This is a genomic window from Nocardia cyriacigeorgica (assembly GCF_005863245.1).
Taxonomy (GTDB): Bacteria; Actinomycetota; Actinomycetes; order Mycobacteriales; family Mycobacteriaceae; genus Nocardia; species Nocardia cyriacigeorgica_C.
The window spans coordinates 226,788-341,051 of the sequence record NZ_VBUT01000004.1; the positions used below are offsets into that span (position 1 = coordinate 226,788).

A 114,264-nucleotide genomic window follows, 5' to 3' on the forward strand; every position below is an offset into this window, starting at 1 on the left:
CTGCGGGTGGTCACGCTGTTCACCGACGTGTCGATCTACGCGCTGAACATGACGACGGCCATGGGCCTGGCGTTGGCCATCGACTACAGCCTGTTCATCGTCAGCCGCTACCGCGAGGAGCTGGCGGCGGGCCTGGAGCCGGTGGCGGCCACCACCCGCGCCGTGCAGACGGCCGGGCGCACCGTGCTCTACTCCGCGGTGACGGTCGCGCTGTCGCTGGCCGTGCTGAGCGTGTTCGACCTGTACTTCCTGAAATCGTTCGCCTACGCGGGCGTGGCCGTGGTGATGGCCGCCGCGGCGGCGGCGTTGTTCGTGCTGCCCGCCGCGCTCGTGCTGATCGGGCATCGGGTCAACGCCCTCGATCTGCGGGCGCCACTGCGGCGGATGTTCGGCCGCGACCCGCATCCGAGCGGGCCGATGGTGCCCGAGCGCACCCTCTGGTACCGCAACACCAAACAGGTCATGCGGTTCGCGGTGCCGGTCGCGGTGGTGATCATCGCGCTGCTGCTGGCGCTCGGCTCGCCGTTCCTCGGCGTGAAATTCGGCTACCCGGACGATCGGGTGATGCCCGCCAGCGCCAACAGCCGTCAGGTGGGCGACGCACTGCGCGAGGAGTTCCCGCGCGCCGATTCCGGGGCCAGCGGCACCATCGTGCTCGACGGGTTCCACGATCAGAACGCCGTCGCCGACTACGCCGCCCGGCTGTCCCGGGTCGATGACGTTCCGGCCGTGCTGTCCAGCGCCGGCGTGTACGTCTCGGGACGACGGATGGCGCCCGGGCAACCCGAGATGGCCAATGAGACCGGCACCTATCTGACCGTCGCGACCGATCTGGACCCGTTCTCCCCCGAGGGCTCCGAGCAGCTCGAACAGTTGCGCGCGGTGCCGGCTCCCGCGCCCACGCTGTTCACCGGCGCGGCGGCGGTCAACGCGGATTCCCTCGACGCGCTCGGCTCCAAACTCCTGCTGGCCGGGCTGCTCATCGCCTTGGCGACCTTCGTGGTGTTGTTCCTGTTCACCGGCAGTGTGGTGCTGCCGTTGAAGGCCATCCTGCTGAATACGCTCTCGCTCACAGCGGCCTTCGGCGCGATGGTGTGGATCTTCCAGGAAGGACACTTCTCCGGCCTGATCGGTTTCACGCCCGTTGGCTACCTGGTGCCGACCATGCCGATCCTGATGTTCTGCGTCGCGTTCGGGCTGTCCATGGACTACGAGGTGTTCCTGCTGTCGCGGATCCGCGAGGAATGGCTGGCCCGGCGGGCCAACCGCACCGGCAACGAACTGGCGGCCGAGGACAACACCGAGGCCGTCGCCATCGGGGTGGCCCGCACCGGCCGGATCTTCACCGCCGCAGCGGTATTGATGGCCATCGTGATCGGCGCGATGGTCACCTCGCAGGTGTCGTTCATCCAGCTCATGGGCCTCGGCCTGACGCTGACCGTGCTCGCCGACGCGACCATCATCCGCGCGCTGCTCGCGCCCGCGCTGATGCGGCTGCTCGGCCCCGCCAACTGGTGGGCGCCGAAACCGCTGGCCCGGTTGCACGCCAAGATCGGGCTCAGCGAGGAACCCGAACCCGTCGCCCGTGTCCCCGAACCGGCAGGACATCGATGATCGCTGCCCGCAGACCCCGCTCGCCGCGCGGCACCGGCTCCCAGCTGCGCAGCGAGATCCTCGCCGCCACCGCCGATCTGCTCAACCGCACCGGCAACGCCGACGCCGTCTCGATCCGCGCCGTCGGCAAGCTGGTCGGGGTGAGCGCGCCCTCGATCTACCGGCATTTCGCCGATAAGGACGAGCTCATCGACGCGGTGGTGGCGCAGGTCTTCGAAGACCTGGACGAGGCCATGCGGGCAGCCGTCGACGACGATCCCGGCGCGCACGCCATCGTCCGCCTGCACCATCTCGGCATGGCCTACGTCCGCTTCGCCCTCGACCACCCCGAGCAGTACCGCCTGGCCACCGCCCCCGCCGACACCCGCGGCGCCGTCGACCAGGTACTCACCAGCAGCGCGTTCCAGTACATGGCCGACACCGTCAAAGACGCCATGGACGACGGCCTGATCGACCCCGGCGACCCCACCCCCATCGTCCTCGAGCTCTGGTCGGCCGCCCACGGCATCGCCTCCCTGCTCCTGGCGAAACCCTATCTGCCCTGGGGAGATCCGATGGCCGCCGCCGAACGCGTCCTCGCCGCCGCCTGCGCCGGGCACATCGTCATGAACCTCATCGGCGAACAGCCGAGCCCGGAGGAGGCGGCGGCCTGGTTCGCGCGGTTGCGGGAGGAGAAGGGCAAAGCCTAGGCCGGCTCAGGCCACCGCATCCGACGGCGCCGCCCAGGTATTGCACATCTGCGCGCGGTTGTTGCGGTATCCGTGTTCGTACCAGGCGCCGTAGTTCTGCTTCGAGCCGTGATCACGCATATCGCCGGCCTTGTCGCCGCGGCCGTAATTGTCCTGCACCACCGCCTCCGCGTCGGCTCCGCTGATGGTGCCGACAAAAGCCGAGGAGCCGATGAACATGCCGCCGAAGCACTGCGCGTTCAGCTCGAGACGACGCGAGATCTCCAAACCCACCGGCGACTGGCGCCCCGCGTCGTACATGTCGTCATGCGCCTTGCCCATGATTCCGGTCAAGAACTCGACATGGTGTGCGTACTCGTGGGCGAACACGGCGAGGAAGGTTACCGAGTCGTAGGGGTCCTCGTAGCGCATGAAGGCCTCCATCGGCATGTAGATGGCCTTGTTCGCGGAGCAGTAGTACGCGGCCCAGTTAGCGCTCACACCTCCGGTACAGGGTGAGGTCGCCTCCGCCATAGTCGCGGTGACGTTGACCGACGGTGGGGAAAACGGCAGGTTCTCGTACGCGAGCAGATTGCTCCACATCCGTCCGAGGCAATCCGAGGCCGCATTGAAGAAGGCTTGGGCCGCCGCGAGATTCGGCGCCCAGGTGGGATAGCCGCAGGTGATATTGATCAGCCCGGTGTCGGAGTGCGCGAAAATCGGGTTGGTCGCCAGGGCCGCGACCGGCTTCGGGCCGGCCGGAGTCGTGCTCGTGGTCGTGCGCTTGGTGGTGGTGCTCCGGGCAGAGGTCGACGGCGGTCGTGAGGCGGTGGTCGGGCTGGACGAATACGACGTCGTCGGCGAGGGGCTGTAGGTGTAGCTCGGAGTGTTCGGCGACGTGTAGGCCGTGGTCGAGCTGTCCGACGAACTCGCCGCGAACCCCGCCGCGACCAGTAGCCCGACGACGATGAACACGCCGAGGATCGTGAAGGCGGCCGCTACTCCACCGCCGCCGGAACGCGGTGGAGGCATCGGGCGGCCGTAGGGCATCGGCGGGCCGTAGGGGCGCATCCCCGGAGGTGGGCCGTAAGGCATCGGCGGAGGTAGGGGCGCGCCATAGGGCGGCGGCGCGCCGTATGGCGGGGGTGGTGGGAGCGGTGCACCGTAGGCGGGAGGGGCGCCGTATGGGGGTGGAGCGCCGTGCGGGGGTCGAGGGCCGTGGGGCGGTGGCGGGACGCTTCCGGGTGGGCGGCCGTGGGGTGGCGGGCCGTAGCCGGGTGGCGGGCCGTATGGCGGTCGCGTCATTTTCTGGGTCCCTCCCCGATCAGGTCGGCCGTGCGGGCGGCACGAACGGTACGACAACGGCACACGTGCTGCCGGTCGAACCCTGCTGTGCGGCTACGCGAGTGGTACACCTCGCCGCGCCCTCCCCGCGCCCGGCCGCACGGGCCGGGCGATCACCGATTCTGTCATCAACTCACCGCGGACGCCGGGGCGGCGAAGGTATTGCATTGTGAGGTGCGGTTTTCGTCGACGCCGGTGTTGAACCAGTGGCTGCCGTTGGCGGTGCTGCCGTGGTCGCGCATGTCGCCGGGCTGGTCGCCGCGGTGTTCGGCGTCTTCGCGGGCCATGCTCATCTGCGAAGACGTGAGCGAGCCGCCCTGCGAGGAGGACGACAGGTACATGCCGTCGAAGCAGTTGGCCTGCAATTCGACTCGGCGCGACAGTTCCAGGCCCCGGGTGCTGCGCACACCCGCGTCGACGCGTTCGCTGTTGGCGGCCTTCAAGATGCCGGACATGTTCTGGATGTGGTGGCCGTATTCGTGCGCGAACACCGACAGGTACACCACCCAGTTGTCGCCGAACAGGTCGGTCTGCAACTGGCTGATCGGCATGTAGATGGATTTGTTGGCCGGGCAGTAGAAGGCGGCGAAGTTGCTGGTGGTGCCGGTGCACGGGGTGGTGATGCCGTCGGTGGTGGCCGAGACGTTCACCGTCGGCGCCTGGAACGGCAGTCCGGCCTTCTCCAGCACCGGCTTCCACGCGGCCTCGAGGCAGTTCTCGGCGCTGTCGAAGAACGCGCGCGCGGTCTCGACGCCGGTGCCCCACGGCGCGTAATCGCAGCTCGCCGGGATCAGGGTGGCGGTGGTGTCGGTGACCAGCGGGTTGTCGGCGGTCTTCGCCGGGCCGGTTTCGCCGTTGTCGTAGGTCATTCCGGGCCGCGGGCCGGAGGCGTCCTCACGGATTCCGGTCTTGACCCCGGCGCGCACCAGGCCGCCGACGACGACCAGCACCAGCACGACCAGCACCGCCACCACTCGTCCGCCACCACCGGAACGGCGCGGCGGCGGACCGGGCGGACGGCCGTAGGGCACCGGCGGCGGCATCGGACGCGCGTAGCCGGGCGGCGGAAACGGCGGGCGCTGGGCGTATCCCGGTGGCGGGCCGTAACCGGGCGGAGGGTAGCCGGGCGGACCAGGTGGAGGTCGGTGACCAGGCGGAGCGTAGCCGGGCGGGGGCCGGTGGCCAGGGGGCGGACCGTAGCCCGGCGGCGGCCCATAAGGCGGCGGACGATGCCCTGGCGGGACCGGGTATCCACCGGGCGGGACCGGCCCATAGCCGTACGGTGGTTGAGTCACTCCCCCGTACCCCCTCGTCCTCATGTTCACCGACAGCCGCTGACGCAGAATAGCAAGCTGTTTAGAGTAGGCACTCATGCTGACTCTTCGGGGGGGCGCCGTCGGCGCGCTGCTTATCACCATCGTCGGATTGCTCGCGATGGGAACGCCTGCGACCGCACCGGTAGCCCATGCGCAGGAAGCTGTCGCCGACGGCATCACCATCGTCGCCGACCTCAAGCTCAGCCGGGAGGGCGTGCTCGAGGTCAAAGAGCAGATCACCGTGCCCGAGGGCGACAAGTTCACCATGACGGTGCCGCTGCGGGTGCCCGCCGGTGAGGGCGCCGAACGGGTCTTCGAGGTCACCGACATCACCGCCGAGGGCGCGGGCACGGCGAAGGTCGAAGGCGATCTGTTCACGGTGCGCGCCGATCCGGGGCAGTCGAGTTTCAGCTACTCGGTGAACAACACCGTCAGCGAGCAGGAGGGCACCCAGCTGTTCCACTGGGTGGGCGTGATGAACGCCGATATCGCTTCGATCACCGCCTCGCTGATCAGCCCGAGCTTCGAAATGGGCATCGTGGACTGCAAACTGGGTCCGCCCAATGCGAGCAAACCGTGCGCGGACGTGCACATCGAGGCCGACGGCGTGCTCTACCTGGAGCAGACCGACCTCAACAAGGGCGACGCCATCGACCTGACGTTGCAGATCCCGCCGGGCACCGTGCCGGCCAATGCCGAGATCCGCGAAACCGGTTCGACCGCTTTCGATATCACCGCGCCGGTGCTGGCCGCGTTCGCTGTCCTGCTGCTGGCACTGGCCGCCTTGGCGGCGTACGTGTTCCGCGCGCGACGTCAGCAGGCCCAGGCGGGGACCGGCACCATCGACCCGGTGCTGCGCGAGGACGGCAAGGCGCAGTTCACCTCCCCCGACGGCATCCTGCCCGGTGAGGCCGGCGTGCTGCTCGACGAGAGCGCCGACGCGACCGATATCGCCGCCACCGTCGTCGATCTCGCGGTGCGCCGCTATCTGTGGATCGCGCCGATCAGCGATTCGGATTGGCGCATCACCCGGGTGAATCCGGCCGACGATCAGCTGCGGCCGTACGAGAAGGCCGTCTACGAGGCGCTGCTGCCCGGCGGCGCCGAGGCCGTCACCGTGAGCGAATTGCGTGCGCCCGGGCGAGTGCAGGCCGGGCCGGTGCGTGAAGCGATGCTGGCGGATGCGGTGGATCGAGGTGCGCTCATCGACCAGACCCGGCGCAAGCTGCCGATCTGGCTCGGCATCGGCCTGCTCGTGGTCGGTGTCGGCGCCACCATCGGCCTCGCCCTCACCTCCGGCCACGCCCTCGTCGGTGTCGCCATCGCCCTGGCAGGTGTGGCCGCGCTGCTGCTGCCGCGTTTCCTGCCCACCCGCACCGCGCACGGCCGCACCCTCACCGGCCAGGTCCGCGCCCTGCAACGCGGCCTCGACGCCCTGCGCCGCGATTCCATTCCCCCCGCCGACCAGGAACTCGTCTTCTCCCGCGCGCTCCCGTTCACCGTCATCACCGGCCGCGCCGACAACTGGATCCGCACCTTCCGCGACCTCGACCCCAGCGCCGACCGCCACCCCGGCCTCTACTGGTTCGGCGGCTTCGAACGCGACCGCAACCTGCACCGCTTCGCGGGACATTTCCCGTACTTCATCACCGCAGTGGAAGGTTTGTTCCCCGCGGGGAACTGACGATCCCCCGACCGGAGCCCGGCAGCCGTCACGCTGCCGGGCTCCGATGCGTTTCGAGGCCGGAACCGCATCCCGCAGCACCGGTAAACGACCGCAACGAAGGCACGCGAAATCACGAGGCGTGCAACACGAACCCGGCACACACCACCTCTCGTCACCCGCTTGACCTGCATCAATCCCACTAGCTATGGTGCCCAAGGGGTTTCACATTTTTCGGGGTTCTCGGAGACTACGCACACCACCCAGGGCGCGAACAGCCAACAGCACCGGGCCGGTCGAGTGCGTGGGCTGCCGGAATCCGTTCGATTCCAGGCAAAAGCCCAGCACCGGACCCGATCCGGCAACCGAAACGTCCCGGCACGGGACACGAGAGCCCAGGGGATTCGAAGCATGAAGGAGACCACCAGCACCCTGCCCCGCCGCGAACTCGGGCGGCAGCTGCGGGAAGCGCGGGAGGGAATGGGGATGAGTTTGGAGCAGGCAGCGGAGGTGATGGAGATGAGTCCGAGTTCGCTGCAAAGGTTGGAGACGGGGCAGGTAACACGCATCAGAGTGGTCGTCGTCCGGGAGTTGTGTGAAATATACGGCTTGAACGACGAACTCACCGCCGCCTTGGTCGGCCTGGCAATGCAGACAGCCGACGAGTCGTGGTGGCACGAATTCGGGGACGTGATCCCTTCCAGCTTCAGCGTCTACGTCGTACTCGAGGCGGCGGCAACCACACTCGTCTCCTACCAACCGGACGTCGTACCTGGATTGCTTCAGACGGCCGAATATGCCCGCGCCCTCATCCGTTCGGCGTTCCCGGAATCCACACCACCAGAGCAGGAACACCGGGCGCAGCTCAAGGTCCGCCGCCAAGCGCTGATCACCCGTCGACGGAGTCCGATCACGTTGAACGTGATCTTGCATGAGTGCGTACTACGTCGGATGGTGGGCGGCCCGCGGGTGATGTCGAAGCAGCTAATGGCCCTCGCGGACGCGAGCACGCGACCGAACGTCACGATACGAGTCATCCCGTTCAGCGCCGGGATGCCGACCGGCGACCAGATCGGACCGTTCGTGATCCTCGACTTCGCGAAGAATCGCCGAGGAATTTCCACTGAGCCGACAACGGTCTACGCCGAAACGTACACGGGCGACTTCTACTCCGAGAAGGCCAGTATCGTGCAACGGTATAGGCAGGCATACGCGGTACTCGAGCGTGCTGCGCTGGACGAGATCAACAGTCGGACCCTGCTCCGGCGGGTAGCGAAGGAGTGCACCCTGTGAACGCGGATCTATCCCAGGCTCGCTGGTTCAAGAGCAGTCGAAGCGGTGCGTCCAAGGAGTGCGTCGAAGTCGCCTTCCTCCCAGACGGCACCACCGCCGTCCGCGACTCCAAATCCCCCACCACCCCACCCCTCCTCCTGACCCCCACCCAGTGGGACTCCTTCCTCTCCACCATCCACCCCTGAGTACCAGCCGGTGAGTGGTACATGAGGCAGGCGACACGCCGAGAATGCCTGCCTCACGTACCACTCGGCGGCTACGTGAGGGTTGCGCGGCGGAGGGCGGAGAGCGGGTCGGCGTAGAGGGAGCTCAGGGAGGTTACGACCGCGGCGAATTCCTGGACTTTGGGGGCGAAGCCGGTGATGCGGATGTCGGTGGCGGGGAGGGCGGTTGCTTGGTTGAAGGCCCTCGAGACGTGGGAGAGGGCGGGGCGGTAGGCGGTGAAGGCTTGGCCGCCCAGGACTACTCGGTCGGGGTTGAGGAGGTCGCGGATGAGGGCGACGGTGTGGCCGAGCATGGTCGCGCGTTCGGCGAGGAGGTCGCGGGCCGGTTGGGAGCCGTCGGCGGCGGCGCGGTAGAGGTCGGCGATGGTGGTGCCCGCGGTGCCGTTGTGGGCGGGGATGATGCCGCGGCCGACGGCGCGCGCGTGCAGGGCGCGGTCGCCGACGGTCACCTCGAAGCAACCCTTGCGGCCGCAGGTGCATTCGACGTCCGAGCCGGTTGGTAGGTGCGCGATGGAGCCGGGGCCGTTGCTCGGGGTGTGCACGCGGCCGTCCAAAGTAACTGCGACACCGGCGGTTTCGCGGACGTAGAAGTAGAGGCTGCTACCTTTGGCGAGTCCGGTGACGTCACGGTCGCCGGTGGGTAGCAGCAACTCCGATGCGGCCATGGCCTCGACGTGCGGCGCCACCGACACCGGCAGTTCGAGCACCTCGGCGAGCACCGCACCCAGCGGAGCCGCGCGCCAGCCGAGCTTGGGATGGTCGACCACACCGGTCTGCGGGTCGACGCGGCCGCCGATGGCGACCCCGGCCCACAACGGTTTACGCCGATGCCAGCGCTGCAAGAACGCGCGGGCGCTGCGGGCGACGGTGGTGACGGCGAACTCCTGGCCGGTCTGCGGGGTGGCGATGGCCAGGCCGCCGAGAATGCGTCCGCGCAGGTCGGCGGCGACGATCTTGGTGACGGCCGCGCCGATGTGCACGCTGATCGTCAGGTACGAGTCGTGGTCGATCTCGAACGGCACGCGTGGCCTGCCGACGGCACCGGAGGCGGTGAGGTCGGGGCGTTCGCGCAGCAGCCCGGCGGTCAGCAGGGCCGACACCTGACGGTTCACCGTCGCGATGCTCAAACCTGTTGCGCGAGCGGCATTGTCACGGGAGACGGGTCCGCCGGTGGCGGCCCGGAGCACCGCGGCGGCCGGATTGTCGGAAATCCGCAGCTCCGGCGCGACGACGACCGGACGGGTGTTGCGGACACGGGCAGTGGACCGAGAAACGGTGCGTTCCAGGGTAGGAAGGGACATCTGTGGATTCCTTGCTGAAGTCCCGGAGTACGGGACGTGCCTACACGTGTGGCGAGGCGGCAACGCGCGAGCGGGAGAACTCGCTCAGCCGCGACAGCAGGGACAACACAGTTCCCGCGTGAGCGGGAGCCGCAGACCGAGACCAGCGGTCACATAGGTGACGCGCTGAGCGGTGATACGGCCGGTGAACATGCGATCGAAGGTAACACCGATTCGCGCGACTCACCAAGCCCCGGCACGCCGATGTGCGCCCGGACACAACTGTTTTCGCAGGTGAAGGCGTTGCCTGACGAATCATGAAGCCTCGACGGCAGGCCGGATCAGGCAGCCCCACGGTCCACATGCCGAAACCCCCGCCGAGCAATGCTCGGCGGGGTTCGGAGCGCCGGACCGCACAGCGGCCTGCGCCGATTACAGGCGGATCGGACCAGGTGGGCGGACAACCACCGGTCTGTCCTACTTCGCGGGCGCCGGTGCCGGGAACGGCTGGTTGATCGTCGAGAAGTACTGGATCGCGGCGCCGATGGCGACGGGCGCGGTCACCAGCAACTGCCCGGCCACCGTGCCGAGCGCGCCGATGGCCAGGATGCCGCCGATGCAGCCGACGGCGGCCGCGGGGATGAACGGACCGAACAGCCCGATGATGGTGGCCGAGGCGACCGTGGCACCGGCGATACCGCCGAGCACGCAGCCGACGGCCGCGCCGCCGAGACCGCCGACCAGCGTGCCGACCGTGGCGCCCATCGCGATGGTGCTCGTCAGCCTGGTCCAGGCATCCTTTTCCCGATCGTATTCGGACTTGAACGGCGCCTTGTCCTCGAACGGCAGCGCAACCGGCTTGTAGACCGCGTGCGCGAGATCGAATTGCGGCGTCAACGTCGCGGTGCGGTCCGAAATCTGCGCGGCGATCGGGAATTCGAATTCATCGACCCGGAAACGCAACGGTGTTCCGGCGAGCACCGTGCCGTCGGCGGCCTTGACCTTGAATGTGTCGTCCTCTACCACCAGCGATCCGGCATCGGTGGTGATGATCGACTGTGTTTCCGTCGCGTGCGCGGTGAAACCGACGGCTCCGGTATCTTTTTCCGGCGCCGCACCCGATGTTCCGGCAGCTACGCCGGTCGCGACGGTCACCAATGCCGCGATAACGGCCAGCTTCCTCATCCTCATGAAACGCAATCCCTCATCTCATCGAAACTTCCGGGGAACAGCATCGACGGAATTGCGGCCGCTGCCGAGATTAAAATGCGGCGAGATTTCAATGAGCCGGGCGCGTCACCGCCTCGAGCCGCCCGGCTCGGACCCGCCCGCGGCGGTGTTCATCGACGCGTTCCTAGGCAGGCGCGTACGACGAGTAGGACACCCCGTTGCGAAAACTCTTGGCGTCCAGCAATTTCAGCTTCGGAATCAGATAGCCATCCGGAAAGAGCCTGCGCCCGCCGCCCTGGACGGTGGGATAGCAGAACAACCGGTACTCGTCCACCAGGCCTGCACCGATCAAGCTGTGGCACAGCGTGATGCTGCCGGTGACCACGATCTCCTCGCCTGGCTGCTCCTTCAGCGAGCGCACCTCGCTCACCGGGTCGCCGGACAGAATGGTCGAGTTCTGCCACTGCGGGTCGGTCATCGTGGACGACACCACGTACTTGTCGGCCGCGTTCAGCGAGGCCGTGATGCCGGTGGTGTCGTCGGTCTGTAGCGGCCAGTAGCTGCGGAAATCCTCGAACGTCCGCCGCCCGAGCAACAGCGCACCCATCCGGCTGTTCTGCCGGTGCAGTTCCTCCAGCAGGTCGGAGCCATCCGCCTCGCCGGACTCCTGCGGATCGAACCAATCCCCCAGCATCTCGATGGACCCGTCCACCGTGATGTTCTCCGTGATCACCAACGAACGCACGATCAGCCTCCTCGGTCTCGCCCTCTACCGATACAGACGAGCCCGCCCCCGCCGATTCATCGCCGAGAGCTACATGAGCGAGGCATTCGCCGAGAGCGGCCCTCGCTGAGGTAGCTCTCGGCGGCGCTCAGCTCTTTTTGGCGGCTGCCTTCATCTGTTTTTTGAAGGCGCGGACCTCCAGCAGGGTCTCGGCGTCGACGATGTCGGCGGCCGAGCGGCGGGAGCCGGGTTCGGCGTAGGCGCCGGCGGCGTCCTCCCAGCCCTTGGGACGGACGCCGAGTTGCTTACCGAGCAACGCGAGGAAGATGCGGGCCTTCTGGTCGCCGTAGCCGGGCAGGTCCTCGAGGCGGCGCAGCACCTCTTTGCCGTCCGGATCACCTTGCGTCCAGATGGCGTCGACGTCGCCGTTGTAGTGCTCGATGATGTAGCGCGCCAGGTCCTGGGTGCGACGGGCCATCGAGCGGCCGTAGCGGTGGATGGCGGGCGGGGTCGCGCACAGTTCCTCGAACTCGGCGGTGTCTGCCTCGGCGATCCGGTGGATATCGAGCCCGCCCATCCGGTCGGCGATCTTCTTCGGGCCGCGGAAGGCGTGCTCGAGCGGATACTGCTGGTCCAGCAACATACCGATGACCAGGGCCAGCGAGCTCTCCGACAGCAGCTCATCGGCCTCCGGTTCCTGCGCGAGAGTCAACTTGGCCATGCTGCGCTCCTCCAAGCGGTCCGGATGTCCCCCGATCATCCCACCCCCGCAGCGGCACCGGCAGCGGCGTCGCGGACCCACCGGGAAGCCGCGGCATGCTACTCGCCGGTAGTGACTCCGGTCACAAGGGGGCACGTCTTTCCACGTAGGCTCGGCACATGCCACAAACGGCGATACCCACATCCGCAACACCCACGATGGATGCACCAATGAACAGCTTCGGGTTACGTCCCGACCGCTTCGACTCGGCGGGCCAGGAACAACTGATCGACGTGCGCGACCTGGAGGCCGCGCTGCCCGGATTGTCGCGGCTGCGCGACTGGGCGCATCAAGCGCTCGCGCTGCGTCCCGGTGAGACCGCCGTCGATATCGGCTCCGGCACCGGCTCGGAGGTCATCACCTTCGCCGAGGCCGTCGGACCCACCGGCACCGCCATCGGCGTGGAGCCCGACCCGAATCTGCTGGCCGCGGCCGAACGCAACGCCGCCCAGCTCGGCTCGCGGGCGAAATTCCATTCCGGCGACGCCTACGGCATCCCGTTCGGCGCCGACACCTTCGACGCGGTGCTGTGCGAACGCGTCTTCCAGCACCTCACCGCACCCGACCGCGCCGCCCGCGAGATCGCGCGCGTGCTGAAACCCGGTGGACGGGTCGTGGTGGTGGACGCCGATTGGGGCACCGCGATCGTGCATCCGGGCGATCATCAGGTGGTACGCGGGGTCGTCGACACGCTCATCTCCGCCACCACCAACCCGTTCTCCGGCCGCCGCCTGCCCGGCCAGCTCACCAAGGCCGGGCTGGTCGTCGACGATATCGGCTCGCACGCCCTGGTCCAGCAGCGTTCGGCCGGGGCAGGCGCGCTCGTCTCACGGATCTCGGCGATGGCGGTGGCGCGCGGCTCGATCACCGAGGCCGAGCGCGACCAGCTGCTGGCCGATCTGGCCGCGGGCGCGGCGAGCGGCGATATCCACCTGTCGGTGACGATGTTCGCGGTGCTCGCCCACAAACCCGCCTGACCCGATCCGACCGAGACGACGAACCCGCGGCGCGTGGTAGGCGCCGCGGGTTCGCTACTTTCGGGAATCCCTGTTGGGACTATTTACCGAGCATCTTCTCGGTGGCCGCCAGCAGCACGCAGGTGGCCAGGCCATCCATCGCCTTGGCCAGTTCATCCAGCGACGGGAAGCTCGGCGCGATCCGAATGTTCTTGTCTTCCGGATCTTTCCGGTACGGGAAGGCCGAACCGGCGGCGGTCAGCGCGATGCCGGCGTCCTTGGCCAGGCTGATCACCCGGGCGGCGGTGCCCTCCATGACGTCGAGGCTGATGAAATAGCCGCCCTTGGGTTCGGTCCAGGACGCCACCTTCGACGGCCCGAGCCGATCCTCGAGGATCTTCAGCACCAGCGCGAACTTCGGCTCGAGGATCGCCCGATGCTTCTGCATATGTGCGCGCACACCGGCGGCGTCGGTGAAGAACCGCAGGTGGCGCAGCTGGTTGATCTTGTCCGGGCCGATGCTCTTCTTGCCCGCGTGGCTCAGGTACCAGTCCAGGTTGGCGGTGGAGCCGCCGATGAAGCTCACCCCCGCGCCGGCGAAGGTGATCTTGGAGGTCGAGGCGAACACCAAGGGGCGGTTCGGGTTACCCGCGGCCTCGGCCATACCGAGCACATCGAGCACCGGGGCTGCGGTGTCGGTGAGCGGGTGCACCGCGTAGGCGTTGTCCCAGAACAGGCGGTAGTCGGGGGCGGCGGCGGGCATCGAAACCAGTTCGCGCACCACGTCTTCGGAGAAGACCACACCGGTCGGGTTGGAGTAGTTGGGCACCGCCCACAGGCCCTTGATCTGCGGGTCATCGGCCAGCAGCGCGGCGATGGCCTGGGTGTCGGGACCGTTGTGGCGCATCGGGATCGGGATCATCTCGAAGCCGAGCGCCTCGGTGATCGCGAAATGCCGGTCGTAGCCGGGGCTCGGGCACAGGAACTTGACCGTCGGCTCGTCGGCCCAGCGGCGCGGCGAATCCGGGGTGCCGTAGAGCGTGGCGAAGGTGATGACGTCGTGCATCAGCTCGAGGCTGGCGTTGTTGCCCGCGAGCAGGTTCGAGACCGGGATGCCGAGCAGCTCGCCGAAGATGGCGCGCAGTTCGGGCAGGCCGTGCAGGCCGCCGTAGTTGCGGCAGTCGGTGCCGGTGCCGTCGCGGAAATCGCCGTCGCCGGGCAGCGCGAGCAGGGCCGCGGACAGGTCGAGTTGTTCCGGCGAGGGTTTACCCCTGGTCAGGTCCAGCGTGAGCTTCTCGGTCTTGAGCGTCGCGTAATTCGCGGTCTGGGTCTCGTGTTCGGACACGAGCTCCTCATGGCTCATCAAACCGATCTGCGTTTGCCGGGGCATCCTTGGCAGCCTTTCCAAGCAGCGTGGGGGTAAGGGGAACGGGGGCCGATCACTCGGCACACCCCGGTCAACGTTACCCGGCGATTGCTGCGAATTGGGGGCAATAAAAAAGGGGACCCCGCGCACCCGGCAGAGCCCGTTGACCCTTGCTGCCTTCCGGCCCTGGGGGAGTTCACAGGATGCGCGCCGCGCGGGATCCGTCGGCCAGTGTAGCGGTCCGTGCCCAGCCGTGCAGACAGGGGGCGGCGCGCGACAAGATCGCTGGCTACGATCCTTGGGAATACCGGAGGGGCTTCGCCCTCAGGCACGAGGGGATCGACAGATGACCAACCAGAATCCGCCCGGCAGCGGCGGCCCGGAACCGCAGTGGTGGGAGACCCCGAACACCGGTCAAGGGGCCGACCCGTCCAGGGCGGATCCGACCATCCTGCGATCCGACCTGAATCAGCCGGTGGCCGATCCGACCATCCTGCGCTCGGATCTGAACCCGCCCGGCGACCCGTACGCCAGCGGCGCCAATCCCTACGCCAGTGGGGCCACGCCGTATCAGGGAGCCAACCCCTACCCGAGCGGCGCCAACCCCTACCCGCCCGGTGCTCAGCAGCAGTGGGCGCCCGGTCAGCCCGTGCCACCGGCAGGCTTCATGCCTCCGCCGCCGCGGCCGAGCAACAAGACGCCGTGGATCATCGGCGGTTCGATCGCCGCGGTGGTGCTGCTCGTGGTCATCGGCGGTGTGATCGCCATCGCCTCCAGCGTGTCCGATTCCGGCGGCGACGAGCCATGGGAGGGCGATTACGCCTTCAAGGAGGGCAACGCCTGCGAGCTGGTCGACCTCAGCGTCCTCGAACAGTGGGCGGTCAACCGCGAGGAGACCACCCACAAAGAGGACGGCCCGATGGACCGCATCGGCGGCGGCGACCTCAGCTGCCGGGCCAAGAACACCAACCCCGGCGAGGACGGCGGCGACGCGTCGCTGTCGCTCGAGGTCGCCTTCGACACCAAGTACCAGGACGAACCCCGCTTCGACATGTGGAAGCAGTTCGACACCGGAACCACCGGCACCGGCTACGACCACGGCACGGTGAGCGATATCGGCGAGCGCGGCTACTACGCCACCCAGGAGCACACCTACAACTACATCCCGAGCACGCTCGACCACATCGTCGCCGTCAACGACAGCAATATCTCGGTCAAGGTCGAGATCAGCGTCTCGTCCATGAGCAGCTTCGACCGCGACGGCATCGACGCCGCGGCCCGCGCACAGGTCAAGAAGGTGCTCGACGCCCTGCGTAAATAACCGGCACGACGCCGCGCACCAGCGCGGATGAGCGCCGCGACCGGCCCGTTTGGCATCGGCCGGGGTCCAGCCGGTATGCTGCACCACGGAGGATTCGCCTAGTGGCCTATGGCGCTCGCCTGGAACGCGGGTTGGGTTAACGCCCTCAGGGGTTCAAATCCCCTATCCTCCGCCGAGAGACCGGCCCGGATGCGGTAACGCAACCGGGCCGGTTTTCGTTTGCGATGGTCCTGCCGGGGGTGCGGCGATGGCATCGTTTCGCGCCGGCGATGCGACTCGCGCCCGAGCGATGCCACTCGGACCGGCGCAGGCACCACCACTCGACCCCCGCGCAGGCAATGCACCTCGGGCCGCCCGGCACAGCACCACTCGACCGACGCCGGCGATGCGGCTCGCACGCGAGCGATGCCACTCGGACCGTCGCCGGTACCAGCACTCGACCCGACGCGGTCGGTGCATTTCGGGCCGCCCGGGCTGCGCGCCTCGGACCGCTTGGAGCCGAGCGCTATCGGCTGCCGAGCGCGGCGGTGTCGATTACGCTCGAACGGACGTAGCCGAGATCGGGGGGTTCCGATGACGAGCAAGAGCGCGTGGTCCGGACGTGCGCGGGCCGCGGTGCTGGTGTCGATCGCCGGTGCGGCGTTGCTCACCGGGTGCGACACCGCTGGTCAGGCACTACCCGAGACCACGACACCGGCTTCTACAACCCAAGCGCCGCCCGGCATACCTGTGGTCCTCACCGCGCAGACCGCCGACGGCACACCGCCGTCGCCGGAAACCATGAGCGCCGCCAGGCAGATCATCCTGTGGCGCGCCGAAGGCATGCGACTGCCGGGCACGACCGTGACGATCAAGGACGACACCCTGGTGGTCACCGTCCCCGACGACGACGGCACGGCGGCGCGCAGGCTCGCCCAGACCGGCAAGCTGACGCTGCGTCCGGTCCTCACGGCGGTGCCTCCGGCCGGCTCCGGGCACGCGGCCCCCGACGCGACTACCGCCGAAACCACCAGGCAGAGCACCGATCCCGCGATCCAGCAGCAGGCCGTCGCCGAACTCGACTGCGGCGCGGCCGATCCGCTGCGCAGCGCCGACGATCCGGCGCTCCCGCTGGTGACCTGCGCCGCCGACGGCACCGAGGTCATGCTGCTCGGCCCCTCGGTGCTCGACAACCGCAGCATCTCCGACGCGAAAACCCGGCTCGAACCCGGGTCGAACCGGCACTCGATCGAGGTGACGTTCACCAAGGACGCCACCGATGTGTTCGAGGATTTCACCACCGAGAACATGAACAAGCGCATCGCCTTCGTCGTCGACACGAAGGTGGTCAGCGCGCCGATGGTCATGTCGCCTACAGCCGGCGGATCCACGCTGATCTCCGGGAACTTCACCGCCGAATCGGCCGAGGAGCTGGCCAACTCGCTGCGCTTCGGCGACCTTCCGGTGCCGTTCACCGAACCCTAGGCCTGCGCGCGGGACGCGGCCCGCCCGCGCTCCTCGACGCCCGCGCGGATCCGCGCGATCAGGTCGTCCAGGCGACGCTGATGGGCGCCGGCCCAGTAGACCCGCCCGCACCCGCGGCACTGCCGGAAGGTGTCGTAGTAGCGCAGGGTGAGCGGGGGCAGGCGATCGGCGATATCGCGTTTGTCGACGTCGTCGAGCCGGTCGCCGCAGCGCACACAGCGGGTCAGCGGGGTGAGGCGGTCGGCGAGATCGAGCCGGGTGATGACCTCGACGATCTGGTCCACCGGCCGGTCCGCGCGCACGAACACCCCGTGGGTGACGATGCGGCGGGCGAGCAGGCCGCGGTCGCGGGTGAGCAGGATGCGGTGTTCGGCGGCCGAGATCTGGGCGAGCTCGGCATCGGCGGCGTCGAATTCGCAGCGGATGTCGAGCCCCATCAGCCGCATCAGCCGGGCCAGGCCACCCAGGTTGACGTCGACGAGGAAGCGCGGCTCACGCAACGGCCGGGGCCGCACCCGGGTCAGCGATCCGATATCGAGGGTCTCGAACATCGGATACACCGCCAGCCGGTCACCCGGACGCGGCCGGTGCCCGAAATCGACCGATTCGCCGTTGACCAGCAGCAGATCGATCTCGGTATGCGGCACACCCGCCGCTTCCACCACATCCTTGACCGTCTGATGCGGACGCACCGGCCGCCACAGCATCCGGTACCGCGCCTGCGGCGGCAGGAAGTCGTTCAGCTCGGCGTATACGCGCAGCTCGACACCCGCGGTCATGGCTCCATTGTCAGGCGGCCAGCCGCTGCTCGTAATCCCCGGCCAATGCGCGCAGCGCGGTCGCACCGTCACCGACGAAGCTGGACCCGTGCATGATCGCCAAGGTGGTCGGCTCGAGCTCGGCGAGCTTGTACAGCGCGGCGGGAACGGCCGGGCCGAGCGAGGTCGCGTGGAAGACGTCTTCGGCCATCGCGGCGGGCTCGACCAGATCGGCGGAAGTCAGGGCCGGGCCCTTGCCGAGTTGGCTCATCAGATCGCCGCAGAACAGCACCCCGGTGGTCTGCTCGTAGAGCACCCGCGCCTCCCAGTTGTGCGGGGCGTGCGGTGTGTCGAAATGCTGGATGCGGCGGCCACCGATATCGAGGACCTCGCCGTCGGCCATCCGGCGCGGCGGCCGGTCGGCCATATCGTCGATGGAGACCTCACAACCCAGTACACCGTGGGCGACCTGGGCGTTCGGCGCGGCCGCGAGGAACTGATTCATGGCGCCGCATTCGTCGGCCTCGACGTGGCCGAAGGTGATCCAGCGCAGCTGCTCGACCGGCCTTATCCGCTCGATCTGCGCCGAGACCAGCGGGAACAGCGCCCGCATGCCGCAGTGGAACAGCAGCGGTTCCTCGGCATCGACGAAGAACTGATTGAAGGTGAACCCGGCGGGCCCGACCTCAGGAATGAATGTCGAGATGCGGTAGATGCCGTCCGCGATCTCGTCGGTGTGGGTATCCATAGCCGAATCCCCTGCTAGTACCGGTCCCCCACTGCTTGAACACGCGCGTCGAACACCGGTCTCGCAGTCTACTCGCGAATACCTGGCACCGGAATGTCCTTCGAACAGATATTCGGCAAACACCCGCGAGCGCGCTTGCTGAAGACGAATTCAGGTTGCTTCAGGCTGGCTTCAGCCGCGGCTGCGAAGGTTACCGGCAACTTCGAATCAGCAGCCCGCCCTGGAGGTTTCGTCCGATGTTCTTGCGCAAGATCGCTGCCGTGTCCACCCTGGCCATCGCAGCCACCGTCCTCACGGTCGGACCTGCCGGTGGGGACCCGCACACCCCGCCAGCGGTGAACTTCACCGCGACCACCACCCCGTCCAACACCGTCATCAGCGTCGACTCGGGCGCGCTCAGCACCGAGGGCGGGATCTTCGCGATCAAGGCCGGCGACGGCACCGTCCTCGCCGGCACACCGCTCGAGTTCCGGGTCGACGATTTCGTCTTCCCGATCGCGGCCGAGATCAACGGCCTGACCGCCACCCTCACTCCCCGCTTCGACCTCGAGCACGCCGTCTACCGGCCGGTGGCGCTGCCGTTCGAGGACCACGCCCGCTGGGCCACTCCCTACGACCGTGAGGTGGCGGCCTTCACCAGGCTGAAGGACACCATCGCCACCGGCGCCTCGATCGGCACGCTGGTGGGCGGGCTCGGCGGCGCGGCCGTCGGCTGCGTCCTTGGCGGCATCGCGGGCGCGACGGTGGCGGCGGCGACGATCGTCGGCATGTTCGGCCCGTTCATCCCGGCCGCGGCCGTCGGCTGCCTCGGCGGCATCCTCGCCATGGGCGCCCTCGGCACCATCGCCGGGCAGCTGCTGGTGACCGCGCCCATCGCCATCGCGGCCCTGGCCCAGTACTTCACCACGATCAACCAGCCGTTCACCCCGCGCGCGAAGTAACCGGCTTCAGCCGTCCCGAACGCCGTCGGTAGTCGACTCCGCCTCGACTACCGGCGGCTCACGCGGTTCGTCCGGAGGCGGCGGCCTGCGCCGCTCCCAGGCCCGCGCGAGCAGGATCGTCACCCCGACATAGACCCAGCCCAGCAGCACATCGATCGTGTAGTGCTCGCCGCCGTAGATCAGCGTGAACGCCATCGCCGGCGGGTACAGCGCCAGGATCACCCGGAACCATTTCGGCGCGTATGGCCACAGCGCCACCGTCACCATCAGCGAGAACGCGGCATGCAGCGACGGCAGCGCGGCGACCAGATTGCCTTGCGCTTCCAGCCAATCGGCGCTCGTATCGAAGGAGACCATGCCGAATCCGAAGCCGCTGACCCGGCCGACGTCCTCGGGTATCACGCCCTCGCGCGAGGCGTACCAGGGCGGTGCCGCTGGCACCAGGATGTAGGTGAGCAGGCCCAGATACGACAGCAGCACGATTCGGCGCATGTACTTCGACCAGCGGCCGCGCGACTGCACATAGAAGATGGCCGCCACCAGCCAGGGGACGATGAAATGGCTGGTGTAGACGATGCCGGTGAGGATCGACCACCACGGCCGCTCGTCGCCGGTCATCAGCCGCTCTTGCAGCCACACCGTCGGAATGGTGCCGCCGAACAGCCAGCTCTCCGCCGAGACCAGCTCCTCCACCCGCACCGGCATACCGAGTTTGTCGGCGATCCCGCGGGTGTGGTCGTACACCACCAGCGCGGCGATCAACGGCACCCAGTCGATCAGGATCCGCACGTGTTCGCGCCACGGCCGATACGGGTTGAAGGCCGCGATGCCGACCATGATCCAGGCGGCCTGATAGATGCGATCGGTGGGTATGCCGAAGACGATGCTGACGACGGCCAAGGCCGCAAGGTATCCGCACCAGACCCCGCTACGGAACAGTCGGCGCGCCGGTCGCTGCTGTTGCGCGGCCGGAGCGTTCGCCGTTGGCACGCCCATCTATCCAGTTTCCATGCCCGGCGCGGTTACTCGGACGACATCCGGCACAAGTCGGGGAGATGACACGCGAGTGAACTCGTTTGCTGAAGTGTTGCTGATTTCGCTTCCAGCCGATACGGTCATGCCCGACGGGAGCAGCACGACTCCCAGGCCGTTCGCATGGGACCGGGAGATTTCGATGGGGAACACCACCAATAGCGGCCACCGCGCCCGGGCCGGACGTGGCGGCATGATCGCGGCCGACACCTCCGCCGGTGATTTGCTGGCCACCAAGCAGTTCACCGTCGACGGCGCGGCGGTGCGCGTGATGATCGGACGCCCCGAGCCGTACGCCACCGGGCGCGGCTGGCGCTGCCGGATCCGGGTCGAACGCGGCACCTCCCGGCTGGAACAGTCCCAGGTAGTGGCGCCCGATGAGATGTCGGTGGTGCGGCTGGCATTGGAGCTGGTCACCTCGCGCCTCGGCATGAGCGAAACCCAGTTCTTCGAAGGCGCCACCGTCGGGCCCGGCGCCGTCGAGGCCGCCGCCCGCTGACCGAGCCTCACCCGGCGTGCTCGGCCAGGCCGGTACGTTCGGCGAGGAAATCGGCCCAAGTGCGCGTGCCCACGTCGCAGCCGAAGACGAGATTGTCGCCCGCCCGGTAGGCGCGACCCATCGCGCCGGGCACCCGGATCGGCACCAGCAGCCGCCGTTTTCCGGTGGCCCGCAGGTACTGACGGGTGAGTTCGGACAACTCGAGCACCTCCGGCCCGACCAGATCGCGGACCAGCCCCGCCGGCTCGGCGAGCGTGAGTTCGACCAGGCGTTGCGCGACCTCGGCCGTCTCCACCGGCTGGGCCCGCAGCCCGCCGGGCGCGGGAATCACCGGTGATTTCGCCAGCGCGCGGACGACGCCGAACAGCAGGTCGTGGAATTGCGCCGCCCGCAACGTCGTCCACGGGATGCCCGACTGCGTCACGATCTGCTCGGCGGCCGCCTTCTGCCGGTAGTAGCGCACCGGCAGCGAATCCGGAGCGGTGACCGAGATGTAGACGACGTGCCGCACGCCGGCGCGGGCGGCCGCGGTCATCAGGGTGCGCGTGGTGTCGGCGTCGGTCTTCGCGTCACCCGCCAGGTGCAGGATGGTGTCGGTACCGGACACCGCGGCATCGATGCCGTTGTTCGTCGACAGGTCGCCGGTGACGTAGTCGATGCCGTCGCGGATGCCGGAATCGCGCCGGGTCAGCACCCGAAACGGCACACCCGCCTGACGCAGCAGCGGCGTCACCTGACGTCCGAGGGTGCCGGTACCGCCGGTGAGCAAGATATTCGAAGGCATCGCCGTTCTCCGTTCCGTCGGACCACCGCGCGATCGCCCGCGGTGATCAGCAGTTTTTCGGTCTCTGTCTGGAGACGAGGGCGGGCCACGGAATGTGACGGCCTGGCCGAACAGTGACCACTGTCGCATCGATGGTGCGAAGATCTCGGTAGGAAGTTCGCGCCCTATCCGAGGGAAGTGGCGGCCATGATCGAAGTGAGCGACAGCGTGCTGATCGATCGCCCCGTCGACGTCGTGTTCGACTACGTCGCCGACCAGACGAACGCCCCGGCCTGGCAGGACGGCCTGGTGGAAGTGCGCCGCACCACCGACGGCCCGATCGGCGTCGGCACCCGGCACCTCGCGGTCCGCTCCTTCCTCGGCCGCCGCCTCGAACTCACCAACGAGTACGTCCGTTTCGAACCGAACCGCGAAGTCGCGTTCACCGCCGCCACCGGCCCGAGCCGCATGGAGGTCTCCTACCGGACCGAACCCGAGGCGGGCGGCACGCGGCTCAGCTGCGATATGCGGATGGAGCAGAAGGGGTTGTTCGCCCTCGCCGACCCACTGGTGGCGCGGAGCCTGCGCAAGGACTTCGCCTCGAACTTCGCGAATCTGAAGGCACTGCTCGAAGACGCAACGGAGTAGAGGCATGCGGACCCGATTCGAGTTCGATCTACAGACCGCGGCGACGGGCACGATCTGATCAGTCCACCGGGCCGGAACCCGCATCGCGGACGCGAGCGCCCACCTCGTCCACGGCCGCGCGGAGCAGGTCGGCGTAGAAGTCCAGGTCAGGCATCGTCTCGGGGTCGGCATGCACCGAGATCGTCACGGTGTCGCCGAGTCCGTGGACGCCGTGGGTGAGGTGCATGACGGCGCCGAGGGCGGGGAAGCCCGCGGTGAACAGCACGGGTGCGCCGCCGAAGGTCAGATCGGCCGGGCCGCGGTAGACGCTGGAGACGACGGTGTGGCCGGCGAGCGCGTCGGGGACGGTGTCGATCGGATAGCGGTCGACGTCACGGCGCAGGATCGGCGCCGGCAGCGAGGCGGTGACGCGGTCCTGCACCGACAGCAGCGGATGGATCGCGCGGGTGCGGCGGGCGGCCAGATCGGCGGCGATCCGCTCGGCGCGGCGGCGCGGATCCGGCTCGTCGGCGCACAGGTCGACGCCGAGGCTGCGGTAGTTGTTGCGCGGCACCGGCGCCCCCCGCACGAACCCGCCGATGGTGTTGGCCGCCCGGCGGACCAGGTTCTCATCGCGTCTATCGGACAGGCCCGGTGCGGGCAGTGCCATCGGAACTTGCGCGCCCAGCCGGTCCGGCAGCGCTCCCCGGCGTTCCAGATACCGCTCCAGCGCGATCGACACGGCGGTCAGCGCCACCACCGTCACGCTGAACCCCGGCGGCCGCAACTGCGCCGCCGGGCACACGATCATCCGCACCCGATGCCCGCCGACTTCTCCAGGGCCGTTCACCACACTCGGGGCGAAACCGCCACCCGCCTCCGGCAACTCCCCGGCTTCGGTCAACTCCCCCAGCGCGCGTTGGGCACGAAACGCGCTGACACCGCCCGCCATGGTGCGCGCCATCCGCACCGGAATCGCGGCGGCCGCTGAACCGAACCGGACCGCTTCGACGACGGTGCGGAACCGTTCGTACCCGTTGGTCTCGAGGTGACGCGTCAGCCGCGGCGGGTGGGACGAACCGAGGGCGCCGGACGGCAGGCCGATGTCGTCACCGGGGCGATCAGCGTGCGCGACATCCCCGCCCGCGGATACCGGCAGGCCCGAGTCCGACGCATGGCGATGGTGTGGCCGCGCAGCGGGGGCCTGCGGCGAGGTCTCGACGGCCTCCGGGTCCGGGGCGAATAGAGCGCGCGCCAGGTCGGCCGCACGTTTTCCATCGGCCAGCGCATGCGACATCTGCAACACAGCGACGGTGACCCGCTGCGGGGCCGCGGATTCGACCTCGTGGAGGGCGTCCTCCCCCGGCGACGGCAGCGGCGCCCCGGTGATTCCGCGGAAGACGTGGATCCGCCACGGATGGATGGCGGCGTCGACTCCTGTTGCGAGCACCTCGCCCAGCGCTTGCTCGAGATGCGCCCAATCCGTTTGCGGGAGTCGGTGTTCGACGAACTGTTCAGGGTTGAACGGGCACGGCACCCAGGTCGGGTAGGCGAGGTCGCGGGGTGCTGGGCGCAGGCGCACGCAGAGGTCGGGGATGGTGGCGCTGCGGCGGGCGATGGTCGCGCACAGCTGATCGGTGCCCAGCTCGGATTCGGCGAAGCAGTAGAGCAGGAACAGGTCGTTGCGGGTGCGGCGGGACAGCCAGTACATCGTCGCGTCCTGCGGCCGCACCATGGCACCGGGCCGCCCCACCATCCTCATGCGGCGACGATAACGACCCGGTGGCGAGACGGCGGAGGTGGGCAGAAAACCATCGACTCGGCACCGCACGCGGTGCTACCGTCTGTAGTAGAACCCAATTCACTCTCCTCAGGGTCGGGTGTCGACTATGGCTGCACTAGCTCGCACTATTAGTTCGCAGGCCAACGCGGTGGACGATCGATATCGCGCCGCGGCATTCATGAAGCGCTCGATCAACAAGGTCTTCCCGACGCACTGGTCGTTCCTGCTGGGCGAGATCGCGCTCTACTCGTTCATCATCCTGCTGCTGTCCGGCGTGTACCTGACGCTGTACTTCGACCCGTCGATGAGCCACGTGATCTACGACGGCGCCTACCAGCCGCTGCGCGGTGTCGGCATGTCGCGGGCGTACGAGACGGCGCTGAACATCTCGTTCGAGGTGCGCGGTGGCCTGTTCGTGCGGCAAGTGCATCACTGGGCGGCGCTGCTGTTCGCGGCCTCGATCATCGTGCACCTGCTGCGCATCTTCTTCACCGGTGCGTTCCGCAAGCCGCGCGAGGCGAACTGGGTGATCGGTTCGCTGCTGCTGATCATGGCGATGTTCGAGGGCTTCTTCGGCTACTCGCTGCCCGACGACCTGCTCTCCGGCACCGGTCTGCGGGCGGCGTTCTCCGGCATCACCATCGGGTTGCCCGTCATCGGCACCTGGTTGCACTGGCTGATGTTCGGCGGCGACTTCCCCGGCGACATCATCATCCCGCGCCTGTACATCGCGCACGTGCTGCTGTTCCCCGGCATCATGCTGGCGCTGATCGCCGCGCATATCGCGATCGTCTGGTACCAGAAGCACACCCAGTTCCCAGGGCCCGGCCGCAGCGAGAAGAACGTGGTGGGCGCGCGCATCGTGCCGGTGTTCGCCGCCGATCAGGGTGCGTTCTTCGCCTTCACCCTCGGCGTCGTCGGGCTGATGGGCGGGCTGCTTCAGATCAATCCCATCTGGAATATCGGTCCCTACAACCCGTCGCAGGTCTCGGCCGGTTCGCAGCCCGACTTCTACATGATGTGGACCGACGGCCTCGCCCGGCTGATGCCGCCGTGGGAGCTGTATCTGGGCCGCTACACCGTGCCCGCGGTGACCTGGGTGGCGCTGACCATGGGCCTGGTGTTCGTGCTGCTGATCGCCTACCCGTGGATCGAGAAACGGCTCACCGGCGACAGAGCCCACCACAACCTGCTGCAACGCCCCCGCGACGTCCCGGTGCGCACGGCGATCGGCGCCATGGCCATCACGTTCTACGTGGTGCTCACGCTGGCCTGCGTCAACGACATCATCGCCTACAAGTTCAACATCTCCTTGAACGCCACCACCTGGGCCGGACGCATCGGGCTGCTGGTCGGCCCGCCGCTCGCCTACTTCCTGGCCTACCGGTTCTGCCTCGGCTTGCAGCGCAGCGACCGGGCGGTGCTCGAGCACGGCATCGAGACCGGCGTGATCAAGCGGCTGCCGCACGGTGAGTACATCGAGGTGCATCAGCCGCTGGGCCCGGTCGACGAGCACGGGCATCCCATCCCGCTGGAGTACCAGGGCGCGCCGGTGCCCAAGAAGATGAACAAGCTCGGCCTGGCCGGCAAACCCGGCACCGGCAGTTTGCTGCGCGCCGATCCGCGCGAGGAATCCGAGCGCAATCTGGCGATCGAAGAGGAAGAGGAGCACCGGCAGCTCGCCGTGCTGCGCAAACAGCAGGACCTCGAATCCGGGCACTGACCACTGCGAAGGCCCCGAGTCCGAATCGACCCGGGGCCCGTGATGCTGTGTTGCGGCTGCGGCCCGACGCTACTGTCGGCGCCCGAACTGGCCACTGGCCAGGCCGGTTAGGAATGCGTCCCACTCGCCGGGGGCGAAGGCCAGCACCGGTCCGTTCCCGCTGTCCTTGGTGTCCCGGACCGCCACGTTGCCGTCGACGAGATGCGCGACTTCCACGCAGTTCCCGTCCGGGCCACTGTGCCGGCTCTTCCGCCACACAGCGCCCGTCAAATCAACCTCCACGGCACCGACTCCTTTGCTGCGTCACGATATTTTGTTCTGACTTCTGACTTGCTCCGATCAACCGGCATCCGACACCGAACGACGAACGCCGTGGTGCGCCTGGTGATAGCGCGCAACTTCCCCGGTGCGCCTGTCTGCACTCGCATTTCCGAGAACGCACGGGCGGCGAGGCGAAAACACCCACGTGGGCGGGCCTCGCGCAGTGAACCCTAGCAGGTTCATCCATAGTTTGCCGGGCTCTTGCCCACTACCACAACACTTTTGCCAAGCTTGCGAAGTTTTGCCGTTGCGGAAACATTGCCAGCTTCCCGCTTTCTTTCTGAGACGGTTTCGGTAGTTGAAGTATTCATCGGATGTGATTGGACTGTGATCGGTCATAAATGCGCGATCCGATACTCCGCGCGAGCACAACGCCGCAGCGGCGTGGATCATGGAGGACATGGTCGAACGCGATCGCGACGCCACAGGTCGCGCCCTCAACGCCCGTCCCCGAGACCGGCTCGGGCGCCCACTGCCGCCGGGTAGCCAGGGTGTTCCCCGAATTCCGGATGACCTGAATCTGCCACCCCAGCAAACTCTCACCTACGCTCAGCAACTGCTCGACGACGGCCTGGCATTCAACGCACACGAGGTTTTGGAGGCGGCCTGGAAGAACGGCCCGTTCGCCGAACGGATGCTGTGGCAGGGCCTTGCGCAGTATGCCGTGGGGCTCACCCACATTCAGCGCGGGAACCCGAAGGGCGCGCATACCCTGCTGACGCGAGCGATAAACCGGCTTTCGGAGTTCGGGGGCGATTTCGAGAGTGATTCTGATTACACCGAATCCGATGTGGAAAGCCCCCGCTCCTTTCCGTACGGCATCGATGGCGCGGGTTTGATCGCACACGCGCAGAGCCTGCTCGCCGATCTGGAGGCCGGTGTGCCGATCCCCCAGGACAGACTCGAGCCGCGCCTGTGCGTCGCCACCTCCCGGCCGGGCTGACCACCGCCTCTACCATGACCGGAATGCCGACCGACCTAGCTCCCGCGGGCCGATACGCACCGAGCCCGTCCGGTGACCTGCACCTGGGCAATCTGCGCACGGCCCTGCTGGCCTGGCTCTTCGCCCGCAGCACCGGGCGCCGGTTCGTGCTGCGCATCGACGATCTGGACCGGGTGCGCCCCGGCGCCGAGGCCCGGCAGCTGGCCGATCTGGCCGCGATCGGCCTGGACTGGGACCCGCCGGTGGTCCGGCAATCCGATCGGCTCGACCACTATGCCGCGGCCATCGACCGGCTCACCGCTGCCGGCCTGACCTATGAATGCTTCTGCACCCGAAGGGAAATCCAGCAGGCCGCGACCGCACCGCACGGACCGATGGGCGCCTATCCCGGCACCTGCCGCGACCTGACCGACGCCGAACGCGCGGCCAAACGCGCCGAAGGCAGGCCCGCCGCGCTGCGCCTGCGGGCCTCGGTGACCGAGTTCGAGGTGATCGATCAACTGCACGGCCGCTATCGCGGGCCGGTCGACGATGTCGTGCTGCGCCGCGGCGACGGGATTCCCGCCTACAACCTCGCCGTCGTGGTCGACGATGCCGAGCAGGGCGTCGACCAGGTGGTGCGCGGTGACGACCTGCTGCCGTCCACCCCACGTCAGGCTTATCTGGCGACGCTGCTCGACCTGCCCGTCCCGCAGTACGCGCATGTTCCGTTGGTGCTCAACGAATCCGGGCAGCGATTGGCCAAACGCGACGGCGCGGTGACCCTGGCCGACCGGCACGCGCTCGGTGAGAGCACCGGCCAGGTGGTGGCGTCGCTGGCCCGTTCGCTCGGCTTCACCGCAGGCACGGCAGCCGAGATGCTGGCCGAATTCGACCCGCGCGAACTGCCGTCGAAGCCCTGGACGCTCGACCCGGATGGGTTGTTGCAACACGATCGATGTCCGTAACGTACCCAGCGACCGATCTGTCGACGGACGAGGATTACTTATGACAAGCGGTGGGTACGACCCCAACCAGTATCCGCAGGGCGGGCAGCCGTACGGGCAGCAGCCCCAGTACGGTGAGCAGCCGAAGTACGACCAGCAACCGCCGCAGCAGCCCTACGGACAGCAGCCGCAGCAGCCTTACGGCCAGCCGCAGTTCGGTCAGCAGCAGCCCTACGGGCAGCCGCAGGATCCCTACGCCCAGCAGGGTCAGTACGGACAGCAGCCGCAGTTCGGTCAGCAGGATCCGTACGCGCAGCAGCAGTACGGACAGCCGGGGTACGGACAGCAGCCGGGATTCGGTGGGCAGCCGGGTGATCTGCTGACCCGGTTCGGTGCGCGGTTCATCGATGGGATCATCTCCGGAATCCCGGCCGCCATCGTCTACTTCGTCATCGCGTTCGCGCTCAACAGCTTTTTCGGCACGCTCCTCGCGTGGATCTTGTACTTCGCGATCGTCAGCGCGTACGTCGTGCTGTGCGAGATCAACATGGGCACCACGCTGGGCAAGAAGATCCTCGGCCTGCGCGTGATCGCGCCGGGCGGTGCGCCCAAGATCAGCCCCGAGGTCTCGATCAAGCGCAACATCTACCTGATCGTCAACATCATCCCGTGCCTCGGCCAGCTGGCCAGCCTCGGTCTGGCCATCTACATGGCGATCACCATCGAGCAGGACCCGAACAAGCAGGGTTGGCACGACAAGTTCGCCGGCGGGACGCAGGTCGTCAAGGGCTGAGGCTCGAACTTCACCGCCGGACCACCGGCACGACCAGGGGCGCACCGAAAATCGGTGCGCCCCTTCGTTGTTGCTGTGGTCGGTGGGGTTGGCGGCACGAACGCGTCGATCCTCCGCGGTCCGGCGGACTCGACCGTTCCGGCCCTCTCGACCTACCCGGCCGTCGACCGGCCTGCGGGTGCTACGGACCCGCGACGATGCCGATGATGTTGAGAATCCACATGATCACGCCGAGCCCGATGCTCACCGCGCCGACCCAGATCGCCGCCTGGGCGAATCCCCGGCCTTCCTGGCCTGTTTGATCGATCTGTTTCTGAGCGACGATCCCAAGGATCAGTCCCACTGCCGACACCACGAACAACCCGCAGCACAGCACACCGATGCACGAGGTGATCAGCGCGCCGATCGCCATGCCATTGGTGCCCTGCGGCGGCATCCCGTATCCGGGGTACCCCGCCTGATACGGATATCCGTACCCCTGCTGCGGGTAAGGCTGCTGCTGCGCATACGGATCCGGCGCGGGCTGCTGATACGCCGGGTAGGCCGGCGGCGGGGCCGCGGGGTACTGCGGCTGCGAACCGGACGGATACTGCGGCGGCGCACCCGCGCCCGGCTGCGACGGGTACTGCGGCGGCGCGGCGGGATACTGCTGCTGCCCCGAGGGGTAGCCGGGCTGCTCGGCTGCGGGGTACTGCGGGACCGAACCGGCACCACCTGACTCCGACGACACGCCTTGGCCGCCGTACTGCTTCCACCACTCGTCGGAATCGCCGGGATTGGTCATGGCTACACCATATGGCAAACCTGGTTGGATGAGTCGGGTGAGTGATTCGAACAAACCCGCCGATCACGAGGGGTCTGGGCGCCCCGCGTCGAACCATGCGGCATTCGCCCAGGTCGCGCGGGGCTACTACACCCCCATCGTGGCACTGTTCACGGCCACGCTGATCATTTCCAACGTCTGCGCCACCAAGGGCGTGCAGTTCTTCACCGACCAGTCGGTGAGCCTCGGCCCGATCGAGGTGCTGCCCATCAGCACCGACGGCGCGTTCTTCCTCTTCCCGCTGGCCTACATCCTCGGCGACGTGCTGAGCGAGGTCTACGGCTTCCGCGCCACCCGCCGGGCCATCTACTACGGTTTCGGCGCGCTGCTGCTGATGGTGGTGTGCTTCGCCATCGCGGTCCAGCTGCCGCCCGCGGTGTTCTACGAGAACCAAGAGGCCTTCCGCACCGTCCTCGGCACCACACCGCAGTTGGTGGCCGCCGGACTGGCCGGCTATTTCGTCGGCCAGCTGCTGAACTCGGCGACGCTGGTGCTGATCAAGGAGCGGACCAGGGAGAAGCACCTGTGGGCCCGGCTGATCGGCTCCACCGTGGTCGGCGAGCTCGCCGACACCCTCATCTTCTGCTCGATCGCCGCCACCGCCATCGGCATCGACAGCTGGGAGCAGTTCATCAACTACGTGATCGTCGGCTTCCTGTGGAAGACGCTGGTCGAGATCCTGGTCATGCCGATCACCTATCAGGTGATCGCGCTGCTGAAGAAGCACGAACCGAGCTACGCGCCAAAGGAACTCGATCCGCTGCATTCGTGAGTGTCGCGGCCGTGGTCGCCGGCGGGGTGGCCACGGCCGGATTCCGCCGCCTCTGCTGCGGACCTGACGGCAATGGCCGGGAACAACTACGGTGCGGTGATCCGCCCCTTCCACCGACCCAGAGTCTCGGCCTGGAGCTCCTCGAAGTACCCGCCGTCGATGCTCTCCCGGATCCGGTCGACCAATCGGATCGTGAAGCGCTCGTTGTGAATCGTGCACAGCGTCGCCGCGAGCATCTCCTTGGCCTTGAACAGGTGATGCAGGTAGGCGCGGGTGTAGTTGGCGCAGGTGTAGCAGTCGCAGTTCTCGTCGATCGGGGTGAAATCGCGACGGAAACGGCTGGTGTTGATGTTGAACCGGCCCGCGTCGACGTAGATCGCGGCATTACGGGCCACCCGTGACGGATTCACGCAGTCGAAGGTGTCGGCGCCGTTGGCGACCGCGGTGAACACGTCCTCCGGTTCGCTGATGCCGAGCATATGGCGCGGTTTGTGTTCGGGCAGCTCCGCGCTGCACCAGCCGACGATGGTGCCGAGATTGTGCTTCTCCAGCGCGCCGCCGATGCCGTAGCCGTCGAACTCGGTGCCGTCCTGGCCGCGAATGGTCTCCAGTTCGCGGCAGGCCTTGCGGCGCAGGTCCTCGTACTGCGCGCCCTGGACCACCGCGAACAACGCCTGGTACGGGCGGTGCGCGCGGGCGTGGGTGAGCCGCTCGTGTTCGTCGATGCAGCGCTGCGCCCACTCATGCGTGCGTTGCAGCGATTTCTCCTGGTAGGCCCGGGTATTGAGCAGGGTGGTCAGCTCGTCGAAGGCGAACATGATGTCGGCGCCGAGCTGATGCTGGATGCCCATCGACACCTCGGGGGTGAAGCGATGCTTGGAGCCGTCGAGGTGGGAGCGGAAGGTGACGCCGTCGTCGTCGACGGTGGCAAGCCGTTCCTTGCCCTTGGCGATGACGTCGTCGCTTCGCACGTCCACCGCCTCCATGGCCAGCACCTTCTTGAACCCGACCCCCAGCGACATCACCTGGAAGCCGCCGCTGTCGGTGAAGGTCGGCCCCGGCCAGTTCATGAATCGGCCCAGCCCGCCGGCCTCGTCGACGATATCGGCGCCGGGTTGCAGGTACAGGTGATAGGCGTTGGCCAGCAGCGCCTGCGCGCCGATCTCACGCATCGTCTCCGGCAGCACGGCCTTGACCGTGGCCTTCGTGCCCACCGGGATGAACGCGGGCGTGGCGATATCGCCGTGCGGGGTGCTGATCACCCCGGTGCGCCCGTACTGCCCGTCGAGGCGGGTACCGACGGTGAACGAGAAAGCTGCGCGGTCGGACACGCGCCCATCTTCGCAGGGTGGCGCGCCGGTCCTCGCAGGCAGGGCGGCCGCGGGCCTATCCGTCCGCGGCCACAGGCCTACGCGTCCGCGGCCGCGGCGGCGAACTGGGCGTTGTAGAGCCGGTAGTAGGCGCCGCGGTTCTCCAGCAGCCGTTCATGATTGCCGAGCTCCACGATCTGGCCCTTCTCCATCACCACGATGACGTCGGCGTCGCGGATGGTGGACAGCCGGTGCGCGATGACGAAGCTGGTGCGGTCGCGGCGCAGGGCCGCGGTGGCATGCTGCACCAGCAGTTCGGTGCGGGTGTCGACGGAGCTGGTGGCCTCGTCCAGGATCAGGATCGACGGCTTGGCCAGGAATGCCCGCGCGATGGTGATGAGCTGCTTCTCACCGGCGCTGACCCCGGTGCCCTCCTCATCGATGACGGTGTCGTAGCCGTCGGGCAGCGCGTGCACGAACCGGTCCACATAGGCAGCGCGGGCCGCGGCGATGATGTCGTATTCGCTGGCATTGGGGTTGCCGTAGGCGATGTTCTCCCGGATGGTGCCCTTGAACAGCCAGGTGTCCTGCAACACCATGCCGATGCGGGAACGCAGGTGATCGCGGGTGATGTCGGTGATGTCGACGCCGTCGATGGTGATGGTGCCCGCGTCGAGCTCGTAGAACCGCATGAGCAGATTGACCAGCGTGGTCTTGCCCGCGCCGGTCGGACCGACGATGGCGACCACATGACCGGGCTCGGCGACCAGCGACAGCCGTTCGATCACCGGCTTGCCCGGCTCGTAGCCGAACGACACCGCCTCGAATTCGACCCGCCCGCGATCGACCGGGCGCACGTCCTCCATCACCGGGTCGGGGCTCTGTTCCTCGGCGTCGAGGATCTCGAAGATCCGCTCGGCCGAGGCCACGCCCGATTGCAGCAGGTTGGCCATCGCGCCGATCTGGGTGAGCGGCTGGCTGAACTGCCTGGAGTACTGGATGAAGGCCTGCACCTCGCCGAGGGAGAGCTGGCCGGTGGCCACCCGCAAACCGCCCACCAGCGCGACCAGCACATAGTTGACGTTCCCGAGGAACATGATCGCGGGCATGATCAGCCCGGAGATGAACTGCGCCTTGAAGCTGGACTGGTAGAGCTGCTCGTTGCGCTTGTCGAACTCCTCGGCCACCTCGCGGTTGCGGCCGAACGCGGTGACGATCTCGTGGCCGGTGTAGGCCTCCTCGACCTGGGCGTTCACCAGGCCGGTGTACTTCCACTGGTCGACGAAATGCGGTTTGGAGCGTTTGGCGATCTGGGCGGTGACCACGATCGCGGCGGGCACCGTGAGCAGGGCGATCAGCGCCAGCAGCGGCGAGATCCAGAACATCATCACCAGGATGCCGAGCACCGAGAACACCGAGTTCAGCAGCTGGCTCATGGTCTGCTGCAAGCTCTGCGAGACATTGTCGACGTCATTGGTGACACGGCTGAGCACATCGCCGCGCGGCGCGGAGTCGAAGTAGCGCAGCGGCAGCCGGTGGATCTTGTCCTCGACATCGCTGCGCAGCCGCTTCACCGTCCGGTTGATGACGTTGTTGAGCAGGAAGCCCTGCAACCAGCTGAACAGCGACGCACCGAGGTAGAGCACCAGCACCAGCATCAGCACCCGGCCCACCGCGTCGAAATCGACGCCGACGCCGGGCACCACGTCCATGCCGGAAAGCATGTCGGCGAGGGTGTTGTCGCCCTGGGCGCGCAGACCCTCGATGGCCTGTTCCTTGGTGATGCCCTCCGGCAACTGCTTGCCGACGACGCCGTCGAAGACCAGGTTGGTGGCCTGGCCGAGGATGTAGGGGCCGAGGGTGTTGAGCACCACCGACACGATCACCAGCGAAATGATCGCGATGACGTTGACCCGCTCCGGGGCCAGCCTGCGCAGCAGCCGCTTCAACGACGGGACGAAGGATTTCGGCTTGCTCTCCGGTGCACCCGGAACCGCCCCCGGCCTCATCGGGCCTCCTCCACGCTCAGCTGCGATTCGACGATTTCCTGGTACTCCGGGCAGTCGCGCAGCAATTGCTCATGGGTGCCGATACCGGCCATGGCGCCGTCTTCGAGGACCACGATCTGGTCGGCGTCACGAATGGTGGCGATGCGCTGGGCCACGATGATCACCGAGGCGTCGCGGGTTTCCGGGCGCAGCGCCTCACGCAGCCTGGCGTCGGTGGCGACGTCGAGAGCGGAGAAGGAATCGTCGAACAGGTAGATGCGCGGCTTGCGGACCAGGGCCCGGGCGATGGCCAAGCGCTGGCGTTGCCCACCGGAGACGGTGGTGCCGCCCTGGGCGACCGGGGTTTCCAGGCCCTGGGGCATCTCCCGGACGAAGTCGGCGGCCTGCGCGATCTCCAGGCAGCGCCACAGTTCGTCATCGGAGGCATCGGGGTTGCCGTAGCGCAGATTGCTGGCGATGGTGCCGGAGAACAGGTACGCCTTCTGCGGTACCAGACCGATCTGGCCGCGCAGTTGTTCCAGGTCGAGATGACGCACATCGGTGCCGCCGACGTACACCGCGCCATCGGTGACGTCGATCAGGCGCGGGATCAGGTTGATCAGCGTGGTCTTGCCCGCACCGGTGGAGCCGACGATCGCGGTGGTCTGCCCTGGACCGACCTTGAACCGGATCGCGTGCAGCACCGGTTTCTCGGCGCCGGGATAGCTGAATTCGGCGAACTGGACGTCGACCTCGGCCGGATCGCCGCGGAACGGTTGCGGGTTCGCCGGCGGGTGCACCGAGGAGCGGGTCTGCAACACCTCGCCGATGCGGTCGGCGGAGACGGCGGCGCGGGGGGCCATCATGGCCAGGAACGAGGCCATCATCACCGCCATCAGGATCTGCATGATGTAGGCCAGCAGCGCGGTGAGCGAGCCGATCTGCATCTCACCCGAATCGACCAGGTGCCCGCCGAACCAGATGACGGCGACGGCGGTGAGGTTGCTGATCAGCATGACCGTCGGGAACATCAGCGCCATCAACCGGCCCACCCGCAGCGAAGTGTCGGTGAGTTCGGTGTTGGCCACCCCGAAACGCCAGGTCTCCTGCCGTTCCCGGACGAAGGCGCGCACCACCCGGATACCGGTGATCTGCTCGCGCAGCACCCGGTTCACCCCGTCGATCCTGGCCTGCATCTCCCGGAAGCCGGGCACCATCCTGGCGATGATCAGCGCCATGCTCAGTCCGAGCGCGGGCACCGCGATCAGCAGCACCCAGGACAGTTTCAGGTCTTCGCGCAGCGCCATGATGATGCCGCCGATGCACATGATCGGGGCCATGACCAGGATGGTCGCGGCCATCACGATCAGCAGCTGCACCTGCTGGACGTCGTTGGTGTTGCGGGTGATCAGCGACGGCGCGCCGAAGCTGCCCACCTCGCGCGCGGAGAAGGTGCCGACCCGGTGCAGCAGGGCGCCGCGCAGGTCGCGCCCGCCGCCCATCGCGGCCTGTGCGGCGAGGTAGACCGAAGAGGCCGAGGCCACGATCTGCACGCCGGTGACCACGAGCATCCACAGTCCGGTGCGCCAGATGAAGCCGATATCGCCCTTGGTGACGCCCTCGTCGATGATGTCGGCGTTCAGGCTCGGCAGGTAGAGCATCGCGATGACCGAGATCAGCTGCAACGCGACCACTCCGGCGAGCTGGGCTCGATAGGGAGCCAGATAGGTGCGAAGCAGTGAGATCAACATGATGAATGGAGGCTACCGGCATTTCCGCGGCCGTGACGAGGACATTTGCGCCGGACTGGTCGAGTGTCCGAACTGTCCGGAAATGCCGCGGGATCAGGCGCGGCCGAGCAGTTCCTGGTCGTCGCGTGGCTCGCGGCGGGCCCACGCGCCGGGGTCGCCGGTGAGCGCGTCGATGAATCCGGGCAGCCGGTTGTCGGCGATATCGGCGATCGAGACGTCCTCGAGCACGGCGCGGATATTGACCCGCAACGCGATCCACACCCGCTGCAATGGTTCGGCCGCGCCCGGATAGCGCACGTCCTCGGGCCGCTCACCGCGCACCGAGGCCAGTGGGCCCTCGATGCCGCGGATGACGTCGGCGATGGAGATCGCGGCGGCCGGGCGGGCCAGCCGGTAGCCGCCGTCCGGGCCGCGCCTGCTGGTCACCAGGCCGGCCCGGCGCAGCTCGGCCAGCACGCCTTCGAGCACTTTCGGGGCGATGCGCTGCGCCGAGGCGATGGTCTCGGCCTTCACCGCCGCGCCGGTCCCCGCCGCGTCGGCGATCTCGAGCAACGTTCGCACCGCGTGGTCGACCTTCGCGGTGATGTGCACTCCTGCTCCTGACGTATCCGAGGTGACGCGGACGAATCTACGCGGTCCGGTGCGCGGTCAGGACGCAGGTGGCGGCATCGAGGAGGGTCTTTTCCACCAGCTCGTCCGGCGCGTCCGGCACCACTTCGGTGGACAGCAGCGCCACGCCGAGAATTTCCAGTGCGGCACTGGCCCGCAGCAGGGCTTCGTCGGTGGGGTCGGGCCCGGCCAGCCAGCGCCGAAGCTGCCTGGTGCTCTCGGCGACGTCGGGGTAGCGGTCGGCCATCGCGTTGACGATCGCGACGGTGTCGCGCATGCACATGGCGCCGGCGTCGCGGTGTCGGACCATGCCGCGGACATAGGTCCGCAGCACGGCCCGGATGCCTTCGGGGTTGTAGGGGACGGCGTCGATGTCCTCGACCACCGAACGCATGTGGTCGATCACCGGATCGATGATCGCCAGCAGCAGATCGAGCTTGGAAGCGTAGTGATAGTAGAGCGACGCCTTTGTGATTCCCACCGCATCCGCGACCTCGCGCAGGCTCGTCTGTTCGAAACCCTTGCTGGTGAACAGCTCGACGGCGGCGTCTCGGATGGCCTGTTTAGTGCCTCCACCTGCGACAACAGCTTCCGTCGACTCACGGATGGTCATGGGATGATCCTCTCATCACTGTTCTGCCCGGCTCCGGGTGCCCGAGATATTGAGGTTGTGCCTCCGGTTAGTTCCTACGGTAGTCTACCTACCGCACGGTAGGCAGAGCGCGTCAATTGGAGGCGGGGACGGCAAGCACCCGCGGCAGAGGTGCTGTCTACACGCTCCAGCAATTGAATCGATCCCAAGCAAGCCCAGCGATAGCTAGGAGAGACCCCCGTGTCCGTTTATCTATACCGATGGGGAAAGTTCGCTTTCCGCCGGAAATGGATAGTGCTGCCCATCTGGCTGCTCCTGTTGGTGCTGCTCGGTGGCGCCGCGGCAAGCCTGGCCAAGCCGTTCCAGGACAAGTTCGACATGCCCGGCCTGCCGTCCGAGCGCGCCGCCGAGATCCTCGAAGAGCACATGCCGCAATACGCGGAAGGCTTCAGCATCGACGCGATCACCGCGACCTACGTGATCGCCGCCAAGGACGGCAAGCTCTCCGATCCGAACAACATGGCCGCCCTCGACGCGATGGTGCAGACGCTCAACGCGCCGAAGCTGGGTGACCAGGAGATCGTCGATCACAGCCAGCCGATCGTGAACCCGGTCACGGCCACGCAGATGATGCCGGCCAGCCCGGAGGCCGCCAAGGAGCTGGCCGATGCCATGGCCGCCCTGGAACCCGGCCAGACCCCGCCGATCCCCTCGCCCAACTGCCTCGACAATCCCGAGGCGCCCGATTTCCAGGGCATGTGCTCGGGTGCGCCGCTGAACGTGCTGAACGAACAGAAGCCGGGCACCGTCGCGGTGATCACCGTGCCGTTCACGATGGCGGAATTCTCCGACGTCAAGCCCGAACACCGCGAGGCCGCCGAGGCCGTGGCCGAGCAGGCCGAAAAGGCCGGCCTGACCGTCGCGATGACCGGCGTGCTGGCCCAGGAACAGCCCGAGCAGGGCACCGCCGAGATGATCGGCATCGGCGTCGCGCTGATCGTCATGATCATCGCCTTCGGTGCGCTGATCGCGGCCTTCGTGCCGATCATCACCGGCATCGTCGGCGTCGGCGCGGCCGGCCTGGTGATCGTGATGGGCACCTCGCTCACCGCGGTCCCGACCTTCACCCCGATCCTGGCGTCCATGATCGGCCTGGCGTTGTCGATCGACTACGCGCTGTTCATCGTCTCCCGGTACAAGCACGAACTCGTCGTGCAGGATTCGCCGGAAGAGGCCGCCGGTGTCGCGGTCGGCACCGCGGGTTCGGCGGTCGTGTTCGCGGGCCTGACCGTGCTCATCGCACTGCTCGGCCTGAGCATCGTCGGCGTCAGCTTCCTGACCGCCATGGGTATCGGTGGCGCGATCGCCGCCGCGTTCGCCGTCGTCACCGCGATCACCCTGCTGCCGGCGCTGATGGGCGCCTTCGGCCGGTTCCTGTTCAAGCCGAAGGTTCCGTTCGTCGCCAAGCACGATCCCGAGGACGACACCTCGGTCACCAACGGCATGCGCTTCGCCAAGCTCGTCGCGAAGGCACCGGCCATCACGCTGGCCCTGTGCGTGGTGGTGCTCGGTGCGCTCGCCGCACCGGCGCTGAACCTGAACCTCGGCCTGCCCGGCGGCGACAGCGCGCCCAAGGACTCGTCGATGCGCAAGGCCTACGAGTTGCAGACCGAAGGCTTCGGCGAGGGCAAGAACGGCATGCTCGTGGTGGCCGTCGACCTGACCGACGTGCCGCAGGACCAGCGCGACCCCGCGCTGACCGAGCTGCGTGACCGGCTCGCCGGTTACGAGGACATGGACTACCTGACCACCGCTCAGCCGAGCGAGGACGGGCAGGCGGCGCTGTTCATGGCGGTGCCGAAGTCCGGGCCGAACAGTGAGGCCACTCAGGATCTGGTCGCCCAGGTCCGCGATGCCGAGGGTGAATTCACCTCGAAGTACGGCATGGAATACGGCATCACCGGCGAAACCGCCATCTACGCCGACGTCAACCACGTGCTGCTCGCCAGCATCGTGCCCTACCTGGCGATCGTGGCCGGCGCGGCGTTCCTGCTGCTGGTGCTGGTGTTCCGGTCGATCCTGGTGCCGCTGACCGCGGCCCTCGGCTTCCTGTTGTCGATGGCGGCGACCTTCGGTGTCACCGTGCTGTTCTTCCAGGAGGGCGCGCTCGGGCTCATCGAGGACACCCACCCGATCATCAGCTTCCTGCCCATCATGTTGATCGGCATCGTGTTCGGTCTCGCGATGGACTACCAGGTGTTCCTGGTGACCCGCATGCGCGAGGAATTCGTGCGCGGCAAGTCGCCCAAGGACGCGATGATCGACGGCTACCACCACGGTGCCCGCGTGGTCACCTCGGCCGCGGTCATCATGATCTCGGTGTTCGCCGGGTTCATGCTGTCGCCGGACATCACCTCGAAGTCCATGGGCTTCGCGATGGCAGCAGGCGTGTTCTTCGACGCCTTCCTGGTCCGGATGATCCTGATCCCGTCGCTGCTCGTACTGATGGGCAAGTGGGCCTGGTGGCTGCCCGCCTGGCTGGACCGCATCCTGCCCGACATCGACGTGGAAGGCACCAAGCTGCGCGAACTCCAGCAGCGCGATGCCGACGCGGCGAAGAAGCCGGTGGAAGCCGGAGTCTGACCGGCCGCAGCGCAATCACTCGCGACGAACCCCGTCCGGCACCCAGCCGGGCGGGGTTCGCCCGTTTCGGCCGAGACGCCGACCCGGGCCGGCGAAATCTTCCGGGCTGTCCCGGGCGCGGGGTTACCGGACGAGAGTCAGGCCGGGAATGCGGACGAGGACGTCGAGTCGACCTGCCGTCCTCGAGTAGCCGGTCTGCTCTCGCCGCGGACCGAGAGGACGCGGCTGGGGTGGATTACCGGGCTATTGGCTGGGTTCGGGCAGTGTGCAGTGCTCGACCTTCGGGTTGAGCCCCGCGTAATTGAGCGGACCGGCGATCACGGTCAGCCCGATGGTGGCGAAATCGCGGCATTCGGCGGGGGCCGCGGTGAAGTAGTCGCGCTGGAAGGCCGCGACCAATCCGATCACCAACCACACCATCACCAGCACACTCAACAGGCTCGCACCGAAGCCGCGAGACGATCTGGCGCGAATCGAGGGCTCGCGCATGGCAATCGTTCCTTCCCTCTCGGGTGTCCCTGTGGGGTACCCGGTGTGCGGCCCGGCTATCGGTGTGCCGGGCAACACAAAGCGTGCGACATTTCGCAAGGTCGATACCCATGACCGGCAACCATCGCGTCCACCCGTCTTAACGCATCGGACCTAGCTTCTTCCGCGGGGAACCCCAGAGATCGGAGTAGCACCCGTGGTTGTCACCACAGCGGCCGAGCCAATCGCACCGCATACCCGGCCGGCGAAAACGAGCCCGGCCGATCGACTGTTCGGCAGCGTGCCCGCGCCCCTGCTCGTCCTGGGCGCTATGTCCAGTATTCAGCTGGAGCAGGCAGCGGCCAATGCCTTCTTGGCATGGAATCGCCCCGAATTGGTCTAGGTGGTTACACCCACCGCTTCAGCTGGGTCGCTATTTCCGCGACCTCCATCTTGCCTTCGGCAATCAGGTTCATGAACTCTTCCTGGCGCTCCGGGTCGACCTGCAGGCCGCTGCCCTGGTTCATGACCAGCATGATGTCTGCCGCGATCCATGCCGTGCGCTTATTCCCATCGATGAGGGCATGATTGCGCGCGATCGAGTGGATCAGCGCCGCTGCTTTCTCGAGCAAGGTCGGATAGGCGTCCACGCCGAACACCGATGCCCTTGGGCGTTCCGCGGCCGACTGGAGCAGACCCCAGTCGCGAACACAGTGCGCCGTACCGTTGATCTTCTCCGCAATCAGAAGAAGCTCACTTATGTCGAGGTAGATCACGCCAAACGCGCCATGAGCTCCGCGTGTTTCGCGAGCGATTCTCCGACCAGAGCGGAGAACACCTCGCGCTGCCGGGTCAGATGCAAATGGATGGCTTCCTTGGCGATCTCCTGCTTACTGCGGCCTTCGGCCGCAGCCCGTTCGGTCAGCATCCGATCGTCTTCCTCATCCAGCCGCAGCGTCATAGCCATACGGCAATGATACCGCACTGGTATCACGCTGGGGCATGCAGTTCATCCATCGACGGCCATTTCGCGGCGGCCGGGTTGGTGCTGCTCGGCGAATCGCCGGCGGTGGCGCAGTGGGCGGGGATCGCGCTGGTGATGGCGGCGACCGCGGGGGCGACGCGGATAGGGCGACGGGCATCGGCTGCCTGACCACGGATTCCCGGTCCATGAATCGAGAAGGGTCCCCGCGCCTCCGTCCACGCTGATGCGGTCGGAGGCGCGGGGTCGGCTCGCTACTGGTCGAATTCGGTGTCGCGGGCGAGCTTTTCCCACTGGTCCAGCTCGGCGCGGACGCCGTCGAGGTGGCCGGCGATGGCGTCGACGGCGTCGCTGCCGAGCGGCAGGCGCAGCGGGGTCTGCTCGGCGTTCAGCGCGGTGATGATCGCGGCGGCCGCCTTCGCGGGATCGCCGGCCTGATCGCCGTCGCTGCCCTGCACGAACTCCTTTGTGCTGCCCACGTTCTCGGCGTAGGCGGGGTGATCGGCGCTGAAGTAGGCGGCGTTCTTGCCGAACAGGTTGGTGCGGAACGAGCCCGGCTCCACGACGAGCACCTTGATCCCGAAGCCCTTCACCTCGTCGGCGAGGGCTTCCGAGAGGCCTTCGAGCGCGAATTTCGTTGCGCTGTAAGCCCCGAACCCGGCGAACGACAGCTGGCCGCCCATGCTGCTCATGTTGACGATGGCGCCGCTGCCGCGTTCGCGCATGGACGGCAGCACCGCGCGGGTGAGTGCGGCGGGGCCGAAGAAGTGCAGGTCGAACAGGTCGCGCAGTTCGGCGTCGGTGGTCGCCTCCACGGCGCCGACCTGGGTGCGGCCGGCATTGTTGACCAGCACGTCGATGCGGCCGTGGCGGGCCAGAACGTCGGCCACCACCTCCTCGGCGCGGGCGACGTCGGTGACGTCGAGCCGAACCGGATCGACCTGGTCGGGGTGCGCGGCGACCAGCGCCTCCAGCGCTTCGGGACGCCGCACGGCGGCGACGACGGTATCGCCCGCCGCGATCGCCGCTTCGGTGAGTGCGCGGCCGAATCCGCTTGTCGCGCCGGTGATCAGCCAAACCTTGGGTTCGTTCATGGGACTATCCTGGCCCGGCGCCGCGCCCCTCGTCCAAGACCCGTTGTGATAACCATTGGTTATGGACGTTCACGGCCGCGACCTCGGCTACTTCGTCGCCGTCGCCGAAGAACTGCACTTCGGCCGCGCCGCCGAACGCCTGTTCATCTCCCAGCCCGCACTGAGCAAACAGATCCGCGCACTGGAACGGCAGCTGGGCGCGCCACTGTTCGACCGCGACCGCCGAACCGTCACCCTGACGCCGGTCGGCGCGGCCCTCCTCCCGCACGCCCGCACCATCCTCGCCGAATGGAGCACCGCCCGCGCCGCCGTCGAGGCCGCGAAAACCACCCAGGCGGCCACGCTCGTCGTCGGCATGAGCACCAGCCCCGGCCGCGGCCTGCTGCCCGCCATCCGCTCCCGTATGACCGAGCGATTCCCCCAGGTCAGCATCACCCTGCGGCAGATCGCCTGGGGCGATCCCACCGCCGGACTCGCCGACGGCAGCACCGACGTGGCGTTCGTCTGGCTGCCGCTGCCCGAACAGGACCGCTTCGACGCCGTCGTGGTGGCGCGCGAACCACGCTTTATCGCGCTGCCCGCATCGCATCGACTGGCCGATCGCGAATTCATCGACTTCGCCGACGTCATCGACGAGCCATTCCTCGCGCTCCCACCCGAAGCCGGCGAGCTGCGCGACTATTGGCTCGCCCTCGACGCCCGCGCCGGGCGTCCTCCCCTGATCGGCGCCGAGATCACCAGCGCCGAAGAGACCCACGAAGCCGTCGCCGCCGGGCTCGGCCTGGTCCTACTCGCCGCGGGCAACGCCCCCTTGATAGCCCGCGGCGACGTCGTAGCGCGCCCGATCCACGGGGTGTCCCCCGCCGAACTGGCCCTAGCCCGCCGCCACACCGACCACCGTCCTCTGGTCCTCGCCTACCTGGACTCAACCCGCCAAGCCACCCCCTCCCCCGACCCACTCCCGTAGCCCACTCGCCGTGCAGCGTTCGCATAGGTTGTGGCGGAAATCTTGCGCTACAACCTATGCGACGTCATCGGAACCTGTGCGAGCACCGGACTGGGAGCGGGATTTTTCGATCCGCGACGGCAGATTTCGCTGCGGGGCAGAGATTCCCGATCAAGTGGTTGCGGTTCGCGGTCGCGGCCCACACTCGTCAAGCGCTCATCGACGCGCGCAGTCAGAGGCCGATCACAGCACCGGAGAACCGCATGACCGAGTCCCTCATTCAGCTGCCCACCGCGGGCGAGCCAGTTATCGACACCTTCGACCGGATGATCCGGACCGGGCCGATCGTGCCCTATGAGCTGCCGGGCGGGGTCCGGGCCTGGATGGCGGTCAGCCACCAAGCGGTGACCGAGGTCCTGGCCGGTGACGGCACGGTGTTCAGCAAGAGCACGAAGAACTGCCCTGCCATGCACGACGGGACGGTCCCGGCCGACTGGCCGCTGCGGGTGCTGACCGACGCGGATCATCTGCTCAACAAGGACGGCGCCGACCATCTGCGGATGCGCCGCGCGATCGCTCGCGCCTTCACCCCGGCGCGGGTCGCCCAGCTCGAGCCGCGCATCCAGCAGCTCACCGACGACCTGATCGACAAGTTCGCCGATCAGCCGGAAGTCGACCTCGTCGACAGCTTCACCATGCCGTTGCCGGTCGGGGTGATCTGCGAACTGTTCGGTGTCCCGGCCGTCGACCAGCCGAAGTTCCGCGGCTGGACCGCCACGCTCATCGCACACACCAGCACCGGCGAGCAGACCCAGACCGCCATGCAGGAAATGGTCGGCTACCTGACCGGACTGGTGGCCGACAAGCACAGCAACCCCGGTGATGACCTGGCCTCGGATCTCGTGCGGGCCCAGCCCGAACACGGACTCGCCGACGCCGAGCTGGTCGAAATGCTGTGGATCATCATCGTGGCCGGTCACGAGACCACCATGCATCTGCTCGGCAATGCGGTGGTGGCGCTGTACACCTATCCCGAGCAGCTCGCGGCCGCCCGCGCCGGTGACCGCTGGGCCGATGTGGTCGAGGAGACCCTGCGCTACCGGAACGCGGCCTGCGCGATGTTCAACCGGTATGCGCTGGAAGACATTCAGATTGCCGGTGTCGATATCCCCGCCGGTGCGATCGTCGGCTGGTACGCCGGCGTCGGACGCGATCCGCAGAAGTATCGGGACGCCGACGTCTTCGATATCGATCGCGATCACTCCGATCAGCTCGGATTCGGCCGCGGCCCGCACTTCTGCCTCGGCGCGCATCTGGCCCGGCTGGAATCCCGGATCGCCCTGTCCACCTTGTTCACCCGGTTCCCGGACCTGCGGCTCGCCTGCGATCCGGCCGAGATCCCGTACGCGCCGCAGTTCATGACCAACGGCCCACTGTGTGTGCCGGTTCTGCTCCGATCCGGTGACTGAGCGAGCGGGTTCCCGCAGTCGGGAAGATGAAACAATGCTGTCTGACCACCGCTGACCGGCCACGTGGAGATCACCATCAGAGCGACCGAGTTCCCGGCATGCGGTATTCCGAACTGACCGTGGCGAGCGCCGCGGTGTGGACCGAAGTCACCGACCATTTCTTGACCGCCGAGCACCGGTATCGCGATCCGGCCAACTGGTGGGCACGGATCACGGTTCAAGAATCCTCCGGCTACACCCTGCTGCGCGCACAGCAGCGCGGTGACCACCTGATGAACCGCAGCCGGTCGCATATCCGGCGCGGCCCGGCCGACCACTGCTGGGTCGTGTTCCCCGAGCAGGGCGAATACGTCATCCAGCAGCCCGACCGGCTCGTCCGGGTTCCGCCGCGCCACAGCTTCGTTCTCGAACTGGACCAGGCCTGCCGGGTCCTGCTGCCCGGCTCGACGGCCTACGCGCTGCTGCTGCCGCGCGCGCAACTCGAACAGCGGTTGTCCGGCGGCGGCTCCCGGAGAGTGCTCGATATGTCGACCGCACTCGGCCAGGTGGTGCTGAGCATGCTCAGCACCACGCTCGCCGGTCGGTCGCAGCTGACGGCACTGGAATTCGACGCCGTTTGCGACCGGATCACCGAACTGCTGTGCCTGATGCTCGTCGGCGACATCGGCCCACAACAGGCCGACGCGGCCGAAACCATCGACGCCATACGCTCTTTCGTGCGCAAGAATCTCGGCTCCGGTGACGTCCGGCTGCCCGCGGTCGCCCATGCGCTCGGCTGGTCGCCGAGGCAACTGCGGTCGGTGCTCCACCACACCGGCATCACCTACCGTGACCTGCGGCGCACCGAAGCCCTGCGCGCCGCTCGTGATCTGCTGGCCCGTCCGAGTCCACTGTCCATCGGCGAGGTGGCCGCGCGCTGCGGGTTCACCAGTGCCGGTTTCTCGACGGCGTTCAAAGCCGAATACGGTGAAACGCCACGGAACTTTCGCAGGCGGCGGCTGTCGGAGCACCTCGCGACCGCTTCGGCCGACCGCGACCGGCCCAGCACGACCACCGACCTCATCGCTCAACCGCGACCTTGCCCTGCGCTCGAGATTCGAGGAGATCAATCAGCATGCGCGCGATGCACGAAACCGATGCACGCAACAACTTTGCGGCCGTGCTCGACGCCGCCGGCGACGACAGCGATCACGTGGTGATCACTCGCAGCGGCGGAAGGGAGCCCGTGGTGGTCATATCGTTGCGCGAATGGGAAGCGATCACGGAAACCGCCTACCTGCTGTCCGACCCGGCCAACGCTGCTTGGCTGGCCAAGGGCATCGCGCAGGCCGAGGCGGGGCAGGCCACCGCACGCGAACTCATCGATCCCGACGCCACCGCAGCCGAGAGCGACCGATGAGCCGCACCCTCACGTTCACCGATACCGGTTGGGCCGATTACCTGTACTGGCGGCACACCGACCAGGCGATGCTCAGGACATTGAACCGATTGATCGAGGAGATCCGCCGCAACGGCAACGCCGGAGACGGCGGCTCACCTGAACCGCTACGTCAGAAGCTGTCCGGATGGTGGTCGCGCCGGATCGATCACGAATACCGCCTCGTCTACCGCTCCGACGACGACACCGTGGTCATCATCGCCTGCTGAGAGCCCCGAAAGCTGAAAAAGCCCCTCACCTGAACAGGTGAGGGGCTTTTGTGGCGGTGGCGGAGGGATTTGAACCCTCGGAGGGGGGTTACCCCTCACACGCTTTCGAGGCGTGCTCCTTAGGCCGCTCGGACACGCCACCGCCGACTAGGCTACCGGATGCCTCGCGGATCGCTAAATCGGCAGGTCAGAGAGGTCAGCGTTGGGAGTGGAAGAACTCGTCGAGGAGGGTGGCGCATTCGGGTTCGAGGATGCCGCCGCGGACTTCGGGGCGATGGTTGAGGCGGCGGTCACGGACGACGTCCCAGAGGGAGCCGACGGCGCCGGTCTTGGGTTCCCAGGCGCCGAAGATCAGGCGGCCGACGCGGGCCAGCACCAGGGCACCCGCGCACATGGTGCACGGTTCGAGGGTGACGGCGAGGGTCGCGCCTTCCAGCCGCCAGCCGTCACCGTGCACGGCGGCGGCCCGGCGCAAGGCCAGGACCTCGGCGTGCGCGGTGGGGTCGCCGAGGGCTTCCCTGGCGTTGGCCGCACGGGCCAGTTCGCGGCCGTCGGCGTCGAAGACGACCGCGCCCACCGGGACGTCGCGTGGGTCGGCGGCGCGGGCGGCCTCGATCGCGGCGCGGATCATGTCGGCGTCGGACGGACGCGCCTGGATCGGACGTGCTTGCACCGGATCCGGGCCGGGCACCAGACCGGAATCGGAGGGCGGACCGCCACTGGAACCGCGGTCCGGCCACTCACCGGGGCCGAACGGCACGTGCCTCATCTCAGCGCGGCAGTTTGTCCAGCACCGCCGACAGTTCGTTGGCGAAGCCGAGGCGCTGGGCGATCATGCCGAGCTGCTCGTCGGGGTAGAGATCGGTTTCGGCGAGGATGACGCTGAGCACCGGTTCGGGCAGGCCGAGGTCGGCGAGCACGCCGAGATCGCCCTCCTCCCACGGTTCGACATCGTCCAATTCGTCCGGATCGATATCGGGGATCTCGACGTTCAGCGATTCGAGGACGTCGGCGGCGATGTCGTAGTCGATCGCGGCGGTGGCGTCCGAGACCAGCAGGCGGGTGCCGCTGGGGGCGGGGCGAACCACCACGAAGAACTCGTCGTCGACGTCGAGCAACCCGAACACCGCGCCGGAGCTGCGCAGTGCCTTCAGTTCGTCTTCGGCTGCGGCCAGGCTGGTGAGCGCGGCCGAGCTCAGCGGACTACACCGCCAGGTGACGTCTTCACGGACAACGGCTACCGCGAAACCTTCCACGTCGTCGAAATCGTCCGACGTCGCCCTGTTCCCGCCCGAGCGCTGTGCTGCCATGGGCGCAACGGTAGTCGGCTCGAGGTCAAATGTTGAAGTCGTATGCGAATCTGTTCCGGTGACTGGTGACCGGCAAGCCCCCGTATGCGTCCTCGGGACCGGATTGATCGGCGGATCGCTGCTGCGCGCGGCGGTCGGCGCCGGATTCGACGCGTGGGGATACAACCGGTCGGCGGCGGGCGCCGAGGCCGCTCGCGCGGACGGCTTCGACGTCACCGGCGACCTGCCCGCGGTACTGCGCCGGGCGGCCGAGACCGATGCGCTGCTCGTGGTCGCGGTGCCGATGCCGGCGGTCGACCAGATCCTGTCCGCGGTCTCCACCTTCGCCCCCGAATGCGCGCTGACGGATGTGGTGAGCGTGAAAGCACCGGTCGCGGCGTCCGTGCGGCGGCACGGGCTCGGTGCGCGGTTCGTCGGCGGGCATCCGATGGCGGGGACCTCGCAGTCCGGCTGGGCGGCAACCGATCCCGCGCTCTTCCAGGGCGCCGCGTGGGCTGTCGGAGTCGACCCCGGCACGCATCCGCAGCCGTGGACGCAGGTGGTCGAGCTGGCGCTGGCCTGCGGTTCGGTGGTTGTTCCCGTCGTCGCCGAGGAGCACGACCGCGCGGTGGCCCGCATCTCGCATCTGCCCCACGTGCTGGCCGAGGCGCTGGCGATAGCCGGCGCGGGCGGCGGTGAGCTGGCGCTCGGGCTGGCGGCGGGCTCGTTCCGGGACGGCACCCGCGTCGCCGCCACCGCCCCCGGCCTGGTGCGCGCCATCTGCGAACCGAACGCGGCGGCCCTGCTCGAGGTGCTCGACGAGACCCTGACAGTGCTGAACGGCGCCCGCGACCTGCTGGCCGAAGACGGCTCGCTCGCCGACCTCACCGAGGCCGGGCACGACGGGCGTCAACGGTACGAAACGAGCGAACGCTGGGAGATCACCGATATCCGGCCCGGCGATCAGGACTGGCTGGAGCGTCTACGCGAGGCCGGGCAACGCGGCGGCGTGATCACCCGCCTCGACTGATCGCCCGGCCGATCAGCCCGGCCTGCCGGGCTGCCCGGCGCCGAACTTTTGACGAGAGCTACATGAGCGAGGGGCCTTCTCGGCATTTGCCTCAGCCATGTAGCACTCGCCGCGCCTCCGAGTGGGCGGGGCGCTGCGGGATCGAGCCGGCTGTTCAGATGCGTTCGGCGAGGCCCGGGTAGTCGAGGAGGAAGCCGTCCTGGTCGACGGTGACGGTGGCGCTGGAGACCGGGGACAGGACGCTGATGCCGTCGCTGGCGCTGCTGTAGACCAGGCTGGCTTCCTGCACGGTGAGCTCGGGCAGACGGACGTAGACGACCGGGACCTGCACGTCTTCCACCGCGTGCTGGAGGCTGAAGCGGCGGATGGGCAGGGTGTTGAAGAACGGGCTGAGCACCACGTCCACATCGAGGGCGCCGCCGAAGGTGGAGCGGATGTGGGTGCCGGTGGCGTCGATCAGCCAGTAGTTCTCCTCATCGCGGGAGATGGAGGCGTGCCGCTCCCCCGCCGCGGTGGTGCTGCGCAGCGAGAGGCGTTTGGTGGCGCCGTTCTCGTCGGTGACCAGATCGTAGGAGGCGCTGAACGCCGGATGCTCGGCGCCCGCACCGCCGATGATGCGGCCGGTGGCCCGGATGCGGTTGCCGTTGACGGTCACGCGGACCGATTCCATCCGCGTCGCGTCATGCGCGCGCCAGGTGAGGACCGCGGGCCATCGGGAGGGCGACGGGCTCTCGTTGCCTGATGCTGCGTCGGTCGCGTGCGTCACGTATCTACCGTAAGCGACGACAGCGTCATGACCGCATCACACCAGCGACTCGCGCCACGCCGCGTGCAAACCCGCGAAACGGCCGTTGCCCGCGATCAGCTCCTGCGGTGTGCCGTCTTCGACGACGCGGCCCGCTTCCAGCACCAGCACCCGGTCCGCGATGGCCACGGTGGACAGCCGGTGCGCGATGATCACCGCGGTCCGGTCGCGCAACACCGTCTCCAGGGCGTCCTGCACCAGGCGTTCGCTGGGAATGTCGAGGCTGGAGGTGGCCTCGTCCAGCACGATGACCGCCGGGTCGGCGAGGAACACCCGCGCGAAGGCCACCAGCTGGCGCTGCCCGGCGGATAGCCTGCCGCCGCGTTTACGCACATCGGTGTCGAAACCCTCGGGCAGGGCCCGCACGAAGTCGTACAACCCGACCGCCCGCGCGGCATCGTGCACCTCGGCGTCGGTGGCGTCGGGCCGGCCCAGCCGGATGTTGTCGGCGACCGAACCGGAGAACAGGTAGGCCTCCTGGGTGACCATGACGACGTGTCGGCGCAGATCGGCGTCACTGATCCGGCGCAGGTCGATGCCGTCCAGCGTGACGACACCACCGGACGGGTCATAGAACCGGGTCAGCAGCTTGGCCAGGGTGGATTTGCCCGCGCCCGTGGGGCCGACCAGCGCGACGACCTGGCCCGCCGGGATATCGAGGCTCATTTCCGGCAGCACGGGACCGCGGGGTGAACGGCCACCCGGCCCGCCGTCGATACTGCCCGCCCCATGATCACCGCGCACGCCTGTGTCAGGTGCGGCCGCGTGCTCGGCGGCATCCACCCGGTGCTCGACGGCTGCACTCGTGAACTCGGCCGCGCCCGACTCGGACTCAGCCGCGCCCGGTCCGCCGTCGACGCCGCCCGCCACCTGATCGGCGGCACGCGCGCCCGGATCGGCGGACGTCACGAGCTGAGCGCCGCGCACACCGTGTTCTACGGCGGCGTTGGCGGATTCAGCCGCGCCCAGCGCGAGCTCGGCACCACCCAGCGCAGGCTCGGCGACCGAGGCTTCCCGTTCGGTCGCGCTCGCTGCCCGCCCGGCGCCCACCTGGTCCTCACCGCCGGGACGGGCCGCGTAGTCGAACCACACGCTGTCCAACCGCATCCCGCCGGCCACCTTGCCCAGGGGCACGGGGTCGGTGGGTTCCGCCACGGCCGGGCGCTCTTCCAGCACGCCGGAGATCTTCTCCAATGCGGCGGCAGCGGACTGGTAGGAGTTGAAGACCTGCGCGAGTTCGTCGAGCGGGCCGTAGAAGTTCTTCAGGTACAGCAGGTAGGCGGCGAGTACGCCGACGGCGAGGTGGCCGTCGATGACCTGCCAGGCGCCGACGATGATCACCACGACGGTGGTGAGGTTGCCGAGCAGGCGGGTCAGGCCCGCGTAGTCGCCCATGCCGCGCACGGCGGTGACGTTGGCTTCCCGGTAGGCGCCGTCCTCGGCGGCGAGCACCGATTCGTTGCGCTCTTCGCGGCGGAAGGCCTGCACCGCGCGCATGCCGCCCATCGACTCCACGAACTGCACCACGACCTTGGCGATGGCCCCGCGGGTGCGGCGGTAGCCGGCGCGCTGCCTGCGCTGCGCCCAGCGGGTGACCAGGAACAACGGCACGAAACCGGCGAACACGACCGCGGCCAGCGTCAGGTCGAGGTAGACCAGCAGCACCGCGATGGTGAGCACCGACAGGATCGCGCTCAGAGCCTCGTTCAGCGCGCCTTCCAGTAGCTCCTGGAGGGTTTCGATGTCGCCGGTGAGACGGGCGACGACCTTGCCCGAGGTGTATTTCTCGTGGAACTCGACGTCGAGTCGCTGCACGTGCTCGAACGCGCGGACTCGCAGGTCGAACAGCACGTTCTGGCTGAGCCTGCCGGCGACGCGCACGAAGCAGAACGTGGTGAGCCCACCGAGCAGCGCGGCGCCGAGATAGCCGCCGGCCGCCCACAGCAGTGGGGCCCAGTTACCTTCTCGGCCCGCGCTGATGCCGCGGTCGAGCCCGTAGGCGACGAACAACGGGCCCGCCACCGTCGCCGCGTTGTCGACCACGATGATGGCCAGCGCCAGCGCGGCCAGCTTGCGGTACGGACGTACCAGTTCGGCCAGCAGCCGACGCGAACGCGCCGCGAGCACCAGGTTTCCGGTCTCGGTGACTTCCTTGTCCTCGCTGGCGATACCGCGCCAATCGGCGACCTCTTCCGGCCGTTCCAGCACGGCGGTGCCGGAGCCGGTTTCCGGCGTCGTCGCGGATCCGTCGGTGCCGCTCATCGTTCACCTCCCATCAGTTCGCGGTAGCGGCTGCTGGTGCGCAGCAGTTGGTCGTGGGTGCCTTCGGCCACGATGCGGCCGTCGGCCAGCAGGGCGACCCGGTCGGCGAGGGCGGCGGTGGAAGGCCGGTGCGCGACCAGCAGTGTGGTGGCGCCGGCCAGTGCGGCGCGCAGGCGGTCCTGCACCTTCTCCTCGGTTTGCACATCCAACGCCGACAACGGATCGTCCAGGACGACGATCCGGGCGCGGTTTTCCTGGCCTTCCCTGGTGAGCACCGCGCGAGCCAGCGCCAGCCGCTGCCGCTGACCACCCGACAGGCTCAACCCCTGCTCACCGATGCGGGTGTCCAGCCCCCACGGCAGGTTCGACACGAAATCGAGGGCCTGCGCGATCTCGAGGGCCCGCAGCACATCGTCGTCGGAGGCGTCGGGATCGCCGAGCGCGACGTTTTCGCGCACGCTCGCCGAGAACAGCACCGGATCCTCGAACGCCACCGACACCAGCGACCGCAGGTCGCGCACCCGCAGGGTCGAGATATCGATGCCGTCGATGCTGATGACGCCGCCGGTGACGTCGTAGAGCCGGGGAATCAGGTTGAGCAGGGCGGTCTTTCCGCTGCCCGTCGCCCCCACCAGCGCCACCGTCTCACCCGGCCGCACCACCAGCGAAATATCGCGCAGCACATCGGCATCGGCCTCGGGGAAGCCGAATCGCACACCGTCGAGCCGTAATTCACCGGCCATCCGCTCCGGTAGATCCACCGGATCGTCGGGATCGGTGATCTCGACCGGGGTATCGATGATCTCCCAGTACCGGTCGGCCGCCGTGCCCGCGTCGTTCAATTCGGCGAGCAGGAAGCCCGTCCAGATGATCGGCCATTGCAGGAAGGTGGCCAGGGTGATGGCGCCGACCGCGGCACCCAGCGACATCGTGCCGCCGGCCACCGCATACGCGCCGAAACCGAGCGCGAACACCAGGGTGGATTCCGAGAACACCACCAGCGACGCCCAAAGAACGGCGTCCAGGCGCACCTTGTACATCTCGGTGCGCTGGAGTTCGCGGGCCTGCGCGGTGAAATGGGCGCCGAAGAAAGTGCCGCGACCGAAGGCCTTGAGCACCCTTATGCCCTGCGCGGATTCCTCTGCGGTGGTGGCCAGATCGCCGGATTGATCCTGGGAGCGGCGCGAGGCACCGGCGTAGCGGCGTTCGAATCGGATGCAGATGATCGTGATCGGCACCGCGGCGACGGCGAAGATCACGCCGATCTGCCAGCTCATCGCCACCAGCACGGCCAGGCCGACCGGGATGACGACGGCGTGGATCACCAGCACCGGGCCTGCGAATCCGATGAACCGGCGCAGGGTGGCCAGATCATCGACCGCACGCGAGAGCAGCTGGCCCGATTCCCAGGAATCGTGTCTGCCGATGGATAGTGCCTGGAGTTCCCGGAAGATCTTGGCCCGCATGGTGATCTCGAACTGGGTGGCGGGCTTGGCGAGCAACCAGCGCCGCCCCCACACCCCGACCGCCTCGATCACGCCGAGCACCAGCACCAGCAGCACCGGCGCGATGACGCCGCCGAAATCCCCACGCGCGATCGGGCCGTCGACGATCCGCGCGATCACCAGCGGTGTGAGCACCGCGGTGAGCATGGCGACCGCCGACAGCGCGGTGGCGGCGAGCAGCTGGAATCGGTACGGCCGCAGGTACGGCCAGAACCTGAGCAGCGAGGCGCGCCGCCCCTTCGCGCGCGCGGGCAGCGGTGGTCTGTCGGCCTCCGTGTCAGCGGAAGGCGCGTCCAGCGTGACGGACAAATCTCCCCCTTCGGTTCATCGATGTCTCCGGCGATCCGCACCCCGACACCGGCGACGCCCTCGATCATCGCAGTGGGGTATGACAACAAACGGGTCCGTCCAGACTGGCACCGCGATCACGAACAGCCAACCGATTTTCTTCCCGCCCACAGGTCGGTGCCGGACTTACACTCCGGGTGTGCTGATCGTCGCCGGATACCTGAGAGTCACCGATCGGGACCGCTACCTCGAGGCCTGCCGCGAGGTGGTCGAGCAGGCGCGTGAGGCGCCGGGCTGTCTGGATTTCACCCTCGGCGCGGACCTGGTGGAGCCGGACCGCGTCAACGTCTACGAACGCTGGACCAACCGTGCCGCGGTCGAGGTGTTCCGCGGCGAGGGCACTTCCGGCGAGCTCGACGTCCAGATCACCGCCGCCGACGTGCGCGAATTCGACTGCACCGGCGAAGTGCCGCTCTGAGCGCTTCGCGCCCCCGAATACAATGGCCGGTCACACCCAATTTTCGAGCGAAGCGAGACCGAGCCCCAGAGTTCGCGGCCCCAGGCGGCGCAAAAAGATACCGGAGGACGATCGTTGACGGGCGCGCGGATGGTCGGGCTGTTCGCCGGGATCGGCGGGCTCGAACTCGGGCTGGCCGAAAACGGCTGGCAGACCGAGCTGCTGTGCGAGATCGATCCGGGCGCGCAAGGGGTGCTGGCTGCGCGTTTCCCAGATGTCCCGTTGCACGCCGACATCACCCGGCTGCGCGCGATCCCGGCCGGAACGGAGTTGGTCGCGGCCGGTTTTCCCTGCCAGGACCTGTCGCAGGCGGGCCGCACCGCGGGCATCACCGGCGACCGTTCGGGCCTGGTGGACGAGGTTTTCCGGCTGGTGCGGCGCAAACGCGGGCCGCGCTGGCTGTTGATCGAGAATGTGCCGTTCATGCTGCAACTCGGGCGCGGCGCGGCCATGCGTCACATCACCGCGGCGCTGGAGGAACTGGGCTACACCTGGGCTTACCGGGTGGTGGACGCGCGCGCGTTCGGCCTGCCGCAGCGGCGCAACCGGGTGCTCATGCTGGCCTCGCGCACCGAGGATCCGCGCGGTGTGCTCTTCGGTGAGGACGCGGGTCCGCGCACGGTGGGCGATGCCGACAGCGATCCGTGTGGTTTCTATTGGACCGAGGGTGTGCGTGGACTCGGCTGGGCGGTGAACGCTGTCCCGACCCTCAAGGGCGGTTCCGGTCTCGGTATCGCCAGTCCGCCCGCTGTCCGGTTGCCGTCCGGGGAGATCGTGACGCCGGGGATCGTCGACGGGGAGATGTTGCAGGGCTTCGATCCCGACTGGACTGCACCCGCGACGGATGTGCCCGGTATCCGGCAGGGGCACCGCTGGAAGCTGGTCGGCAATGCGGTCAGCGTGCGGATGGCGTCGTGGGTGGGCGCCCGGCTGACGGCGCCGCTCGAGCCGTTGCCCGGTGATCGGCCGTTGCCGCCGGGCAAACCGTGGCCGGTGGCCGCGTGGGGCAGCAATGGCAGCGCGTTCGAGGTGCCGGTCTCCACCTGGCCGGTGCACGAACCGTACGAGGACCTGAAGAACTTCCTCACCGATTCCCGCCTGCTCTCCGCCCGCGCCACCGCCGGTTTCCTGCGCCGAACCGCGATGGGCAGCCTGCGGTTCCCGCCGGGATTCCTGGACGATGTGGAAGCCCACCTGGACCGAATGGGCGGCTGGGCGGCATGAACGCCGGCCGGCAGGTGATCAATCCACGTCGCCCCACCCGGCGTCGGGGCTTCGCCGCGCCGACAGTCGACCGAGATGGCTCGCTGGGCGTGCCGTGACCAGCCGGCGCCCACCCACGGATCCCACGACAAGCGCCCGCATGTCCCGACAACGCCGCGCGGGCACCGAACCCGAGCTGGCGTTACGCCGCGAACTACACCGCCGCGGCCTGCGCTATTTCGTCGACCGCGCACCGATCCGCGGCCAGCGCCGCCGCGCCGACGTGATCTTCCCGCGCCGCCGCGTGGCCGTCTACGTGGACGGCTGTTTCTGGCACAGCTGCCCCGAACACGCCACCTACCCGAAGAACAACGCCGAGTGGTGGGCCGAGAAGCTGGCGGCCAACGTCGCACGCGATCGGGCCACCGACGCGGCGCTCATCGCTGCCGGGTGGCAGGTGATCCGGATCTGGGAGCACGAGGATCCGGTGGCAGCAGCCGACCGGATCCACGCTGCGCTACGGCGCGATTGACCGGCAGCATGCGATCGACCAGCGGCGACTCCGTCCGGCAGCGGCCCTGGTTCAGCACCGAGGGCACGGAACCGGGTACGGCCGCCGTGCCGAGCCCGCGACCCGGCTCAGCTCTGCCCGCTCCCGAACGTCCCCTCCAACCGGCTACGCGACCCGGGATGAATCAACCGCGCCGCACTCACCAGCCCGCTGCGTGACCAGGTGCGGCGGCGGATCAGCAGGCACGGCTCCGATCGGGCGATATCCAGCAGCCGGCATTCCTCGGCGCCGGCCAGCACCGCCTCGACGACGTGTTCGCCGCGTTCCAGCGGGGCCACCTCGCTGAGGTAGGTGTTCGGGGTCTGCGCGGTGAAATCCTGTTCGAGATACTGCGGGGCCTCGACCGGGTTGACGTAGCGGTCCTCCAGTTGGATCGGCACATCGTCTTCGAAGTGCACGATCAGCGAGTGAAAGACCTTGCCGCTCAGGTCGTTACCGAGGAGCGGATGAGCGGTGTCGGCGTCTTCGGCACGGACGAACACGATCTCGGTGCGATGGCGGTGCCCGCGCTCGGAGATCACGTCGGCGATGTTCTTGACCTCGAACAACGGTGAGGCGGCCTTGGTCGGCGCGACGAAGGTGCCCACGCCCATCACCCGGTTGAGCACGCCGTCGGCGGTGAGATCGCGCAGCGCGCGGTTGATCGTCATCCGGGACAGGCCCAGCGCGTTGACCAGCTGGTTCTCCGAGGGGATCTGATCGCCCTCGCGCCACCGGCCGCCCTTGATCTGCGACACGATCAGCTGCTTGACGCGCTCATAGGCGGCAACCTCGGTCCCCAGACCGCCGTAGAGCTCCGCCAGCTCCGTATCGACTACTTCGATCGCCACCACCGACATCCGTTCCCTTGCCTCACGGGTTTTCCCACCGGCCTGCGTGCTCATCGCGCCAGCGCCCGTAGCTGCCTGGTCGCGACCGACAGCGCCGCCAGATCCTGTTCGCCCGATTCCGAGATTGCCCCGAGGATACGTTGCGTGCGGTGCAGCCGGGCCGCGCTGCGCTGCTCCCAGCCGCCGATGACGTCCTCGGCGGGTTCGCCGGGGTCGCCGTCGGCCAGCACGTCCTGGCACAGCGCGCGGATCGTGGCGTACAGCTCGTCGCGCAACGCCACGCGCGCGAGTGCGTTCCATTTCGTGCCGCGTTCCAGCCGCGAGACCGCGACCAGTTGCCCCACCACGCCGAGGCGTTGTCCGAGCAGGTAGTAGACCTCGGCCACTTCGGCGGGCGGGCGGCCGGAAATCTCGGCGATCTCCACGATGTCGAGCAGGGCGAACTGGTCGAGCAGCAACGACACTCGCGCGGCCAGATCCTCCGGTACGCCCCGATCGACCAATGCGGCGGTGCGCTTGCGCAGGTCGGCGGCGTCGCTGCCGGACAACCAGCCCGCCACCTGCGGTGTCAGTTCGGCGATTCGATCACCGAAGCGCCGGATCTCGGCGCCGACGGCCAGCGGTTGCGGACGCTGGGTGAGCATCCAGCGCGAGGCCCGGTCGAGCAGTCGGCGGCTGAGCACGATCAGCTCGTCGGTGAGCTGGGCGCTCAACCCGCTGCCGCGAATGTCGCGCCACAGCGCGGGCAGGTCGAAGACGGCCGCGACCACGGCGAACGCGCGCACGGCGTCGGCATTGCTGGCACCGGATTCCTCGGACAGCCGGTAGGCGTAGGTGATTCCGCCGTTGTCGACGACCGTGTTGGTCAGGGCCGTCGCCACGATCTCGCGGCGCAGCGGGTGCTCGGCGATCGCGTCGGCGTACTGCTCGCGCAGCGGGCGCGGGAAGTAGTGGGCGAGGTCGTCGGCGAAGGCCGGGCTGTCGGGCAGGTCGCCGGCCAGCAGGTCGGCGTGCAATCCGAGTTTGACGTGCGCGAGCAGGGTGGCGAGCTCGGGCGAGCTGAGCCCTTCCCCGGCGCGCTGCCGCGCGGCGATCTCCTTCTTGCTCGGCAGCACGTCCAGGTCGCGGTCCAGGCCGGTGGTGGTCTCGAGGTGGTCGATGAGCCTGCCGTGCACCGCGATCGAGGCCGCGGCCCTGGCTCGGCTGGTGCCCATGAGCTGGTTCTGCGAGGCATTGTCGGCCAGCACCAGCCGCGACACCTCGGAGGCCATCTCGCCGAGCAGCGCGTTGCGTTCGGCGATGGTGAGCCGGCCCGCGCCGACCAGGCCGTCGAGCAGGATCTTGATATTGACCTCGTGGTCGGAGCAGTCGACGCCGGCCGAATTGTCCAGGGCGTCGGTATTGATCCGGCCGCCGGCACGGGCGTATTCGATACGGCCGCGCTGGGTGAAGCCGAGATTGCCGCCCTCACCGACGATCCGGGCGCGGACCTCGGCGCCGTCGACGCGGACGGCGTCGTTGTTCTTGTCGCCGACGTCCAGGTGGGTTTCGGTACTCGCCTTGACGTAGGTGCCGATGCCGCCGTTCCACAGCAGATCGACCGGGGCGCACAGAATCGCGCGCACGAGCTCCGGCGGGGTCAGCGCGGTGACGTCATCGGCCAGGCCCAGCGCGGCTCGCACCTCGGCACTGATCGGCACGGATTTACTCGTGCGCTCCCACACCCCGCCGCCGGCGCTGATCAGCTCGGGCGCGTAATCGGCCCAGGACGAGCGCGGTTTCGCGAACAGCCGGGAGCGCTCGGCGAACGAGGTGGCCGCGTCCGGGTTCGGGTCGAGGAAGATGTGGCGGTGGTCGAAGGCCGCGATCAGGCGGATGTGCCGGGAGGCGAGCATGCCGTTGCCGAAGACGTCGCCGCTCATATCGCCGATGCCGACGGCGGTGAAATCCTGTGCGCGCGGATCCACGCCCAGTTCGCGGAAGTGCCGTTTCACGCTTTCCCACGCGCCGCGGGCGGTGATGCCGAGCGCCTTGTGGTCGTAGCCGACCGATCCGCCGGAGGCGAAGGCGTCGCCGAGCCAGTACCGGTAGCTCGCGGCCACGTCGTTGGCGATATCGGAGAAGGTCGCGGTGCCCTTGTCGGCGGCGACCACGAGGTAGGTGTCGTCGCCGTCGCGGCGTCGCACCCGGGGCGGTGCGATGACGGCGCCGGTGGTGAAGTCGAGGTTGTCGGTGAGGTCGAGCATTCCGCCGATGAACGTGCGGTAGCAGCGAATTCCTTCCGCCCGCATTGCTTCCCGATCCACGGCGGGGTCGCCGGTGGGTGCGGGCGGGCGTTTCACCACGAAGCCGCCCTTGGCGCCCGCGGGCACGATGACGGCATTCTTCACCGCCTGCGCCTTCGCCAGCCCGAGCACCTCGGTGCGGAAATCCTCCTTGCGATCCGACCAGCGCAGCCCGCCGCGCGCGACCATCCCGAACCGCATGTGCACACCCTCCACCCGCGGCGAATACACGTAGATCTCGAAACGCGGACGCGGCGAGGGGAGTTCGGGAATCCGGCGCGGATCTAGCTTGAACGCCAGGCAGGTGCCGTCGCCTGATTCGGCGTGGACATAGTGGTTGGTGCGCAATGTCGCGTCAATGACGCTGAGGTACGCGCGCAGAATGCGGTCGGCGTCCAGGCCGGGGACGGCGGCGATGCCCTGCTCCAGCGTTTCGAGCAGCGATTCGGTATCGGATTCCGGTGCGGCCGGGTCGAATCGGCTCTCGAACAGGCTGACGAGCCCGCGCGTGATGCCGGGATGTTCACCGAGCACATTCGCGATATGCGCTCGGCTGTAAGGGAATTCGCCCTGACGCAGGTAGTTCGCATAGGCACGCAACACGATGACCTGGCGGTGGTCCAGCCCCGCGCGGGGCACCAGTTCATTGAAGCGGTCCGCCTCGGCCCGGCCGTGCCAGATGGCAGCGCAGGTGGCGGTGAAGCGGCGGGCGAAATCGGCGTCGTCGAGGTGCGGCAGGCGTTCCGGGTAGCGCAGCGAGAACCGGTAGATGCGGCAGGCGACGGCGCCGGTATTGACGATGACGTACGGCCGCTCGTCGAGCACCTCGACGCCGAGGCTCTGCAGGATCGGCAGGATCTCGCTCAGCGACGCCGGACGTCCGCCGAGGTAGAGGGTGAGCACCCATTCCTCGCCCGATCCCGCGACCCGGTGCAGCGCAAGCTCGACGGCGTCCGGGCCGAGACGTTCCAGGTAGGCGATGTCGTTCGGAGCGCTACCCGGATCGACATCTTGCTTATAGCCTTCAGGTATAGCCGATACGTAGTGGTCGGCGAGGTGCCGCGCGATCGGGGTGGCCCGGAAGCGCTCATCCCAGTCGCCTCCGGGTCGCTCGTATCGCGCAGCCGCACTCGAATCTCGCACCGGAGCCGTCGACGTTGCCTTCATGTCACTACCTTCCGAACGGAAGTCTCACCGCTTCCGCTGAGGACGCTTGACAGGTGGTTGTATATACAGGACTATACACCTAGCCAGTGATTCGGCACACATTCGTTTTCCTGAGGAGACAACCCCATGACCGACGCTTCCACCCGGCCGCAGTCCGGCCCGCGTCCCGTCCGCGCCGACCGTGGCAGCGAGCTGAGCACCCTCGGCTGGCAGCAAGAAGGCGCGCTGCGGATGCTGATGAACAACCTCGACCCCGAGGTCGCCGAACGCCCCGACGACCTCGTCGTCTACGGCGGTACCGGCCGCGCCGCCCGCAGCTGGGAAGCCTTCGACGCCATCGTGCGCACCCTGAAGACGCTGAAATCCGACGAAACGCTGCTGGTGCAGTCCGGTAAGCCGGTCGGCGTGTTCCGCACCAACGAGTGGGCGCCGCGCGTGCTGCTGGCCAACTCCAACCTCGTCGGCGACTGGGCCAACTGGGAAGAATTCCGCAAGCTCGAACAGCTCGGACTGATCATGTACGGCCAGATGACCGCGGGCTCCTGGATCTACATCGGCAGCCAGGGCATCCTGCAGGGCACCTACGAAACCTTCGGCGCCGTCGCCCGCAAACGCTTCGGCGGCACCCTCGCGGGCACCATCACCCTCACCGCCGGCATGGGCGGTATGGGCGGTGCGCAGCCGCTGGCCGTCACCATGAACGAAGGCGTCGCGATCTGCGTCGACTGCGATCCCGCCCGCATCGACCGCCGCATCGCCCACGGCTACCTCGACACCAAGGTCGACACCGTGCAGGACGCGCTCGACCTCGCCATCAAGATGCGCGACGAACGCAAGCCGCTGTCCATCGGCCTGGTCGGCAATGCCGCCGAGGTGTTCCCCCAGCTGCTCGAGATGGACGCGCCCATCGACATCGTCACCGACCAGACCTCGGCCCACGACCCGCTGTCCTACCTGCCGATCGGCGTCGCGCTGGAAGACTGGCACAAGCTCGCCGACAAGGACCCCGGCTGGTTCACCACCGAAGCGCAGGCCTCGATGGCCAAGCACGTCGAAGCCATGGTCGGGTTCATGGACAAGGGCGCCGAGGTGTTCGACTACGGCAACTCCATCCGCGACGAAGCCCGCAAGGGCGGCTACGCGCGCGCCTTCGAGTTCCCCGGATTCGTCCCCGCCTACATCCGCCCCCTGTTCGAAGAGGGTCTCGGCCCGTTCCGCTGGGCCGCGCTCTCCGGCGACCCCAAGGACATCGCCGCCACCGATCGCGCGATCCTCGAACTGTTCCCGGAGAACGAGCACCTCAAGCGCTGGATCACCATGGCGGGCGAGAAGGTGAAGTTCGAAGGCCTGCCCGCCCGCATCTGCTGGCTCGGCTACGGCGAACGTCACCGCGCCGGCCTGAAGTTCAACGAAATGGTGGCCTCCGGCGAACTCTCGGCCCCCGTAGCCATCGGCCGCGACCACCTCGACTCCGGCTCGGTCGCCTCGCCCTACCGTGAAACCGAAGCCATGGCAGACGGTTCCGACGCCATCGCCGACTGGCCTCTCCTGAACGCCCTGCTCAACACGGCGTCCGGGGCGTCGTGGGTGTCCATCCACCACGGCGGTGGCGTCGGGATGGGGCGCTCCATCCACGCCGGCCAGGTGTGCATCGCCGACGGCACCGAGCTCGCGGCGCAGAAGCTGGCGCGGGTGCTGACCAACGATCCCGGCATGGGTGTGATCCGGCATGTGGATGCCGGGTACGAGCACGCCGCGGAGGTTGCTCGGGAGCGTGGGGTTCGGATTCCCATGCAGGAGGGGTGATCTCGCCCGCCAACGCGCGCACGTCATAACGATGCCCTCGGAGCCGCATGAGGGGCAGCTCCGGGGTCATCGCGCCCGCGGGACTCGGCCGAGAGCTACATGAGCGTGGGCTCTTCTCGACGTTTGCCACAGCCATGTAGCACTCGTGCCACGCCAACTAGGCGTGACGCCTGGCGACAGGACTCGGTCAATCGCGCTGGGCTCCATCGGGCCAGACGATGTCGACGGGAACGCCCGCTGTACGCGCGAGTTCGACGACGGTTCCGGTGCCGCCGCGTTCGCTGACCTGCCCATCCCACACCGCGATCAACCGCTCGGCGCCGAGCAGCAGTTGGGCATTGGCGGCTTCGTAGGCCTCGCGGCCTGCGTCATCGAAGTCCATGACGTGGACGGATGCGGCGGAGGCCAGGAGCCGGTCGAACAGCTCGGCATGGTCGGGCTTCACCTTCCGCTCCCGATAGTTGCGCGAGGGCAGCACCACTTCGAGCTGCCCGCCGCAGTCCAGCACCGCCTGCGCGAACACCGAGTCCGCACCCCGGGCGATGCAGCTGACGCCGACCAGGTTCTCGTGTCCGGACAACTCCTGCACGATCCGGTCGTAGACCAGCTTCGCCGTGTCCGGGGTGATGTTCATATGGCCGGTGACAGCGACGCGCAACAGCGTTCCTTCCCTATGTGGCGACCAGCGGACGTAGCCTATCCCTGAGTTCGGCAACGGCAGCGACGTCCTTGGCTCTCTGGGTGCGGGCGAGGACCTTCGCGGCCTTGACCCGGACTCGGTCCGATCGTGTTCGTTCGACTATTGCCAGCGCATCATGGCCGATGCGGCATCCCTCTTCAAGCTCGCCTTGGATCAGGCGGGCCTCGGCTAGGCCGAGCTGGTCGAGCGCCGCGCTGCGCAGGCGGTCGGGGCGGCGGAGTTCGACGGCGACGGAGATCTGATCGGCTGCCTCGGACGCGAACGCCGGCGCTCGGCGCGCGAGCTCGCGCAGGCGACCGCCCAGCGTGCCGAAAAGTTCGGCTTTGTCGAAACCCCGCGAAGCCCATTTCTTCACCGTCGCGACGGCACGCCCGCCTTCTCAGCGAATCGCCTCTGCGAGACATCCAGGGCGAGCCGCAAAGCGGTGGACTCTGCACCGGTCCAGGTCTCCTGCATACCCAATCTCCTACCCCCTCGAGGAAGACCCGTTGCATGCCGATATACCGCAGTAGCCCACGGTATCCCGCAGGTGACTACCCGCGATAGGCCCAGAACGCGACTGTTGACTCAGCCCCCGGCGCCGGGTGCGTGCCTCTCATTCCCCGGCGCCGGGCGGTCCCCAACAACCAACTACCGCAGGGGGTTCGGTGTCTGATTACATTGCCGCGTTCGCCGTGGCCGGTTCTATCGCCGTGTTGCTTCTGGGCCTCATCTACGTGCTGCCCTACACCTTCGGAGAGGACGAGCCGCCGATTACCGCGCGGGCGCCGAGGATGTCGGCGCAGACTGCGCATGCTCTCATGCAGACGCACCGGCGGTGCAGTATCGAAGACTGCCCGCATAAGCGGGACGCCTATCGGACTCTTGTTGCGGTCGGGGCGATTACGCCGGATCTGCGGGCCGAGCGGTACACGCGGTGACCGATCCTGGCGAGGAGCGGTGCGGCTGGGTGCAGTGGGATGACGGGACCTGGTCGGAGTTGGATGGGTATGGGATGCCGAGTGAACCGCGGACTCTCGAGGAGATGGTGAAGGAGCTGCGGCGGTCGGAGGATGAGTGATGCGCCGCTGCCCCTGCCGCAAACGACAGGGGCAGCGGAGGTTCCGCGAGCAGGCGAGCTCAGTCCAGCGGCCCGATCACCGCTTCCGCGCCGGCGACCAGCGCACCGGAAGCCGCGAGCTCCACGGCTTTTTCGATCTCGGGCGAGAGATGCCGGTCGGCTCCGGGACCCTCGATGTGCTCGCGCAACACCGCGCGGACGGCGGCGGTGGCCGGGGACGGTTCGAGCGGGGCGCGCAGGTCCAGCGCGCGGGCGGCGGTGAGGGCTTCGATGGCCAACACCCGCGTCAGGCCGTCGAGCGCTCGGCGCAACTTCCGGGCCGCGGACCAGCCCATGGACACGTGGTCTTCCTGCATGGCCGAGGACGGGATCGAGTCGACGCTGGCGGGGGCGGCCAGGCGCTTGAGCTCGGAGACGATGGCCGCCTGGGTGTACTGGGCGATCATGTGGCCGCTGTCGACGCCGGGATCATCGGCGAGAAACGGCGGGAGCCCGTGGTTGCGGGCCTTGTCGAGGAAGCGGTCGGTGCGGCGTTCGCTGATGCTGGCGACGTCGGCGACGACGATGGCGAGGAAGTCGAGGACGTAGGCGACGGGGGCGCCGTGGAAGTTGCCGTTGGATTCGACGCGGCCGTCGAGGGTGACGACGGGGTTGTCGACGGCGCTGGCCAGCTCACACGCCGCCACGCGTTCGGCGTGGGCGAGGGTGTCGCGGGCGCCGCCGGCGACCTGGGGGGCGCAGCGCAGGGAGTAGGCGTCCTGGACGACGGTGCAGTCGGGGGTGGCGTGGCTGGCGACGATCGCCGAATCCTTCAGCAGCCGAGTCATATTCGCGGCCGCGATGGCCTGGCCGGGCTGCGGGCGAAGGGCTTGCAGGTCGGCGGCGAAGACCTTGTCGGTGCCGAGCAGGCCCTCCACGCTCATCGCGGCCGTCACGTCGGCGAGCTGGAGCAGCTTGCGCAGGTCGTGGCAGGCCAGCACCAGCATGCCGAGCATGCCGTCGGTGCCGTTGATCAGGGCAAGGCCCTCTTTCTCCTCTAGCTCCACCGGCTCGATACCGGCGGCGGCCAGCGCCTGCGCGGCGGGCATGAGCTCACCGGCGGCGTCGCGCACGGTGCCTTCGCCGATCACCGCGAGCGCCACATGCGCCAGCGGCGCGAGATCGCCGGAGCAGCCGAGGCTGCCGTATTCGTGCACGACGGGCGTGATGCCCGCCGACAGCAGCGCGGCATAGACCTGCGCCACCTGCGGCCGGACGCCGGTGCGGCCGGTGGCCAGCGTGGACAGCCGCAGCAGCATCAGCGCGCGCACCACCTCACGCTCCACCTCGGGACCCGAACCGGCGGCATGCGAGCGCACCAGGCTGCGCTGCAACTGCTTGCGCAGCTCGAGCGGGATATGCCGGACCGCGAGCGCGCCGAACCCGGTGGACACGCCGTAGACGGGCTTCGGGTCGGCGGCCAGTGCCTCGATCCGCTTGCGGCTTTCCGCGAGCGCCGACAGCGCGTCCTCCGACAGCTGGACCGGGGCGTCGTACCTGGCCACCCGCACCACGTCCTCGGGTGCCACCGGACCGGTCCCGACGATCACCGGATCGGCGTTGCCCGCCACTGCTCGCTCCGCGCGCGGCAAGGTCTCCATACTCACGATTGTTCTCCGTTTCGAAATAGGTAGAAGAAATCAGGCGGACTCGGTGACCGGGGCGACGACCGGAACCACATCCGGCTCGGCCGGCGCCGGACGCACCCAGCGGCGATAGGCGAGGAACAGCAGCGCCAGCCACACCACGCCGACCACCAAGGCGACGCGGCTGTCGTCGTCGAAGGCGATCACGCCGATCACGAACACCAGGAACCCGATGGTGATGAGCTGCCCGTACGGCCAGAACGGCACCGGGAACTTCAAGGCCGCGGCCTCCTCGGCGCTCATCCGGCGCCGCGAGCGGTAGTGCGAGAGCAGGATCATCAGCCAGACGAAGATGGTCGCGAAGGTGGCGATCGAGGCGATCACCAGGAACACCTTGTCCGGGATCAGGTAGTTGAGCAGCACGCCGACCAGCAGCGTGATCGTCATGATGACCACCGTCATCCAGGGCACGCCGTTGCGGGAGACCTGCTTCATCACCGCGGGCGCCTGGCCGCGCTGGGCCATCCCGAACATCATCCGGCCGGCACCGAAGATATCGCTGTTGATGGCCGACAGCGCCGCGGTGATCACCACGATGTTGAGCACCGTGGCCGCCGGGCCGATGCCGAGGCCGGAGAAGATCTGCACGAACGGGCTGCCCTCGGAGCCGATGCTCTGCCACGGGTTGATCGCCATGATGACGGCCAGCGTCAGCACGTAGAACAGCATGATCCGGACCGGGACGGTATTGATCGCGCGCGGAATCGTGCGCTCCGGATTCTCGGCTTCACCTGCGGTGATGCCGATGATCTCGGTGCCGCCGAAGGCGAACATCACGATCGCGAAGCAGGCGACGAATCCGCCGAACCCTTCGGGGAAGAACCCGCCGTCCTCCCACAGGTGGCTCACGCCGGTGCTGGTGTCGTGCACGCCGAATCCGAAGATCAGGATGGCGATGCCGCCGGCGATCATGGCCAGGATCGCGACGATCTTGACCAGGCTGAACCAGAACTCGACCTCGCCGAACACCTTCACGTGCAGCAGGTTGATCGCGCCGATGAAGAAGATGATCGCCAGCACCCAGATCCAGCGCGGCACGTCGGGGAACCAGAAGCCCATGTACACGCCGAACGCGGTGACGTCGGCGAGGCAGACGATGATCATCTCGAAGGTGTAGGTCCAGCCGGTCATGAACCCGGCCAGCGGCCCGAGGTGTTTGCTGGCGTATTCGCCGAACGACCCCGACACCGGGTTGCTCACCGCCATCTCCCCCAGCGCCCGCAGCACGATGTAGATCGCGGCGCCGCCGATCAGGTAGGCCAGCAGCACCGAGGGCCCGGCGCGTTTGATGGCCTCGGCCGACCCGTAGAACAGGCCGGTCCCGATCGCCGATCCGAGTGCGATGAATCGGATGTGGCGGGCGGTGAGGCCGCGCGTCAGCGCTTGGGCGGTTGTGTTCACACCAAACTCCCGGTTTCGAAAAGGGGCAGCGGTCGAGCAATGCGGTTCGAGCATCGATGTGCGTGGGGTCACATCGGCCTACATGTATAAGCCTGTCTATACAGGAATGTCAACGCCCCCCAGCCTCGCCACTCTTGCCGTTCGATGCGCTCGGGACAAATCCCGCGATCCAGGTCACACCGAAACGAGCGCCCGAAGGCGGCCCTTGACAGCCTGTCTATACAGGCATATACATATCCGGTGTGGCGTGATCCAACACACAACATGGGACCGTTGTGAGGCGCCGCAAGCCGAGTCGCACCGCAGTGATTTCGCCGCAGAAAGTCAGGCACCGCCATGAAGAACGACGGCACCCAAGAGGACCTGCTCACCCTGGAACGTCGCACGATCGACGTCGTCCCCGACAACGAGCGCCACGGCACCCCGCGCAGCCAGTTCACGCTGTGGTTCGGGGCGAATATGCAGATCACGGCCATCGTCGACGGCGCGCTGGCCGTCGTCTTCGGCGCCGACGCGATCTGGGCCATCGTCGGACTGCTCATCGGCAACGTCTTCGGCGGTGCGGTGATGGCGCTGCATTCGGCGCAGGGGCCGCGGATGGGGCTGCCGCAGATGATCTCGAGCCGCGCGCAGTTCGGCGTCAAGGGCGCGGTGGTGCCGTTGGTGCTGGTGATCCTGATGTACCTGGGCTTCGCCGCGACCGGCACCGTGCTCGCGGGGCAGGCCGTGAACAAGATGCTCGGCATCGACAACCCTACGATCGGCATCCTGATCTTCGGCGGGCTCACCGCCTTCGTCGCGATCACCGGCTATCGGCTGATCCACATGGTCGGGCGGGTCGCCACCGTCATCGGCATCATCGGGTTCAGCTACCTGGCGGTCCGGCTGTTCACCGAATACAACGTCGGCGATTACCTCGGCATCGTCGGATTCGACGCGGTGACCTTCCTGCTCGCGATCTCCCTCGGCGCCGGCTGGCAGCTCACCTTCGGCCCCTACGTCGCCGACTACTCCCGCTACCTGCCACGCAGCACCAGCGAACGCACCACCTTCTGGTCCACCTTCGCAGGCAGCGTCATCGGTTCGCAGTGGTCGATGACCTTCGGCGCGCTGGTCGCGGCCGTCGCGGGTGAGGCCTTCCTCGGCAATCAGGTCGGGTTCCTTGGTGAGCTGGCCGGACCGGCCGCCCTCGCGTTCCTGATCTACCTGGTGATCGTGGTCGGCAAGCTGACGGTCAACGTGCTCAACGCCTACGGCGGGTTCATGTCGATCCTCACCACCGTCACCGCGTTCAACGGCCGCTCACACATCTCCACCACCGCGCGCACCCTCTACATCCTCGGGTTCGTCGGGGTGTCGATGCTGATCGCGATCGCCGCGAGCGCGGACTTCCTGGAGAACTTCAAGAACTTCGTGCTCGTGCTGCTGATGGTGTTCACCCCGTGGAGCGCGATCAACCTGATCGACTACTACCTGATCTCCAAGGAACGCATCGATCTGCCCGCGCTGTACGACCCGAAGGGCCGCTACGGATCGTGGAATGTGCCCGCGCTGGTCTGCTACGCGCTGGGTGTCGTCGCCCAGATCCCGTTCCTGGCGCAGAAGATGTACACCGGGCCCGTCACCGAGGTGCTCGGCGGCGCCGATATCTCGTGGATCGTCGGCATCGTGTTCACCGGCGCCATCTACTACCCGGTCGCCACACGCACCAACAACCCGCCCGCGCAGATGATCTACCCCTCGCATACCGAGATGGTCGACACCCGGATCTAGGAGTCATCCATGGCAACCACGGCACTGACCGGCATCGGACTACTCGTCACCAATGATCCCGCTCTCGGCGACGGACCGCTGGGGCTGCGGCGGGACGCGGCGGTCGTCTTCGACGACGGCGTGGTGGCGTGGGTCGGTGATTCCGCCGACGCCCCCGCCGCCGACACCGGACACGATCTGGACGGACGCGCCGTACTCCCCGGCTTCGTCGAATCGCATTCGCACCTGGTGTTCGCCGGCGACCGGGCCGAGGAGTTCGCGGCCCGGATGTCGGGGCAGAAGTACGCGGCCGGCGGAATCCGCACCACCATCGAAGCCACCCGCGCCGCCACCGACGAGCAGCTCGCGGCGAACGTGCGGCGGTTGATGGAGGAATCGCTGCGCGCCGGCAGCACCACCGTCGAGTGCAAATCCGGGTACGGCCAGTCGGTGGCCGATGAGCTGCGCAGCGTGCAGGTCGCAGGCCGCTACACCGACGAGGTGACGCTGCTGGCCGCGCATGTGGCGCCGCCGGAGTATGCCGGGCGCATCGACGAGTACGTCGCGATGGCGGTCGGCGAGATGATCCCGAAGTGCGCGCCGCACGCGAAGTGGATCGACGTGTTCTGCGAGCAGGGCGCGTTCGACCGCGATCAAGCGCATGCCGTGCTGACCGCGGGCATCGCGCACGGGTTGATCCCGCGCGTGCACGGCAATCAGCTGCGGCAGGGGCCCGGCGTGCAACTCGCGGTGGAGTTGGGCGCGGCCTCGGTCGACCACGTGACGCATGTGAACGCCGCCGATATCGACGCCCTCGCGCACAGCGACACCGTGGCCACCCTGCTACCCGGTGCCGATTTCTGCACGCGCAGCAGCTATCCCGACGCGCGGGCGTTGATCGACGCCGGAGTGACGGTGGCGCTGGGCGCGGACTGCAATCCGGGCACCAGCTACACGACCAGCCTGCCGTTCTGCATCGCCATCGCGGTGCGCGATATGCACATGACGCCCGACGAGGCGGTGTGGGCGGCCACCGCGGGCGGTGCTCGCGCGCTGCGACGCACCGACGTCGGCACGCTCACCCCCGGCGCCCGCGCCGACGCGCTCGCCCTCGACGCACCCACCCATCTGCACCTGGCCTACCGGCCCGGTGTGCCGCTGATCAGCCGAGTGTGGCGCGACGGCACACTCGCCTACTCGAACTGAGGAGCCGACGATGCAACCTCGCTGGACCGGCCGCACCGACGGCACCACACCCGAGCATCTGCGCTGGCATCAGGTGGTCGAACCGTATGGCGCGGGGGTCGACCCCGGCGCGTGCGTGTTCGTCGGATTCGCCAGTGATGAAGGAGTGCGCCGCAACAAAGGGCGCGTGGGGGCGGCGGCCGGGCCCGACGCGCTGCGGCAGGCGTTGGCGCCGATGGCGTTGGCGCGACCGCATCGGGCCTACGACGCGGGCACCGTCACCGTGCGCGACGACCGGCTCGAGGAAGGCCAGCGCGCGCTCGGCGCCACCGTCACCAGCGTGCTCGACGCCGGCCATTTCCCAGTGGTGCTCGGCGGCGGGCATGAGATCGCCTACGGCACCTACCTCGGCGTCGCCGGATCCAGGCGCGCCATGGGCGCCCGGATCGGAATCCTCAACCTCGACGCGCATTTCGATCTGCGGGCCGACCCCGTCCCCAGTTCCGGCACCCCGTTCCGGCAGATCCTGGAAGCCGACGGTGCGGTGCGCTACGCCGTGCTCGGCATCAGCCAGCCGAGCAATACCGCCGCGCTGTTCGACACCGCGGCGAAATACGACGTGCGGTTTCTGCTCGACGACGACTGCGAACGAGAGACAGCACTCGCCTTCGTCGACGACTTCGTGGGCGGTATCGACCTGCTCTACCTGACCATCGACCTCGATGTGCTACCCGCGTCGGTCGCACCGGGCGTCAGCGCACCGGCCGCGTTCGGCATTCCGCTCGCGACGATCCAGGCGGTCTGCGATCGGGTGACCGCCAGCGGCAAACTCGCCGTCGTGGATGTGGCGGAGCTGAATCCGGGGTTGGATATCGACAACCGGACCGCGCGGACGGCGGCGCGATTGATCCACCGGATCGTCACCGGGCACGTGCCGTACGACCCGAATCCGAGCTGAACGCGCGGGCGGCCGCCCGTGCCAGGCGGCTGCGCCCGCAGCCGAGCCCGCCGCCCACCCGATCGTCGCCCACTAATCTCGATTCCGTGACCAGCGAATCTCACGAAGCGGCCCTGGCGCTGCTCGATACCGTCACCGATTCGACCCGGCGTCTGCTCACGACGATCGACGCCCTCGACGACGCGGCCCTGAAGGAGCCGTCGCTGCTGCCCGGCTGGACCCGCGGCCACGTGCTGGCCCATCTGTGCCGCAATGCCGACAGTCTGGTCAATTTGTTCCTGTGGGCCCGCACCGGCATCGAAACCCCGCAGTACGCCAGCACTTTCATTCGCGACCACGATATCGAGGAAGGTGCTCCGCGCCCGCTGGCCGAGCAGCGCACCGATTTCGTGGAGTCGGCCGCCCGGCTCGAAGGTATGGCCAGGATCCTCACGCCCGAGCAGTGGCAGGCCGAGGTCCGCACCCGCCAGGGCAGGCCCATCCCGGCCACGGAGGTGGTGTGGATGCGCTGGCAGGAGGTCGAGGTCCATCACGTGGACCTGGCCGCCGGTTACAGCCACACCGATTGGCCCGCCGAGTTCGTCGACCGGCTGCTGCCCGAGGCGGCGACCGGGCTGAGCAAGTCGGCTGCGGAGCCGTTCGAGATCGTCACGCCGGGGTTCACCACCATCGGCGCGGGAGCCCCCACGACGACTGTCACCGGGCCCGCCGCCGACGTCCTCGTCTGGCTGCTGGGCCGCGGCACCCCCGCATCCCTGCCGCAGCCGCTCCCTCCGGTGCCGGACTGGAAGTAGTAGGGCGAGCCGGTGCCCGGCGAACATCTGCGTCCGGGCACCGCTCGCGGATCGGTCGTCAGGCGGCCTTGCCGGACCAGCCGTGGTGGATCAGGCGGCTGTGCGGGGCGACGGTCGCCACGGGGGCACCGGTGCAGTTGTCGGAGCCGAAGAGCAGGAACGGGCGGTCGCTGCGATTCTCGACCTCGATCTCCCGCGGGAATCCGCTGGCCCAGCACTGGTCGAGGTTGCTCAGCTCCATCGTGCCGTCGATCATCACCACTTGCCTACCGTCGCCGCCGCCCCCGAACGAACCGGTCGGGAAAGCCGAGGCGGACGGCGCCACCACGGACACCGCAGCCACGGTGAGAGCACCTATGCACGAGAGCATTCCAAGTTTCACGAAGGGAGCCTACGGGCGAGGCAGCGGTGTTCCCCAGCAGTGGTGAGCCCAAGGGCAGGCACCGAGTGTTCGAGCTGGGAATCTCGAGGGGAACCTCGCTGCGGCAGGCGCCGCGGATGCCGTCCGGTCGGGTGCCGATCGAACGGCGAATATAGTCCGAAAATAGGCCCCGGTACGAGACGAAGGCCCCTCCCGAACCGGGAGGGGCCTTCTGACGTGCGCCCGAAGGGATTCGAACCCCTAACCTTCTGATCCGTAGTCAGATGCTCTATCCGTTGAGCTACGGGCGCATGCGGTGTTCAGTTGTTCACCCGGTTTCCCGGGCTTGGCGGAGGCGAGAGGATTTGAACCTCCGGTCCCCGTGAAGGGACAACTCATTAGCAGTGAGTCCCATTCGGCCGCTCTGGCACGCCTCCTGGAGCCTTCTCTTCGAGGGCACCGGTCCTTTCGAACCGCCGAGCAGCAAGGTTACAGTAGCCGATCCACAGAGTGCAAAACGGCTGGTAGTTAGCGTAAATTGCTGTCGAACCAGTCGAAGATCCTGGTTTGCGCGTCGATGAGATCGTCGCGCTCCTCCTCGTCGTCGCCGGGTTTGTCGGCGCGGTGCAGCAGACCCGGATAACTGATCACCAGACTGGCCACCTCGGCGCGGGCGGCGGCGTCGCGCAACCGGTCGACCTCCTCCGGCGGAGTGTTCGGATCGGTCTCGCCGAACAGGCCGAGCCACGGTGCCTGCAATCGCGGGGCCGCGTCGACGAGCGCCTCGGCCTTATCGGTGAGCGGGCTCACGATGCCGGGGGCCGCGACGCTGACGGCGGCGCCGATGGGGCGGTTGGTGGCGACGAGGAAGGCGGCGGTGCCCGCGGTGTCGAAGCCGAGCGCGCCGATGCAGTCCGGGAACACCCCGCGCCGGGTGAGCCAGTCGAAGCAGGCGTCGAAATCCTCGAACAGTTCGTCGCCGAACACCCCGGTGGTCGGGGTGTCGGTGGCGCGGTGGAACAGGTTGGGCGCGACGACCGTCCAGCCCTCGGTGGCCAACGCCTGCATGAGCTCCAGCAACGGCCCGGTGAACTCACTGGACTCGTGCAGCAACACGATGCCGCCACGGGCATTGCCCTCGGGTTCGACCACGGTGATGGGCACCTGCTGGTGCGCGGCCGGGCGCCGGTCCGGCTCGAGCTCACCCTCGGTTGCCATGTCGTCCCCGACGCGCAGCGGCGCTAGATCGTCATAAGTGCCCGACATGAATCCAGCGTAGGACCGATTTCTGATCTTGGGGAGAAATTGCACGTGAGAGGCCCTCGCGCACGGAAATTCCGGCGCCGGGCATATGGTTGGGGGGTGACCGCGCAGATTCGGCCGGACCTCGATTCCATTCCGGCGTACGTCCCCGGCCGCAACCATCCCGGTGCGGTCAAACTGGCCAGCAACGAGACCACCTTCGGTCCGCTGCCCGCCGCCCTCAAGGCCATCACCGAGGCGGCCGAGCTGTCGAGCCGCTACCCGGACAATCAGGTCACCGAGCTGCGGGCGGCGCTCGCGGAGTTCCTCGGCGTCTCCCCGGCGAACGTCGCGGTGGGCTGCGGCAGCGTCGCGCTGTGCCAGGAGCTGGTGCAGATCACCTGCTCCTCCCCCGACGACGAGGTGCTGTTCGCGTGGCGCTCGTTCGAGGCGTACCCGATCGTCACCCAGGTGGGCAATGCCAAGGCCGTGCCGGTGCCGCTGGACCCGGAGCTGGTGCACGATCTGGATGCGATCGCCGCGGCGGTCACCGAACGCACCAAGATGATCTTCATCTGCAATCCGAACAACCCGACCGGCACCGCGGTCGGCCGCGCGGCGCTGACCCGCTTCCTCGACACCGTGCCGGACAACGTGCTCGTGGTGCTGGACGAGGCCTACTACGAGTACATGCGGCTCACCCCGCAGGACCGCCCCGACGGCGTCGAGCTCGGCCGTACCCGGCCCAATGTCGTTGTGCTACGCACCTTCTCGAAGGCCTACGGTTTGGCCGGGCTGCGCGCGGGCTATGCGGTGGGCGCCCCGGAGGTGATCACCGCGCTGCTGAAGGTGCACATCCCGTTCAGCGTCAACCGGGTGGCGCAGGCCGCCGCGATCGCTTCGCTGGAGGCACGCCATGAGCTGCTCGATCGCACCGAACCGCTGATCGCCGAGCGTGACCGGGTGCGCGATGCCTTGCTGGCCGCGGGCTACCGGGTGCCGCCGAGTGAGGCGAACTTCGTGTGGCTGGCGCTGGGCGAGCACAGTGTCCCGTTCGCCGAGGCGAGCGCCGAGGCGGGGGTGCTGGTTCGGCCGTTCGCCGGCGACGGGGTGCGCGTCACCGCCGGCGATCCGCACGAGAACGATCTGTTCCTGAGCTTCGCCACCGATCCGGCGGTCGCCGCCCGGTTCACCGGCTGAACCTCGGCTATCGCCTCTGCCGAGCGTCGGGCGGCGGCCGAGCCCCGGAACGTCAGGGCCGTGCCGCTCGATCCTGCGGCCACGCCGACCAGCCCGCTGATCAGGCGGTGCCGAGCTCGCGGGTCCTCACTCCACGCCGACGCGCCCGCTGTTCAGACGGCGCCGAACCCGCGGATCCTCACTCCACGCCGAGCCCGCGCGCGATGGTCGGCCAGGAGCTGACCAGCTCGTCGGCCCAGTACGGCCAGGAATGGGTGCCCGTAGGCCGCAGGTTCGCGGTATGCGCGATGCCGAGAGCATTGAGCCGGTCGATAAGCCGGCGGGTACAGGTGTTGGTGCCCGCCTCCAGCGGGCTGCCGAAGCCGATGGCGGTGAGAAGTTCCGGGTTACTCGGGACCTCGTACTTGCCGGGCACGCCGCTACCCGAGGACAGGTAGATCGCCTTGCCGCGCAACGCTTCCGCGTTCCGGGTGACGTCGTGCGCCAGCCAGGCAGGGTCTTCGGGCTCGCCGAACATATTGTCCGGATCGCCCTTGTAGGTGGCGATCACGGCGCGAACCTGCGCCTGCCCGAGATCGGATCCGCTGGTGTAGCAGCCGCTGTGCGCGGCGACGGCGGCGTAGAGCCGCGGTTCGCGCACCGCGAGCATCATCGCCCCCTCGGCGCCCATCGACACACCCATCAGGGCATTGCGGCCGTTGCCGTTGAATCGGGCGTCGATCAGCGGGGGCAGTTCCTTGGTCAGGAACGTCTCCCACATGTTCGTGCCGAGCACCGGATCGGGCCGCTGCCAGTCGGTGTAGTAGCTGGCGGGCCCGCCGACGGTGAGCACCACGTTGACGTTCTTGTCCTCGTAGAACGGCACCGCGCCACCGCGTTCGATCCAGTTGTTGCTGTCCTCGACGGCGCTGCGGCCGTCGAGCATGTAGACGGTGGGCCGGGGCGCGCTGCGATCGCGCGGCAACAGCACCTGCACTTCGACGGTCCGGCTCATCGCGGGCGAATCGACGTAGACCCGCAGCCTGCGGTCGGTGATCTCGCTGACGCCGCTGATCCTCGGGCGCGCCGGCATCGGCCTGGTCTGCTCGGCCATGCCCGGTCCGTCGGAGGATCCGGTGCCCTGTTCCTCAGCGGGCGCGGCCGTCGAATGGGGGGCGCCGATCGCCGCCGCACCGATCAAGAGTGCGGCGCTCACCAGCGCGCCGGACAGCCGGCGCCGCGGTCCACGCCGTGACAGCATGTGGCCATAGTGCCAGAAGCGCCCGCCCGGTCGCCGCGCCGAAAAGCGCGCCGGGCGCGGATTCACCCGGCGACCAGCACGGATGACCGGGATCAGGGTTCGTAGACGCCGTAGGCGCGATTGGCGATGCACATCGGCACCACGTGCTGCTCGCGCCGCCATTCGAATCGCGCGGCGGCCTCGACGGTTTCGCGTTCCACCAGGCAGACGGTGGTGGTGCCGGGCAGGGTGATGTTCGCCAGCGGCGAGACGGCCAGCGGGATCCCGATGTAGACCTTGTTGTTCATGCACACCGGCACCACCGGCACGCCACGAATACCGCTGTGGCGGTCGGCGATGCCCTGCGCGTGCGGCACGCCCGAACAGTCCAGCGGGTTGGCGTCGCTCGCCTGCGCGGGGGCAGCGGCGAGGGTGAGACCGGCCGCGGTACCCACGGCCAGCAAGCTCAGGGATCTAGCGATGGTGGTCCACGTCATAGCCGCATTGAAACACTCGCAGTGCACGACACACTCGATAATCGCGGCGTGTCCGCACGCTGGGACGCGATCGGTATCGGGCGGCGCCGCCCGCCGAGGCCGGGAAGAACCGGCCGTCGGCGCGGGCTGGTGGCGGAGACGGAGGGATTTGAACCCCCGGTCGCTCTCACGACGCTCGCTTTCAAGGCGAGTGCATTCGGCCGCTCTGCCACGTCTCCAGGTCCACGATCGTAACCGATCGGGCGGGCAAGTCAGTGGCCGTCCGAGAGGGCCTCGAGGTCGATGCGGCCGAAGACATCGGCGATGACGTCGAGCTGCTCCGGGGTGAGCAGGTCGATGAATCCCTTGCGCACGGCCTCGACATGACCGGGCGCGGCCTCCGACAGCCTGCGCATTCCGGTGTCGGTGAGCTCGGCCAGCACGCCGCGCCCGTCTTCGACACAGGTGTTGCGGCGCACCAGGCCCTGGGCCTCCATCCGGCGGATCTGGTGGGTGAGGCGGCTGCGTGAGGACAGCACGCCGTCGGCCAGTTCGCTCATCCGCAGCGCACGGCCCGGCGCCTCGGAAAGCAGTACCAGGATGCGGTATTCGGCAAGGCTCAGATCGTTGTCGCGTTGCAGCTGCCGGTTCAACGCGGTCATCAAGCGGAGGTGGCCGTCCATGAAGGCCCGCCACGCGTTCTGCTGAGCCGGGGTCAGCCACTCCGGCTCAGCGGAAACGCGACCGCTTGGTTTGGTAGGCACGTCGGTATTCTATGCCGCCCCACCAGCGAAGTTACCGGCCGGTTACCCTTGTCGCGCTCAGCGCGGGGTCACCAGCAGGTCGCGCGAGAGATCACCGACCTTCCCGTGACCGGACAGGCCCATCGCCGAATCGAAGTCGGCCAGCAGCAGACGCAGCGCGTGCCGGACGCCGTCGTGGCCGGCGATGCCGAGGCCGTAGGCCCACGGTCGGCCGTAGAACACCGCCTTGGCTCCCAGCGCCAGCGCGATGAGCATGTCCGAGCCGGTGCGGATTCCGGAATCGAAGAGCACATCGGCCCGATCGCCGACACCGGCGACGACGGCGGGCAGCGCGTCCAGCGCCGCGATGGAACCGTCGACCTGACGGCCACCGTGATTGCTCACCACCACCGCGTCGGCGCCGGCGTCGACCACCTGCCTGGCGTCGTCGGGGTGCAGGATGCCCTTGACCGCGATCGGCAGATCGGTCCATTCGCGCAGGTGCGCGATATCGGCCGGGCGCAGAGTGTGGTTGCCGAAGAGCCCGGCCCAGGTGAGGATCGCGGTGCGCATGGCGTCCTCGCTGTCCTCCGGCGCGGCGGGAAGTTTGGCGCGGAACACCGGATCGGACAGGTAGTTCGCGATGCCCTTGCCCATCAGGAACGGCAGATGCGCCAGCTCCAGATCGCGTGGACGCCAGCCGAGCGAGGGCGTGTCCACGGTGACGACGATGGCCTTGGCGCCCGCCTGCTCGGCCCGCTGGACGAACGAGCGCGCCAGATCGTTGTCGGCGGGCCAGTACAGCTGATACCACCATTGCCCCGACACCGCGCCGACCTCTTCGATGGTCGACGACGCCGCCGTGGACAGCACCATGCCGACCCCGAGCTCCTTGGTGACCTCACCGACCACCGTCTCGCCCCGGTCCTGGAGCAGCTCGAGCACGCCGACGGGCGCGGTGAGCACCGGCGCGGCCAGTTTGGTGCCGAGCACCTCGACCGACAGATCGCGGGTGCCGTGGCCGGTGGTGCCGCGCAGCATGCGCGGGACGAGCCGGTAGCGGTCGAAGGCGGCGCGGTTGGCCCGCGCGGTCCGCTCGCCCGACGCGCTCCCCGCGACGTAGGCGAAGGCCTCGGCGCCGAGCAACTCCCGGGCGCGCTCCTCGAGACCATCGGCCGTCATCGGCAGTTCCGGAACCTCGCCACCGAGGCCACGGAAGTAGATCTCATTCTGAAAGTCGATGAAGCTGCTCACGGTCGAAGACGCTAGCGCCTACCTCCCGTAACCGCGCCCACACTCGGCGAATCCGCAGCGCCGTCCGCACTCTCGCGACACCGCGCCGCTCTCGCGGCACCGACACCCCTCTCGCCATGCCACGCTCGCCCGCCACTCTCGCGCCACCACAGGCGTCACCGCCGATCACTTGCAGCAATCCCCGCCCAGCCCGCTCACCCGTGGCGATCCTGCACCGAGAGTTACACCACCGTGGCCCCTACTCGGGCGATGCCTCGGCCATGTAGCGCTCGACGAGCTCCCGCGATGGCCGGGCGGCGGGGCGGTCCGGCAGTATGGGCGCGTGCGTGCGATCACGTTGAACGGATTCGGTGGGCCGGAGGTCATGGAGTGGGCGGACGCGCCCGAACCCGAGGCCGGTGCCGGCGAAGTGCTCATCGACGTGGCGGCGGCCGGGGTGAACCGGGCCGACATCATGCAGCGCAAGGGGCACTATCCGCCGCCGCCGGGCGCGAGCGAGATTCCCGGGCTGGAATGCTCGGGCGTGATCGCGGCGGTCGGCGAGGGCGTGCGTGACTGGTCGGTGGGTGATCGGGTGTGCGCGCTGCTGTCCGGCGGCGGCTATGCCGAGCGGGCCGTGGCGCCGGCCGGGCAGCTGCTGCCCGTCCCGGACGGGCTCGATCTGGGCGCGGCGGCCGGGCTACCGGAGGTCGCGGCGACGGTGTGGTCGAACCTGGTGATGACCGCAGGCCTGCGCGCCGGACAGCTGGTGCTGATCCACGGCGGCGGCAGCGGCATCGGCACCCATGCGATCCAAGTGGCGAAGCGACTCGGTGCGCGTGTCGCGGTGACGGCGGGTTCGGCGAACAAGCTGGAACAGTGCGCCGAGCTGGGCGCCGACATCCTGATCAACTACCGGGAGCAGGACTTCGTCGAGGTCATTCGCGCCGAGCAGGGCAGCGGCGGGCCGGGCGCCGACATCATTCTGGACAATATGGGTGCCGCCTATCTGGCCCGCAATGTGGAGGCGCTGGCCACCTACGGGCAGCTGGTCGTCATCGGATTGCAGGGCGGGGCGAAGGCCGAGTTGAACCTCGCGGCGCTGCTCGGCAAGCGCGCGGCGGTGCGGGCGACGAACCTGCGCGGCCGTCCTGCGTCCGGGCCTGGCAGCAAGGCCGAGATCATCGGCGAGGTCCGCAAGCATGTGTGGCCGCTGGTCACGGAGGGTGCGGTGGTTCCGGTGATAGCGGCGGAACTGCCGATCAGCGAGGTGGGCCAGGCGCACGCGCTGCTCGATTCGCCCGACACGGTGGGCAAGGTCGTCCTGCGGATCGGTGATTACTGAGTTCATCGCCTCGGCTGCCGGTCGAGCGAGCGGGCTGCGGATGGCTCACCAGCGGCGCCGCGCTCACCGGGGGGCCACCTACCGCCGCGACGGCTTCGATGTGAAGGTCCGGCGGGCGAGTTCCGGTGCGCATGAGGAACCGGCCGACCAGGCGACCGATGCTTGTTCGTCTCGCCTCAGTCCAGCGCCGCGAGCGCCCGGCCGAGCTGATCGATCTCGAACTTCGTCGTATACGGCGCCAGCCCGACGGTCACCGCACCACCTTCATCGTTGACGCCGAGCGCGTCGAGCAACCGGCTGCCGCCGTGCGTGCCGCTGAGCACGCCGATGCGGTTGTCGGCCAGCTTGGCGGCGATCTTCTCCGCTTGCAGGCCGACCATGGTGAAGCTGACGGTCGGGATGCGGGTGGAGGCGCGGCCGATGACGGTGAGGTTGTCGATCTTGTCGAGGGTGTCCATCAGATGCTCGAACAGCTGGTCGTGGTAGTCCTGCAACGAGGTGATGGAGATTTCCAGGCGTTCGCGTCTGGTGCCGGTGGCGCGTTCGTCGAGCCCGGCGAGGTAGTCGATCGAGGTGGTGAGCCCGGCCAGCAGCGAGTACTGATGCCCGCCGACCTCGAGCCGTTCAGCACCCTTGGCATACGGGTTGAGCGACATCGACGGGATGCGATCCAGGAACGCCGGATCGCGGAAGACCAGCGCACCGATCTGCGGACCGCCCCACGACGGTGCGCTCAGCGCGACCACGTCGGCATTGAGCTCTTCGATATCGATCAGCGCGTACGGCGCGGCACCGAACGCGTCGGCGACCAGCAGCCCGCCCACCTCGTGCACCCGGTCGGCGGCCACCCGGACCGCAGGCGCGGAGCCGACGATCGGCGAGGCGGCGGTCAGCGCGACCAGGCGCGCGGTGGGGCCGATCAGCTCCTCGAACTGCCAGGCGGGCATCTCGCAGGTCTCGATCTCCACCTCGGCCCAGCGCACATGCGCCCCGTAGCGGTTGGCGATGCGCAGCCAGGGGGCCACATTGGCCTCGTCATCCAGGCGCGACAGCACGATCCCGGTACCGAGCCCCAGGCGCGAGCTCAGCGATTCGGCCAGCCAGGCCAGCAGTACCGCACGATCGGGTCCGAGCACGACGCCGGCGGGATCACCGCCGACCAGGTCCGCGACGGCCTCGCGCGCCGCGTCCAGAATGGCGGCGCTGCGTTTGGCTGCGTGATGGCGGCCCACGTGGGAAAACGACGACGTACGGAAACCTGTTGACACGGCCCGGGATACCGAATCCGGAACCAGCATGCCCGCTTGCGGGTCGAGATGGATCCAGCCGTCGCCCAGGGACGGTATCAGGCCCCGAACCCGTGCGACGTCGTAAGTCATGCTGGCCACTCTAAGGGCAGCGGGTGAGGCCGCGTAACCCTCCCCACAGCCACCGTCTTTAGCACGTCGGCGCCCGACGCGACATGATAGAGACCATGACGCACTCGGATGACGCATCGGATCCCGTCGTCGTTATCGGACCCGAAGGACGCCCCCTGCTGCTACCCAGCGGCAAGGAATCGGACGCGCCCTACACCGCGCAGGTGGTCTCGAACGGCGACGAGAAAACCAACGACTCCGACGAGCGCGATGACTCCGGCGAATCGCTGGCCGACATGGTCGAGCAGCCCGCGAAGGTCATGCGTATCGGCACCATGATCAAGCAGCTGCTCGAGGAGGTCAGGGCGGCACCGCTGGACGACGCCAGCCGCGCCCGGCTGCGTGAGATCCACAAGTCCTCGATCCACGAGCTGGAGCAGGGCCTTGCCCCGGAGCTGCGCGAGGAGCTGGAACGGCTGACGCTGCCGTTCACCGATGAGTCGGTGCCATCGGATGCCGAGCTGCGCATCGCCCAGGCCCAGCTGGTCGGCTGGCTGGAGGGCCTGTTCCACGGCATCCAGACCGCGCTGTTCGCCCAGCAGATGGCGGCGCGGGCGCAGCTGGAGCAGATGCGTCAGGGGGCATTGCCGCCGGGCGTGCACGCGAGCGACCAGCGGGCGGCCCAGCACGGCCACATGGGCGGCACCGGCCAGTATCTGTAACCCTGGACAATGTTCAATGGCGCCCGGCCGGGAGACCTGCGTGGTTACACTCCGCTGCCTCCTCCGGGCCTTGACCCGGCCGGGCGGCAATGCTGGCGGGGCCCGGCACGGCTCGGCCGAGTAGTGTCGACCACCGTGCCCGCCGCTGCCGCTCGCCCCGACTCGGTTTCCGATGTGAGTAACGAACAGACCTCAGAACCCACCGTCACCGCGCCCGTCGAGCCCGCCGAACCGCTGGTCTCGGACTCGCAATCGTTCGCCCGCGCGTTCAAGGACATGCGCGACGGCTTCGGCCAGCGCGAGCTGTGGCTATCGCTGGGCTGGCAGGACATCAAGCAGCGCTACCGCCGCTCGGTGCTCGGCCCGTTCTGGATCACCATCGCCACCGGCGTGCAGGCCACCGCCATCGGCATCCTGTACGCGGCGCTGCTCGGGCAGCCGCTGCGCGAGTACCTGCCGTATGTGGCGGTCGGGTTGATCGTGTGGAACGTCATCCAGGCCAGCATCCTGGAGGGCTCGGATGTGTTCATCGCCAACGAGGGCCTCATCAAGCAGTTGCCCTCGGCGTTGAGCGTGCACGTCTACCGGCTGGTGTGGCGGCAGTTCTTGTTCTTCGCGCACAATTTCGCGATCTATTTCGTGGTGCTGCTCGCCTTCGGGGTGTGGCAGAACCTGCATTGGACGGTCGTCTTCGCGATACCGGCGCTGCTGCTGATCTTCGCCAATTCCATGTGGGTATCGATCCTGTTCGGCATCTTCAGCACCCGCTACCGCGATATCGCGCCGATTCTGGGCAGCATGACGCTGATGCTGTTCGTGCTGACGCCGGTCATGTGGAACACCAAGAGCCTGCAAGAACAGGGCGGCGATGTGGCCGACCGGGCCAAGCTGGCCGAAATCGTGCCGACCTTCCACTACCTGGAAATCGTGCGGGCGCCGCTGCTGGGCGATGATCAGCGGCTCTATCACTGGGGCATCGTCGGCGCGATCACCGTGGTCGGCTGGATCGCCGCGGTGTTCGCCCTGAAGAAATTCCGTTCGCGCGTGCCGTACTGGGTATAGGAGCCGATGCAGCGATGACAGATCATGTGAGCATCGAAACCCGCAACGCGTGGGTGGAGTTCCCCATCTTCGACGCGAAATCGCGGTCGTTGAAAAAGGCGTTCCTCGGCAAGGCCGGCGGCGCGATCGGGCGCAATCAGTCCGACGTCGTGGTGGTCGAGGCGCTGCGCGACATCACCCTCTCGCTCAAAGAAGGCGACCGGATCGGCCTGGTCGGGCACAACGGCGCGGGCAAATCCACGCTGCTTCGGCTGCTGTCGGGGATCTATGAACCCTCGCGCGGCAGCGCCCGCATTCGCGGCCGGGTCGCGCCGGTTTTCGATCTCGGTGTCGGCATGGACCCGGAGATCTCCGGGTACGAGAACATCATCATTCGCGGGCTGTTCCTCGGCCAGACCCGCAAGCAGATGATGGCCAAGATCGATGAGATCGCCGATTTCACCGAACTCGGCGAATACCTGTCGATGCCGCTGCGCACCTACTCCACCGGCATGCGGGTGCGGCTGGCGATGGGCGTCGTCACCTCGATCGACCCGGAAATCCTGCTGCTGGACGAGGGCATCGGCGCGGTCGACGCGGAATTCATGAAAAAAGCCCGGCTGCGCCTCCAGAAATTGGTGGCCCGATCCGGCATCCTGGTCTTCGCCAGCCATTCCAACGAATTCCTCGCCCAGCTCTGCGATTCGGCCCTGTGGATCGATCACGGCCAGGTCCGGCTGCACGGCGGTATCGAAGAAGTGGTGCGGGCCTACGAGGGCCCGGAGGCGGGTAATCACGTCGCGACCGTCCTTGCCGAATTGGCAGCCGAGCAGGCCGCCGACGACGCCGAACGAGAACTGGAGCCGAACCAGACATGAGTGAGCCGACCGGGAAGAACACCCCGATCGCTGCCGGGGCGTCCCCGGTCGAGTCCGCGACCTCCGCCGAACACGCGGCAGTCGATACCGGCGCGACCGCTCGCATCGTCGCCGTCGTCGTCACCCACAAGCGGCGCGAACTGCTGGCCGAATCGCTGAAGGTGCTGGCCACCCAGTCGCGGCCGGTCGACCATCTCATCGTCGTCGACAACGGCAACGAACCCGAGGTCGCCGAACTGGTCGGCGATCAGCCGGTGGAAACCACCTACCTCGGCTCGGCGCACAACCTCGGCGGCGCGGGCGGTTTCGCGCTCGGCATCCTGCACGCGCTCAGCCTCGGCGCCGACTGGGTGTGGCTGGCCGACGACGACGGCAGGCCCGAAGGCCCCGAGGTGCTGGCGACGCTGCTGGACTGCGCGGGTAGGCACGGGCTGGTCGAGGTGTCCCCCGTGGTCTGCGATATCGACGAGCCGGACCGGCTGGCCTTCCCGCTGCGGCGTGGGGTGGTGTGGCGGCGGCTGCGTTCGGAGCTCGGCGAGGAGGATTTCCTGCCGGGGATCGCGTCGCTGTTCAACGGTGCGCTCATCTCGGCGCGGGCGATCGACGTCATCGGGGTGCCCGATCTGCGGCTGTTCGTACGCGGCGACGAGGTCGAGGTGCATCGGCGGCTGGTGCGCTCCGGGCTGCCGTTCGGCACCTGCCTGCAAACCGCGTACCTGCACCCCAACGGCGCCGCCGAATTCAAGCCGATCCTCGGCGGCCGCATGCACACCCAGTACCCGGACGATCCGGTCAAGCGCTACTTCACCTACCGCAACCGCGGCTACCTCATGTCGCAGCCCGGTATGCGCAAACTGCTGCCGCAGGAATGGATTCGCTTCTCCTGGTTCTTCCTGGTCACCCGGCGCGACCCGGCCGGGCTGCGCGAATGGTTCCATCTGCGCAGCCTGGGACGGCACGAGCAGTTCGGGAAGCCGGAGTCGGATTAATTCGGTTGCGCGGGCCAGGACCGCGTGTGAGAGTTGGGCAGACCGAGGTGAATGAGGAGGTGGAGTTCGTGGTGAACGTCGCGCGGATTGTCGTGTCCGGATCGGCTGTGCAGGCCGGCGGACCGAACTCCATCTCGTACTCAACTCGCTGAGCCCCGTCGTGGGCTCGGCGCCCTCACGGAGGTTCTCTCACCATGGTCGATTACGACCTGCTGATTCCCTATGGCTGGACCGACAGCGTCCGGCTCGATTACGCCGCACATCTGGAGCCCGATCGCGTACCCGCACGGGTGATCCGGATGGACCGCGGCGAATGCGATGTCGCCACACCCACCGGCCTCGGCCGGGCGATCTGCCCGCGCTCGGACTCCGACATCAGTGGACTGTGCACCGGTGACTGGGTGCTCATCGACGCGGCGATGACCGTGCGGCGACTGCTGCCGCGACGCTCGGCGATCGTGCGCACCACCGCGTCACGGGATTCGCGTGCCCAGGTGCTCGCCGCCAACGTCGACACGGTGCTGATCTGCACCCCCGCCGACGGTGACGTCGACCTCGGCCGGATCGAGCGCATGCTCGCCCTGGCCTGGGAGTCGCAGGCGCAACCCGTCGTCGTGCTCACCAAAGCCGATGCGGCCGAGCATCTTCCGCTCGACGAGGTGCGGGCCGTCGCACCCGGCGCCACCGTCGTCGCGGTCAGCGCCACCAGCGCGTACGGGCTCGATGTGCTCACCGCCCTGCTAGACGGCACCGTCGCCCTGATCGGACCATCCGGTGCCGGCAAGTCGACGCTGGCCAACGCGCTGCTCGGCGCAGAGGTGTTCGCCACGGACGATGTTCGCGCCGTCGACAAGAAGGGCAAGCACACCACCGTGCACCGCGAACTGCGTCCGCTGCCCGGCGGCGGGACGCTGATCGATACGCCCGGTCTCCGCGGTGTCGGCCTGTGGGATGCGTCCGACGGTATCGGCCGCACCTTCAGCGATATCGAATCGCTCGCCGCCGACTGCCGGTTCACCGACTGCGCGCACGACGCCGAACCCGGGTGTGCGGTGCGCGCCGCCATCGACAGCGGCGAACTCACCGAGCGGCGGCTCGACAACTACCGCAAGCTCGCGCGCGAGAACGAGTGGATGGCCGCGCGCAGCGATAAGCGGCTGCGTGCCGAGCGCGAGAAGGTCTGGCGCGATATCTCCAAACAGCATCGGCGGATGTTCCGGGAGAAGAACTCGCGGCGCTGAACCGCAGGGCGGCGGGGCCATCGGGGTGATCGGTGGTCCCGTGGCCTGCGCGCACCCTCCCGACCAGGGCAAACCGGCAACTCGACCAGTCCGGGCGAGTGTGAGACACAACACTGGCACACCCTATGCAACTGGTTGCATAGGGCTCGGGTTTACGCTTAGTGTCGAGAAGCGGATGGCCGCGGAGTCGCACCGCGGCGGACACGACAGGAGCAGTCAATGACCGAATCGAAGCCGCTCGCGGGTAAAACGCTGATCATGTCCGGCGGCAGCCGTGGCATCGGCCTGGAGATCGCCAAGCGGGCCGCGGCCGACGGCGCGAACATCACCCTGATCGCCAAGACCGACAAGCCGCATCCCAAACTGCCCGGCACCATCCACACCGCCGCCGCCGAACTAGAGGCCGCCGGCGGCAAGGTGCTGCCCTTCGTCGGCGACGTGCGCATCGACGAGTCGGTCGCCGAGGCCGTGCGCCAGACGATCGAGCAGTTCGGCGGCATCGACATCGTGGTCAACAACGCCTCGGCCATCGACCTCTCGCCCACCGACGCGTTGCCGATGAAGAAATACGACCTCATGCAGGACATCAACTGCCGCGGCACATTCCTGCTGTCGAAGCTGTGCATCCCCGCGCTGCGCGAATCCGCCGCGGCCGGGCGCAACCCGCACATCCTCACCCTGTCGCCCCCGCTGAACCTCGACCCGAAATGGGCCGGCTCCTCGCTCGGCTACACCATCGCCAAGTACGGCATGTCGCTGACCACCCTCGGTCTCGCCGAAGAGCTGAAGTCCGACGGCATCGCCGTCAACTCGCTGTGGCCGCGCACCACCATCGCCACCGCCGCGGTCAAGAACCTGCTCGGCGGCGAGGAAATGGTCGCAACCTCCCGCACCCCCGACATCTACGCCGACGCCGCCTACCTGGTCCTGACCTCCCCCTCGACCGAAACCACCGGCAACTTCTTCATCGACGACGACGTCCTCGCCGCCCACGGCATCACCGACCTGGACAAGTACCGCGTCACCCCGGGCGACGGACCGCTGACCACCGACCTGTTCCTCTGACCGGTTTCAATCCGTCCCGAACACCACGGCTCGCAGCAGCGGACCGTGGCGTTCGGCCGTCACGGCCCTGGGTCACGAGGCTCTTCCCGCACCCGCCGGGTCTGCTGTTCGAGCTCATGCGCTAGTTCGCAGGCTCGGTAATCGGACTTGTATTCGCTGGTCTTCCGAGTGGCGCGAAGCTTCGCGTCGAATTCTTCCAGTGTGCTCATCGCGAGTATTCCCTGTGGTCGGAGAGGTCTCCCAAGCCCGCGGAGCTGCGCAATCGGCGGCACATCGTGGGTTTGTGCGGCAGTATTTCGGTATGGGGAGGATCAAGCTTGCGGCGTGGGTGTCTGCTGTGGTTGCGATGGTGTTCGTTGCTGTCGGGTGCACCGGATTGCCTGGGCGGCCGACACAGGTGAAGCAGTTGGATGCCGAGATCAGTGCCATGCCCGGCGTCGAATTGTTCTCCGCGTCGTACTCCAACAACATCACGCACGGGGCGGTGCTGGATCTATCGGTCCGGATGCTCGCGGCGACCGAGGGGCAGGTCGCCGCAGTTGCTCGGCGGATCAACGAGATCAAGGGCGACTACTTCGACGGATACGACCAGTCGGCAGACTTCACGGTGGGCAAGGGAATCAAACTTACTCGCGGGGAGCGGCTGGATCCGGAGCAGCTCGGGGCCGACACCCGCCTGATCAGGCAGATCGGCGGGGCGCTGCCCGGGGCGGACATCAGCTGGTTTCGCAACACGGGCAGCTCGATCGACATCCGCGAAGCGCCGCCGGTGGCGCAGTCGCTGGCGGCCGTGCGGGCGGCGCTGGGGGACGAACCGGTGAAAGTCGAGGTGATGCCCGCCGGTAATGAGCCCATGTGGCGGGTCGACTTCCCGTTCAGCGCCGAGCGTGAGCGGCAGATCGGCGATCAACTCACCAGCCTGCCGGTGAGCGTGACCGCGCTGACCATCGAGAACGGGCAGCTGTCCTACATGTCGGTCGGTGTGCGCGACGCAGCGTCGGCCTATGCCGATATCGCCGCGGTGATCGAGGCCGTCGGACCGACACCCGAGCACCCGCTGTTTCTGTGGTGGCACCTTCCTGGTACTTCCGGCGGGAGCGTGCATGTCGCGGGTTGCGGGTACGCCGGCACTGCAGGCGAGAAGGATCCGGAGAACCCGGAAGCTCTCGACCTGCAGCGCAGGGTGCGGGCAGCGTTCGACGGCTGCCCGTAACTGCGCCGGCTCCCGGACCGACCGCAGCGGCTCTAGAGCATGAGCAGAGGAAGCAGGGCGATCAGGAACATCAGCGCGGCGCAGGCCCAGGAGATGTAGACGAAGACCATGCCGGGGGTCTTCTGGGGGACCGGGCCGATGGCGCCGTTGAGGAAGATGAGGGCGGGGGCGCGGTAGTAGAGGCGCGCGGGCTGGCCTTCGGCTACGGGGACGGCGGTGGTGGCGGGGCCCATGTCGAACAGCCAGGGGGTGCTGACCTTGACGTGGTGCTGGCCGGGGCCGACCGGGATGTGGTTGGCGCCCCAGCGGGTGTTGGGCACCTGCTGGCCGTTGACGATGATCTTCGGCTTGGTGATGGCGAGCAGGAAGGCCATCGGCGTGTAGGACGCGTCGACGGTGAGGCCCGGCGGATCGCCCGGCATGCCCTGGCCGGCGGCCGGAGCGTGCGCGCCCGGAGCGCCGTAAGGCATCGGCGGCTGGTTGGGCATGGGTGGACGGCCCTGCGGCGGCATGCCCTGCGGCGGTTGACCGTACGGCCCGCCCTGCGGGAACGGCGGCGCGCCATTCGGCATCGGCGGACGGCCGGGCATCGGCTGTCCGGGCGCCGGATGCCCCATCGGCGGCTGACCGTATGGCGGAGCGCCCGGCGGCGCGTACTGCGGCGCACCCCCGAACTGCGGCTGACCTGGCACAGGCTGCGCCTGCGGCGCCCCCGGATAACTCATCGATTCCTCCCGAGATCGGCAACGTGCACGCGCACCCTACCGAGGTTTCGCCGGTGCCTCATGTCGAGCGGCAGGCCGGCGTCGTCATATTGATGCCCCGGCCGCCGTCCAGCGCCGCGGGCTCACTAGTACCTACCCATCTCGGGCGAGCTCGAACCCGTTGTCATCCGGCCATCGCCGACGAGTCCGGCACTCAGCGCGCCTCGGAACTCCCGTCGAACCCGTACAGCCGCTCCCAGTTCTCGCGACTGGTCAACTCCGGCATCGCCGCCCGGTACTGCTGTTGCAGCGCGGGCAGTTCGCGGCGCAGCCTGCGCAGCACCCGGATGGTGCGCAGGAGCAGTTTGCGCGCGGTCGCCTTGTCGCGGCGGCGAACTCGCACACCGGATTGGGAGGCGTCGGTGACGACGACGTGGTCGAACAGCGACACATGCCACCAGTGCGCGTCCTCGCGGGTGACGCCGACGATGCCGTGCTGGGTGCGGCCCGTCCACTGCGTGATGGCACGTTTGACCAGCACCGCGAGCAGCCGGCTCGGCTCACCGCCTGCCCGCCGGATCTGGATGTCGGCCGAGGGTACCGGCGGGGTCGCTGCCGGATGTTTCATCGTCTCGGCGTATTCGCCGCGGCTGGTGCGCGCTTTGGCCAGCGCCTCGATACCGCCGTCGCGCAGCACCTGCGGGCCGCGCAGGAAGTCCTCGATGCCCTGCAAGGTGGTGTGCGCGAGGCCGTACTGCATGGCCACCAGGTGTTCGGCCAGGTTGCGGAACAGCTGGCGGGTGATGGCCTTGCCGTCGAGATCGGTGTGCATGGCGCACACGATCAGCGAGTTGCGGGTGCTGAAGTAGCGGGCCCAGTCGTCGAAGTCTTTCCAGTAGAAATCGGCGTGCCAGACCGCGGCATTGGGCAGCGTCACCGTGACGAAGCCGTGCTCGCGGGCGCGGACGCCGTATTCGACGTCGTCCCACTGGAAGAAGATCGGGATCGGCAGCCCGATCTTCTTCACCACCTCGGCCGGGATCAGACAGGTCCACCAGGCGTTGTAGCCGGCGTCCACGCGCCGTTCCTGGTTCTTCTTCAGCATGCTGGTGTTGCGCAATGCCTTCGGCACCTTCTGCCCGTGCATCAGCTTGTCCAGATGCACTTCCTCGGCGCCGACATTGAGGTAATCGGGGTTGAGCAGGAACAGCATCTGCGCGCCGACCAGCGTCGGTTCCACCGTCAGATTCGCGAAGGCGTTGAGCCGCAACACCGTTTCCGGTTCGCAGAGGATGTCGTCGTCCATCAGGATGACGTCGGCGTGCTCGTTGGCGCCGGACACCTCGTAGAGCCCGCGGGTGAAACCGCCGGCCCCGCCCAGGTTGGGCTGACGGATGTAGCGCAGCTTGTCGCCGAAGACGGGCAGCGTCTGCTGGAACAGCGGCCGGTCCTGCACCAGGTCGGTGCCCTGGTCGACCACGTAGACCGCGTCGATGGCGGAGAGCACGACGGGATCGGAGGCCAGCGCGGCGACGGTGTGCGCGCAGTCCTCGGCCCGGTTGAAGGTGCAGATGGCGATGGCGACCGGGCGCACCCGTTCCGGCGCGGCGGTGGTCCAGGTGAGTTCGGAGATGCCGAGTTCGGCGCCGACCGCGTCGAACTCCAGCCAGAGCGCCCCGCCGTCGACGTACTGGTCCAGCGGCGCGGACAGGGTCAGCGGGCCGCTGGCCTCGACGTCGGCGCTGGCGATGATGCGCCGGTGCCCGGCGATATCGGAGGCGACCAGCCGCACCCGCGCCTTGTTCGCCACCTCCAGCGTCATCGTCGCCTCGACGGCGGTGACGGTGGTCCAGCGCTGCCAGTAGCTGGCCGCGAACCGCCCGAAGTAGGTGTTGGTGTGCGCGAGCGCGCCCTTCTCCAGCCGCAGCGTCTGCCGCTCCCGCGTCGAGCGGCCCTTGACCACGGCGTAGAGCTCATCGCTGACCTTCGGCGACGGGCCGGTGAAGATCCCTCGTTGCAGCACCAGTCGATCCGGCGCCGGGTGGGAGGCGACACGCAACGCGTCCGGAGCGATCTCCGCACGATCGTTCGTTTCGGTAACGGCCTGGGTAGCCGACTGGTCCATGAAGTCCTCGAAATTCCTCATTGTGCCGACGGGACAGACATGTCCCCGGATACGGTTCGCGGCGGGAGCGAGGATATCAATCGCACACGCCGTAAGCCCGCCGAGTCGATACCCGGCCCTCCGGTCGGATAACCCCGCTCATTCGGCGCCGACCCGTTCCGGAGCGGGGGCGCTCTTGCCGACGAAGACGAACTTGTCGTAGGCCCAGTAGCGGAACACCACGGCCACGATCTGGCCGATCAGGGTGCCGGAGATGTTGTCCGACAGCGCGCTGGACAGGTCCAGCACGTAGCGGGAAAAGCCCAGGCAGCCCAGCTGCAAGCCGATCGCGATGACGTTGAACACCGCGTACAGCAGGTACTCGCGCCCTGGATTGTCGGTCTTCTTGTGCGCGAAGGTCCACCACTTGTTGCCGAAGTAGGTGACCACCGTCGCGACCGCGATCGCGATGATCTTGGCGGGCAGCGGCGCGTGATAGAGCACACCCTCCCCGCCCCAGAACACCAGCAGGTTGTAGGTGCCGGCGTCGACCAGGAAACCGATCGCGCCGACCACCAGGAACGCACTGCCCTGACGCAGCGCGGTGAACACTTTGCCGGTCAACGACGCGGGTGCCGCGGGCGCTGACCGCGGCGCGGGACTCGTCGGCTCACTGGGTGACACTCGGGCGACGGTACCGCAGGCACCTCGCTGGGGCGTTTGCCCGCGCGCACCTGTAATCTCCCGGTGTTCCCATTCACAGCCGACCTCGAGGATTGACCCGGGTGGATCCCACCGAGCTTCGCATTGCCGCCGTGGTCCCTTGCCACAACGAAGAGGCTTCGGTCGCCAAGGTCGTCACCGACCTGCAGGCCGCCGTGCCGGGCATCGTCGTCTACGTCTACGACAACCTGAGCACCGACGCCACGGCCGAACGCGCCCGCGAAGCCGGTGCGATCGTGCGGTACGAGAACACCAAGGGCAAGGGCAATGTGGTTCGCCGCGCCTTCGCCGACATCGAGGCCGATGTGTATCTGATGATCGACGGCGACGACACCTATGAGGCGTCGGCCGCGCCGCTGATGATCAAGACGCTGCTCGACGGCCCCTACGACCATGTGCTCGGTGTGCGCAAGCAGGACGAGGGCGCCTCGGCGTACCGGGCGGGCCACGAGACCGGCAACAAGGTGCTCAACGGCGTCGTCGGCAAGGTGTTCGGCGAGAACGTCGAGGACATGCTGAGCGGGTTCCGGGTGTTCTCCCGCCGCTTCGTCAAGAGCTTCCCCGCCGTATCGCGCGAGTTCGAGATCGAGACCGAGCTGACGGTGCATTCGCTGCATCTGCGGGTGCCGCAGACCTCGGTACCGGTGGGTTTCCGTGACCGCCCCGCCGGCAGCGAGAGCAAGCTGCGCACCTACCACGACGGTTTCAAGATCCTCGCGCTGATCATCGGGTTGGCCAGGCATGAGCGGCCGGTCGCCTTCTTCGGTCTGTTCGGCACGCTGAGCTGGCTGGTGTCGGTGATCCTGACCATTCCGATCGTCATCGAGTTCTACGATTCGCATACCGTGCCGCGTTTCCCGACGCTGTTCCTCGCCTTCACCCTGCTGCTGCTCGGCAGCCTGGCCTGGACCGCGGGCATGATCCTCGACGGCATCCGCCGGTCCAGGCATGAGACGGCGCGGCTGGTCTACCTGCGCTATTCGGCTCCCGGGGAGGACCCGCGTCCCGGCGAGGCCGGGCGTTGACCACCTCGGCCGACCGGAAATCCGCGGACCGCGAGGAGCCGGTCGACCCCGAGATCACAGCGACAGACTCCGCGGGCGACGCCTCGGCCCCGGCGACCACCGAGCGGGCATCCGCCGACGCTCCGGCGACCCCGGCCGCCGAGCCGGCGACCGAGAAGTCCTCGTCGGCCACGAACCCCCTGCGCCGCACCGCCGACACCCTGATCGCCAGGTTCGGCGCGGCCACCCTCGCCTTCACCATCCTCGCGACCCTGTTCGGCGCCGTCTTCGCGGTGATCACCCCGCCGTTCTGGGGCCACGACGAGATCACCCAATTCGGCCGCGCCTACCAGGTGGCGCACGGTGGGTTCCTGCCGCAGGAAATCGATGACGATCGCGGCGTCGCCTACGGCGGCCAGGCGCCCGCAGCCATCGACGCGCTGATGGGCTACTCCTTCCGCGACTACAACGACAACCCGGAAGAGCCGGGCCCGATGGTCGCCGATCCCGGCGGCTACGACCGCGTCGGCGGCGCCGAGGTGACCGCCGAGCACAAGACGATCTGGTTCACCAATACCGCCGCCTACTCCCCGGTGCCCTATGTGCCCGCCGCGATCGGCATCCGGCTGGCCACCCTGCTGAACCTGGACGCCGGTGGCATGGTGCTGCTGACCCGGCTCGCCGGGCTGCTCGCCTACCTCGTCGTGGTCGGGTTCGCGCTGTGGTCGTTGCGTAACTATCGCGTGCAGTGGCTGGCGTTCAGCGTGGCGTTGCTGCCGATCGCGGTGTTCCAGGCGGGCACCGTCACGGCCGACACGATGACCAACGCGCTGGCCATCATGGTGTCGGCGTTGCTGGTCAAGGCGCTGTTCCTGGGTCGGGGACTGGGCCGGGTGGAGACGACGGCGCTGCTCGCCGCGACGGTGCTGCTGCCGTTGAGCAAGCCGACCTACGTGCTGCTCGCCATGCTGGTGGTGCTGGTCCCGGCCAAGCGCTTCGGATTCTCCGGCCTGCTGCGCCGGCTGCCGTGGCTGTGCGCGGCCATCGGCGCAGCCGGGTTCGCGGTGTGGATGAAGATCGCCGCCCCGACCGGCGACGGCATGAGCCTGATGCGGCCGCGGCACCAGTGGTACACGGTGAATCCGGGCGAACAGCTCAGCAACATCCTCGGTGACCCGATCGGTTTCCTCGGCGTCTTCGGCGAGAGCATCGCCCGCCGCGATCAGGAGTGGTTCACCGAGTTCTTCGGCGAGCTCGGCTTCGGTTACGTGGATGTGCCCGCCATGTCGATCGTGACGTGCCTGCTGGCGTTCGCGGTCGGGCTCGGGATCGCCGAGCGGATGACGGCCCCGGATTTCCGGCGCACCCTCATCGTCGCGCTGACGATGGCGGCGAGCGTCGCGATGATCTACGTGACGCTCTACATGTCGTTCACGCCGGTCGATTTCTACATCATCGACGGCGTGCAGGGCCGCTACTTCGTGCCGCTGGCCATCCTCACCTTCGCGGTGCTGCTGCGCTGGATGCCATTGCGGCTCACCGGTGTCGGCGGTAAGGCGCCGGGCCGGGCGGCACCGGTCACCATCATGGCGGCGACGACGATCGCCTTGGCCGCGGCGGCCATCAAGTACTACGTAGTGGTCTGGGGCTGAGCGTCCCGCCGCGGCCCAGCCGTCTTGCCGGGCCGCGCACGCGAAGGCCTCAGTTGGGGCTGATCGTCGTCTCGCCGGCCGCCGCGTAGGCGCGTTCGGTGCGCTCCTTGTGCGGACGCCACCAGTCCTCGTGCGCGCGGTACCAGGCGATGGTGTCGGCGAGCCCGGCCCGGAAATCGGCGTAGCGGGGCCGCCAGCCGAGCTCCTCGCGCAACAGGCTCGCATCGATGGCGTAGCGCTGATCGTGGCCGGGCCGGTCGGTAACGTGATCGAAATCGTCCGGATCGCGGCCGAACGCCTCCAGGATCAGCCGCACAACGGTTTTGTTGTCGAGTTCGCCGTCGGCGCCGATGAGGTAGGTCTGCCCGATCCGGCCGCGTTCGAGCACATCCCAGACCGCGCGGTTGTGGTCCTCGACGTGAATCCAGTCCCGGATCTGATGGCCCGCCCCGTACAGCCGCGGCCGCACCCCGTCGATGAGATTGGTGATCTGGCGCGGAATGAACTTCTCCACGTGCTGGTACGGGCCGTAGTTGTTGGAGCAGTTCGACAGGGTGGCGCGCACCCCGAACGAGCGGGTCCAGGCCCGCACCAGCAGATCGCTCGAGGCCTTGGTGGCCGAGTACGGGCTGGACGGGTTGTAGGCGGTCTGCTCGGTGAAGGCCGGGTCGGCGGCGTCCAGGTCGCCGTATACCTCGTCGGTGGAGACGTGGTGGTAGCGCACATCGTGCCTGCGCACGGCCTGCAACAGCGAGTAGGTGCCGATGATGTTGGTCTGCACGAACGGCCACGGCTCGGTCAGCGAGTTGTCGTTGTGTGATTCGGCGGCGAAGTGGACCACCGCGTCGACGCCGCTGACCAGTTCGTCGACCAGATCGAGGTCGGAGATGTCGCCGTGCACGAAGTCGATGCGGTCGGCGACGGGCTCGAGCGAGGCCCTGTTCCCAGCGTAGGTAAGCGCGTCGAGCACGGTTACCGTGACGTCGGGCCGCTCGGTCACGGTCTGCTGGACGAAATTCGCCCCGATGAACCCGGCACCGCCGGTTACCAGCAATCGCACCCCACTTACCTTACGTCGCCTCGGGCGGGCTCCGGGCACCGCGGGCGTGGGCGAATTGCGAAGATAGCCCAGACATATGAGTGTGGCCTTGCTCGCTTTGCCTGCCGATCCAGCGAAAAGCCGGCTCCGCGAAATCCCTGGAAACTCCGCCCAGACGTACACATTTCCAGAACCGCACCGCGGTAAACGCTCCTCCGGTGAACAGAATTTGAACGAACGGACACAGCCGGTTCACCCACCGTTAGCTGTATTCCATTTCGATCATTTCGTCCCCTCCGAACGCTTTACATCGAGGTTCCAGAAATGCTGATGAGGAAATTCGCCGCGACTTCGGCGCTCGTGATCGCCGCGCTCGGCGTCACGGCAGGCACCGTCAACGCCGCGCCCGCCACCGAGACCGCCGTCAACTTCACCGCGCAGAGCACCGATTCGTCGACGATCATCACCACCGATGCCGGCTCGCTGGTCGTCGAAGACAACACCTTCAAGGTGAAGGCGAGCAACGGCACCGTGCTGGCCGGAACCCCGCTGTCGTTCCGGGTGGACGATTTCGAGTTCCCGATCGCCGCCGACATCTCCGGCCGCACCGCCACCCTGACCCCGCAGCTGGACATGGCCAAGGCCGTCTACAAGCCGGTCGCCCTGCCGTTCGAGGACCAGGCCAACTGGAAGACCCCCTATGACCGGGAGAAGGACGCCTTCAACCGGATGAAGGACACCATCAGCACCGGCGCCACCATCGCCACCCTGGTCGGCGGCATCGGCGGCGCGGCCGTCGGTTGTGTGCTCGGCGGCATCGCCGGCGCCACCGTCGCCTCGGCCACCATCGTCGGCCTGTTCGGCCCGTTCATCCCGGCCGCCGCGGTCGGCTGCATCGGCGGCATCCTCGCCGTCGGCGCGCTCGGCACCCTGGCCGGCCAGATCCTGATCACCGCGCCCGTCGCGATCGGCGCCGCGATCCAGTACTTCACCACCATCAACCAGCCGTTCAACCCGCCGGCCAAGTAATTCCCCGGCGTTCCCTACAGCAGGTGACCCCGTCCGGTTCCGACCGGGCGGGGTCTCTGCGGTGATCGCCGAATATTTGCCCCGAAATTACGGTAGGTATTTCGGATCACATTCCCGGCGGATTTCCGCCCGACTGATTCGCCGACTGTGCGGAATTGTTTACATACGGTTCACGCGGTACGCACCTGCTCGGCCTGTTCGATTCGGGCCCGGATGAATCGTGAGGCGCGGGCCAAGGCCGCCCGGCCCTCCGGCAGATTCGGCGCGATGCTCATGAAATCGTGCACCGTGCCGCGCCACAGCTCGAGCGAGTTCGGCACGCCCGCCGCGGTGAGCCGCCGCGCCATCAACTCGCTGTCGAAGCGCAGCAGCTCCTGTTCGGCCGCGATCAGCAGCACCGGAGGCAGCCCGGTCAGGTTCGCGTTGACCGGGGAGAGCTTCGGATCGAGTACGCCCGCGACCTCGCCGCCGAGCCGCACTACCGCGGTCAGCGCCGCCAGCGGGATGTAGGCGTCGCGCGCGGTTTTCTCGTACGCGCTTTTCGCGGCGTAATCGAGATCCAGCAGCGGGCTCAGCCCGAGAATCCCGGCCGGTGCGGGCAGCCCCGCCTGTTGTGCGGCGAGCACGGTGGAGAAGGCCAGCAGACCGCCTGCCGAATCGCCTGCGATGACGATGCGCGCGGGATCGACCCGGTGCCGCAGCAACCAGCGATAGGCCTCCAGGCAGTCGGCCAGCGACTCGGTGATCCGGGTACCGGGCAGCTGCCGGTACTCGACGTTCACCACCGGCAGCCCGGTCCGGCGCGCGAGTCCGGCAGCGACGGGCCGGTGGGTCCGGATGCCGCAGATCGCGAAGCCGCCGCCGTGGAAATACAGCACCGCACCGTGCCGCAGCGCCCGCGACGCTCCGGCGGGGCGCACGATCTCCATCCGGAAACCCTTCATCTTGACCAGCTCGCGGTCGATGCCGGCGGGTTCCGGGCGCAGCATCGACAGGCCGTCGATCAGCGCGGCGCCGACGGGCAGGGTCATCCGGTTGATCGGGAAGCTGCGCAGGACCGGTCGCACCACTCCGCGGAAGGCCGCCTCGAAGACCCGTCCTGGCGCACTCGGGCCGCCTGGATTGACCACGATCCCTGGTTCTTTAGTCGCACCCATCGCGCACCTGCCTCCGCTGGAGCGTCGAGCCCCGGCCGGACAGCAGCCCGGATGAGCGTCGACGCTGACGTTCACTCCGACCACCCGGCGGTTCAGAAGCGAGTACGTTTCACAACTCGCGGCCCCGGCACACCGCGTGACCGTTATTCGTGCAACAACAGTGCCCGAATCCGCTGTTCCCCATACCTGGTACCCGCACGCCGTAACCGTTTCGAACAGCACTCGGAATCTCCCCGAAGCCTGGACCGGCCGTGGTCCACGCCCGAGCAGAGGTTCGTCGCCGGCCGGCAGGCCACCGGTCGCCCATATCCCCCGATGGCCGGTCGCCCTTGTCCGGTTCTGCCCTGGCAGACTGTGCAGACATGCGCGGAATCATCTTGGCCGGCGGCACCGGGACCCGGTTGCACCCGATCACGCGCGGTGTCAGCAAGCAGCTGGTCCCGGTCTACGACAAGCCGATGGTCTACTACCCGCTGTCCACGCTGATGCTGGCCGGGATCCGCGAGATCCTGGTGATCACCACCCCGGAGGACGCGGAGTCGTTCCGGCGCCTGCTCGGCGACGGCACCCAGTTCGGCATCACCATCGACTACGTCGTCCAGCCCGAACCCGACGGCCTGGCCAGGGCCTTCGTCCTCGGCGCCGACCATATCGGCACCGACTGCGCGGCTCTGGTGCTCGGCGACAACATCTTCCACGGCCCGGGCCTCGGCACCAGCCTGAATCGCTTCGCCGGCCTGGACGGCGGCGCGGTGTTCGCCTACCGGGTCTCGGATCCGAGCGCGTATGGCGTCGTCGAATTCACCGGCGGCCGTGCGGTATCCATCGAGGAGAAGCCGAAAGTTCCGCGCTCGAACTACGCGATCCCCGGCCTGTACTTCTACGACAACGATGTCGTGGAGATCGCCCGCGGCCTACGCCCGTCCGCACGCGGGGAATACGAGATCAGCGATATCAACCGGGCCTACCTGGAGGCGGGCAAGCTGCGCGTCGACGTGCTCGCACGCGGCACCGCGTGGCTGGACACCGGCACCTTCGACTCGCTGCTGGACGCCGCCAACTACGTGCGCACCATCGAAGAACGCCAGGGCCTCAAGATCGGTGTGCCCGAAGAGGTCGCCTGGCGGATGGGTTACATCGACGACGAACAGCTGTGCGCGCTGGCCGACCCGCTGGTGCGGTCCGGGTACGGCAGCTATCTGCTCGATCTGCTCGAGCGCGGACGAGGCTGGTGAGGATGCGGATCCAGGAGATGTCGATCCCGGGCGCGTGGGTGTTCACCCCGCGCCTGCATGGCGACGAGCGCGGCACCTTCGCCGAGACGTTCAAGGCCTCGGAGTTCGAGAAGGCCACCGGCCGCCGCTTCGATCTGCTCCAAGTCAACACCTCGGTGTCGGCGGCCGGCGTGCTGCGCGGCATCCACTACACCGAAAACCCGCCCGGCCAGGCCAAATACGTGAGCTGCGTGCGCGGGGCGTTCCTCGATGTGGTGGTGGATCTGCGCGCGGGCTCGCCGACCTTCGGGCGCTGGGACAGCGTCGTGCTCGACGATGTGGATCGCCGTTCGGTGTTCCTGTCCGAGGGGCTCGGTCACGCGATCCTGTCGCTGGCCGACGATTCCACCGTCACCTACCTGTGCTCGCTGGAGTACTCCCCCGAATTCGACCATGATCTGGACGCTTTCGATCCGCAGCTGGCCATCGACTGGCCGCGCACCGATCGCGACGGCCGCCCGATCACCTATCTGCGTTCGCCGAAGGACGCCGCCGCGCCACGGCTGGCCGACCTCTGACCCGGTCCTGCGTCACAAGCGCAGGCCGGCAAGCCCTTCGGCGGGCAGGTAACGCGAAACCGCTGCGCTCAGCGGCAGTTCGCGCGCGCGTCGTCGATCGCCGTGCGCGCGTCGATCGCCGCCGATCGGATGCTGTCGAACGCCGCGCGGTACCGGTCGATATCGGGCGTTTTGTCCAGGTAGACCGGCCCGGTGAACGCCTCCACGTAGACCACCGGCGGCTCGGGCGCACCGTCCGCCGGGTCGGGCGCGGGGAATTCGAGCAGCACGAACGGCCCCGATTCGATGCCGCGGTGGTATTCGGCGTCGGAGGGCACCACCTGGATGCGCACATTGGGTAGTTCGCACATCAGCCGTAGGTGGTCGAGCTGGCCTGCCGTCACCGAGCGATCGCCGAGCGGCCGCCACAGCGCCGCCTCGCCGATCAACACGTCCAGCCGCAGCGGCGACTCGTCCCTGGTCAGCAGGGGCTGGCGGGCCATCCGCAGCCGCACCCGGCGCTCGATATCGGAATCCGATAGCTCAGGGCGCGCGGCCCGCAGCAGCGCGCGGGCATAGTCCTCGGTTTGCAGCAGGCCGGGAATCAGCTGGTCCTCGTAGGCGAACAGCCGCGAGGCTGCCTCTTCCAGCCCGATGTAGACCTCGAATCCCTCACCGATGACGTCGCTGTAACCGGTCCACCACCCGCGGGCCTTGGTCTCCTTGGCCAGCGCGGTGAGCGGGCCGACGGCCTCCGGTGGCGCCCCGTACACCTTGCACATGGCCTCCACATCCAGGCCGCGCAGCGAGGTCTGCCCGGTTTCGATGCGCCAGATCTTGGCCTCCGACCACTCCAATTGCTGCGCCGCGGCGCGCGTGGTCATCCTGGCCCGGTTGCGCAGATCGCGCAGTTGCCTGCCGAGGCGCCGCCTCGGCATGGTCGAGCCGGTGGTCCCCTGTGCTGCCAATGTTCCCCCTAGTTAGACGAACGGCATTGTTCCACAACGAAACCCGACGGCAATACCAGGGATGTCACAGGTAGGACAGGTGTCGCTTCCAGGACACTCACTTACGCAAGCCGCCGCGGCGGAACCGCCAGAACTGCACCGCGCGAACGTCTTCGGAGAGCTGGTTGACCGGCTCGGCCACATCGGACAGTGCCTGGAACAGGTCGTCGGCCAGGTCGCTGATGTGCTCGACCCGCGTGGCCAGCCGGGAGGCGTTCACCAGGAACTCCAGCACCAGCCGCACCGAGGCGGCGATGCTCAGCCCCAGCGGCACCGCGATCAACGCGGCGAAGATGCCGAGCAGCGCCGAGACCTGCCACATCAGCACCGTCAGCGCGATCGGGATACCGATGGCGAACAGCAGCCCGAGCAGATAGGCCAGCGGCAGCAGCGTCCGGGTGACGGGCCTGCGGAACTGCACATCGAGCAGGCCGCGCACGGCGTCGGCGCACCACTGCCGGAACGCGCGCCTGCTGACGAACGGCTCGGGCGAGGTCTCCTCTTCGGTGGCGCCCCCGGTGAACCGGCGCGCCGCCGTCGAGCGCCAGGTGATCCAGCGCGACTCGGCCTCCAGGTCGTCCGGTTGTGGCGACTCGGTGCGGTCGGACTCATCACTCATGCCGGGAATCCTTCCCGCTCCCGGCCCCGGAAACCAGCCCCGACCTCGTCACATCTGCCCCGGTGGCGGCCGCGAAACCGGGCGCCGGGCGCTCTAGCACCGATCGCTATTACTCGCCGGTAAATGAGACGAATCCGACAGTTGTGAAAAATTCGCGGAATCCCGTAACGCTTCGGGCACCTGCCCTCGATACGAACCATGAATGCAGGACCTGATCTGTAACGGGGAATGGAGAAGACAGTGCGCACGACGTTTCCGACTTCCGTCTCGGCGGACGCCATGTCCGCAGCCGCGCAGGACTACACCCAGCGCGGTTGGACGGTCGCCGAAACGGCCAACGGTCTGTGCCTGATCACCGATGACGACCTGTCCGCCATCGAGGTCAGTGGGGAGCTGGCCGCGGAGGTCCGTCGCTTCCTGCGTGCCAACAACCTGTCCGGACCGGTGATCGAGATCCCGGGGACCGAGCGTCGCGAGATCCACCTCGTCACCGGCGCCCGCAAGGCTGCCATGGCGATCGAGGCGCTGCGTGAGGCCGGGGCCACCGTCCACACCGACGGTGCGAGCATCCCGCTGCCGCCGACGCAGCTCTCGGCCGGGTCGGCCTGCTGGGGCATCGCCCCCGGCGAGGCCCGCTGGGTGCCGCCGGTGGTCGCGATCAGCGCCGCCGTCCGGGCCGCCGCGGCCCGCAAGCGCGGACAGCTCACCAGCGTCGCCTGCTGAGCCGGCACGAGTAGCACGGACGAGACCGTCCCATAGACAACAGCACACGGCAGACACCGACCCCGTCGTTTCCCCCGACGGGGTCTTTGCCGTACCACGAAAGCCCTTGCGCGCGGGGAGGTTCGCCGCGCGGTAACCCGGCGCCGAGAATCGAACGAACCAGTCTGTTTTGTCGATGCCCGGAAAACCTTGGGCGAGCTAGGGATTCGCCGACCCGGACTGGACGCATTCCGCTCCGCAACCGGGCGTTTGCCGGATAAAATTGACCAGCTTTCGTTTTAAGTCGCTGGTTCGACGAGGAGCCTCGACGGTCTCGAATCCGGCTATCTCAGGGGGCGCGCATGCGCGGCAGCGACGGCGAGCACGAACTACAGGAACGTCACGGCACCCAGGACCGGGCCCGGCGCTTCTACGACGACCAGGTCCGCGACCGGCTCAACGACCAGATGATCGAATTCGTCGGCCGGATGGATATGGCGTTCATCGCCACCGCCGACGCTCGCGGCGAATGCGATGCCAGCTTCCGGGCGGGCGAACCGGGATTTCTGCACGTGATCGACGAGCAGACGCTCGCCTACCCGGAGTACCGGGGCAACGGCGTGCTGGCCAGCCTCGGCAACATCCACACCAACCCGCACATCGGCATCCTGCTGATCGACTTCATGCGCGACCTGATCGGCCTGCACATCAACGGCTCGGCCCGCATCGTCGACGATGTCGCGCTGCGCGCCGGGGTGCCCGGCCTGCCGCCGAGCCGCCGCGGGCGCGAGGCCCAGCTGTGGGTGGTGGTCGACGTCGAAGAGGCCTATATCCACTGCCGCAAGCATATACCGCATCTGGTGCCCGCCACCCGTGAGCAGCGGGAATGGGGTACCGACAGCGTGCGCGCCAAGGGCGGTGACTATTTCGGCGTCAAGGCGGAGTCGCTGGTGGAGAGCTGAACGGGCCGGGCTCTAGTCGATCTTGAAGATGACCATCCGCTGCACCACGAAGTTGATCACGGTGGCGGTGCCCTGCGCGACGACGTAGGCCAGCGGCAACCGCCACCAGGTGTCGGGCAGTGCCTGGTACATCACCCAGTTGAGACCGACCTGTACTGCGAAGGTGACCGCGTACAGCGCGACCACCGCGATGAACCGGGCCCGGCTCGGCGGCGCTTGGAATGTCCAGCGCCGATTGATCACGTAGGCGGTGGTGGTGCCGGCGATGAAGCCGACCGCTTTGGCCAGGCTGACGTGCAGCCCCACCGCGTACAGCAGGGAATACAGGCCGAAGTCGACGATGGCCGACAACCCGCCGGTCACACCGAACCTGATGACCTGCGTCTTCAGATCCACATTGGTACCGCCCGGCTCGTCGACCAGCGGAAGCTCGACCGGAAGCGGCAGATGGGGTTCGGCACTCACGCGCACGAGACTATATGGACGCGGCCCGCGCCCACCGCGCACCCGAGCACAACCGCCGGCCCGCTTCACGGGCGCGTGGCCGACGCCATACCGGCGGGTACGGCGACCCCGGCCGCCCGCTCGGCGATACCTGTAGCCTCTATGCCGATGTCCACGAAAGCTACGACCCCCACCACGACGACCGGTGATGACAGCGTTCCCGCCGCCACCAACGGCGCGGGCCGCGCGTTCGATCTACCGACGCGCACCCGGACGCTCACCGGGTGGGGTCGCACCGCACCAACATCCGCCGAAGTGCTCTCGACCAGCGATCCGGAGCTGATCGCCAAGGCCGTGGCCATGGTCGCCGAGGACAACGACGGCAAGCCCGCCCACCTGCGCCGCGGCGTCATCGCGCGCGGGCTCGGCCGCTCCTACGGCGACCACGCGCAGAACGGGGGCGGCCTCGTCGTCGACATGACCGCGCTCAACCGCATCCACCGCATCGACGGCGACACCCACATGGTCGACGTCGACGGTGGCGTGAGCCTGGACCAGCTGATGAAGGCGGCGCTGCCGTTCGGCCTGTGGGTCCCGGTGCTACCGGGCACCAGGCAGGTCACCATCGGCGGCGCCATCGCCTCCGACATCCACGGCAAGAACCATCACTCCGAAGGCAGCTTCGGCAATCACGTCCGCTCCATCGACCTGCTCACCGCCGACGGGCAGGTGCAGACCGTCTCGCCGAAGAAGAACGCGAAACTGTTCTGGGCGACGGTCGGCGGCAACGGCCTGACCGGCATCATCCTGCGCGCGACGATCGAGATGATTCCGACCGAGACCGCGTACTTCCTCAACGACGGCGTCAAGACCAGGACACTGGACGAGACCATCGCGGTGCACAGCGATGGGAGCGAGGCGAACTACACGTACTCGAGTGCGTGGTTCGACGTGATGAACCCGCTGCCCAAGCTCGGCCGGGCGTGCCTGACCCGTGGCCGCCTGGCGAAGGTCGACGAACTGCCCAAGAAGCTGCGCAAGAACCCGCTGAAGTTCGACGCACCGCAGCTGCTCACCGTGCCCAACATTTTCCCGAGCTGGACGGCCAACAAGCTGACCCTCGGCGCGGTCGGCGAGGCGTACTACGCCATGGGCGGTACCTACACCGGCAAGGTGCAGAACCTGACCCAGTTCTATCACCCGCTCGACATGGTGGCGGAGTGGAATCGGGCCTACGGCCCGGCCGGCTTCCTCCAGTACCAGTTCGTGGTGCCGACCGAGGCGGTCGAGGAGTTCAAGCGGATCATCATCGACATCCAGGCGTCCGGGCATATCTCCGCGCTCAACGTCTTCAAACTGTTCGGCCCCGGCAACCAGGCTCCGCTGAGCTTCCCGATGCCCGGCTGGAACATCTGCGTCGACTTCCCGATCCGGCCCGGCCTCAACGAGCTGGTCACCGAACTCGACAAGCGCGTCCTGGAATTCGGCGGGCGGCTCTACACCGCGAAGGATTCGCGCACCACCGCCGAGACCTTCCACAAGATGTACCCGCGCATCGACGAGTGGATCCAGATCCGCCGCAGTGTCGACCCCACAGGCGTTTTCATGTCCGATATGGCCAGGAGGCTGGAGCTCCAGTGATCAACGCAGTAGGCAACCCGCAGACCATCCTGCTGCTCGGCGGAACGTCGGAGATCGGGCTGGCGATCTGTGCCGAGTACCTGAAGAAGGGCGCCGCGCGGATCATCCTGGCCACCCTGCCGAACGATCCGCTGCGCGACACCGCGGTGGCGCAGATGAAGGCGGCCGGGGCCGAAAAGGTCGACGTCATCGATTTCGACGCGCTCGACACCGACAGCCACCCCAAGGTGATCGATCAGGCCTGGGACGGCGGCGACGTGGATGTCGCCATCGTCGCCTTCGGCGTTCTCGGTGATGCCGAACAGCTGTGGCAGAACCAGCGCAAGGCGGTGCAGGTCGTCGGCATCAACTACACCGCGGCGGTGTCGGTCGGCGTGCTGGTCGGCGAGAAGATGAAGGCGCAGGGCTACGGCCGCATCATCGCCATGTCCTCGGTCGCCGGCGAGCGGGTGCGCCGCTCCAACTTCGTCTACGGCTCCACCAAGGCCGGCCTGGACGGGTTCTACCTCGGCCTCGGCGAGGCGCTGCGCCCGTACGGCCCGCGCGTGCTCGTCATCCGGCCGGGCCAGGTGCGCACCACCACCACGCTCGAGCATTGGAAGGCGACCGGCGCCAAGGAAGCGCCGTTCACCGTCGACAAGGAAGAGGTCGCCGCCCTCGCGGTCGAGGCCTCGCAGAAGGGCAAGGAACTCATCTGGGCCCCCGGCCAGGTGCGCTACCTGATGTCGGTGCTGCGCCACATCCCGCGCCCGATCTTCCGCAAACTCCCGATGTGAGCGACTGATTCGGAGCCGGGTCGACTGCGGCCCCGGCTCCGATGCCGCCCGGTTTCACTGTCCTATTCGAGGCACATCGGATGATGACGCGGGCTCCACTAGGCTGGCCCGGACGTGCGGGCGGACGAGTAGGAGCCGGAGGTTGGGCGCGCCGATGACAACGAACGACGAAGTGCGGTCGGGGCAGTTGGTGCGCCGGATCGGGGGCGGGCTGGGGCAGGCGGCGGTGGCCACGCTGGTCGCGGCCGGTGTGTCGGCCATCGGGTTGTACGCGTTTTCGCTGGTGCAGTGGCCCGCGTTCAACTCCTCCAATGTGACTCGGGCGTTGACGACGGTCGGGCAGGTCGCTTCGGCCGTGCTGTTGGTCGCGTCGATCGTGCTGATCCGGCGCAAGAGCAAGCTCGGGCTGGCGAAACTGTTGTCGTGGGCGGGGATTTCGGCGTTCGTCACGGTGACGCTCGGCATGCCGCTGGCCGCGACGAAGCTGTACCTGTTCGGTGTCTCCGTCGACCAGGAGTTCCGGACCGAATACCTGACCAGGCTCACCGACAGCGCCGCGCTGCGGGATATGACCTACGCGGATCTGCCGCCGTTCTATCCGGCCGGATGGTTCTGGATCGGCGGCCGGGTGGCGAATGTGCTCGGCATGGACGGCTGGGAGGTCTTCAAGCCCTACGCCATCGCCTCGATCGCGGTGGCCGCGGTGATCTCGCTGGTGCTGTGGTCGGAGCTGATCCGCGCGGACTGGGCGGTCGCGGTGACGGCGGCGGTGACGGCGTTCGGCGTCGCCTATGCCTCACCGGAGGCCTACGGCGCCGTCATCGCGGTGCTGCTGCCGCCGGTGCTGGTGCTGGCCTGGGGTGCGCTGCATCGGCCCGCCGACCAGCGCGGCACCGCCGGGGGCTGGGGTGCGGTGATCGGCACCGGGTTGTTCCTCGGGGTGGCGGCGACGTTCTACACGCTGTATCTGGCGTTCGCGGCGTTCGCGGTGACGTTGATGGCGCTGGTCGCGGCGGGGTACGCGGTGTGGGCGCGGCGGGCGGAGGGGCGCTCACGGCGGCGTGCCGCTGTCGGAGCGCGGTCCGGCACTGACCTGAGTGTCGAGCCCAAAGGCGGGACGTGGCGGGCGGCGCTGGCTCCACTCGCGCGCCTCGTCGTCATCGGCGCGATCGCCGGGCTCATCGCACTCACCGTGTACCTGCCGTTCCTGCTGGAACTGCTCGGCGGGACCTGGCCGAGCGGCGGGACGGCGTTCCACTATCTGCCCGAAGCGGGCGCGGAGCTGCCGTTCCCGATGGTGGAGTTCTCGCTGCGCGGCGGGTTCTGTTTGATCGGCACGATCTGGCTGGTGCTGCGGGCCGGGTCGTCGCGGCGGGCGCAGGCGCTCGGGATCGGCGTGCTCGCGGTGTATCTGTGGTCGCTGCTGTCGATGCTGGCGACCGTCGCGGGGACGACGCTGCTGTCGTTCCGGCTGGAACCGATTCTGCTGGTGCTGCTGGCGGCGGCCGGGGCGTTCGGTTTCGTGGAGGGCGCGCGGGCGGCGTATCAGGCGTTCAACGAGCCGGAGCGGTTCCGGATCGTGGCGGTCGTGGTGGCGCTGGTCGGGGCGCTGGCCTTCACCCAGGACATTCCGCGGGTGCTGGCGCCGGAGATCACCACCGCCTACACCGATACCGATGGCGACGGCGTCCGCGCCGACCAGCGCGATCCGTCGGCGGTGGCCTATTACCGCGAGATCGACGCCGCGCTCACCGCGCAGACCGGGCGTCCCCGGTCGGAGACGGTGCTGCTCACCGCCGACACCAGCTTCCTCGCCTACTACCCGTACTTCGGTTTCCAGGGCCTGACCTCGCACTACGCCAACCCGCTCGCCGAATTCGCCGAACGCGCGGCGGCGATCGAAGCGTGGAGCGAGCTGGAATCACCGCAGGAACTGCTCGACGCGATGGCTGCGGCACCGTGGCGCGCCCCGGATGCGTTCCTGTTCCGGCGCAGCGGCGAGGACTACACGCTGAGGCTCGCAAAGGACGTCTATCCGAACGACCCGAATGTGAGCCGCTACACCGTCTCCTTCCCCAGCTCGCTGTTCGAGGATCCGCGCTTCACCAGCACCGATATCGGTCCGTTCACGCTGGTCACCGTCGCGCGGTGAGCTCGGCCGACCGGATCCGGCTTGTCAGCTCCGGTTCAGGGTGATTGGGTACGGTGGGCTGCTGATCAGCCGGGCACAAGGAGTGGTTTTACGTTTTGAGTGGGGAACCTGACGTCGAGCGGGGTGGATCGACGGCGGTGGACGTCGCGACGGACGGGCCTGCCACGGCCCAGCGACTCACCCCCGAACGAGCACGCCTGCGAGCGCGGCTACCGATACCGCGCCGGATACCGCGCGCCGACCTGCTGATCGGCACGAGCTACCTGTTGATCGCCGCCACCGTCCTGTCCGGGCAGTGGCGCGACACCAGCGGCTCGTACCTGATCAAGAGCGGCCAGGACCAGACCATGTGGGAATGGTTCTTCGCCGTCACCGCCCACTCGGTGGCCAACTTGCAGAACCCGCTCGGCACGCAGCTACAGAATTTCCCCGCCGGGGTGAACATGATGGCCAATACAGCCATGTTCGGCGTCGGCATCCCGCTGACGCCGGTCACCCTACTGTTCGGCCCGACGGTCACCTTCGTGCTCGTCCTCACCCTCGGCCTCGGCGGTACCGCGTTCGCCTGGTACTGGCTGTTCTCCCGGGAGCTGGTGAGCTCGCGCACCGCGGCCGTCATCGGCGGATTGTTCTGCGGGTTCGCGCCCGCCATGATCTCGCACGCCAACGCGCACCCGAACTTCGTGGTGCTGGTGCTGCTGCCGCTGATCGCCGCTCAGGTGATCCGGATGGCGCGGCGAGCGAGCGTGCCCGACCTGCCGCGGCCGCGCCGACGGGTGCGCGATGCGGTGATCCTCGGCCTGCTGGTGGCCATGCAGATCGCGCTCGGCGAGGAACCGCTGCTGATCTTCGCGCTGTCCTTCGCCGTCTTCGGCATCGGCTATTACCTGCGTGAACCGCGCGCCGGGCTGCGGGTCCTGCGACGGATCACGCCGACGGTCGCGCTGGCCGCGGTGATCACGCTGGTGCTCACCGAGATCCCGCTGTGGTGGCAGTTCTTCGGGCCGCAGAGCTACCGGTCCATCGACCACGGTCAGATGGGCAACGACCTCAAGACCATGACCCAGTTCCCGTCGGAATCGCTGGGCGGCATGTTCTCCCCCGGCCAGAGCGTGGCGATCAACCCGACCGAACAGAACGCCTACTTCGGCTGGCCGCTGCTGTTGCTGCTGCTGGCCACCGCCGCGCTGCTGTGGCGCGAACGGATGGTGCGGGCGGCGGCGGGCGTCATCGTGGTGTTCGGGGTGCTGTCGCTGGGGTCGGAGGCGAAGTTCGGCAAGGAACCCACCGGCATCGTCCTGCCGTGGCGGCTGCTGGAATCGGTGCCGCTGGTCAATTCCATGCTGGAATCCCGGCTCACCATGGCCGCGATCCCGGCCATCGCGGTGATCCTGGCGCTGGCCACCGAACGGGCCGTCGCGCTGTGGAAGGAGTCGGCGGTCGACCCCAAGCCGCTCGGCTGGTTCGCCGCGCTGGCCTTCGCGCTGCTGCCGCTGGTGCCGACGATCCTGCCGGTGGCCGAGCGGCACGAGACACCGGAGTTCTTCGCCTCCGGCACCGTCGATCAATACGTCGACCACGGTTCGGTGGTGGTGGTGCCGCCGCCGCGCCCACCCGACGCGCGGGCGCTGCGCTGGCAGGCCGACGCGGGCTTCACCTTCCCGCTCGCCGGCGGCTATTTCGTCGGCCCCACGGGCGCGGACAAGAAGGGCATATACGGTCCCGCCGCGCGGGCAACGGCATCGCTGCTGGTCAAGGCGCAGGACACCGGTGAGGTCCCGGCGATCGACGCCGACGACCGCGCGGCCGCCCTGGCCGACCTGCGGTATTGGCAGGCCGACGTGGTGGTGCTGCCGCGCACCACCAACGCCACGACCTTGCGTCAGACGATGACCGAACTGCTCGGCACCGGACCGGTCCGGGTGCAGGACGTCTGGGTGTGGGACGTGCGGACGCTGCGCTAGTTTCGGCTCCCCCGGCCCGGCAGGGCGTGGGCTGCTGCATGCCGGCGCATCAGTAAGTCGAATGATCGGCTTCCCCGGCCGGACAGGGCGTGGGCCGCGTCCGGCGCCGCCGGTTAGAGTCGAGTCCCGTGCGACCGGACCGATCTCCCAGAGCGTTCAACCGTCTCCGCCTGATCGCCCTCGTCTCCGGATTTCTCGGATTCGTGCTGGCGTTGCTGACCCCGCTGCTGCCGGTGCGTCAGGACCAGGCGGTGCTCGACTGGCCGCAGGCCGGGCAGACGAGCGTCGAAGCGCCACTGGTGAGTTACGAGCCGCTGCGCCTGGACCTCACGGTGCCGTGCCCGGTGCTGCGCGACGCGACGGGCACGCTGGTCTCCACCATCCCGATGGAATCGGATCAGGCCTCCGCCAAGGGGCTGATCGTGGCGGTGCGCGACGGTTCGCTGTCGGTGCTGCTGCGTGATGTGCCGTTGCTGTCGGCGCCGGTGGCCGAGATCGGCGACTGCGAGGCGGTGCGCGTCGTCTCGGAGGCCGCGGCCACCAGCGCGGAGATCGTCGGGGTGAATCGGGCGGACGGAACACCGTTCCGCACCACCGTCACTCGCGATATCCGGCCGCAGATGGTCGGCGTGTTCACCGAATTGGCGCAGGATCGGCTCGACGGCATCCGGTTGCACGCCGACATCGATTCGCGGTTCAGCTCCTCGCCGACCGTGTTGAAGCTCGCCGCGATGATCATCGCGGTGCTGAGCACCATCGTCGCGCTGATCGCGCTGCATCTGCTCGACACCTCCGACGGCAGGCGCGCGCGCCGCTTCCTGCCCGCGCACTGGTGGCGGTTCACCCTCGCTGACGGGGCGGTGCTCGGCACGCTGGCGCTCTGGCACGTCATCGGCGCGAACACTTCCGACGACGGCTACATCCTGAACATGGCGCGCGCCTCCGAGCACGCCGGCTACATGGCCAACTACTACCGCTGGTTCGGCGTGCCGGAGGCGCCGTTCGGCTGGTCCTACGAGGTGCTGTCGTGGATGACACGGGTCTCCGATGCCAGCCCGTGGATGCGGCTGCCCGCGCTGCTGGCCGGCGTCGTGTGCTGGCTGGTGATCAGCCGCGAGGTGCTGCCCCGGCTGGGTGCCAGAGTGCGCCGCAACAAGGTGGCGTTGTGGACGGCCGGGCTGGTGTTCCTGGCGTTCTGGCTGCCCTACGACAACGGTCTGCGGCCCGAACCGCTGATCGCCGCCGGTGCGCTGCTCACCTGGTGCTCGATCGAGCGGGCCATCGCGACATCACGGCTGCTGCCCGCGGCGATCGGCATTCTCATCGCAGCGTTCTCGCTGGCTGCCGGGCCGACCGGGTTGATCTGTATCGCGGCGTTGATCGCGGGGTCGCGGCCGGTGTTGCAGGTGATCGTGAAGCGGGCGCGGGGTGAGGTTGCGACGCAGTCGATCCTCGCCGAGACTCGGGCGCAGGTGCGGGCAGGCGCCGGCGAGGCTCGGCCGGGCGACGCCGCGAGCGCGGTAGACGAGACTCGATCGGAAGGCGGGGCTCCCTCGGACGGCGGCGCCGAGACCCCCACAAAGGCCGACGGCGCCGTCCCCCATCGACCTGACAGCCCGGTTCGGGATGCCGATGCGAAACTCGTTGATCGCCCGCGTGGTTCGCTCGCCAGCGGAATCTTCCGCTATGCGGCCCTGCTCGCTCCCGGCATCGCCGCCGGAACCCTCGTACTGGTCGTGATCTTCGCCGACCAAACCCTTGCCACCGTCATGGAAGCCACCCGGGTCCGCACCATCGTCGGGCCGAATGTGGCCTGGTTCGACGAACGCACCCGCTGGGATTCGCTGCTCATGCTGGCGCCGGACGGTTCGCTGTCGCGGCGGTTCGGTGTGCTGCTGATGCTGCTGTGCCTGCTGGTGTGTGTGCTGCAAGTGCTGCGCAAGGGCCGCATTCCCGGCACCTCGCGCGGGCCGTCGGTGCGCATTCTCGGCATCGTGTTCGCCTCGCTGCTGCTGATGATGTGGACGCCGACCAAGTGGACCCATCACTTCGGCGTGTACGCCGGACTGGCCGGGTCGCTGGCCGCGCTGGCGGCGGTCGCGGTGGGCGTCAACGGGATTCGCTCGGCCCGCAACCGGGCGCTGTTCGCGGCGGCGGTGCTGTTCCTGCTCGCGATCACGTTCACCGGGTCCAATGGCTGGTGGTACGTGTCCAGTTACGGTGTCCCGTGGTGGGACAAGGCGCCGCTGGTGGCGGGCAAGGGTGTGTCGACGCTGTTCCTCGGGCTCAGTGTGCTGGCGCTGCTGGTCGCACTGTGGCTGCACTACCGGCAGCCGTATCGGCGGGCCGGTGCTTCGCGGTGGGGCCGATACGCCTCCGCCCCGTTGACGATCGCCGCCGCGCTGATGGTGATCTTCGAGGTGGCGTCGCTGGCCAAGGCCGCGGTCTCCCAGTATCCGGCGTACTCGGTCGCGAAATCCAATGTGCGCTCGCTGGCCGGTGAGCCGTGCGCGCTGGCGGATTCGGTGCTGGTGGAAACGAATACCGCCGATTCCCTGCTGCTGCCGTACGAGGGTGATCCCGCCGACGGTCTCGTCTCCCGCGAATCCGGCGTGGAGACAGTCGGATTCACACCCGACGGTGTCGCCGACGATCTCACCGCCGACGCCGAGGAAGTCGCCGGGGGCGGCGCCAACACCGTCGAATCCGATAACGACAACAAGACCAGCGATACCACCGGCGCCGGCACCGGCGGCGGCACCACGGCGCAGGCCGGCATCAACGGCTCGACGGTCGCACTCCCGTTCGGCCTCGACCCCGCCCGGACCCCGGTGCTCGGCAGCTACACCGACGACGACCAGAAGCAGGCGAAGCTCACCACCCAGTGGTATCGCCTCGACCTGTCCGACTCCATGCGCGACGACCCCGCCTACCGGGTGCTCGCCATCACCGCGGCCGGCCGCATCCGCTCCGTCGACGCCGACGGCGTGCTCACCTACGGCCAGGACCTGGTGCTGGAGTACGGAACCCGCGCCGCCGACGGCACCATGACCGTCCTCGGCGCGATCACCCCGACCGATATCGGACCGGCGCCGTCCTGGCGCAACCTGCGGGTGCCGCTGGATCAGCTGCCCGCCGAGGTGAACGCGGTGCGCCTGGTCGCCACCGACAACGACATCACCCAACGCCAATGGCTGGCCATCACCCCGCCCCGCCTGCCGCGCCTGGCCACCCTCGATTCGGTCGTCGGCCACACCGACCCGGTCCTGCTGGACTGGCACGTCGGCCTCGCCTTCCCCTGCCAACGCCCCTTCGACCACCGCTACGGCGTGGCCGAGGTCCCCCGCTGGCGCATCCTGCCCGACCGCGTCGGCTCGGATGCCTCCAACGCCTGGCAGGACGACATCGGCGGCGGGCCGTTGGGCTGGACCGAACTGCTGCTGCAAGCCGAGACCGTCCCGACCTATCTGAACGACGACTGGGGCCGCGACTGGGGTTCTTTGGAACAGTTCACTCCCTACGATCCGAATGCCGTCCCGGCCGAACTGAATGTCACCACGGTGACCCGCTCCGGCCTGGCCGAGGACTCCCCGATCCGGATCAGATGACCCGAGGGAGTTCCTCACGCCACACGGCATTGCCGTAGTAGTGGTTGTCGAAAGCAGCACAGCACGGCACTACCACGCATTTCGCGTGGAAATCAGGCCGCAGTGGGCGTCGGCGGAGCGTGCTCACACGTCCGATGCCTGCGACGGTCGCGGGATCGCTCATTGCGCAGGTGGATTCGTGAGAGTACTTCGGCGAGCAGTTCGTTGGCGTGGTGCCGGTGATTGATGCGCGGCTTCTGTTGCGGGTCGATGTGGGGTGGTGCGATCCAGGCGGTGCGGCCGGCGTGGGATGAGCAGGGGCCTTCGGTGCGGGTTTTCCATCCCCCAGGGCCGTCGTGAATGAGGGCGTGGCAGTTGTCGCAGGCGAGGGTGAGGTTGTTGACGTCGGTGGTGCCGCCCTTGCGGTAGTCGAGGACGTGGTGGACCGCGCACAGGCTGGCGGGTGCGTCGCATCCGGGCCGTGAGCAGCCGTGCAGCGCGGCGATCAACGCAAGCCGTTGCGCGCGGGAGGCGAGGCGTTTGCTGCGACCCAGGTGCAGCGGCAGCCCGGCGTGATCGAACACCGCCAGGAACGGCAGCGACCGCTGCGCCATGACCAGCGCGTCACGCATCGGGACGGTGCCGCCGGTCGCGGTTGTGGCGACCCCGGATGCGGTCTCGATGTCGTCGACGGTGAGGGTCAGCACGGTGGTGACCGGAACGCCCCGGTGGGAACCGAGCCGCTCGGCGATGATCCCGGATTCCAGCAGTGCCCGGACCGCGTCGTGATTGCGTTGCGCGGTCGAGCGGTGATCGCGGCCCGCCGCTTCGGCCAGCACAGCCGGATCCACGTGATCACTATCGGTGACCGGGCTCTCCGGATCATCCGGGTTACACATGCCCGGGCGGGCGAACTTGGCCAGCAACGGATCGAGCAATGCCCGCAGTACCGGATCAATGTCACCACGAATGGGGCTCATCCCGTCGGCGCGTTGACGCCCGATCGTAATGCCCCGCATCCGGGCCCGGTCATTGTCGGTGGTGAGGCGCCCATCGGGATCGAGGTGGGCCAGAATGCGGTCACCGACCTTGCCGATGTCATCCGGAGAACCGGCGCGGGCGAAGTCGGTCAAGATCTGCTCGGCGGCCTCACGTTCCTCTCGCGAAACCCCGTTCGGAACCTTGTGCAGTACGTTCGCAATGCCACGAGCGTGGTCGGCGGAGATGTCTCCTGATATCAAAGCCTGTGCGGTGTGCGGCATCCGGGGGTCGACCGGGTCGCCGCCCATGTCGTGGAATGTCGCCACCTGCACCGCTTGATGCACCCGGGCACCCGCATCTGCGCTGGCCAGCCGCAGGGTCTCCATCAGGAACCGCTTCAACGACTTCGACCCCGCCCGCGCCGGTAATGACCGTTCCCCTGCCTCGACCAGCAGGCGATGCTGCACCGCGGTCAGCATCCGCGCGCACCGCTCCACCTGCTGCATCACGGCGACGACCCCGTCATCGGTTAACGGCGTAAGCGGCGACTCGAGCAGCGAGACCACCGCAGCATGCAATGCCGCTACACCAGCCTCGGTTTCCCCCTCGCTCGAAAGCATGTTCGAATGCTATCGCACATCAGCGCCCACCACCAGGGAAAACAGGATCTGAACTGCACGTATTCACACTGGACAAGCGACCGGAACGAGGGA

The 114,264-nt window shown here is 68.2% G+C and carries 103 protein-coding genes, 5 tRNA genes, 1 other RNA gene and 1 pseudogene (1 of these 110 cut by a window edge); 54 read left to right on the top strand and 56 right to left on the bottom strand.

The features are described 5' to 3' along the window. Together FEK34_RS10995 and FEK34_RS11000 are read left to right on the top strand one after the other, a co-directional pair. Window positions 1–1,614 carry the 3' portion of an MMPL family transporter gene (locus tag FEK34_RS10995; RefSeq protein WP_138447753.1) on the top strand. It extends 660 nt beyond the left edge of the window, so only the last 1,614 of its 2,274 coding nucleotides appear in the window; its start codon lies beyond the left edge, outside the window; its stop codon occupies window positions 1,612–1,614. Beyond that, window positions 1,611–2,303: a TetR/AcrR family transcriptional regulator gene (locus tag FEK34_RS11000; RefSeq protein ID WP_138447754.1), complete on the top strand. Its 693-nt coding sequence runs from the start codon at window positions 1,611–1,613 to the stop codon at window positions 2,301–2,303. The genes FEK34_RS10995 and FEK34_RS11000 overlap by 4 nt, the downstream gene beginning before the upstream one ends. Window positions 2,304–2,309: 6 nt before the next feature. Here FEK34_RS11000 and FEK34_RS30730 read toward each other — a convergent pair whose 3' ends face one another. Both FEK34_RS30730 and FEK34_RS11010 read right to left on the bottom strand, forming a co-directional pair. Then, window positions 2,310–3,314 (bottom strand): neutral zinc metallopeptidase, encoded by a 1,005-nt coding sequence (locus tag FEK34_RS30730; protein WP_249358985.1) that lies wholly within the window; start codon window positions 3,312–3,314, stop codon window positions 2,310–2,312. Window positions 3,315–3,754: 440 nt separating this feature from the next. Continuing rightward, window positions 3,755–4,669: a neutral zinc metallopeptidase gene (locus FEK34_RS11010; protein ID WP_138447755.1), complete on the bottom strand. Its 915-nt coding sequence runs from the start codon at window positions 4,667–4,669 to the stop codon at window positions 3,755–3,757. Window positions 4,670–4,997: 328 nt separating this feature from the next. Between FEK34_RS11010 and FEK34_RS11015 the strand changes: the two genes are divergently transcribed. From FEK34_RS11015 to FEK34_RS11025, 3 genes are all read left to right on the top strand, one after another. Next, window positions 4,998–6,626, top strand: a complete 1,629-nt coding sequence (locus tag FEK34_RS11015) for a DUF2207 family protein (protein ID WP_138447756.1) — start codon at window positions 4,998–5,000, stop codon at window positions 6,624–6,626. Between the two features lie 390 nt (window positions 6,627–7,016). Then, window positions 7,017–7,898: a helix-turn-helix domain-containing protein gene (locus FEK34_RS11020; protein ID WP_138447757.1), complete on the top strand. Its 882-nt coding sequence runs from the start codon at window positions 7,017–7,019 to the stop codon at window positions 7,896–7,898. Further along, window positions 7,895–8,083, top strand: a complete 189-nt coding sequence (locus tag FEK34_RS11025) for a DUF397 domain-containing protein (protein ID WP_138447758.1) — start codon at window positions 7,895–7,897, stop codon at window positions 8,081–8,083. Before FEK34_RS11020 ends, FEK34_RS11025 begins: the two co-directional genes overlap by 4 nt. A 71-nt stretch (window positions 8,084–8,154) precedes the next feature. On the opposite strand, the gene FEK34_RS11030 is transcribed toward FEK34_RS11025, so the two are convergent. The 4 genes from FEK34_RS11030 to FEK34_RS11045 form a co-directional block, all read right to left on the bottom strand. Further along, window positions 8,155–9,423, bottom strand: coding sequence for an ROK family transcriptional regulator (locus FEK34_RS11030; protein WP_138447759.1), 1,269 nt, complete (start codon window positions 9,421–9,423; stop codon window positions 8,155–8,157). A gap of 456 nt (window positions 9,424–9,879) precedes the next feature. Next, the gene (locus FEK34_RS11035) at window positions 9,880–10,593 is read right to left on the bottom strand and encodes a hypothetical protein (protein WP_138447760.1); all 714 of its coding nucleotides are present in this window, start codon (window positions 10,591–10,593) and stop codon (window positions 9,880–9,882) included. 163 nt (window positions 10,594–10,756) lie between these two features. Then, complete coding sequence (locus FEK34_RS11040; RefSeq protein ID WP_138447761.1) at window positions 10,757–11,317, bottom strand: dihydrofolate reductase family protein; 561 nt, start codon at window positions 11,315–11,317, stop codon at window positions 10,757–10,759. A gap of 127 nt (window positions 11,318–11,444) precedes the next feature. Next, window positions 11,445–12,017, bottom strand: coding sequence for an HhH-GPD-type base excision DNA repair protein (locus tag FEK34_RS11045; RefSeq protein WP_138447762.1), 573 nt, complete (start codon window positions 12,015–12,017; stop codon window positions 11,445–11,447). Window positions 12,018–12,226: 209 nt separating this feature from the next. On the opposite strand from FEK34_RS11045, the gene FEK34_RS11050 reads away from it, so the two are divergent. After that, the gene (locus FEK34_RS11050; RefSeq protein WP_138447763.1) at window positions 12,227–13,033 is read left to right on the top strand and encodes a methyltransferase domain-containing protein; all 807 of its coding nucleotides are present in this window, start codon (window positions 12,227–12,229) and stop codon (window positions 13,031–13,033) included. A 79-nt stretch (window positions 13,034–13,112) separates the two neighbouring features. Here the strand turns inward: FEK34_RS11050 and FEK34_RS11055 are convergent, their stop codons facing one another. Then, a complete protein-coding gene (locus tag FEK34_RS11055; protein WP_138447764.1) occupies window positions 13,113–14,402 on the bottom strand; it encodes an aminotransferase class I/II-fold pyridoxal phosphate-dependent enzyme in 1,290 nt (429 codons plus the stop codon). 107 nt (window positions 14,403–14,509) lie between these two features. Next, window positions 14,510–14,604, bottom strand: an RNA gene (gene ffs, locus FEK34_RS11060) — signal recognition particle sRNA small type. A 120-nt stretch (window positions 14,605–14,724) separates the two neighbouring features. Here ffs and FEK34_RS11065 point away from each other — a divergent pair. From FEK34_RS11065 to FEK34_RS11075, 3 genes are all read left to right on the top strand, one after another. Next, complete coding sequence (locus FEK34_RS11065; RefSeq protein ID WP_138447765.1) at window positions 14,725–15,699, top strand: hypothetical protein; 975 nt, start codon at window positions 14,725–14,727, stop codon at window positions 15,697–15,699. Between the two features lie 87 nt (window positions 15,700–15,786). Further along, a tRNA-Ser gene (locus FEK34_RS11070) sits at window positions 15,787–15,871 on the top strand. A gap of 401 nt (window positions 15,872–16,272) precedes the next feature. Then, complete coding sequence (locus FEK34_RS11075) at window positions 16,273–17,163, top strand: SecDF P1 head subdomain-containing protein (protein WP_138447766.1); 891 nt, start codon at window positions 16,273–16,275, stop codon at window positions 17,161–17,163. Here FEK34_RS11075 and FEK34_RS11080 read toward each other — a convergent pair. Both FEK34_RS11080 and FEK34_RS11085 read right to left on the bottom strand, forming a co-directional pair. Further along, a complete protein-coding gene (locus FEK34_RS11080; RefSeq protein WP_138447767.1) occupies window positions 17,160–17,942 on the bottom strand; it encodes a Mut7-C RNAse domain-containing protein in 783 nt (260 codons plus the stop codon). The genes FEK34_RS11075 and FEK34_RS11080 overlap by 4 nt on opposite strands. A 10-nt stretch (window positions 17,943–17,952) precedes the next feature. After that, window positions 17,953–18,669 (bottom strand): MBL fold metallo-hydrolase, encoded by a 717-nt coding sequence (locus FEK34_RS11085; protein ID WP_138447768.1) that lies wholly within the window; start codon window positions 18,667–18,669, stop codon window positions 17,953–17,955. Between the two features lie 236 nt (window positions 18,670–18,905). Between FEK34_RS11085 and FEK34_RS11090 the strand changes: the two genes are divergently transcribed. Further along, the gene (locus tag FEK34_RS11090) at window positions 18,906–19,610 is read left to right on the top strand and encodes a hypothetical protein (protein ID WP_138447769.1); all 705 of its coding nucleotides are present in this window, start codon (window positions 18,906–18,908) and stop codon (window positions 19,608–19,610) included. 6 nt (window positions 19,611–19,616) lie between these two features. Here the strand turns inward: FEK34_RS11090 and FEK34_RS11095 are convergent, their stop codons facing one another. Next, window positions 19,617–20,606 carry a phosphatase PAP2 family protein gene (locus FEK34_RS11095; protein ID WP_138447770.1) on the bottom strand — a complete coding sequence of 330 codons (990 nt, stop codon included), beginning with the start codon at window positions 20,604–20,606 and terminating at the stop codon, window positions 19,617–19,619. A gap of 178 nt (window positions 20,607–20,784) precedes the next feature. Between FEK34_RS11095 and FEK34_RS11100 the strand changes: the two genes are divergently transcribed. Continuing rightward, entirely contained in the window at window positions 20,785–21,141 is a 357-nt protein-coding gene (locus tag FEK34_RS11100; protein WP_249358986.1) for a DUF6968 family protein, read from the top strand. 7 nt (window positions 21,142–21,148) lie between these two features. On the opposite strand, the gene FEK34_RS11105 is transcribed toward FEK34_RS11100, so the two are convergent. After that, window positions 21,149–21,925 (bottom strand): SDR family oxidoreductase, encoded by a 777-nt coding sequence (locus tag FEK34_RS11105; protein ID WP_138447771.1) that lies wholly within the window; start codon window positions 21,923–21,925, stop codon window positions 21,149–21,151. Window positions 21,926–22,111: 186 nt separating this feature from the next. On the opposite strand from FEK34_RS11105, the gene FEK34_RS11110 reads away from it, so the two are divergent. Beyond that, window positions 22,112–22,552, top strand: coding sequence for an SRPBCC family protein (locus FEK34_RS11110; protein ID WP_138447772.1), 441 nt, complete (start codon window positions 22,112–22,114; stop codon window positions 22,550–22,552). 58 nt (window positions 22,553–22,610) lie between these two features. Here FEK34_RS11110 and FEK34_RS11115 read toward each other — a convergent pair whose 3' ends face one another. Continuing rightward, complete coding sequence (locus FEK34_RS11115; protein WP_138447773.1) at window positions 22,611–24,293, bottom strand: WS/DGAT domain-containing protein; 1,683 nt, start codon at window positions 24,291–24,293, stop codon at window positions 22,611–22,613. A 127-nt stretch (window positions 24,294–24,420) separates the two neighbouring features. Between FEK34_RS11115 and qcrB the strand changes: the two genes are divergently transcribed. Beyond that, the gene (qcrB, locus tag FEK34_RS11120; protein WP_138447774.1) at window positions 24,421–26,037 is read left to right on the top strand and encodes a cytochrome bc1 complex cytochrome b subunit; all 1,617 of its coding nucleotides are present in this window, start codon (window positions 24,421–24,423) and stop codon (window positions 26,035–26,037) included. A gap of 69 nt (window positions 26,038–26,106) precedes the next feature. Here the strand turns inward: qcrB and FEK34_RS11125 are convergent, their stop codons facing one another. Further along, a complete protein-coding gene (locus FEK34_RS11125) occupies window positions 26,107–26,319 on the bottom strand; it encodes a DUF397 domain-containing protein (protein WP_036531994.1) in 213 nt (70 codons plus the stop codon). 439 nt (window positions 26,320–26,758) lie between these two features. Between FEK34_RS11125 and FEK34_RS11130 the strand changes: the two genes are divergently transcribed. Genes FEK34_RS11130 through FEK34_RS11140 form a run of 3 tightly spaced genes read left to right on the top strand, consistent with a single transcriptional unit; the run spans window position 26,759 to window position 29,020 of the window. Further along, window positions 26,759–27,301: a DUF309 domain-containing protein gene (locus tag FEK34_RS11130; RefSeq protein ID WP_138447775.1), complete on the top strand. Its 543-nt coding sequence runs from the start codon at window positions 26,759–26,761 to the stop codon at window positions 27,299–27,301. Window positions 27,302–27,324: 23 nt separating this feature from the next. Further along, a complete protein-coding gene (gene gluQRS / locus FEK34_RS11135) occupies window positions 27,325–28,248 on the top strand; it encodes a tRNA glutamyl-Q(34) synthetase GluQRS (RefSeq protein WP_138447776.1) in 924 nt (307 codons plus the stop codon). A 40-nt stretch (window positions 28,249–28,288) separates the two neighbouring features. Beyond that, window positions 28,289–29,020, top strand: a complete 732-nt coding sequence (locus tag FEK34_RS11140; RefSeq protein ID WP_138447777.1) for an RDD family protein — start codon at window positions 28,289–28,291, stop codon at window positions 29,018–29,020. A 181-nt stretch (window positions 29,021–29,201) separates the two neighbouring features. Here the strand turns inward: FEK34_RS11140 and FEK34_RS11145 are convergent, their stop codons facing one another. After that, window positions 29,202–29,804, bottom strand: a complete 603-nt coding sequence (locus FEK34_RS11145; RefSeq protein ID WP_138447778.1) for a DUF4190 domain-containing protein — start codon at window positions 29,802–29,804, stop codon at window positions 29,202–29,204. A 28-nt stretch (window positions 29,805–29,832) separates the two neighbouring features. Here FEK34_RS11145 and FEK34_RS11150 point away from each other — a divergent pair, with 28 nt between their 5' ends. Beyond that, window positions 29,833–30,615: a queuosine precursor transporter gene (locus FEK34_RS11150; RefSeq protein ID WP_249358988.1), complete on the top strand. Its 783-nt coding sequence runs from the start codon at window positions 29,833–29,835 to the stop codon at window positions 30,613–30,615. An 86-nt stretch (window positions 30,616–30,701) separates the two neighbouring features. Here the strand turns inward: FEK34_RS11150 and tgt are convergent, their stop codons facing one another. The 5 genes from tgt to FEK34_RS11175 form a co-directional block, all read right to left on the bottom strand. Next, window positions 30,702–31,946 (bottom strand): tRNA guanosine(34) transglycosylase Tgt, encoded by a 1,245-nt coding sequence (gene tgt / locus FEK34_RS11155; RefSeq protein ID WP_138447780.1) that lies wholly within the window; start codon window positions 31,944–31,946, stop codon window positions 30,702–30,704. 77 nt (window positions 31,947–32,023) lie between these two features. Then, the gene (locus FEK34_RS11160; RefSeq protein ID WP_138447781.1) at window positions 32,024–33,934 is read right to left on the bottom strand and encodes an ABC transporter ATP-binding protein; all 1,911 of its coding nucleotides are present in this window, start codon (window positions 33,932–33,934) and stop codon (window positions 32,024–32,026) included. Next, window positions 33,931–35,664 (bottom strand): ABC transporter ATP-binding protein, encoded by a 1,734-nt coding sequence (locus FEK34_RS11165; RefSeq protein ID WP_138447782.1) that lies wholly within the window; start codon window positions 35,662–35,664, stop codon window positions 33,931–33,933. Before FEK34_RS11165 ends, FEK34_RS11160 begins: the two co-directional genes overlap by 4 nt. A gap of 93 nt (window positions 35,665–35,757) precedes the next feature. After that, complete coding sequence (locus FEK34_RS11170; RefSeq protein ID WP_138447783.1) at window positions 35,758–36,255, bottom strand: RrF2 family transcriptional regulator; 498 nt, start codon at window positions 36,253–36,255, stop codon at window positions 35,758–35,760. 37 nt (window positions 36,256–36,292) lie between these two features. After that, window positions 36,293–36,886, bottom strand: a complete 594-nt coding sequence (locus FEK34_RS11175; protein ID WP_138447784.1) for a TetR/AcrR family transcriptional regulator — start codon at window positions 36,884–36,886, stop codon at window positions 36,293–36,295. Window positions 36,887–37,105: 219 nt separating this feature from the next. Here FEK34_RS11175 and FEK34_RS11180 point away from each other — a divergent pair, with 219 nt between their 5' ends. Further along, the gene (locus FEK34_RS11180) at window positions 37,106–39,508 is read left to right on the top strand and encodes an MMPL family transporter (protein ID WP_138447785.1); all 2,403 of its coding nucleotides are present in this window, start codon (window positions 37,106–37,108) and stop codon (window positions 39,506–39,508) included. A 243-nt stretch (window positions 39,509–39,751) separates the two neighbouring features. Here FEK34_RS11180 and FEK34_RS11185 read toward each other — a convergent pair whose 3' ends face one another. From FEK34_RS11185 to FEK34_RS11200, 4 genes are all read right to left on the bottom strand, one after another. Next, complete coding sequence (locus FEK34_RS11185; protein ID WP_138447786.1) at window positions 39,752–39,997, bottom strand: hypothetical protein; 246 nt, start codon at window positions 39,995–39,997, stop codon at window positions 39,752–39,754. Between the two features lie 386 nt (window positions 39,998–40,383). Then, window positions 40,384–40,737 carry a type II toxin-antitoxin system death-on-curing family toxin gene (locus FEK34_RS11190; RefSeq protein WP_349292429.1) on the bottom strand — a complete coding sequence of 118 codons (354 nt, stop codon included), beginning with the start codon at window positions 40,735–40,737 and terminating at the stop codon, window positions 40,384–40,386. 11 nt (window positions 40,738–40,748) lie between these two features. After that, window positions 40,749–40,943: a ribbon-helix-helix protein, CopG family gene (locus FEK34_RS11195; RefSeq protein ID WP_138447788.1), complete on the bottom strand. Its 195-nt coding sequence runs from the start codon at window positions 40,941–40,943 to the stop codon at window positions 40,749–40,751. A 269-nt stretch (window positions 40,944–41,212) separates the two neighbouring features. Beyond that, window positions 41,213–42,052 (bottom strand): oxidoreductase, encoded by an 840-nt coding sequence (locus FEK34_RS11200; protein WP_138447789.1) that lies wholly within the window; start codon window positions 42,050–42,052, stop codon window positions 41,213–41,215. Between the two features lie 61 nt (window positions 42,053–42,113). On the opposite strand from FEK34_RS11200, the gene FEK34_RS11205 reads away from it, so the two are divergent. The 5 genes from FEK34_RS11205 (at window position 42,114) to FEK34_RS11225 (ending at window position 46,114) form a co-directional block, all read left to right on the top strand. Further along, entirely contained in the window at window positions 42,114–43,019 is a 906-nt protein-coding gene (locus FEK34_RS11205; protein WP_138447790.1) for a LysR family transcriptional regulator, read from the top strand. A 242-nt stretch (window positions 43,020–43,261) separates the two neighbouring features. Then, complete coding sequence (locus FEK34_RS11210) at window positions 43,262–44,467, top strand: cytochrome P450 family protein (RefSeq protein ID WP_171048139.1); 1,206 nt, start codon at window positions 43,262–43,264, stop codon at window positions 44,465–44,467. Between the two features lie 98 nt (window positions 44,468–44,565). Beyond that, a complete protein-coding gene (locus FEK34_RS11215) occupies window positions 44,566–45,666 on the top strand; it encodes an AraC family transcriptional regulator (RefSeq protein ID WP_171048141.1) in 1,101 nt (366 codons plus the stop codon). Beyond that, window positions 45,591–45,866: a type II toxin-antitoxin system Phd/YefM family antitoxin gene (locus tag FEK34_RS11220; protein ID WP_249359079.1), complete on the top strand. Its 276-nt coding sequence runs from the start codon at window positions 45,591–45,593 to the stop codon at window positions 45,864–45,866. Before FEK34_RS11215 ends, FEK34_RS11220 begins: the two co-directional genes overlap by 76 nt. Next, on the top strand, window positions 45,863–46,114 hold the full coding sequence (locus FEK34_RS11225; RefSeq protein ID WP_138447794.1) for a Txe/YoeB family addiction module toxin: 252 nt from the start codon (window positions 45,863–45,865) through the stop codon (window positions 46,112–46,114). Before FEK34_RS11220 ends, FEK34_RS11225 begins: the two co-directional genes overlap by 4 nt. Before the next feature lie 51 nt (window positions 46,115–46,165). Here FEK34_RS11225 and FEK34_RS11230 read toward each other — a convergent pair. From FEK34_RS11230 to FEK34_RS11240, 3 genes are all read right to left on the bottom strand, one after another. After that, a tRNA-Ser gene (locus tag FEK34_RS11230) sits at window positions 46,166–46,256 on the bottom strand. 54 nt (window positions 46,257–46,310) lie between these two features. Then, window positions 46,311–46,745, bottom strand: coding sequence for a nucleoside deaminase (locus FEK34_RS11235; RefSeq protein ID WP_138448109.1), 435 nt, complete (start codon window positions 46,743–46,745; stop codon window positions 46,311–46,313). 139 nt (window positions 46,746–46,884) lie between these two features. After that, window positions 46,885–47,424: a tRNA adenosine deaminase-associated protein gene (locus tag FEK34_RS11240; RefSeq protein ID WP_138447795.1), complete on the bottom strand. Its 540-nt coding sequence runs from the start codon at window positions 47,422–47,424 to the stop codon at window positions 46,885–46,887. A gap of 58 nt (window positions 47,425–47,482) precedes the next feature. Between FEK34_RS11240 and FEK34_RS11245 the strand changes: the two genes are divergently transcribed. Further along, entirely contained in the window at window positions 47,483–48,433 is a 951-nt protein-coding gene (locus FEK34_RS11245; RefSeq protein WP_138447796.1) for a prephenate dehydrogenase, read from the top strand. A 154-nt stretch (window positions 48,434–48,587) separates the two neighbouring features. Here the strand turns inward: FEK34_RS11245 and FEK34_RS11250 are convergent, their stop codons facing one another. The 3 genes from FEK34_RS11250 to FEK34_RS11265 are packed head-to-tail and all read right to left on the bottom strand — an operon-like array spanning window position 48,588 to window position 53,314. Further along, on the bottom strand, window positions 48,588–49,199 hold the full coding sequence (locus FEK34_RS11250; RefSeq protein WP_081597107.1) for a putative glycolipid-binding domain-containing protein: 612 nt from the start codon (window positions 49,197–49,199) through the stop codon (window positions 48,588–48,590). Window positions 49,200–49,235: 36 nt separating this feature from the next. Then, the gene (locus FEK34_RS30735; RefSeq protein ID WP_249358989.1) at window positions 49,236–51,500 is read right to left on the bottom strand and encodes an ABC transporter ATP-binding protein; all 2,265 of its coding nucleotides are present in this window, start codon (window positions 51,498–51,500) and stop codon (window positions 49,236–49,238) included. Continuing rightward, window positions 51,497–53,314: an ABC transporter ATP-binding protein gene (locus FEK34_RS11265; RefSeq protein WP_138447797.1), complete on the bottom strand. Its 1,818-nt coding sequence runs from the start codon at window positions 53,312–53,314 to the stop codon at window positions 51,497–51,499. The genes FEK34_RS30735 and FEK34_RS11265 overlap by 4 nt, the downstream gene beginning before the upstream one ends. Before the next feature lie 178 nt (window positions 53,315–53,492). On the opposite strand from FEK34_RS11265, the gene FEK34_RS11270 reads away from it, so the two are divergent. The 3 genes from FEK34_RS11270 to FEK34_RS11280 all read left to right on the top strand — a co-directional run bounded on the left by FEK34_RS11270 (window position 53,493) and on the right by FEK34_RS11280 (window position 55,545). Beyond that, window positions 53,493–53,771 carry a putative quinol monooxygenase gene (locus tag FEK34_RS11270; RefSeq protein WP_138447798.1) on the top strand — a complete coding sequence of 93 codons (279 nt, stop codon included), beginning with the start codon at window positions 53,493–53,495 and terminating at the stop codon, window positions 53,769–53,771. A 129-nt stretch (window positions 53,772–53,900) separates the two neighbouring features. Continuing rightward, a complete protein-coding gene (locus FEK34_RS11275) occupies window positions 53,901–55,034 on the top strand; it encodes a DNA cytosine methyltransferase (protein ID WP_171048184.1) in 1,134 nt (377 codons plus the stop codon). A gap of 94 nt (window positions 55,035–55,128) precedes the next feature. Further along, on the top strand, window positions 55,129–55,545 hold the full coding sequence (locus tag FEK34_RS11280; RefSeq protein ID WP_283206589.1) for a very short patch repair endonuclease: 417 nt from the start codon (window positions 55,129–55,131) through the stop codon (window positions 55,543–55,545). Window positions 55,546–55,652: 107 nt separating this feature from the next. Here FEK34_RS11280 and hutC read toward each other — a convergent pair whose 3' ends face one another. Together hutC and FEK34_RS11290 are read right to left on the bottom strand one after the other, a co-directional pair. Further along, window positions 55,653–56,423 carry a histidine utilization repressor gene (gene hutC, locus FEK34_RS11285; RefSeq protein WP_138448110.1) on the bottom strand — a complete coding sequence of 257 codons (771 nt, stop codon included), beginning with the start codon at window positions 56,421–56,423 and terminating at the stop codon, window positions 55,653–55,655. Between the two features lie 41 nt (window positions 56,424–56,464). Then, window positions 56,465–59,857 (bottom strand): annotated as a pseudogene (locus FEK34_RS11290) (NAD-glutamate dehydrogenase); the annotation flags it as partial. Between the two features lie 135 nt (window positions 59,858–59,992). On the opposite strand from FEK34_RS11290, the gene hutU reads away from it, so the two are divergent. Beyond that, a complete protein-coding gene (hutU, locus tag FEK34_RS11295; protein WP_138447802.1) occupies window positions 59,993–61,672 on the top strand; it encodes a urocanate hydratase in 1,680 nt (559 codons plus the stop codon). 187 nt (window positions 61,673–61,859) lie between these two features. Here the strand turns inward: hutU and FEK34_RS11300 are convergent, their stop codons facing one another. Further along, a complete protein-coding gene (locus tag FEK34_RS11300) occupies window positions 61,860–62,330 on the bottom strand; it encodes a hypothetical protein (protein ID WP_138447803.1) in 471 nt (156 codons plus the stop codon). A 13-nt stretch (window positions 62,331–62,343) separates the two neighbouring features. Continuing rightward, the gene (locus FEK34_RS11305; protein WP_138447804.1) at window positions 62,344–62,727 is read right to left on the bottom strand and encodes a hypothetical protein; all 384 of its coding nucleotides are present in this window, start codon (window positions 62,725–62,727) and stop codon (window positions 62,344–62,346) included. A 292-nt stretch (window positions 62,728–63,019) separates the two neighbouring features. Between FEK34_RS11305 and FEK34_RS11310 the strand changes: the two genes are divergently transcribed. Further along, entirely contained in the window at window positions 63,020–63,292 is a 273-nt protein-coding gene (locus FEK34_RS11310; protein ID WP_138447805.1) for a hypothetical protein, read from the top strand. A gap of 199 nt (window positions 63,293–63,491) precedes the next feature. Here the strand turns inward: FEK34_RS11310 and hutH are convergent, their stop codons facing one another. Together hutH and FEK34_RS11320 are read right to left on the bottom strand one after the other, a co-directional pair. Beyond that, window positions 63,492–65,072 (bottom strand): histidine ammonia-lyase, encoded by a 1,581-nt coding sequence (gene hutH / locus FEK34_RS11315; protein WP_138448111.1) that lies wholly within the window; start codon window positions 65,070–65,072, stop codon window positions 63,492–63,494. A gap of 39 nt (window positions 65,073–65,111) precedes the next feature. Then, window positions 65,112–66,518 (bottom strand): amino acid permease, encoded by a 1,407-nt coding sequence (locus FEK34_RS11320; RefSeq protein ID WP_138447806.1) that lies wholly within the window; start codon window positions 66,516–66,518, stop codon window positions 65,112–65,114. A gap of 336 nt (window positions 66,519–66,854) precedes the next feature. Between FEK34_RS11320 and FEK34_RS11325 the strand changes: the two genes are divergently transcribed. From FEK34_RS11325 to FEK34_RS11340, 4 genes are all read left to right on the top strand, one after another. Further along, the gene (locus tag FEK34_RS11325) at window positions 66,855–68,291 is read left to right on the top strand and encodes a purine-cytosine permease family protein (RefSeq protein WP_138447807.1); all 1,437 of its coding nucleotides are present in this window, start codon (window positions 66,855–66,857) and stop codon (window positions 68,289–68,291) included. A gap of 9 nt (window positions 68,292–68,300) precedes the next feature. Next, complete coding sequence (gene hutI, locus FEK34_RS11330; protein WP_138447808.1) at window positions 68,301–69,476, top strand: imidazolonepropionase; 1,176 nt, start codon at window positions 68,301–68,303, stop codon at window positions 69,474–69,476. 10 nt (window positions 69,477–69,486) lie between these two features. Further along, window positions 69,487–70,413, top strand: coding sequence for a formimidoylglutamase (gene hutG, locus FEK34_RS11335; protein WP_138447809.1), 927 nt, complete (start codon window positions 69,487–69,489; stop codon window positions 70,411–70,413). Between the two features lie 86 nt (window positions 70,414–70,499). Further along, window positions 70,500–71,207 (top strand): maleylpyruvate isomerase family mycothiol-dependent enzyme, encoded by a 708-nt coding sequence (locus FEK34_RS11340; RefSeq protein WP_138447810.1) that lies wholly within the window; start codon window positions 70,500–70,502, stop codon window positions 71,205–71,207. 58 nt (window positions 71,208–71,265) lie between these two features. On the opposite strand, the gene FEK34_RS11345 is transcribed toward FEK34_RS11340, so the two are convergent. The 4 genes from FEK34_RS11345 to FEK34_RS11360 all read right to left on the bottom strand — a co-directional run bounded on the left by FEK34_RS11345 (window position 71,266) and on the right by FEK34_RS11360 (window position 72,834). Continuing rightward, window positions 71,266–71,550 (bottom strand): hypothetical protein, encoded by a 285-nt coding sequence (locus FEK34_RS11345; RefSeq protein ID WP_138447811.1) that lies wholly within the window; start codon window positions 71,548–71,550, stop codon window positions 71,266–71,268. Window positions 71,551–71,806: 256 nt separating this feature from the next. After that, window positions 71,807–71,879: transfer RNA gene (locus FEK34_RS11350), tRNA-Arg, on the bottom strand. Between the two features lie 36 nt (window positions 71,880–71,915). After that, window positions 71,916–72,005 (bottom strand) — tRNA-Ser (locus FEK34_RS11355). Window positions 72,006–72,096: 91 nt separating this feature from the next. After that, window positions 72,097–72,834, bottom strand: a complete 738-nt coding sequence (locus tag FEK34_RS11360) for a dienelactone hydrolase family protein (RefSeq protein WP_138447812.1) — start codon at window positions 72,832–72,834, stop codon at window positions 72,097–72,099. Between the two features lie 96 nt (window positions 72,835–72,930). Between FEK34_RS11360 and hisC the strand changes: the two genes are divergently transcribed. Next, window positions 72,931–74,010, top strand: a complete 1,080-nt coding sequence (hisC, locus tag FEK34_RS11365; RefSeq protein WP_138447813.1) for a histidinol-phosphate transaminase — start codon at window positions 72,931–72,933, stop codon at window positions 74,008–74,010. Window positions 74,011–74,188: 178 nt separating this feature from the next. Here hisC and FEK34_RS11370 read toward each other — a convergent pair whose 3' ends face one another. The 5 genes from FEK34_RS11370 to FEK34_RS11390 all read right to left on the bottom strand — a co-directional run bounded on the left by FEK34_RS11370 (window position 74,189) and on the right by FEK34_RS11390 (window position 77,702). Further along, entirely contained in the window at window positions 74,189–75,250 is a 1,062-nt protein-coding gene (locus tag FEK34_RS11370; protein WP_138447814.1) for an alpha/beta hydrolase, read from the bottom strand. A 92-nt stretch (window positions 75,251–75,342) separates the two neighbouring features. Continuing rightward, on the bottom strand, window positions 75,343–75,726 hold the full coding sequence (locus FEK34_RS11375) for a hypothetical protein (protein WP_249358991.1): 384 nt from the start codon (window positions 75,724–75,726) through the stop codon (window positions 75,343–75,345). Window positions 75,727–75,856: 130 nt separating this feature from the next. Further along, a tRNA-Ser gene (locus FEK34_RS11380) sits at window positions 75,857–75,944 on the bottom strand. Window positions 75,945–75,977: 33 nt separating this feature from the next. Next, window positions 75,978–76,388: a MarR family winged helix-turn-helix transcriptional regulator gene (locus tag FEK34_RS11385; RefSeq protein ID WP_138448113.1), complete on the bottom strand. Its 411-nt coding sequence runs from the start codon at window positions 76,386–76,388 to the stop codon at window positions 75,978–75,980. Window positions 76,389–76,526: 138 nt separating this feature from the next. Further along, window positions 76,527–77,702 (bottom strand): lactate 2-monooxygenase, encoded by a 1,176-nt coding sequence (locus FEK34_RS11390; RefSeq protein ID WP_138447815.1) that lies wholly within the window; start codon window positions 77,700–77,702, stop codon window positions 76,527–76,529. A gap of 322 nt (window positions 77,703–78,024) precedes the next feature. On the opposite strand from FEK34_RS11390, the gene FEK34_RS11395 reads away from it, so the two are divergent. Continuing rightward, entirely contained in the window at window positions 78,025–79,026 is a 1,002-nt protein-coding gene (locus FEK34_RS11395) for an NAD(P)H-quinone oxidoreductase (RefSeq protein WP_138447816.1), read from the top strand. Window positions 79,027–79,202: 176 nt separating this feature from the next. On the opposite strand, the gene FEK34_RS11400 is transcribed toward FEK34_RS11395, so the two are convergent. Further along, window positions 79,203–80,405 (bottom strand): cysteine desulfurase-like protein, encoded by a 1,203-nt coding sequence (locus tag FEK34_RS11400; RefSeq protein WP_138447817.1) that lies wholly within the window; start codon window positions 80,403–80,405, stop codon window positions 79,203–79,205. Between the two features lie 95 nt (window positions 80,406–80,500). On the opposite strand from FEK34_RS11400, the gene FEK34_RS11405 reads away from it, so the two are divergent. The 6 genes from FEK34_RS11405 to FEK34_RS11430 all read left to right on the top strand — a co-directional run bounded on the left by FEK34_RS11405 (window position 80,501) and on the right by FEK34_RS11430 (window position 86,320). Further along, window positions 80,501–81,106, top strand: coding sequence for a bacterial proteasome activator family protein (locus FEK34_RS11405; protein WP_138447818.1), 606 nt, complete (start codon window positions 80,501–80,503; stop codon window positions 81,104–81,106). Window positions 81,107–81,280: 174 nt separating this feature from the next. Next, a complete protein-coding gene (gene wzm, locus FEK34_RS11410) occupies window positions 81,281–82,168 on the top strand; it encodes a galactan export ABC transporter permease subunit Wzm/RfbD (protein WP_373365044.1) in 888 nt (295 codons plus the stop codon). A 14-nt stretch (window positions 82,169–82,182) separates the two neighbouring features. After that, window positions 82,183–83,025, top strand: a complete 843-nt coding sequence (gene wzt / locus FEK34_RS11415; RefSeq protein ID WP_138447819.1) for a galactan export ABC transporter ATP-binding subunit Wzt/RfbE — start codon at window positions 82,183–82,185, stop codon at window positions 83,023–83,025. Continuing rightward, complete coding sequence (gene glfT1 / locus FEK34_RS11420) at window positions 83,022–84,014, top strand: galactofuranosyltransferase GlfT1 (RefSeq protein WP_249358994.1); 993 nt, start codon at window positions 83,022–83,024, stop codon at window positions 84,012–84,014. The genes wzt and glfT1 overlap by 4 nt, the downstream gene beginning before the upstream one ends. A 194-nt stretch (window positions 84,015–84,208) precedes the next feature. Continuing rightward, a complete protein-coding gene (gene rsgA, locus FEK34_RS11425) occupies window positions 84,209–85,255 on the top strand; it encodes a ribosome small subunit-dependent GTPase A (RefSeq protein ID WP_138447820.1) in 1,047 nt (348 codons plus the stop codon). Between the two features lie 219 nt (window positions 85,256–85,474). Continuing rightward, entirely contained in the window at window positions 85,475–86,320 is an 846-nt protein-coding gene (locus FEK34_RS11430) for an SDR family oxidoreductase (protein WP_138447821.1), read from the top strand. Between the two features lie 59 nt (window positions 86,321–86,379). Here FEK34_RS11430 and FEK34_RS29945 read toward each other — a convergent pair whose 3' ends face one another. Continuing rightward, window positions 86,380–86,529: a hypothetical protein gene (locus FEK34_RS29945; RefSeq protein WP_171048142.1), complete on the bottom strand. Its 150-nt coding sequence runs from the start codon at window positions 86,527–86,529 to the stop codon at window positions 86,380–86,382. Window positions 86,530–86,726: 197 nt separating this feature from the next. On the opposite strand from FEK34_RS29945, the gene FEK34_RS11435 reads away from it, so the two are divergent. Further along, window positions 86,727–87,533 carry a hypothetical protein gene (locus tag FEK34_RS11435; RefSeq protein ID WP_138447822.1) on the top strand — a complete coding sequence of 269 codons (807 nt, stop codon included), beginning with the start codon at window positions 86,727–86,729 and terminating at the stop codon, window positions 87,531–87,533. 32 nt (window positions 87,534–87,565) lie between these two features. Here the strand turns inward: FEK34_RS11435 and FEK34_RS11440 are convergent, their stop codons facing one another. The 3 genes from FEK34_RS11440 to FEK34_RS11450 form a co-directional block, all read right to left on the bottom strand. Then, a complete protein-coding gene (locus tag FEK34_RS11440; RefSeq protein ID WP_249358996.1) occupies window positions 87,566–88,258 on the bottom strand; it encodes a hypothetical protein in 693 nt (230 codons plus the stop codon). Between the two features lie 193 nt (window positions 88,259–88,451). Next, window positions 88,452–90,362, bottom strand: coding sequence for a glycosyltransferase (locus tag FEK34_RS11445; protein WP_432760950.1), 1,911 nt, complete (start codon window positions 90,360–90,362; stop codon window positions 88,452–88,454). Between the two features lie 138 nt (window positions 90,363–90,500). Continuing rightward, complete coding sequence (locus tag FEK34_RS11450) at window positions 90,501–91,025, bottom strand: GtrA family protein (protein WP_171048144.1); 525 nt, start codon at window positions 91,023–91,025, stop codon at window positions 90,501–90,503. Between the two features lie 101 nt (window positions 91,026–91,126). On the opposite strand from FEK34_RS11450, the gene FEK34_RS11455 reads away from it, so the two are divergent. Next, the gene (locus FEK34_RS11455) at window positions 91,127–92,089 is read left to right on the top strand and encodes a glycosyltransferase (protein WP_138447823.1); all 963 of its coding nucleotides are present in this window, start codon (window positions 91,127–91,129) and stop codon (window positions 92,087–92,089) included. Next, entirely contained in the window at window positions 92,086–93,720 is a 1,635-nt protein-coding gene (locus FEK34_RS11460) for a DUF2142 domain-containing protein (protein WP_138447824.1), read from the top strand. The genes FEK34_RS11455 and FEK34_RS11460 overlap by 4 nt, the downstream gene beginning before the upstream one ends. 49 nt (window positions 93,721–93,769) lie before the next feature. Here FEK34_RS11460 and rfbB read toward each other — a convergent pair whose 3' ends face one another. Beyond that, window positions 93,770–94,780, bottom strand: coding sequence for a dTDP-glucose 4,6-dehydratase (gene rfbB / locus FEK34_RS11465; RefSeq protein WP_138447825.1), 1,011 nt, complete (start codon window positions 94,778–94,780; stop codon window positions 93,770–93,772). Between the two features lie 303 nt (window positions 94,781–95,083). Here rfbB and FEK34_RS11470 point away from each other — a divergent pair, with 303 nt between their 5' ends. Further along, complete coding sequence (locus tag FEK34_RS11470; protein WP_138447826.1) at window positions 95,084–95,788, top strand: hypothetical protein; 705 nt, start codon at window positions 95,084–95,086, stop codon at window positions 95,786–95,788. A gap of 170 nt (window positions 95,789–95,958) precedes the next feature. On the opposite strand, the gene FEK34_RS11475 is transcribed toward FEK34_RS11470, so the two are convergent. Further along, entirely contained in the window at window positions 95,959–96,945 is a 987-nt protein-coding gene (locus FEK34_RS11475) for an alpha/beta hydrolase (RefSeq protein ID WP_249359000.1), read from the bottom strand. 362 nt (window positions 96,946–97,307) lie between these two features. On the opposite strand from FEK34_RS11475, the gene rfbA reads away from it, so the two are divergent. Together rfbA and FEK34_RS11485 are read left to right on the top strand one after the other, a co-directional pair. Further along, window positions 97,308–98,180, top strand: a complete 873-nt coding sequence (gene rfbA / locus FEK34_RS11480; RefSeq protein WP_138447827.1) for a glucose-1-phosphate thymidylyltransferase RfbA — start codon at window positions 97,308–97,310, stop codon at window positions 98,178–98,180. A 2-nt stretch (window positions 98,181–98,182) separates the two neighbouring features. Beyond that, window positions 98,183–98,737: a dTDP-4-dehydrorhamnose 3,5-epimerase family protein gene (locus FEK34_RS11485; protein ID WP_138447828.1), complete on the top strand. Its 555-nt coding sequence runs from the start codon at window positions 98,183–98,185 to the stop codon at window positions 98,735–98,737. 68 nt (window positions 98,738–98,805) lie between these two features. Here FEK34_RS11485 and FEK34_RS11490 read toward each other — a convergent pair whose 3' ends face one another. Both FEK34_RS11490 and FEK34_RS11495 read right to left on the bottom strand, forming a co-directional pair. Next, window positions 98,806–99,684 carry a helix-turn-helix domain-containing protein gene (locus FEK34_RS11490; RefSeq protein WP_249359001.1) on the bottom strand — a complete coding sequence of 293 codons (879 nt, stop codon included), beginning with the start codon at window positions 99,682–99,684 and terminating at the stop codon, window positions 98,806–98,808. Between the two features lie 97 nt (window positions 99,685–99,781). Beyond that, on the bottom strand, window positions 99,782–100,342 hold the full coding sequence (locus tag FEK34_RS11495) for a DUF4282 domain-containing protein (RefSeq protein WP_138447829.1): 561 nt from the start codon (window positions 100,340–100,342) through the stop codon (window positions 99,782–99,784). A 240-nt stretch (window positions 100,343–100,582) separates the two neighbouring features. Between FEK34_RS11495 and FEK34_RS11500 the strand changes: the two genes are divergently transcribed. Continuing rightward, the gene (locus tag FEK34_RS11500) at window positions 100,583–101,065 is read left to right on the top strand and encodes a hypothetical protein (protein ID WP_138447830.1); all 483 of its coding nucleotides are present in this window, start codon (window positions 100,583–100,585) and stop codon (window positions 101,063–101,065) included. A 341-nt stretch (window positions 101,066–101,406) separates the two neighbouring features. Next, window positions 101,407–102,006, top strand: a complete 600-nt coding sequence (locus FEK34_RS11505) for a pyridoxamine 5'-phosphate oxidase family protein (RefSeq protein ID WP_138447831.1) — start codon at window positions 101,407–101,409, stop codon at window positions 102,004–102,006. Between the two features lie 12 nt (window positions 102,007–102,018). Here the strand turns inward: FEK34_RS11505 and FEK34_RS11510 are convergent, their stop codons facing one another. Next, a complete protein-coding gene (locus FEK34_RS11510) occupies window positions 102,019–102,477 on the bottom strand; it encodes a GtrA family protein (protein ID WP_283206590.1) in 459 nt (152 codons plus the stop codon). Between the two features lie 135 nt (window positions 102,478–102,612). Here FEK34_RS11510 and FEK34_RS11515 point away from each other — a divergent pair, with 135 nt between their 5' ends. The 5 genes from FEK34_RS11515 to FEK34_RS11535 all read left to right on the top strand — a co-directional run bounded on the left by FEK34_RS11515 (window position 102,613) and on the right by FEK34_RS11535 (window position 112,591). Beyond that, a complete protein-coding gene (locus tag FEK34_RS11515; RefSeq protein ID WP_138447832.1) occupies window positions 102,613–104,091 on the top strand; it encodes an FAD-binding oxidoreductase in 1,479 nt (492 codons plus the stop codon). Then, window positions 104,088–104,867, top strand: coding sequence for a decaprenylphospho-beta-D-erythro-pentofuranosid-2-ulose 2-reductase (locus FEK34_RS11520; protein ID WP_138447833.1), 780 nt, complete (start codon window positions 104,088–104,090; stop codon window positions 104,865–104,867). The genes FEK34_RS11515 and FEK34_RS11520 overlap by 4 nt, the downstream gene beginning before the upstream one ends. Before the next feature lie 154 nt (window positions 104,868–105,021). Continuing rightward, the gene (locus FEK34_RS11525; protein WP_212748741.1) at window positions 105,022–107,019 is read left to right on the top strand and encodes a galactan 5-O-arabinofuranosyltransferase; all 1,998 of its coding nucleotides are present in this window, start codon (window positions 105,022–105,024) and stop codon (window positions 107,017–107,019) included. Between the two features lie 95 nt (window positions 107,020–107,114). Beyond that, complete coding sequence (locus tag FEK34_RS11530) at window positions 107,115–108,983, top strand: glycosyl transferase (protein ID WP_249359003.1); 1,869 nt, start codon at window positions 107,115–107,117, stop codon at window positions 108,981–108,983. Window positions 108,984–109,111: 128 nt separating this feature from the next. Next, window positions 109,112–112,591, top strand: a complete 3,480-nt coding sequence (locus FEK34_RS11535) for an arabinosyltransferase domain-containing protein (RefSeq protein ID WP_212748742.1) — start codon at window positions 109,112–109,114, stop codon at window positions 112,589–112,591. Between the two features lie 92 nt (window positions 112,592–112,683). Here FEK34_RS11535 and FEK34_RS11540 read toward each other — a convergent pair whose 3' ends face one another. Further along, the gene (locus FEK34_RS11540) at window positions 112,684–114,171 is read right to left on the bottom strand and encodes an HNH endonuclease signature motif containing protein (RefSeq protein ID WP_138447834.1); all 1,488 of its coding nucleotides are present in this window, start codon (window positions 114,169–114,171) and stop codon (window positions 112,684–112,686) included. Window positions 114,172–114,264: the final 93 nt, after the last annotated feature.

Excerpts from the sequence above, each read along its gene's own strand:
- FEK34_RS11195 (WP_138447788.1), bottom strand. The coding sequence starts at position 40,943 with ATGGCTATGACGCTGCGGCTGGATGAGGAAGACGATCGGATGCTGACC.
- FEK34_RS11165 (WP_138447782.1), bottom strand. The coding sequence starts at position 35,664 with ATGTTGATCTCACTGCTTCGCACCTATCTGGCTCCCTATCGAGCCCAG.
- wzt (WP_138447819.1), top strand. The coding sequence starts at position 82,183 with ATGACAGATCATGTGAGCATCGAAACCCGCAACGCGTGGGTGGAGTTC.
- hutG (WP_138447809.1), top strand. The coding sequence starts at position 69,487 with ATGCAACCTCGCTGGACCGGCCGCACCGACGGCACCACACCCGAGCAT.
- FEK34_RS11275 (WP_171048184.1), top strand. The coding sequence starts at position 53,901 with ATGGTCGGGCTGTTCGCCGGGATCGGCGGGCTCGAACTCGGGCTGGCC.
- FEK34_RS11495 (WP_138447829.1), bottom strand. The coding sequence starts at position 100,342 with ATGAGTGATGAGTCCGACCGCACCGAGTCGCCACAACCGGACGACCTG.
- FEK34_RS11325 (WP_138447807.1), top strand. The coding sequence starts at position 66,855 with ATGAAGAACGACGGCACCCAAGAGGACCTGCTCACCCTGGAACGTCGC.
- FEK34_RS11405 (WP_138447818.1), top strand. The coding sequence starts at position 80,501 with ATGACGCACTCGGATGACGCATCGGATCCCGTCGTCGTTATCGGACCC.
- FEK34_RS11400 (WP_138447817.1), bottom strand. The coding sequence starts at position 80,405 with ATGACTTACGACGTCGCACGGGTTCGGGGCCTGATACCGTCCCTGGGC.
- FEK34_RS11020 (WP_138447757.1), top strand. The coding sequence starts at position 7,017 with ATGAAGGAGACCACCAGCACCCTGCCCCGCCGCGAACTCGGGCGGCAG.
- FEK34_RS11000 (WP_138447754.1), top strand. The coding sequence starts at position 1,611 with ATGATCGCTGCCCGCAGACCCCGCTCGCCGCGCGGCACCGGCTCCCAG.
- FEK34_RS11140 (WP_138447777.1), top strand. The coding sequence starts at position 28,289 with ATGACAAGCGGTGGGTACGACCCCAACCAGTATCCGCAGGGCGGGCAG.
- FEK34_RS11475 (WP_249359000.1), bottom strand. The coding sequence starts at position 96,945 with ATGGGTGCGACTAAAGAACCAGGGATCGTGGTCAATCCAGGCGGCCCG.
- FEK34_RS11440 (WP_249358996.1), bottom strand. The coding sequence starts at position 88,258 with ATGAGTTATCCGGGGGCGCCGCAGGCGCAGCCTGTGCCAGGTCAGCCG.
- hutH (WP_138448111.1), bottom strand. The coding sequence starts at position 65,072 with ATGGAGACCTTGCCGCGCGCGGAGCGAGCAGTGGCGGGCAACGCCGAT.
- FEK34_RS11035 (WP_138447760.1), bottom strand. The coding sequence starts at position 10,593 with ATGAGGATGAGGAAGCTGGCCGTTATCGCGGCATTGGTGACCGTCGCG.
- FEK34_RS11220 (WP_249359079.1), top strand. The coding sequence starts at position 45,591 with ATGCACGAAACCGATGCACGCAACAACTTTGCGGCCGTGCTCGACGCC.
- hutI (WP_138447808.1), top strand. The coding sequence starts at position 68,301 with ATGGCAACCACGGCACTGACCGGCATCGGACTACTCGTCACCAATGAT.
- FEK34_RS11470 (WP_138447826.1), top strand. The coding sequence starts at position 95,084 with ATGCTGATGAGGAAATTCGCCGCGACTTCGGCGCTCGTGATCGCCGCG.
- FEK34_RS11240 (WP_138447795.1), bottom strand. The coding sequence starts at position 47,424 with ATGGCAGCACAGCGCTCGGGCGGGAACAGGGCGACGTCGGACGATTTC.
- FEK34_RS11065 (WP_138447765.1), top strand. The coding sequence starts at position 14,725 with ATGACCAACCAGAATCCGCCCGGCAGCGGCGGCCCGGAACCGCAGTGG.
- FEK34_RS11515 (WP_138447832.1), top strand. The coding sequence starts at position 102,613 with ATGCCGATGTCCACGAAAGCTACGACCCCCACCACGACGACCGGTGAT.
- glfT1 (WP_249358994.1), top strand. The coding sequence starts at position 83,022 with ATGAGTGAGCCGACCGGGAAGAACACCCCGATCGCTGCCGGGGCGTCC.
- FEK34_RS11030 (WP_138447759.1), bottom strand. The coding sequence starts at position 9,423 with ATGTCCCTTCCTACCCTGGAACGCACCGTTTCTCGGTCCACTGCCCGT.
- rfbA (WP_138447827.1), top strand. The coding sequence starts at position 97,308 with ATGCGCGGAATCATCTTGGCCGGCGGCACCGGGACCCGGTTGCACCCG.
- FEK34_RS30730 (WP_249358985.1), bottom strand. The coding sequence starts at position 3,314 with ATGCCTCCACCGCGTTCCGGCGGCGGTGGAGTAGCGGCCGCCTTCACG.
- qcrB (WP_138447774.1), top strand. The coding sequence starts at position 24,421 with ATGGCTGCACTAGCTCGCACTATTAGTTCGCAGGCCAACGCGGTGGAC.
- FEK34_RS11010 (WP_138447755.1), bottom strand. The coding sequence starts at position 4,669 with ATGCCGCCGCCGGTGCCCTACGGCCGTCCGCCCGGTCCGCCGCCGCGC.
- hutU (WP_138447802.1), top strand. The coding sequence starts at position 59,993 with ATGACCGACGCTTCCACCCGGCCGCAGTCCGGCCCGCGTCCCGTCCGC.
- FEK34_RS11375 (WP_249358991.1), bottom strand. The coding sequence starts at position 75,726 with ATGACGTGGACCACCATCGCTAGATCCCTGAGCTTGCTGGCCGTGGGT.
- gluQRS (WP_138447776.1), top strand. The coding sequence starts at position 27,325 with ATGCCGACCGACCTAGCTCCCGCGGGCCGATACGCACCGAGCCCGTCC.
- FEK34_RS11100 (WP_249358986.1), top strand. The coding sequence starts at position 20,785 with ATGGGGAACACCACCAATAGCGGCCACCGCGCCCGGGCCGGACGTGGC.
- FEK34_RS11175 (WP_138447784.1), bottom strand. The coding sequence starts at position 36,886 with ATGACCATCCGTGAGTCGACGGAAGCTGTTGTCGCAGGTGGAGGCACT.
- FEK34_RS11430 (WP_138447821.1), top strand. The coding sequence starts at position 85,475 with ATGACCGAATCGAAGCCGCTCGCGGGTAAAACGCTGATCATGTCCGGC.
- rsgA (WP_138447820.1), top strand. The coding sequence starts at position 84,209 with ATGGTCGATTACGACCTGCTGATTCCCTATGGCTGGACCGACAGCGTC.
- FEK34_RS11485 (WP_138447828.1), top strand. The coding sequence starts at position 98,183 with ATGCGGATCCAGGAGATGTCGATCCCGGGCGCGTGGGTGTTCACCCCG.
- FEK34_RS11540 (WP_138447834.1), bottom strand. The coding sequence starts at position 114,171 with ATGCTTTCGAGCGAGGGGGAAACCGAGGCTGGTGTAGCGGCATTGCAT.
- FEK34_RS11210 (WP_171048139.1), top strand. The coding sequence starts at position 43,262 with ATGACCGAGTCCCTCATTCAGCTGCCCACCGCGGGCGAGCCAGTTATC.
- FEK34_RS11205 (WP_138447790.1), top strand. The coding sequence starts at position 42,114 with ATGGACGTTCACGGCCGCGACCTCGGCTACTTCGTCGCCGTCGCCGAA.
- FEK34_RS11385 (WP_138448113.1), bottom strand. The coding sequence starts at position 76,388 with ATGGACGGCCACCTCCGCTTGATGACCGCGTTGAACCGGCAGCTGCAA.
- FEK34_RS11110 (WP_138447772.1), top strand. The coding sequence starts at position 22,112 with ATGATCGAAGTGAGCGACAGCGTGCTGATCGATCGCCCCGTCGACGTC.
- FEK34_RS11090 (WP_138447769.1), top strand. The coding sequence starts at position 18,906 with ATGTTCTTGCGCAAGATCGCTGCCGTGTCCACCCTGGCCATCGCAGCC.
- FEK34_RS11095 (WP_138447770.1), bottom strand. The coding sequence starts at position 20,606 with ATGGGCGTGCCAACGGCGAACGCTCCGGCCGCGCAACAGCAGCGACCG.
- FEK34_RS11200 (WP_138447789.1), bottom strand. The coding sequence starts at position 42,052 with ATGAACGAACCCAAGGTTTGGCTGATCACCGGCGCGACAAGCGGATTC.
- FEK34_RS11145 (WP_138447778.1), bottom strand. The coding sequence starts at position 29,804 with ATGACCAATCCCGGCGATTCCGACGAGTGGTGGAAGCAGTACGGCGGC.
- FEK34_RS11105 (WP_138447771.1), bottom strand. The coding sequence starts at position 21,925 with ATGCCTTCGAATATCTTGCTCACCGGCGGTACCGGCACCCTCGGACGT.
- FEK34_RS11150 (WP_249358988.1), top strand. The coding sequence starts at position 29,833 with ATGAGTCGGGTGAGTGATTCGAACAAACCCGCCGATCACGAGGGGTCT.
- FEK34_RS11505 (WP_138447831.1), top strand. The coding sequence starts at position 101,407 with ATGCGCGGCAGCGACGGCGAGCACGAACTACAGGAACGTCACGGCACC.
- hutC (WP_138448110.1), bottom strand. The coding sequence starts at position 56,423 with ATGTCGGTGGTGGCGATCGAAGTAGTCGATACGGAGCTGGCGGAGCTC.
- FEK34_RS11075 (WP_138447766.1), top strand. The coding sequence starts at position 16,273 with ATGACGAGCAAGAGCGCGTGGTCCGGACGTGCGCGGGCCGCGGTGCTG.
- FEK34_RS11360 (WP_138447812.1), bottom strand. The coding sequence starts at position 72,834 with ATGTCGGGCACTTATGACGATCTAGCGCCGCTGCGCGTCGGGGACGAC.
- FEK34_RS11050 (WP_138447763.1), top strand. The coding sequence starts at position 12,227 with ATGAACAGCTTCGGGTTACGTCCCGACCGCTTCGACTCGGCGGGCCAG.
- FEK34_RS11055 (WP_138447764.1), bottom strand. The coding sequence starts at position 14,402 with ATGCCCCGGCAAACGCAGATCGGTTTGATGAGCCATGAGGAGCTCGTG.
- FEK34_RS11215 (WP_171048141.1), top strand. The coding sequence starts at position 44,566 with ATGCGGTATTCCGAACTGACCGTGGCGAGCGCCGCGGTGTGGACCGAA.
- FEK34_RS11445 (WP_432760950.1), bottom strand. The coding sequence starts at position 90,362 with ATGGACCAGTCGGCTACCCAGGCCGTTACCGAAACGAACGATCGTGCG.
- FEK34_RS11235 (WP_138448109.1), bottom strand. The coding sequence starts at position 46,745 with ATGATCCGCGCCGCGATCGAGGCCGCCCGCGCCGCCGACCCACGCGAC.
- FEK34_RS11080 (WP_138447767.1), bottom strand. The coding sequence starts at position 17,942 with ATGACCGCGGGTGTCGAGCTGCGCGTATACGCCGAGCTGAACGACTTC.
- FEK34_RS29945 (WP_171048142.1), bottom strand. The coding sequence starts at position 86,529 with ATGAGCACACTGGAAGAATTCGACGCGAAGCTTCGCGCCACTCGGAAG.
- FEK34_RS11130 (WP_138447775.1), top strand. The coding sequence starts at position 26,759 with ATGGTCGAACGCGATCGCGACGCCACAGGTCGCGCCCTCAACGCCCGT.
- FEK34_RS11045 (WP_138447762.1), bottom strand. The coding sequence starts at position 12,017 with ATGGCCAAGTTGACTCTCGCGCAGGAACCGGAGGCCGATGAGCTGCTG.
- FEK34_RS11185 (WP_138447786.1), bottom strand. The coding sequence starts at position 39,997 with ATGCGCGAGCCCTCGATTCGCGCCAGATCGTCTCGCGGCTTCGGTGCG.
- FEK34_RS11225 (WP_138447794.1), top strand. The coding sequence starts at position 45,863 with ATGAGCCGCACCCTCACGTTCACCGATACCGGTTGGGCCGATTACCTG.
- FEK34_RS11525 (WP_212748741.1), top strand. The coding sequence starts at position 105,022 with ATGACAACGAACGACGAAGTGCGGTCGGGGCAGTTGGTGCGCCGGATC.
- FEK34_RS11115 (WP_138447773.1), bottom strand. The coding sequence starts at position 24,293 with ATGAGGATGGTGGGGCGGCCCGGTGCCATGGTGCGGCCGCAGGACGCG.
- FEK34_RS30735 (WP_249358989.1), bottom strand. The coding sequence starts at position 51,500 with ATGAGCGGCACCGACGGATCCGCGACGACGCCGGAAACCGGCTCCGGC.
- FEK34_RS11370 (WP_138447814.1), bottom strand. The coding sequence starts at position 75,250 with ATGCTGTCACGGCGTGGACCGCGGCGCCGGCTGTCCGGCGCGCTGGTG.
- FEK34_RS11085 (WP_138447768.1), bottom strand. The coding sequence starts at position 18,669 with ATGGATACCCACACCGACGAGATCGCGGACGGCATCTACCGCATCTCG.
- FEK34_RS11015 (WP_138447756.1), top strand. The coding sequence starts at position 4,998 with ATGCTGACTCTTCGGGGGGGCGCCGTCGGCGCGCTGCTTATCACCATC.
- FEK34_RS11160 (WP_138447781.1), bottom strand. The coding sequence starts at position 33,934 with ATGAGGCCGGGGGCGGTTCCGGGTGCACCGGAGAGCAAGCCGAAATCC.